The organism is Bradyrhizobium sp. CCBAU 11357 (assembly GCF_028128865.1).
Lineage (GTDB): Bacteria > Pseudomonadota > Alphaproteobacteria > Rhizobiales > Xanthobacteraceae > Bradyrhizobium.
On the sequence record NZ_LBJW01000109.1, the window covers coordinates 167,310 to 277,306 of the forward strand.

Annotated in this window: 116 protein-coding genes and 2 pseudogenes (2 of these 118 cut by a window edge); 54 read left to right on the forward strand and 64 right to left on the reverse strand. The window is 65.6% G+C overall.

Annotated elements, in window-relative coordinates; genetic code table 11:
- On the forward strand, positions 1-201 hold the final stretch of the coding sequence (locus XI05_RS29230) for an ABC-F family ATP-binding cassette domain-containing protein (protein WP_271508288.1). It extends 1,659 nt beyond the left edge of the window; only the last 201 of its 1,860 coding nucleotides appear in the window; the start codon falls outside the window, past its left edge; the stop codon is at positions 199-201.
- 140 nt (positions 202-341) lie between these two features.
- On the opposite strand, the gene XI05_RS29235 is transcribed toward XI05_RS29230, so the two are convergent.
- Together XI05_RS29235 and XI05_RS29240 are read right to left on the reverse strand one after the other, a co-directional pair.
- Complete coding sequence (locus XI05_RS29235; protein WP_271508289.1) at positions 342-1,307, reverse strand: tripartite tricarboxylate transporter substrate-binding protein; 966 nt, start codon at positions 1,305-1,307, stop codon at positions 342-344.
- Between the two features lie 165 nt (positions 1,308-1,472).
- A complete protein-coding gene (locus tag XI05_RS29240; protein ID WP_271508291.1) occupies positions 1,473-1,943 on the reverse strand; it encodes a MarR family winged helix-turn-helix transcriptional regulator in 471 nt (156 codons plus the stop codon).
- 97 nt (positions 1,944-2,040) lie between these two features.
- Between XI05_RS29240 and XI05_RS29245 the strand changes: the two genes are divergently transcribed.
- Positions 2,041-2,409: an antibiotic biosynthesis monooxygenase family protein gene (locus XI05_RS29245; protein WP_212257557.1), complete on the forward strand. Its 369-nt coding sequence runs from the start codon at positions 2,041-2,043 to the stop codon at positions 2,407-2,409.
- A gap of 24 nt (positions 2,410-2,433) precedes the next feature.
- On the forward strand, positions 2,434-2,907 hold the full coding sequence (locus XI05_RS29250) for a hypothetical protein (RefSeq protein ID WP_271508292.1): 474 nt from the start codon (positions 2,434-2,436) through the stop codon (positions 2,905-2,907).
- A 94-nt stretch (positions 2,908-3,001) separates the two neighbouring features.
- Here the strand turns inward: XI05_RS29250 and XI05_RS29255 are convergent, their stop codons facing one another.
- From XI05_RS29255 to XI05_RS29265, 3 genes are all read right to left on the reverse strand, one after another.
- Positions 3,002-3,490 (reverse strand): hypothetical protein, encoded by a 489-nt coding sequence (locus tag XI05_RS29255; protein ID WP_271508547.1) that lies wholly within the window; start codon positions 3,488-3,490, stop codon positions 3,002-3,004.
- 149 nt (positions 3,491-3,639) lie between these two features.
- Positions 3,640-4,092 (reverse strand): DNA polymerase III subunit chi, encoded by a 453-nt coding sequence (locus XI05_RS29260; RefSeq protein WP_036000609.1) that lies wholly within the window; start codon positions 4,090-4,092, stop codon positions 3,640-3,642.
- A gap of 6 nt (positions 4,093-4,098) precedes the next feature.
- Positions 4,099-5,598, reverse strand: a complete 1,500-nt coding sequence (locus tag XI05_RS29265; protein ID WP_271508293.1) for a leucyl aminopeptidase — start codon at positions 5,596-5,598, stop codon at positions 4,099-4,101.
- 338 nt (positions 5,599-5,936) lie between these two features.
- Here XI05_RS29265 and lptF point away from each other — a divergent pair, with 338 nt between their 5' ends.
- The 9 genes from lptF (at position 5,937) to XI05_RS29310 (ending at position 15,846) form a co-directional block, all read left to right on the forward strand.
- Positions 5,937-7,103 (forward strand): LPS export ABC transporter permease LptF, encoded by a 1,167-nt coding sequence (gene lptF / locus XI05_RS29270; protein ID WP_172786469.1) that lies wholly within the window; start codon positions 5,937-5,939, stop codon positions 7,101-7,103.
- On the forward strand, positions 7,100-8,197 hold the full coding sequence (gene lptG / locus XI05_RS29275; protein WP_172786468.1) for an LPS export ABC transporter permease LptG: 1,098 nt from the start codon (positions 7,100-7,102) through the stop codon (positions 8,195-8,197). The genes lptF and lptG overlap by 4 nt, the downstream gene beginning before the upstream one ends.
- Entirely contained in the window at positions 8,197-10,683 is a 2,487-nt protein-coding gene (locus XI05_RS29280) for an LPS-assembly protein LptD (RefSeq protein WP_271508294.1), read from the forward strand. Before lptG ends, XI05_RS29280 begins: the two co-directional genes overlap by 1 nt.
- A gap of 61 nt (positions 10,684-10,744) precedes the next feature.
- The gene (locus tag XI05_RS29285) at positions 10,745-11,680 is read left to right on the forward strand and encodes a SurA N-terminal domain-containing protein (protein ID WP_271508296.1); all 936 of its coding nucleotides are present in this window, start codon (positions 10,745-10,747) and stop codon (positions 11,678-11,680) included.
- Complete coding sequence (gene pdxA, locus XI05_RS29290) at positions 11,680-12,717, forward strand: 4-hydroxythreonine-4-phosphate dehydrogenase PdxA (protein WP_271508298.1); 1,038 nt, start codon at positions 11,680-11,682, stop codon at positions 12,715-12,717. Before XI05_RS29285 ends, pdxA begins: the two co-directional genes overlap by 1 nt.
- On the forward strand, positions 12,717-13,574 hold the full coding sequence (rsmA, locus tag XI05_RS29295) for a 16S rRNA (adenine(1518)-N(6)/adenine(1519)-N(6))-dimethyltransferase RsmA (RefSeq protein ID WP_271508299.1): 858 nt from the start codon (positions 12,717-12,719) through the stop codon (positions 13,572-13,574). Before pdxA ends, rsmA begins: the two co-directional genes overlap by 1 nt.
- Positions 13,575-13,597: 23 nt before the next feature.
- Positions 13,598-14,656: an alcohol dehydrogenase gene (locus XI05_RS29300; RefSeq protein WP_271508301.1), complete on the forward strand. Its 1,059-nt coding sequence runs from the start codon at positions 13,598-13,600 to the stop codon at positions 14,654-14,656.
- 74 nt (positions 14,657-14,730) lie between these two features.
- The gene (locus tag XI05_RS29305) at positions 14,731-14,967 is read left to right on the forward strand and encodes a hypothetical protein (protein WP_271508303.1); all 237 of its coding nucleotides are present in this window, start codon (positions 14,731-14,733) and stop codon (positions 14,965-14,967) included.
- A 159-nt stretch (positions 14,968-15,126) separates the two neighbouring features.
- Complete coding sequence (locus XI05_RS29310) at positions 15,127-15,846, forward strand: Crp/Fnr family transcriptional regulator (protein ID WP_260383419.1); 720 nt, start codon at positions 15,127-15,129, stop codon at positions 15,844-15,846.
- 10 nt (positions 15,847-15,856) lie between these two features.
- Here XI05_RS29310 and XI05_RS29315 read toward each other — a convergent pair whose 3' ends face one another.
- Positions 15,857-16,594, reverse strand: a complete 738-nt coding sequence (locus tag XI05_RS29315) for a Crp/Fnr family transcriptional regulator (RefSeq protein ID WP_271508304.1) — start codon at positions 16,592-16,594, stop codon at positions 15,857-15,859.
- Positions 16,595-16,751: 157 nt separating this feature from the next.
- On the opposite strand from XI05_RS29315, the gene XI05_RS29320 reads away from it, so the two are divergent.
- Together XI05_RS29320 and XI05_RS29325 are read left to right on the forward strand one after the other, a co-directional pair.
- A complete protein-coding gene (locus XI05_RS29320) occupies positions 16,752-16,991 on the forward strand; it encodes a hypothetical protein (protein WP_271508305.1) in 240 nt (79 codons plus the stop codon).
- Positions 16,992-17,008: 17 nt separating this feature from the next.
- Positions 17,009-17,710, forward strand: coding sequence for a Crp/Fnr family transcriptional regulator (locus tag XI05_RS29325; protein ID WP_271508306.1), 702 nt, complete (start codon positions 17,009-17,011; stop codon positions 17,708-17,710).
- Here the strand turns inward: XI05_RS29325 and XI05_RS29330 are convergent.
- A complete protein-coding gene (locus XI05_RS29330; RefSeq protein ID WP_271508308.1) occupies positions 17,698-18,309 on the reverse strand; it encodes a cupin in 612 nt (203 codons plus the stop codon). The genes XI05_RS29325 and XI05_RS29330 overlap by 13 nt on opposite strands.
- 439 nt (positions 18,310-18,748) lie before the next feature.
- On the opposite strand from XI05_RS29330, the pseudogene XI05_RS29335 reads away from it, so the two are divergent.
- The 3 genes and pseudogenes from XI05_RS29335 (at position 18,749) to XI05_RS29345 (ending at position 21,958) form a co-directional block, all read left to right on the forward strand.
- Positions 18,749-20,090 (forward strand): annotated as a pseudogene (locus XI05_RS29335) (caspase family protein).
- Between the two features lie 26 nt (positions 20,091-20,116).
- Positions 20,117-20,611, forward strand: a complete 495-nt coding sequence (locus tag XI05_RS29340) for a hypothetical protein (RefSeq protein WP_271508310.1) — start codon at positions 20,117-20,119, stop codon at positions 20,609-20,611.
- A 39-nt stretch (positions 20,612-20,650) separates the two neighbouring features.
- Positions 20,651-21,958: a hypothetical protein gene (locus tag XI05_RS29345; RefSeq protein ID WP_442869329.1), complete on the forward strand. Its 1,308-nt coding sequence runs from the start codon at positions 20,651-20,653 to the stop codon at positions 21,956-21,958.
- On the opposite strand, the gene gmk is transcribed toward XI05_RS29345, so the two are convergent.
- From gmk to XI05_RS29390, 9 genes are all read right to left on the reverse strand, one after another.
- Positions 21,891-22,550, reverse strand: coding sequence for a guanylate kinase (gmk, locus tag XI05_RS29350; protein WP_172786453.1), 660 nt, complete (start codon positions 22,548-22,550; stop codon positions 21,891-21,893). The genes XI05_RS29345 and gmk overlap by 68 nt on opposite strands.
- Before the next feature lie 3 nt (positions 22,551-22,553).
- The gene (locus tag XI05_RS29355) at positions 22,554-23,441 is read right to left on the reverse strand and encodes a YicC/YloC family endoribonuclease (protein WP_271508312.1); all 888 of its coding nucleotides are present in this window, start codon (positions 23,439-23,441) and stop codon (positions 22,554-22,556) included.
- Positions 23,442-23,557: 116 nt separating this feature from the next.
- Positions 23,558-24,841 carry an endolytic transglycosylase MltG gene (gene mltG / locus XI05_RS29360; RefSeq protein WP_271508313.1) on the reverse strand — a complete coding sequence of 428 codons (1,284 nt, stop codon included), beginning with the start codon at positions 24,839-24,841 and terminating at the stop codon, positions 23,558-23,560.
- 127 nt (positions 24,842-24,968) lie between these two features.
- The gene (gene fabF / locus XI05_RS29365; protein WP_172786450.1) at positions 24,969-26,234 is read right to left on the reverse strand and encodes a beta-ketoacyl-ACP synthase II; all 1,266 of its coding nucleotides are present in this window, start codon (positions 26,232-26,234) and stop codon (positions 24,969-24,971) included.
- Positions 26,235-26,341: 107 nt separating this feature from the next.
- On the reverse strand, positions 26,342-26,581 hold the full coding sequence (locus XI05_RS29370; RefSeq protein ID WP_008551805.1) for an acyl carrier protein: 240 nt from the start codon (positions 26,579-26,581) through the stop codon (positions 26,342-26,344).
- Between the two features lie 311 nt (positions 26,582-26,892).
- On the reverse strand, positions 26,893-27,630 hold the full coding sequence (fabG, locus tag XI05_RS29375; protein ID WP_172786449.1) for a 3-oxoacyl-[acyl-carrier-protein] reductase: 738 nt from the start codon (positions 27,628-27,630) through the stop codon (positions 26,893-26,895).
- 11 nt (positions 27,631-27,641) lie between these two features.
- Positions 27,642-28,601 (reverse strand): ACP S-malonyltransferase, encoded by a 960-nt coding sequence (gene fabD / locus XI05_RS29380; RefSeq protein ID WP_271508314.1) that lies wholly within the window; start codon positions 28,599-28,601, stop codon positions 27,642-27,644.
- A gap of 188 nt (positions 28,602-28,789) precedes the next feature.
- Complete coding sequence (locus tag XI05_RS29385; protein WP_271508316.1) at positions 28,790-29,815, reverse strand: fatty acid desaturase family protein; 1,026 nt, start codon at positions 29,813-29,815, stop codon at positions 28,790-28,792.
- A gap of 3 nt (positions 29,816-29,818) precedes the next feature.
- Positions 29,819-30,523 (reverse strand): TetR/AcrR family transcriptional regulator C-terminal domain-containing protein, encoded by a 705-nt coding sequence (locus XI05_RS29390; RefSeq protein WP_271508318.1) that lies wholly within the window; start codon positions 30,521-30,523, stop codon positions 29,819-29,821.
- A gap of 346 nt (positions 30,524-30,869) precedes the next feature.
- Here XI05_RS29390 and rpsF point away from each other — a divergent pair, with 346 nt between their 5' ends.
- From rpsF to rplI, 4 genes are all read left to right on the forward strand, one after another.
- On the forward strand, positions 30,870-31,337 hold the full coding sequence (rpsF, locus tag XI05_RS29395; protein WP_025035823.1) for a 30S ribosomal protein S6: 468 nt from the start codon (positions 30,870-30,872) through the stop codon (positions 31,335-31,337).
- Positions 31,338-31,342: 5 nt separating this feature from the next.
- A complete protein-coding gene (rpsR, locus tag XI05_RS29400; RefSeq protein ID WP_007592020.1) occupies positions 31,343-31,582 on the forward strand; it encodes a 30S ribosomal protein S18 in 240 nt (79 codons plus the stop codon).
- Between the two features lie 133 nt (positions 31,583-31,715).
- Positions 31,716-32,693: a DUF2232 domain-containing protein gene (locus tag XI05_RS29405; RefSeq protein ID WP_271508320.1), complete on the forward strand. Its 978-nt coding sequence runs from the start codon at positions 31,716-31,718 to the stop codon at positions 32,691-32,693.
- A gap of 51 nt (positions 32,694-32,744) precedes the next feature.
- Positions 32,745-33,344: a 50S ribosomal protein L9 gene (rplI, locus tag XI05_RS29410; RefSeq protein WP_271508321.1), complete on the forward strand. Its 600-nt coding sequence runs from the start codon at positions 32,745-32,747 to the stop codon at positions 33,342-33,344.
- Between the two features lie 74 nt (positions 33,345-33,418).
- On the opposite strand, the gene XI05_RS29415 is transcribed toward rplI, so the two are convergent.
- The 3 genes from XI05_RS29415 to XI05_RS29425 form a co-directional block, all read right to left on the reverse strand.
- The gene (locus tag XI05_RS29415) at positions 33,419-33,880 is read right to left on the reverse strand and encodes a PaaI family thioesterase (RefSeq protein WP_271508322.1); all 462 of its coding nucleotides are present in this window, start codon (positions 33,878-33,880) and stop codon (positions 33,419-33,421) included.
- 11 nt (positions 33,881-33,891) lie between these two features.
- On the reverse strand, positions 33,892-34,488 hold the full coding sequence (locus XI05_RS29420; RefSeq protein WP_271508323.1) for a TetR/AcrR family transcriptional regulator: 597 nt from the start codon (positions 34,486-34,488) through the stop codon (positions 33,892-33,894).
- Positions 34,489-34,597: 109 nt separating this feature from the next.
- A complete protein-coding gene (locus XI05_RS29425; protein ID WP_271508325.1) occupies positions 34,598-35,524 on the reverse strand; it encodes a hypothetical protein in 927 nt (308 codons plus the stop codon).
- Positions 35,525-35,800: 276 nt separating this feature from the next.
- Here XI05_RS29425 and XI05_RS29430 point away from each other — a divergent pair, with 276 nt between their 5' ends.
- Positions 35,801-37,051, forward strand: coding sequence for an SAM-dependent methyltransferase (locus XI05_RS29430; RefSeq protein ID WP_271508327.1), 1,251 nt, complete (start codon positions 35,801-35,803; stop codon positions 37,049-37,051).
- 9 nt (positions 37,052-37,060) lie between these two features.
- Here XI05_RS29430 and XI05_RS29435 read toward each other — a convergent pair whose 3' ends face one another.
- Positions 37,061-37,333, reverse strand: a complete 273-nt coding sequence (locus XI05_RS29435) for a transcriptional regulator (RefSeq protein ID WP_271508329.1) — start codon at positions 37,331-37,333, stop codon at positions 37,061-37,063.
- A 484-nt stretch (positions 37,334-37,817) separates the two neighbouring features.
- Between XI05_RS29435 and XI05_RS29440 the strand changes: the two genes are divergently transcribed.
- The gene (locus XI05_RS29440; protein WP_061876691.1) at positions 37,818-39,329 is read left to right on the forward strand and encodes a replicative DNA helicase; all 1,512 of its coding nucleotides are present in this window, start codon (positions 37,818-37,820) and stop codon (positions 39,327-39,329) included.
- A 46-nt stretch (positions 39,330-39,375) separates the two neighbouring features.
- Positions 39,376-40,641: an alanine racemase gene (gene alr, locus XI05_RS29445; protein ID WP_271508553.1), complete on the forward strand. Its 1,266-nt coding sequence runs from the start codon at positions 39,376-39,378 to the stop codon at positions 40,639-40,641.
- A gap of 140 nt (positions 40,642-40,781) precedes the next feature.
- On the opposite strand, the gene XI05_RS29450 is transcribed toward alr, so the two are convergent.
- Positions 40,782-40,997, reverse strand: coding sequence for a hypothetical protein (locus XI05_RS29450; RefSeq protein ID WP_172786439.1), 216 nt, complete (start codon positions 40,995-40,997; stop codon positions 40,782-40,784).
- A 40-nt stretch (positions 40,998-41,037) separates the two neighbouring features.
- Between XI05_RS29450 and XI05_RS29455 the strand changes: the two genes are divergently transcribed.
- On the forward strand, positions 41,038-41,808 hold the full coding sequence (locus tag XI05_RS29455) for an exodeoxyribonuclease III (RefSeq protein WP_271508330.1): 771 nt from the start codon (positions 41,038-41,040) through the stop codon (positions 41,806-41,808).
- A 3-nt stretch (positions 41,809-41,811) separates the two neighbouring features.
- Here XI05_RS29455 and XI05_RS29460 read toward each other — a convergent pair whose 3' ends face one another.
- Both XI05_RS29460 and XI05_RS29465 read right to left on the reverse strand, forming a co-directional pair.
- Positions 41,812-42,180 carry a GFA family protein gene (locus tag XI05_RS29460; RefSeq protein ID WP_271508331.1) on the reverse strand — a complete coding sequence of 123 codons (369 nt, stop codon included), beginning with the start codon at positions 42,178-42,180 and terminating at the stop codon, positions 41,812-41,814.
- 162 nt (positions 42,181-42,342) lie between these two features.
- The gene (locus XI05_RS29465) at positions 42,343-43,119 is read right to left on the reverse strand and encodes a potassium channel family protein (RefSeq protein WP_271508333.1); all 777 of its coding nucleotides are present in this window, start codon (positions 43,117-43,119) and stop codon (positions 42,343-42,345) included.
- Positions 43,120-43,338: 219 nt separating this feature from the next.
- On the opposite strand from XI05_RS29465, the gene XI05_RS29470 reads away from it, so the two are divergent.
- Positions 43,339-44,064: a sulfite exporter TauE/SafE family protein gene (locus XI05_RS29470; RefSeq protein ID WP_172786436.1), complete on the forward strand. Its 726-nt coding sequence runs from the start codon at positions 43,339-43,341 to the stop codon at positions 44,062-44,064.
- 12 nt (positions 44,065-44,076) lie between these two features.
- Here the strand turns inward: XI05_RS29470 and XI05_RS29475 are convergent, their stop codons facing one another.
- Together XI05_RS29475 and XI05_RS29480 are read right to left on the reverse strand one after the other, a co-directional pair.
- Complete coding sequence (locus tag XI05_RS29475; RefSeq protein WP_271508556.1) at positions 44,077-46,146, reverse strand: putative bifunctional diguanylate cyclase/phosphodiesterase; 2,070 nt, start codon at positions 46,144-46,146, stop codon at positions 44,077-44,079.
- Positions 46,146-47,294, reverse strand: a complete 1,149-nt coding sequence (locus tag XI05_RS29480) for an ABC transporter substrate-binding protein (RefSeq protein WP_271508334.1) — start codon at positions 47,292-47,294, stop codon at positions 46,146-46,148. Before XI05_RS29480 ends, XI05_RS29475 begins: the two co-directional genes overlap by 1 nt.
- A 190-nt stretch (positions 47,295-47,484) precedes the next feature.
- On the opposite strand from XI05_RS29480, the gene radA reads away from it, so the two are divergent.
- The 5 genes from radA (at position 47,485) to XI05_RS29505 (ending at position 53,728) form a co-directional block, all read left to right on the forward strand.
- Positions 47,485-48,930: a DNA repair protein RadA gene (gene radA / locus XI05_RS29485; RefSeq protein WP_271508335.1), complete on the forward strand. Its 1,446-nt coding sequence runs from the start codon at positions 47,485-47,487 to the stop codon at positions 48,928-48,930.
- A 167-nt stretch (positions 48,931-49,097) separates the two neighbouring features.
- Complete coding sequence (locus XI05_RS29490) at positions 49,098-49,727, forward strand: CvpA family protein (protein WP_271508336.1); 630 nt, start codon at positions 49,098-49,100, stop codon at positions 49,725-49,727.
- 28 nt (positions 49,728-49,755) lie between these two features.
- Positions 49,756-51,279, forward strand: coding sequence for an amidophosphoribosyltransferase (purF, locus tag XI05_RS29495; RefSeq protein WP_212257527.1), 1,524 nt, complete (start codon positions 49,756-49,758; stop codon positions 51,277-51,279).
- Positions 51,280-51,496: 217 nt separating this feature from the next.
- Positions 51,497-52,237: an SDR family NAD(P)-dependent oxidoreductase gene (locus tag XI05_RS29500; protein WP_271508337.1), complete on the forward strand. Its 741-nt coding sequence runs from the start codon at positions 51,497-51,499 to the stop codon at positions 52,235-52,237.
- A gap of 267 nt (positions 52,238-52,504) precedes the next feature.
- Positions 52,505-53,728, forward strand: coding sequence for an ABC transporter substrate-binding protein (locus tag XI05_RS29505; protein WP_442869330.1), 1,224 nt, complete (start codon positions 52,505-52,507; stop codon positions 53,726-53,728).
- A 180-nt stretch (positions 53,729-53,908) separates the two neighbouring features.
- On the opposite strand, the gene XI05_RS29510 is transcribed toward XI05_RS29505, so the two are convergent.
- The 8 genes from XI05_RS29510 to XI05_RS29545 all read right to left on the reverse strand — a co-directional run bounded on the left by XI05_RS29510 (position 53,909) and on the right by XI05_RS29545 (position 62,751).
- Complete coding sequence (locus XI05_RS29510; RefSeq protein WP_271508338.1) at positions 53,909-55,165, reverse strand: TCR/Tet family MFS transporter; 1,257 nt, start codon at positions 55,163-55,165, stop codon at positions 53,909-53,911.
- On the reverse strand, positions 55,162-56,544 hold the full coding sequence (der, locus tag XI05_RS29515) for a ribosome biogenesis GTPase Der (protein ID WP_271508339.1): 1,383 nt from the start codon (positions 56,542-56,544) through the stop codon (positions 55,162-55,164). Before der ends, XI05_RS29510 begins: the two co-directional genes overlap by 4 nt.
- Positions 56,545-56,595: 51 nt before the next feature.
- Complete coding sequence (locus XI05_RS29520; protein ID WP_271508340.1) at positions 56,596-57,135, reverse strand: hypothetical protein; 540 nt, start codon at positions 57,133-57,135, stop codon at positions 56,596-56,598.
- A gap of 31 nt (positions 57,136-57,166) precedes the next feature.
- Positions 57,167-57,820, reverse strand: a complete 654-nt coding sequence (locus XI05_RS29525; protein ID WP_271508341.1) for a tetratricopeptide repeat protein — start codon at positions 57,818-57,820, stop codon at positions 57,167-57,169.
- A 165-nt stretch (positions 57,821-57,985) separates the two neighbouring features.
- On the reverse strand, positions 57,986-59,578 hold the full coding sequence (locus XI05_RS29530) for a class I adenylate-forming enzyme family protein (protein WP_271508342.1): 1,593 nt from the start codon (positions 59,576-59,578) through the stop codon (positions 57,986-57,988).
- Between the two features lie 143 nt (positions 59,579-59,721).
- Entirely contained in the window at positions 59,722-60,306 is a 585-nt protein-coding gene (locus XI05_RS29535) for an NnrU family protein (protein WP_271508343.1), read from the reverse strand.
- Positions 60,307-60,376: 70 nt separating this feature from the next.
- Complete coding sequence (locus XI05_RS29540) at positions 60,377-60,955, reverse strand: hypothetical protein (RefSeq protein ID WP_271508344.1); 579 nt, start codon at positions 60,953-60,955, stop codon at positions 60,377-60,379.
- A gap of 173 nt (positions 60,956-61,128) precedes the next feature.
- Positions 61,129-62,751 carry a peptide chain release factor 3 gene (locus tag XI05_RS29545; protein WP_172786423.1) on the reverse strand — a complete coding sequence of 541 codons (1,623 nt, stop codon included), beginning with the start codon at positions 62,749-62,751 and terminating at the stop codon, positions 61,129-61,131.
- A gap of 173 nt (positions 62,752-62,924) precedes the next feature.
- Here XI05_RS29545 and sugE point away from each other — a divergent pair, with 173 nt between their 5' ends.
- Positions 62,925-63,239 (forward strand): quaternary ammonium compound efflux SMR transporter SugE, encoded by a 315-nt coding sequence (gene sugE, locus XI05_RS29550; RefSeq protein WP_172786422.1) that lies wholly within the window; start codon positions 62,925-62,927, stop codon positions 63,237-63,239.
- Here the strand turns inward: sugE and XI05_RS29555 are convergent.
- From XI05_RS29555 to XI05_RS29585, 7 genes are all read right to left on the reverse strand, one after another.
- Positions 63,232-64,236, reverse strand: coding sequence for an inorganic phosphate transporter (locus XI05_RS29555; protein ID WP_271508345.1), 1,005 nt, complete (start codon positions 64,234-64,236; stop codon positions 63,232-63,234). The genes sugE and XI05_RS29555 overlap by 8 nt on opposite strands.
- 9 nt (positions 64,237-64,245) lie before the next feature.
- Positions 64,246-64,890, reverse strand: coding sequence for a DUF47 domain-containing protein (locus tag XI05_RS29560; RefSeq protein ID WP_166816744.1), 645 nt, complete (start codon positions 64,888-64,890; stop codon positions 64,246-64,248).
- A gap of 155 nt (positions 64,891-65,045) precedes the next feature.
- On the reverse strand, positions 65,046-66,014 hold the full coding sequence (locus tag XI05_RS29565; RefSeq protein ID WP_172786420.1) for a branched-chain amino acid ABC transporter permease: 969 nt from the start codon (positions 66,012-66,014) through the stop codon (positions 65,046-65,048).
- Position 66,015: 1 nt separating this feature from the next.
- Positions 66,016-66,879 (reverse strand): branched-chain amino acid ABC transporter permease, encoded by an 864-nt coding sequence (locus tag XI05_RS29570; RefSeq protein WP_036000843.1) that lies wholly within the window; start codon positions 66,877-66,879, stop codon positions 66,016-66,018.
- A 76-nt stretch (positions 66,880-66,955) separates the two neighbouring features.
- A complete protein-coding gene (locus XI05_RS29575) occupies positions 66,956-68,176 on the reverse strand; it encodes an ABC transporter substrate-binding protein (protein WP_271508346.1) in 1,221 nt (406 codons plus the stop codon).
- Between the two features lie 55 nt (positions 68,177-68,231).
- Positions 68,232-68,978, reverse strand: coding sequence for an ABC transporter ATP-binding protein (locus tag XI05_RS29580; RefSeq protein WP_271508347.1), 747 nt, complete (start codon positions 68,976-68,978; stop codon positions 68,232-68,234).
- Positions 68,971-69,726 carry an ABC transporter ATP-binding protein gene (locus XI05_RS29585; protein ID WP_172786417.1) on the reverse strand — a complete coding sequence of 252 codons (756 nt, stop codon included), beginning with the start codon at positions 69,724-69,726 and terminating at the stop codon, positions 68,971-68,973. The genes XI05_RS29580 and XI05_RS29585 overlap by 8 nt, the downstream gene beginning before the upstream one ends.
- A gap of 305 nt (positions 69,727-70,031) precedes the next feature.
- On the opposite strand from XI05_RS29585, the gene XI05_RS29590 reads away from it, so the two are divergent.
- Positions 70,032-70,712 carry a hypothetical protein gene (locus XI05_RS29590; RefSeq protein WP_271508348.1) on the forward strand — a complete coding sequence of 227 codons (681 nt, stop codon included), beginning with the start codon at positions 70,032-70,034 and terminating at the stop codon, positions 70,710-70,712.
- Positions 70,713-70,715: 3 nt separating this feature from the next.
- Here the strand turns inward: XI05_RS29590 and XI05_RS29595 are convergent, their stop codons facing one another.
- On the reverse strand, positions 70,716-71,075 hold the full coding sequence (locus tag XI05_RS29595; RefSeq protein ID WP_271508349.1) for an ArsC family reductase: 360 nt from the start codon (positions 71,073-71,075) through the stop codon (positions 70,716-70,718).
- A gap of 106 nt (positions 71,076-71,181) precedes the next feature.
- On the opposite strand from XI05_RS29595, the gene XI05_RS29600 reads away from it, so the two are divergent.
- Positions 71,182-71,553, forward strand: coding sequence for a tRNA-binding protein (locus tag XI05_RS29600; protein ID WP_172786414.1), 372 nt, complete (start codon positions 71,182-71,184; stop codon positions 71,551-71,553).
- Positions 71,554-71,560: 7 nt separating this feature from the next.
- Here XI05_RS29600 and XI05_RS29605 read toward each other — a convergent pair whose 3' ends face one another.
- Together XI05_RS29605 and XI05_RS29610 are read right to left on the reverse strand one after the other, a co-directional pair.
- On the reverse strand, positions 71,561-72,265 hold the full coding sequence (locus tag XI05_RS29605; RefSeq protein ID WP_271508350.1) for a glutathione S-transferase family protein: 705 nt from the start codon (positions 72,263-72,265) through the stop codon (positions 71,561-71,563).
- A gap of 75 nt (positions 72,266-72,340) precedes the next feature.
- Complete coding sequence (locus tag XI05_RS29610; protein WP_175424029.1) at positions 72,341-72,487, reverse strand: hypothetical protein; 147 nt, start codon at positions 72,485-72,487, stop codon at positions 72,341-72,343.
- A gap of 164 nt (positions 72,488-72,651) precedes the next feature.
- On the opposite strand from XI05_RS29610, the gene XI05_RS29615 reads away from it, so the two are divergent.
- Positions 72,652-72,855, forward strand: coding sequence for a hypothetical protein (locus XI05_RS29615; RefSeq protein WP_271508351.1), 204 nt, complete (start codon positions 72,652-72,654; stop codon positions 72,853-72,855).
- A gap of 6 nt (positions 72,856-72,861) precedes the next feature.
- Here the strand turns inward: XI05_RS29615 and XI05_RS29620 are convergent, their stop codons facing one another.
- On the reverse strand, positions 72,862-73,533 hold the full coding sequence (locus XI05_RS29620) for a DUF429 domain-containing protein (RefSeq protein WP_271508352.1): 672 nt from the start codon (positions 73,531-73,533) through the stop codon (positions 72,862-72,864).
- Positions 73,534-74,701: 1,168 nt separating this feature from the next.
- Here XI05_RS29620 and XI05_RS29625 point away from each other — a divergent pair.
- Positions 74,702-76,027 (forward strand): TROVE domain-containing protein, encoded by a 1,326-nt coding sequence (locus XI05_RS29625; protein ID WP_271508353.1) that lies wholly within the window; start codon positions 74,702-74,704, stop codon positions 76,025-76,027.
- Between the two features lie 105 nt (positions 76,028-76,132).
- Positions 76,133-77,473 (forward strand): RtcB family protein, encoded by a 1,341-nt coding sequence (locus tag XI05_RS29630; RefSeq protein ID WP_271508355.1) that lies wholly within the window; start codon positions 76,133-76,135, stop codon positions 77,471-77,473.
- Between the two features lie 70 nt (positions 77,474-77,543).
- Here XI05_RS29630 and XI05_RS29635 read toward each other — a convergent pair whose 3' ends face one another.
- From XI05_RS29635 to XI05_RS29665, 7 genes are all read right to left on the reverse strand, one after another.
- Positions 77,544-78,065 (reverse strand): RNA polymerase sigma factor, encoded by a 522-nt coding sequence (locus tag XI05_RS29635; protein WP_212257510.1) that lies wholly within the window; start codon positions 78,063-78,065, stop codon positions 77,544-77,546.
- Entirely contained in the window at positions 78,062-78,271 is a 210-nt protein-coding gene (locus tag XI05_RS29640; protein WP_271508357.1) for a YgaP family membrane protein, read from the reverse strand. Before XI05_RS29640 ends, XI05_RS29635 begins: the two co-directional genes overlap by 4 nt.
- 94 nt (positions 78,272-78,365) lie before the next feature.
- Positions 78,366-79,550, reverse strand: coding sequence for a serine hydrolase domain-containing protein (locus XI05_RS29645; RefSeq protein WP_271508359.1), 1,185 nt, complete (start codon positions 79,548-79,550; stop codon positions 78,366-78,368).
- Positions 79,551-79,619: 69 nt separating this feature from the next.
- A complete protein-coding gene (locus tag XI05_RS29650) occupies positions 79,620-80,312 on the reverse strand; it encodes a GNAT family N-acetyltransferase (RefSeq protein ID WP_271508361.1) in 693 nt (230 codons plus the stop codon).
- 4 nt (positions 80,313-80,316) lie between these two features.
- Complete coding sequence (locus XI05_RS29655; RefSeq protein ID WP_172786405.1) at positions 80,317-80,664, reverse strand: Lin0512 family protein; 348 nt, start codon at positions 80,662-80,664, stop codon at positions 80,317-80,319.
- Between the two features lie 174 nt (positions 80,665-80,838).
- Positions 80,839-82,503 (reverse strand): acetolactate synthase large subunit, encoded by a 1,665-nt coding sequence (locus XI05_RS29660; protein WP_271508363.1) that lies wholly within the window; start codon positions 82,501-82,503, stop codon positions 80,839-80,841.
- Positions 82,504-82,582: 79 nt separating this feature from the next.
- Positions 82,583-82,795, reverse strand: coding sequence for a hypothetical protein (locus XI05_RS29665; protein WP_271508366.1), 213 nt, complete (start codon positions 82,793-82,795; stop codon positions 82,583-82,585).
- A gap of 58 nt (positions 82,796-82,853) precedes the next feature.
- Between XI05_RS29665 and XI05_RS29670 the strand changes: the two genes are divergently transcribed.
- The 5 genes from XI05_RS29670 to XI05_RS29690 are packed head-to-tail and all read left to right on the forward strand — an operon-like array spanning position 82,854 to position 90,158.
- Positions 82,854-84,242, forward strand: a complete 1,389-nt coding sequence (locus XI05_RS29670; protein ID WP_271508368.1) for an SWIM zinc finger family protein — start codon at positions 82,854-82,856, stop codon at positions 84,240-84,242.
- Positions 84,235-85,665: a DUF5691 domain-containing protein gene (locus XI05_RS29675; protein ID WP_271508370.1), complete on the forward strand. Its 1,431-nt coding sequence runs from the start codon at positions 84,235-84,237 to the stop codon at positions 85,663-85,665. Before XI05_RS29670 ends, XI05_RS29675 begins: the two co-directional genes overlap by 8 nt.
- Positions 85,662-86,738: an ATP-binding protein gene (locus tag XI05_RS29680; RefSeq protein WP_271508372.1), complete on the forward strand. Its 1,077-nt coding sequence runs from the start codon at positions 85,662-85,664 to the stop codon at positions 86,736-86,738. The genes XI05_RS29675 and XI05_RS29680 overlap by 4 nt, the downstream gene beginning before the upstream one ends.
- Before the next feature lie 16 nt (positions 86,739-86,754).
- A complete protein-coding gene (locus XI05_RS29685; protein ID WP_271508374.1) occupies positions 86,755-88,980 on the forward strand; it encodes a DUF5682 family protein in 2,226 nt (741 codons plus the stop codon).
- Positions 88,977-90,158, forward strand: a complete 1,182-nt coding sequence (locus XI05_RS29690) for a VWA domain-containing protein (RefSeq protein WP_271508376.1) — start codon at positions 88,977-88,979, stop codon at positions 90,156-90,158. Before XI05_RS29685 ends, XI05_RS29690 begins: the two co-directional genes overlap by 4 nt.
- Positions 90,159-90,211: 53 nt before the next feature.
- Here the strand turns inward: XI05_RS29690 and XI05_RS29695 are convergent, their stop codons facing one another.
- Together XI05_RS29695 and XI05_RS29700 are read right to left on the reverse strand one after the other, a co-directional pair.
- Entirely contained in the window at positions 90,212-90,955 is a 744-nt protein-coding gene (locus XI05_RS29695) for a 2-keto-4-pentenoate hydratase (RefSeq protein WP_271508378.1), read from the reverse strand.
- Between the two features lie 80 nt (positions 90,956-91,035).
- Positions 91,036-91,494, reverse strand: a complete 459-nt coding sequence (locus XI05_RS29700) for a MarR family winged helix-turn-helix transcriptional regulator (RefSeq protein ID WP_271508381.1) — start codon at positions 91,492-91,494, stop codon at positions 91,036-91,038.
- A 148-nt stretch (positions 91,495-91,642) separates the two neighbouring features.
- Here XI05_RS29700 and XI05_RS29705 point away from each other — a divergent pair, with 148 nt between their 5' ends.
- The 4 genes from XI05_RS29705 to XI05_RS29720 all read left to right on the forward strand — a co-directional run bounded on the left by XI05_RS29705 (position 91,643) and on the right by XI05_RS29720 (position 93,901).
- Entirely contained in the window at positions 91,643-92,044 is a 402-nt protein-coding gene (locus XI05_RS29705; RefSeq protein ID WP_271508383.1) for an Ohr family peroxiredoxin, read from the forward strand.
- Between the two features lie 77 nt (positions 92,045-92,121).
- The gene (locus XI05_RS29710; RefSeq protein WP_271508384.1) at positions 92,122-92,535 is read left to right on the forward strand and encodes a cupin domain-containing protein; all 414 of its coding nucleotides are present in this window, start codon (positions 92,122-92,124) and stop codon (positions 92,533-92,535) included.
- Between the two features lie 54 nt (positions 92,536-92,589).
- On the forward strand, positions 92,590-93,462 hold the full coding sequence (locus XI05_RS29715) for a bifunctional helix-turn-helix transcriptional regulator/GNAT family N-acetyltransferase (RefSeq protein ID WP_271508385.1): 873 nt from the start codon (positions 92,590-92,592) through the stop codon (positions 93,460-93,462).
- 52 nt (positions 93,463-93,514) lie between these two features.
- A complete protein-coding gene (locus tag XI05_RS29720; protein ID WP_271508386.1) occupies positions 93,515-93,901 on the forward strand; it encodes an ester cyclase in 387 nt (128 codons plus the stop codon).
- 21 nt (positions 93,902-93,922) lie between these two features.
- On the opposite strand, the gene XI05_RS29725 is transcribed toward XI05_RS29720, so the two are convergent.
- From XI05_RS29725 to XI05_RS29735, 3 genes are all read right to left on the reverse strand, one after another.
- On the reverse strand, positions 93,923-95,146 hold the full coding sequence (locus XI05_RS29725) for an MFS transporter (RefSeq protein WP_271508387.1): 1,224 nt from the start codon (positions 95,144-95,146) through the stop codon (positions 93,923-93,925).
- 267 nt (positions 95,147-95,413) lie between these two features.
- The gene (locus tag XI05_RS29730) at positions 95,414-95,989 is read right to left on the reverse strand and encodes a DUF308 domain-containing protein (RefSeq protein ID WP_271508388.1); all 576 of its coding nucleotides are present in this window, start codon (positions 95,987-95,989) and stop codon (positions 95,414-95,416) included.
- Positions 95,990-96,066: 77 nt separating this feature from the next.
- A complete protein-coding gene (locus XI05_RS29735; RefSeq protein WP_271508390.1) occupies positions 96,067-96,651 on the reverse strand; it encodes a TetR/AcrR family transcriptional regulator in 585 nt (194 codons plus the stop codon).
- Positions 96,652-96,730: 79 nt separating this feature from the next.
- On the opposite strand from XI05_RS29735, the gene XI05_RS29740 reads away from it, so the two are divergent.
- The gene (locus XI05_RS29740) at positions 96,731-97,231 is read left to right on the forward strand and encodes a peptide deformylase (RefSeq protein ID WP_271508392.1); all 501 of its coding nucleotides are present in this window, start codon (positions 96,731-96,733) and stop codon (positions 97,229-97,231) included.
- A gap of 120 nt (positions 97,232-97,351) precedes the next feature.
- On the opposite strand, the gene XI05_RS29745 is transcribed toward XI05_RS29740, so the two are convergent.
- Together XI05_RS29745 and XI05_RS29750 are read right to left on the reverse strand one after the other, a co-directional pair.
- Entirely contained in the window at positions 97,352-97,714 is a 363-nt protein-coding gene (locus XI05_RS29745) for an ArsR/SmtB family transcription factor (protein ID WP_271508394.1), read from the reverse strand.
- Positions 97,714-98,376 carry an SRPBCC family protein gene (locus tag XI05_RS29750; protein ID WP_271508396.1) on the reverse strand — a complete coding sequence of 221 codons (663 nt, stop codon included), beginning with the start codon at positions 98,374-98,376 and terminating at the stop codon, positions 97,714-97,716. The genes XI05_RS29745 and XI05_RS29750 overlap by 1 nt, the downstream gene beginning before the upstream one ends.
- A gap of 176 nt (positions 98,377-98,552) precedes the next feature.
- Here XI05_RS29750 and XI05_RS29755 point away from each other — a divergent pair, with 176 nt between their 5' ends.
- Positions 98,553-98,903, forward strand: a complete 351-nt coding sequence (locus tag XI05_RS29755) for a cupin domain-containing protein (protein WP_271508398.1) — start codon at positions 98,553-98,555, stop codon at positions 98,901-98,903.
- Between the two features lie 139 nt (positions 98,904-99,042).
- Here the strand turns inward: XI05_RS29755 and XI05_RS29760 are convergent, their stop codons facing one another.
- The 4 genes and pseudogenes from XI05_RS29760 to guaA form a co-directional block, all read right to left on the reverse strand.
- Positions 99,043-99,924, reverse strand: coding sequence for an AraC family transcriptional regulator (locus XI05_RS29760; protein ID WP_271508400.1), 882 nt, complete (start codon positions 99,922-99,924; stop codon positions 99,043-99,045).
- Positions 99,925-100,189: 265 nt separating this feature from the next.
- On the reverse strand, positions 100,190-101,443 hold the full coding sequence (locus XI05_RS29765) for a serine hydrolase domain-containing protein (protein ID WP_271508401.1): 1,254 nt from the start codon (positions 101,441-101,443) through the stop codon (positions 100,190-100,192).
- Between the two features lie 102 nt (positions 101,444-101,545).
- Positions 101,546-102,440, reverse strand: a pseudogene (locus XI05_RS29770) (HNH endonuclease).
- 67 nt (positions 102,441-102,507) lie between these two features.
- Positions 102,508-104,106, reverse strand: coding sequence for a glutamine-hydrolyzing GMP synthase (guaA, locus tag XI05_RS29775; protein WP_271508402.1), 1,599 nt, complete (start codon positions 104,104-104,106; stop codon positions 102,508-102,510).
- A gap of 147 nt (positions 104,107-104,253) precedes the next feature.
- Between guaA and XI05_RS29780 the strand changes: the two genes are divergently transcribed.
- The 3 genes from XI05_RS29780 (at position 104,254) to XI05_RS29790 (ending at position 105,592) form a co-directional block, all read left to right on the forward strand.
- Positions 104,254-104,625: a nuclear transport factor 2 family protein gene (locus tag XI05_RS29780; RefSeq protein ID WP_172786380.1), complete on the forward strand. Its 372-nt coding sequence runs from the start codon at positions 104,254-104,256 to the stop codon at positions 104,623-104,625.
- A 157-nt stretch (positions 104,626-104,782) separates the two neighbouring features.
- The gene (locus XI05_RS29785) at positions 104,783-105,115 is read left to right on the forward strand and encodes a DHCW motif cupin fold protein (RefSeq protein WP_271508403.1); all 333 of its coding nucleotides are present in this window, start codon (positions 104,783-104,785) and stop codon (positions 105,113-105,115) included.
- 267 nt (positions 105,116-105,382) lie between these two features.
- Positions 105,383-105,592 (forward strand): cold-shock protein, encoded by a 210-nt coding sequence (locus XI05_RS29790; RefSeq protein ID WP_008141931.1) that lies wholly within the window; start codon positions 105,383-105,385, stop codon positions 105,590-105,592.
- 210 nt (positions 105,593-105,802) lie between these two features.
- Here XI05_RS29790 and XI05_RS29795 read toward each other — a convergent pair whose 3' ends face one another.
- Both XI05_RS29795 and XI05_RS29800 read right to left on the reverse strand, forming a co-directional pair.
- Positions 105,803-107,104 carry an RsmB/NOP family class I SAM-dependent RNA methyltransferase gene (locus XI05_RS29795; RefSeq protein WP_271508404.1) on the reverse strand — a complete coding sequence of 434 codons (1,302 nt, stop codon included), beginning with the start codon at positions 107,102-107,104 and terminating at the stop codon, positions 105,803-105,805.
- Positions 107,105-107,139: 35 nt separating this feature from the next.
- The gene (locus tag XI05_RS29800; protein WP_271508406.1) at positions 107,140-107,562 is read right to left on the reverse strand and encodes an MAPEG family protein; all 423 of its coding nucleotides are present in this window, start codon (positions 107,560-107,562) and stop codon (positions 107,140-107,142) included.
- A 157-nt stretch (positions 107,563-107,719) separates the two neighbouring features.
- Here XI05_RS29800 and XI05_RS29805 point away from each other — a divergent pair, with 157 nt between their 5' ends.
- The 3 genes from XI05_RS29805 to XI05_RS29815 form a co-directional block, all read left to right on the forward strand.
- Positions 107,720-108,334, forward strand: coding sequence for an acriflavin resistance protein (locus XI05_RS29805; RefSeq protein ID WP_271508408.1), 615 nt, complete (start codon positions 107,720-107,722; stop codon positions 108,332-108,334).
- 69 nt (positions 108,335-108,403) lie between these two features.
- Positions 108,404-109,246, forward strand: coding sequence for a metallophosphoesterase family protein (locus XI05_RS29810; protein WP_271508410.1), 843 nt, complete (start codon positions 108,404-108,406; stop codon positions 109,244-109,246).
- A gap of 143 nt (positions 109,247-109,389) precedes the next feature.
- Positions 109,390-109,997: the start of an amino acid deaminase gene (locus XI05_RS29815; protein ID WP_333940038.1), read on the forward strand. It continues 688 nt past the right edge of the window; only the first 608 of its 1,296 coding nucleotides appear in the window; it begins with the start codon at positions 109,390-109,392; its stop codon lies off the right edge, out of view.

Here is a 109,997-nt window from a genome sequence, read left to right on the forward strand (position 1 = left end):
GAAGCCGAGGCCGAGATCGCGCGCGTCAGCGAGATCATCGCCAAGATCGACACGGCGCTGGCCCTGCCCGACATCTTCACGCGTGATCCCAAGCAGGCGGCGCAGCTGTCGAAGGCGCGCGCGAACGCGGCCGACGCGCTGGCCCGCGCCGAGGAGCAATGGCTGGAGGCGAGCGCGCAATTCGATGAGGCGGCGGGATAGCGCCTCCACCGCGAGGCCGCTCCAACCAAACGTGCAAAACAACCCCATGCACAGTACCGGCATTATGGCACCGGCGAACTAGCCTTTGAACAAGCTGCTTTTTATCCGCTCGGCCGGCACGCCTAGCGGGGCGCAAAAGCTCAATCCGCGTACTGGCCGGCCGCCTTGATGATCGGCGCCCAGCGGTCGATCTCGCTCGTCAGCATCGCACCTAACGCCTCCGGCGTCGCCTTGTCCTGGGGGACCGGCTCGGTGTTGATGTCGTTGAACCGCGCGATCAGCGCGGGATCCCTCAGCGCGGTCTGCAGCGCCGCGGTCAGCTTCTGAACGATCGCCGGCGGCGTGCCCTTGGGCGCGTAGATGCCGTGCCAGACGCCGAGCTCGAAACCCTTGAGGCCGGCCTCGTCGGCGGTCGGCAGATCCGGCAGGCTCTTCAGCCGTTCCTTGGTGGTGATCGCGTAGGCCTTGACCTGCTTGGCCGTGATCGGGCCGGTGGTGTTGGTCGCCTGATCGCAGGTGAGATCGATCTGCTTGCCGAGCAGATCGTTCATGATCGGGCCGTTGCCCTTGTAGGGCACCGTGGTGAGCTGCTTCTGGATCGCGGTCATGAACAGCATGCCGCACAGATGCGAAGCCGCACCCAAGCCGGCATTGGCGTAGGTCAGCTTGTCGCCCTGCTGCTGGGCGTAGGCGACCAGGTCCTTGAGCGTATCGGCTGGGAAATCGGGGCGCGCGATGATGGTCATCGGCGCGTTGGTGACGAGCCCGATCGGCGCAAAGGCCGTCTTGGTGTCGTAGCTGAGATTGCGGTAGAGCGTCGCGGCGGTCGAGATGCCGACGTGATGGATCAGCAGCGTGTAGCCGTCCGGCTGGGCGCGCGCGGCCCGGGTCGTGCCGATGGTGCCGCCGGCGCCGGTCGCGTTCTCGACGATGACCTGCTGTCCCAGGGATTTCGCCATGCCCGCCGCGGTCAGCCGGGCGATGGTGTCGGTCGGCCCGCCCGCGGCGAACGGAACCAGCATGGTGATGGGCCTGGTCGGATAGTCCTGGGCGAATGCCGCACCGAGCGGCAGGAGCAGCGCCGATACGAGGGCAATGAACCGCATAGTTTCCTCCGGATTGTTGTTTTGCGCCATCAAAGCGCATTCCGGGGCGTGCGGCCATCACGAATGCTACGTCAGCAGGAACAAATGCAGTGGCCGAGGGCGCGCACCGATGACGACCTCATCGTATTCGGTGTGACCGCGCGCGACCTTGGCACTTGCCCAGCGCTACGTCTGCGCCTCGGCTTCGCTCTCGAGCTTGTTGCGGAGGGCCGCGACGATGCGATGGACCGTTTGCAGATCCTTGACCGCAAGCCCTTCGGAAAGGCTGTTGACCCACGGCATCTGCAGGGCCATGGCGGCATCGAAAGCACGGCGCCCCTTGTCGGTCAGGACGACGAGCTGCGCTCGGCGGTGGTGCGGATTGGCCTCGAAAGCAACGAGGCCTTCCCCGTGGAGGTCGTTGACGATCCGCTGCACGTTTTGACGATTGCCGCCCAGATCGCGGGCGAGCCAGGCCACCGGCTGGGGCCGCTCCGCCTGCACGATGGCGCCGAGAATCTGCCAGCGGGCGCTGGTGAGCCCGAGCCGGGCCACCAAGCGGTCGCCAGCGGTCAAGAGCAGGCTGTTCAGCCGGAACAAGTCAAGCATGAGGTTGGTCAGAGCATCGCCGGCCGGCGTTCGCAGGGACTTCCGCATCCGTCACCATAGACAGTTATTGACATCATGATGTCAAATTACTAGATTGCCCATAGTACCACATTGACATCATAAAACCATCTCGACGGAGTTCGTCATGGCGCGCCTACGCCCACTGGACCCTGACTGTCCCATCGAGCGCCAGCTCGGCATCGACACCGGCCCCGTGGTGCTGGTGAATCTGTTCACGCTCGACAAGGCCGATGAACAAAGCTTTCTCCAGATCTGGCAGGACGATGCCGCTTTCATGAAGCGGCAGCCGGGCTTCATCTCCACCCAGCTTCACCGCGCAATCGGCGAAAGCCCCACGTATCTGAACTATGCGGTTTGGCAGACGACCGCCGACTTCCGGGCCGCGTTCACGCACCCCGAGTTCAGGTCGAAGATCTCGGCCTACCCCGCATCCGCCGTCGCCTCCCCGCACCTGTTCGAGAAGGTCGCGGTGCCCGGCATTTGCGTCGCGTAGCTCGCTTCGAGAACGGCAGCCCCGATGACCAGGATCGTCCACCCAATCGCGGGAGCGGTCGCATTGACGATTATTGCGACCTTCTGGCTTTCCACGACTCTCACCGAGCTATTTGCGTCACACCAGACCATCGCCATGGTGAAGACCGCCATACCGTGGGGCTTCCTGTTGCTGATTCCGATGCTCGTGGCGACGGGAGGTTCGGGATTCGTCTTGGCACAGGAGCGGCGCGCCGGCCTGATCGGTGCGAAGATCAAACGCATGCCGTTCATCGCCGGCAACGGCATTCTGGTTCTGATTCCCGCCGCGTTGTTTCTTGCCTCCAAGGCGAAGGCCGCGGAGTTCGACACCACGTTCTACGCGGTGCAGACTCTCGAACTGGTCGCCGGCGCGATGAACATCGGTCTTCTCGGCCTCAACATGCGCGACGGCTTCAAGATGAAGGGCCGTTTCCGCGCTCGCCAGCCTGATCGCTTCAATACCAAGCCGATCCTCTGAGCGCGCCGCCAAGCCGGCTTTGCATCGGGTCCGCCCCGCTCACCTCCTGGATCGGAGACTCTTCCGTTTCACTGCGGCGCGGGCGATCCCCGCCCTACGCGTGCTTCTTCTTCGGCTTGGCCGCCTTCGGCATCGGCTGCGGGTCCGGATTGCCTTCGATCGAAGACAGGCGTCCGGCCGTGAACGTGTAGAGGCCCGCGCGCGGACCGGTGGTCCAGGTGACGACGGCGACGCGGCGGCCGGCGGCATCGTTGGAGAGATTGACGCTCGAGGGCGCGCCGATGCCGCGCACCACGTCGCATTCGGTGTGGCCGAGCGCGACCGTGCCGCCCATCGGCGCGGTCGTCGAGGCATTGGCATCGGCCGGTCCGGGCGGCGGCGCCATGCCGGGACAGGCGCCGTCGGCGCTGACGAGATCCTCAGCTCCGACCGGCTTGTCCGGGGTCAGCGGCGGCGATTCGATCGAGATGTTCTTGATGAAGAGACGGCCGGGTTTCTGGAACCATTCGGCGTCCTTCGACAGCAGGTCGGTGCCGCCCGAGCAGCCCGCGACCAGCGGTGCTACGGCAACGAGCGCAATCATGAGCGAGCCGGGAAGCTTTTGATGTCGCACGATAAACTAATTCCCCGCGTGAAGGACCAGCCCTAAGCGTTTGTCCCAACATCCCTTTGCGGCACGAAGGTGGCCGAAGCCAGCATCGCCCGAAAAGTGCAAATTATCATTAATTGCGGCTAATTGCGTTTCTGCCACCGGCCCCGGTCGTCGGCCTGCCAATAGGTGACATCAAATCCCCGCGCCTTGCAATCCGTCCAGGCCGTGCGGGCGAGCGCGAGTGCGTCGGGATCGTCGCCGTTGAACAACAGCACCATGCGCTCGTAGCCCTGTGCGTCCTCCGGCAGCGCGGCGTTGTCGACCAGGAAGCGGACATTGGCCCCATTGGGATTGCCGCCCTCGATCGCCAGCACGATCGGCTGGTCGGCAACATCGTTCACCCGCCATGTCGCGTGCGGCAGGAATGAATCGTCGCGATAGGTCCACAAATGCGAGTCGAGCGCGTCGGCGCGCTCCTCCGAGGTCGACTGCACCACGACGCGCCAGCCGCGCTCGAGCGACTTCTCGAGCAGCGGCGGCAACACATTCTCCACCGTCATGTTTTGCAGATGGTAGAACAGCACTTCAGTCATGTCGGATCATTTGCGCTCGTAATGGTCGGCGACCAGGCGGTCGAGCAGGCGGACGCCGTAGCCGCTTCCCCAGCTCTGGTTGATGTCGGTCTTCGGCGCACCCATCGCGGTGCCGGCGATGTCGAGATGGGCCCAGGGCACACCGTCGACGAAGCGCTGCAGGAATTGCGCGGCGGTGATCGAGCCGCCATGGCGGCCGCCGGTGTTCTTCATGTCGGCAAACTGGGAATCGATCAGCTTGTCGTATTCGGGGCCGAGCGGCATGCGCCAGACCTTCTCCCCGCTCTCGATGCCGGCCGTGAGCAGCCGGTCGGCCAGTTCGTCGTTGTTGGAGAACATGCCGGCATGCTCGGTGCCGAGCGCCACCATGATCGCGCCGGTGAGCGTCGCCAGATCCACCATGAATTTCGGCTTCACCTTCTTGGCGACGTACCAGAGCACGTCGGCGAGCACGAGGCGGCCCTCCGCGTCGGTGTTGATGATCTCGATGGTCTGGCCGGACATCGAGGTGACGATGTCGCCCGGCCGCTGCGCGTTGCCGTCGGGCATGTTCTCGACGAGGCCGATGGCGCCGACCGCGTTGACCTTCGCCTTGCGCGCCGCGAGCGCATGCATCAGGCCGACGACGCAGGCCGCCCCGCCCATGTCGCCCTTCATGTCCTCCATGCTGCCGGCCGGCTTGATCGAGATGCCGCCGGTGTCGAAGCAGACGCCCTTGCCGACGAAGGCGACCGGAGCCTCGCCCTTCTTGGCTCCGTCCCAGCGCATGACCACGGTGCGGCTCGGCCGCGCCGAGCCCTGGCCGACGCCGAGCAGCGCGCCCATGCCGAGCTTCTGCATCGCCTTGACGTCGAGCACCTCGACCTTGACGCCGAGCTTGCGCAGCTGACCGGCTCTGCGGGCGAATTCCTCCGGGAAAAGCACGTTCGGCGGCTCGTTGACGAGGTCGCGAGCGATGATCACGCCGTCGACGACGTGGCCGGCCGCAGCGAACGCCTTTTTCGCCGCACCGGCATCGCCGACCGCAAGCGAGACGTCGGCGCGCGCGCCGCCCTCCTCGCCGTCCTTCTTCCTGGTCTTGTAACGATCGAACTTGTAGGCGCGTAAGCGCAGGCCCGAGGCAATCGCAACCGCCTGCTCGCTCGTCATGGCGCCTCCCGGCAGTTCCGCGAGGACGGTCATGGCGCTGGTGCCGGCGGGCAGCTTGCTGGCGGCCACCCCGCCGAACTTGAGGAAATCATTCGCCTTGAGGCCGGTCGCCTTGCCGGCGCCGATCACGATCAGCCGGGTCGCCTTCACCCCCTCCGGTGCCAGAATGTCCAACGCAGCCCCGCTTTTGCCCTTGAAGGCGGCCGCGGCCGCCGCGCGCTTCACGATGTCGGTAGCGCCACCCAGCGCCTTGGCCGTCGCCGGGCCGAGCTTCAGGCCGTCGTCGCAAAACACGACCAGGATGCCACGGGGGGCGGCAGACAACGGGACAAAGCCGACCTTGATGGCATCGGACATGGATAACTCCTCCAAAACATGGGGTTTTTCGTCGTTCGGGGGTCCGAGCACAAGCCGGAGCTGAACGGCGATTCACTGAGGCTTCCCCCACTATGGGCCAGCGGCCAGCCCGATGCCAAGCGCCGCCGTGGCCGCGGGGCCACAACGCCCGAAATATTAACCATATAATGAGGGTGCCACGGGGCAGCCATTTTGTTGACGGATCAAAGGGATGGTAGTGAGAGAATGAACCGCCGGAAGAGCTGTCGGCCGACCTTGGGGGTCCCCTGACGGGGATTGGTTGGACCGCCGGAATTCTGGTCGACATTGGGGACTAGGGTGGGTTCGTGCGGTAGCGCATGGGGTCGATCGATAGGTATATCTTCCGTACGACGCTGGCGTCGTTTGCGCTGGTCCTGGTCAGCCTCACCGGCGTGATCTGGATTACGCAGGCGTTGCGCGGCATCGACCTGATGACGAGCCAGGGTCAGACCATCCTCACCTTCCTCGGCATCACCAGCCTCGTGATCCCGGCCCTGGTCCTGATCATCTCGCCGATCGCGCTGATGATCGCGATCTCGCACACGCTGAACAAGCTCGCGACTGATTCCGAGATCATCGTGATGAATGCCGCCGGCTTCTCGCCGTTCCGGCTGTTCTATCCGTTCTTCTACGCCACCTGCGTGGTGGCCCTGCTGGTCGCCTTCATCGCGGCCTATCTCGCCCCGGACGGCATGCGGCGGATCAAGCAGTGGGATGCCGAGATCACCGCCGACGTGCTCACCAACATCCTGCAGCCCGGCCGCTTCGCCCGGCTCGACGAGAATCTCACGATCCGGATTCGCGAACGCCAGCCGGGCGGCATCCTTGCCGGCATCTTCATCGACGACCGTCGCGATCGGAACGAGCGCGTCTCGATCGTCGCCGAGCGCGGCGAGGTCGTGAAGAACGAGACCGGCTCGTTCCTGGTGCTGGAGACCGGCAATCTCCAGCGCTTCGAGGCGGGCAAGCGCGATCCGGCGCTGGTGGCCTTCGGCCGCTACGGCTTCGACATGTCGAAATTCTCGAAGGGCCGCGACGTCACGCTCGGCATCCGCGAGCGCTATCTCTGGGAGCTGCTCTGGCCATCCGAGACCGATCCCGTCTACAAGGAGATTCCAGGGCAGTTCCGCGCAGCTTTGCACGACAGCCTGCTGGCGCCGATCTATCCCTTCGCCTTTGCGGTGCTGACCTTTGCCTTCCTCGGAGCGCCGCGCACCACCCGCCAGAGCCGCAACTTCTCGATCGCCTCGTCGATCGTCGCGGTGTTCGGCCTGCGCATGGCCGGCTTTGCCTGCTCGGTGATGGCGGTAAAGTCACCGAGCCCGGTGCTGGTCCAATATGCGATGGTCTTTGGCGCGATCGGCGCTGGGCTGTGGATGATCATCGGCGGCGTCGTGGTCGAAGCGCCTCCCGGCCTGATGGAGGCCATCAACAGGTCGAACGCACGGATCGCGCGGCTGTTCGGACGTCCGGCCACCGCATGAGCATGCTCACCAACACACTCGGGCGCTATTTCGCCGGCCGCTTCGTGGTCGCCGCGCTCGGCGTCTTCGGCGGCATTTTCCTGCTGCTGGTGCTGGTCGATTACATCGAGATGGTACGCAAGACCTCAGGGCTTGCCTCCGCCTCCGCGATCATGGTGGCCGAGACCTCGCTGTTCCGGGTACCACAACTGCTGGAGAAGCTGACGCCGTTCTGCATGCTGATCGGCGCCATGACCTGCTATCTCGCCCTCTCCCGCCGGCTCGAGCTCGTGGTGGCGCGCGCGGCGGGCATCTCCGCCTGGCAGTTCATCTCGCCGGCGCTCGGCAGTGCGCTGCTGATCGGGGTGATCGCCACCGTCGCCTACAATCCGATGTCGGCCAATTTGCGCGAGCTGTCCAAGCGCATGGAGGCCGAGCTGTTCGGCTCGGCGCCCGGCGGCGGCATTCAGGACGCCTCCGGCTTCTGGCTCAACCAGCTCACCAACGACGGCCAGACCATCATCAATGCGGCGCGCAGCGAGCAGCAGGGCATCCGGCTCACCGGGCTGACGCTGTTCCGGTTCGACCAGGACCAGCACTTCAAGGAGCGGGTCGAGGCGCGCGAGGCGACGCTGGAGTCGGGCCGCTGGCTGTTCAAGAGCGTCCGCCGCTTCTCGCTGGACGGACCGCCGATCGACCAGCCCGTTCTTGAGATACCGACCACGCTGACCGAGGCGCAGGTCCGCAACAGCTTTTCCACCCCCGAGACTGTGTCCTTTTGGCAACTACCGAGCTACATCCGCTCCTCCGAGAGCTCGGGCTTCGCGACAGCCGGATACCGACTCCAGTATCAGAAGCTTCTGGCACAGCCGTTTTTGCTCGCAGCCATGGTGATGCTCGCGGCCTCCGTGTCGTTGCGCTTCTTCCGGATGGGCGGCGTGCAGAAGATGGTTTTGAGTGGCGTGGGCGCAGGCTTTCTGCTCTACGTTCTGTCGAAAGTGACTGAAGACTTGAGCAAGGCTGAGTTGATGCATCCGATCGCTGCGGCGTGGTTGCCCGTGGTGGTGGGCGGCCTCACCGGCTTTTTGGCCTTGTTGTATCAGGAGGACGGTTAGTGACTGCCGTCCGTCGAGGACCCGTGTCTCGTTTGGCGCGGCGCACATTGGTGCGCGCGAACGGGTGCGGCTTGTCCGTCCGCAGGCTCCTGCTTGCCGTCGTCGCGGCTGCCTCGCTCGGCGGCTTGATCGACGCTGCCGTGGCGCCGGCTAAGGCCCAGAGCTTCACCTACAATCCGCTGCCGCCGCGTCCGAAGCCGCCGAGGGCCCCCAACGACAACCAGATGCTGGTTCAGGCCACCGAGGTCGACTACGACTACAACAATTCGCGCGTCTCCGCGGTCGGTAACGTGCAGCTGTTCTACAACGGCACGAGCGTCGAGGCCGACCGGGTCATCTACGACCAGAAGACCAAGCGGCTGCATGCCGAAGGCAACATCCGCATGACGGATGCCGACGGCAAGATCACCTATGCCGAGATCATGGATCTCTCCGACGATTACCGCGACGGTTTCGTCGACTCGCTGCGCGTGGACACGGCCGACCAGACCCGCATGGCTGCGAGCCGCGCCGACCGCTCCAGCGGCAATTACACGGTGTTCGAGAACGGCGTCTACACGGCCTGCGCACCGTGTAAGGACGATCCGAAGAAGCCGCCGCTCTGGCAGGTCAAGGGTGCCCGCATCATCCACGATCAGCAGGAGAAGATGCTGTATTTTGAGACGGCGCAGCTCGAATTCTTCGGCGTGCCGCTCGCCTACATGCCCTATTTCTCGACCCCCGACCCGACCGTGAAGCGCAAGTCCGGCTTCCTGATGCCGGGCTATTTCCCGGGCACGACCAATACGGGCTTGGGCGCCGAGGTTCCCTATTACTGGGCGATCGCGCCCGACATGGATGCAACCATCACCCCCCGCTTCATGACGCGGCAGGGCGTGATGCTGCAGGGCGAATTCCGCCAGCGCCTGATCGACGGCGCCTACCAGATCCGCGCCTACGGCATCTACCAGCTCGATCCGGGCGCGTTCGCCGGGCTGCCCGGCGACCGCGAGTTCCGCGGCGCCATCGACACCAAGGGTCAGTTCGCGCTGAACGACAAATGGGTCTGGGGCTGGGACGGCGTCCTGATGTCCGACTATTATTTCTTCTCGGACTATCGGCTCTATCAATACCGCGATCCGCTCGGCTCTTTCCTGTTGCTGCCGACCGAAGCGCTGTCGCAGCTCTATCTGACCGGCGTCGGCAACCGCAGCTTCTTCGATGCGCGCACGATGTACTGGCTGAGCTATTCGGGCAACCAGAGCCAGGTGCCGATCGTCTATCCGGTGATCGACTACTCCAACGTGCTCAACTATCCCGTCTTCGGCGGCGAGTTCAGCTACAAGACCAATTTCGTGAACCTGTCGCGCGACGATGCGGTGTTCGACCCGATCACGACGCTCGCCAACACCAACGGCCTGTGCACCACGGCATCGGCCGATCCGCTGGCGCGGATGCCCTCGCAGTGCCTGCTGCGCGGCTTCCCCGGCACCTACACCCGCCTCTCGGCGGAAGCGCAGTGGCGCAAGTCCTTCACCGACCCGTTCGGCCAGATCTGGACGCCGTTCGCGAGCCTGCGCGCCGACGCGATCAAGTCCTCGGTCTCCAACCAGCCCGGCGTGTCGAACTACCTGCCCGTCGGCGACACCGAGGCGTTCCGCCTGATGCCGACTGTCGGCCTCGAGTACCGCTATCCGTTCATCAACGTTCAGCCCTGGGGCTCGACCACCCTCGAGCCGATCGCGCAGATCATCATCCGCCCGAACGAGACTTATGCCGGCAGGCTGCCGAACGAGGACGCCCAGAGCCTGGTGTTCGACGCCGCGAACCTGTTCAACGTCGACAAGTTCTCCGGCTACGATCGTGTCGAGGGCGGCGGCCGCGCCAATGTCGGCGTGCAATCCACCACGCAGTTCGACCGGGGCGGCGCCGTCAAGGTGCTGTTCGGCCAGTCCTACCACCTGTTCGGCCTGAACTCCTTCGCGGTCCAGGATTCCATCAATACCGGCCTGAACTCCGGCCTCGACAAGCCGCGGTCCGATTACGTCACCAGCGCCAGCTACTCGCCGAACAGCACCTACACGTTCAGCGTCCGCTCCCGCATGGACGAGCAGACCTGGAACGTGCAGCGCTTCGAGGCGGAAGGCCGCGCCAACTTCAATCGCTGGTCGGTCAGCGTGCTGTACGGCAATTACGCAGCCCAGCCGGAATTGGGCTATCTGACCCGCCGCGAGGGCATCCTGACGACGGGCTCGCTGAAGGTCGCGACCAACTGGGTGGTGTCGGGCTCGGCGCGCTGGGACCTCGAGGCCAACAAGATCAACCAATACGTACTCGGTGCCGGCTATGTCGACGATTGCTTCGTGCTGGCGGCGAATTACGTAACTTCGTATAGCTATTCCGCGGGCACCGCACCGCCCACCCTGAGCCACGCGTTCATGTTCCAAATCGGCCTGCGTACGCTGGCGACCTCGTCGACGAGCAGCAGTTCCGCCGGCCTCCAGTGAACGGTTTGAAGTGCCGGCCGCGTTTGCCCTATCTCAACGCGGTCGACATGCGAGTGACATCATGACGACGCCATTGCCTGTCTTCCGCCTCCTTCTGGCCATCGGTGCCGGGCTGATGCTGACCGCCCTGCCCTCGCCGTCGCGCGCACAAAACGTCGTCGTGATGGTCAATGGCGATCCGATCACCGATTTCGACATCGAGCAGCGCTCCAAGCTCGACCAGCTGACGACGCAGAAGACCCCGAGCCGGCAGGAGGTCATCAACGAGCTGATCGACGACAAGGTGAAGATCAAGGAAGGCAAGAAGTACGGCGTCGATCCCGGCGTTTCCGACATCAACCAGTCCTATGATGGCATGGCGCAGCGCATGCGCATCACACCCGACCAGCTCACCAAGACGCTCGAAACCAAGGGTGTCCGCCCGGAGACGCTGAAGAGCCGCATGAGGGCCGAGATGGTCTGGGGCAGCCTCGTGCGCGGCCGCTTCAAGGAGAAGTTGCTGGTCGGCGAGCGCGACGTCGCGCAGGCCGTGCAGGCGCAGACCGGCGATAAGCTCCAGGTCGAGGGCACCGAGTACAAGATGCAGCCGATCGTGCTGATCGCGCCGCGCGGCTCGTCGGCGGCGTTCCTGGAAACCCGGAAGAAAGAAGCCGAGTCCTATCGCGCCCGCGTCGGGAGCTGCGAGGAGGCCAATTCGCTGTTCCGCTCGACCCCGAACGCCACCATCCGCGACGCCGTCACCAAGACCACCGCCGAGCTGCCCGAGCCGCTGCGCAAGGTGCTCGACGACACCCCGATCGGCCACCTGACCGCGCCCGAGATGACCAAGAACGGCATCGAGATGGTGGTGCTGTGCTCGCGCAAGCCGACCATGATCGACACGCCGAAGAAGCGTGAGGTCCGCGAGAAGATGTATCAGGAGAAGTACGAGAAGACGCAGAAGGCCTATCTCGACGAGCTCCGCAAGGCGGCGATGATCGAATATCGCAACCGCTGATGGCCAAGCCCCACCCAGAGCCCTCCACCAGGTCCGCAGCCAAGCCCCTTGCCCTCACCCTGGGAGAGCCCGCGGGCATCGGTCCCGACATCACGATCGCAGCCTGGCGCAGCCGGGGCGAGCTGAACCTGCCCGCCTTCTATTTGCTCGGCGACGAGGTGCTGATCGCGCGCCGCGCGAAGGCACTCGGCACCGACATCAGGATCGCCGCGGTGAGCCCCAGCGAGGCGACGTCCGCCTTCACGGATGCCCTGCCCGTGGTCGCGACCGGCGCGCGCGCCACCGCCGAGCCCGGCAAGCCCGATTCATCCAGCGCGCCGGCCGCACTCGCCTCGATCCGGCAGGCGGTCATCGACGTGCGCGCAGGCCGTGCCGGCGCCGTCGTCACCAACCCGATCGCCAAGAGCGTGCTCTACCGCGCCGGCTTCCGTCATCCCGGCCACACCGAATTCCTCGCCGAGCTCGCCGCGGAGAGCGGTCGCGCGCCGCAGCCGGTGATGATGCTGTGGTCGCCACAGCTCGCCGTCGTGCCGGTGACCATCCACGTCTCGCTGCGCGATGCGCTGGGAGAGCTCACCAGCGAGCTGATCGTCTCGACGGTCCGCATCGTCGCCGCCGAGCTGAAATCCCGCTTCGGCATCGCAACGCCGCGCATCGCGATCTCCGGCCTCAATCCCCATGCCGGCGAGGACGGGTCGCTCGGCCACGAGGAGCAGACCGTCATCGCCCCGGCGCTGAAAGTGCTGCGCAACGACGGCATCGAGGCCAGGGGTCCGCTGCCCGCCGACACCATGTTCCACGAGGCGGCGCGACGATCCTATGATTGCGCGGTCTGCATGTATCACGACCAGGCGCTGATCCCGATCAAGACGGTCGCCTTCGACGACGCCGTCAACGTCACGCTCGGACTGCCCTTCATCCGCACCTCGCCCGATCACGGCACCGCCTTCGACATCGCCGGCACCGGCAAGGCCAATCCGGCGAGCCTGATCGCCGCGCTCAAGCTTGCGAGCCGCATGGCGGCGTCGCAAAGCTGATGAGCGCGATCGACGACCTCCCGCCGCTGCGCGAGGTCATTCGCCAGCACGCACTGTCGGCGCGCAAATCGCTCGGCCAGAATTTTCTGCTCGACCTCAATCTCACCGCCCGCATCGCGCGCGCGGCGGCACCGCTGGAAGATTCCACAATCGTCGAGATCGGCCCGGGTCCCGGCGGGCTGACGCGCGCGCTGCTCGCGCTCGGCGCGAGACGCGTCATCGCCATCGAGCACGACGAGCGCGCGATCCCGGCCTTGCAGGATATTGCCGCGCACTATCCTGACAGGCTCGAAATCGTGCATGGCGATGCCATGACCTTCGATCCGCGCCCGCTGCTCAATGGTGAAAGAGCAAAAATCGTCGCCAACCTGCCCTACAACATCGCGACCCAGCTTCTGATCAACTGGCTCACCACCGAGCCCTGGCCGCCCTGGTACGAGATGATGGTGCTGATGTTCCAGCGCGAGGTCGGCCAGCGCATCGTCGCGTGCGAGGACGAGGAGGCCTATGGCCGGCTCGGCGTGCTCGCCAATTGGCGCTGCGAGACCAAGATCCTGTTCGACATTGCGCCGTCGGCCTTCGTGCCGCCGCCGAAGGTCACGTCCTCCGTCGTGCGCCTCAAGCCGCGCCCGGAGCCGCTGCCGTGTGACCGCAGGCTGCTCGAGCAGGTCGCCGCCGCCGCCTTCGGCCAGCGCCGGAAGATGCTGCGGCAAAGCCTCAAATCGCTCGGCGTCGATCCGGCACGGCTTGCGCAGGCCGCCGGCGTCGATGCGACGCGGCGCGCCGAGACCATTCCCATCTCCGGCTTTGTTGCCATGGCCCGTGAATTGGCGGATATACGCAGCGAAACCGAGTAACCAAGAATTCCGGAGGAAAGAAAATGGCGTTGATGCGTCGGCAGTCCCTGGTCAAGTTCGATGCGCCCTTGTGCGAGACCATCGTCGACACGCCGAAGCCGAAAGGCGCCGAGGTTCTGGTCCGCATCGAGCGCTGCGGCCTCTGCCACTCCGATCTCCACATCCAGGACGGCTATGCCGATCTCGGCGGCGGCAAGAAGCTCGACACCACGCGCGGCATGACGCTGCCCTTCACGCTCGGCCACGAGATCGCCGGCGTCGTCGACGAGGTCGGCCCCGATGTTCCCTCCAGCCTCGTCGGCGCCAGGAAGGCGGTGTTTCCGTGGATCGGCTGCGGTCAGTGCCGCGATTGCGCCAATGGCGACGAGAACCTCTGCGTCAAGCAGCGCTTCCTCGGCGTCTCCATCGACGGCGGCTTCGCCACCCACGTTCTGGTCCCCGACGCAAAGTACCTGCTCGACTACGATCCCCTGCCCGTCAACCAGGCCGCGACCTTGATGTGCTCCGGCGTCACCGCCTATGGCGCGCTCAAGCGCCTCGTCGACCGGCCGCGCCAACGCAATTTGCTGCTGATCGGCCTCGGCGGTGTCGGCATGATGGGCCTGTCGTTCGCGCAGGCGATGTTCAAGCAGCCGATCACAGTCGCCGACCTCTCGCCGGCCGCGCGCGAGACCGCACTCAAGAACGGTGCCGCGGTGGCCTACGATCCGGCCGAGCCCGACGTCATCAAGCGCATCCTGAAGGAGACCGAGGGCGGCTTCGACGAGATCGTCGATTTCGCCGGCAACGAGAAGTCGATGGCCTTTGCCGTCGCGGTTGCCGCGCGCGGCGGCAAGATCGTGGTGTCCGGCCTGATGGGCGGCCAGTTCACGCTGCCGATGGTGCAATGGGTCTACAAGCGCATGACCATCGAAGGTTTCATGGTCGGCACGCTCGCCGAGGCCCACGAGCTGATGGCGCTCGCCCGCGCCGGCAAGATCAAGCCGACGCCGATGCGCGAGGAGCCGATGGGGGACGTGCAGAAATGGATCGACGAATTGCGCGCCGGCAAGGTCGTCGGCCGCATCGTGCTGAAGAACTGAATGCAGCGCGGCGGGTCCGACGCAAGTCTCGCCCGCCGCACGGAACGCCTGCGGCCGCGCCGCGTTGGCTGCGCATGTCGATCCGTTGCACCGTCGAAAGCGCATTCTTCATCGCCTGGAGCTGCCTGGAAAAGAGCGGCGAGCTCGGGCCGCCGGACGCGAGCGCGAACTTCCTGCTCGACGCCATCGAGGCCCAGCTTCGAACCGGCGAACGCCGGCAATTGATGCTCGCCAACAAGGCGATCGACGCTTACCGCGCGGCTGCGGCACAAGGCCGACTGGCGGGGGTTCGCGAATTCCGCTGCGGCTGACGATCCTCGCTGCCGTCCAGCCAGCTGAAGCACACGACGTCGTGCTGTAGTTTTCAACGCCCGACCGCCCGTTGTGTGCACTTTGGAACCGTCGGTTCCGCCGCGGAAACGTAGGTTTGCCGCTGGCGCCGATTCCCGGCCCGCCCAAGAGAACACGATGTGACCGGTCGGCCCCAGAACGATCTGCTCCGGCAGCTCAATGATCCGGATTTCGAACTGCTCGCGCCTCACCTCCAGCCGGTCGAACTCGAGGCGAGCCACGTCCTGCATCACGCCGGCGACGATGTCGCCGCGGTCCATTTTCCATGCGGGCCCGCGCTGGTGTCGTTCGCCGTACCGGTCGAGGACGATCGCGAGGTGGAAAGCCTGCTGGTCGGGCGCGAGGGCGCGGTGGGCATCGCCGCCGGCCGCAGCCCTTCGCTCGCCTATTCGCGCATGATCGTGAAGCTTGGCGGCACCCTGGTGCGGCTGCCGCTGCGCGCGCTCGAGCAGGCGCAGCAGAGGTCGGCGACACTCCAGGAGGCCTTCGCGCGCTATGCCGACTGCCAATTCGCGCAGCTGCTGCAGACCGCGGCCTGCAACGCTGCACATTCGATCGAGCAGCGTGCCGCCAAGTGGATCATCTCCGCGCATGAACATATCGGCGGAGCCGAGATTCCCCTCACCCACGAGCAGCTCGCCGGCATGCTGGGCGTCTCCCGCAGCTATGCCAGCCGCGTCATCCAGATGTTCAAGGCGAGGCGCATCCTCGCGACCCGCCGCGGCGCCATCCTGATCCTCGACGCAGCAGCGCTCGAAGCAAGGGCCTGCTGCTGCAACGATTGGGTGAAGAAGCATTTTGACGAGGTGCGCGGTGGAGCGGCAACCGCGGAGGGTTGACGCCTCCGTCTCACGCAAGCGGCGGCGATTGCCGCTTCAGATGCAGATAGGCCGGACTGAAATCGCCGAGCCGCTGCAGCTCGCGCCATTTCAGCACGACCAGCTCGCCGTCACGAAGATCCATCGCTCCGCTGCGCCTGAGATCGCCGAGGGTCCGGTTCACGGTCGCGATCGCCATGCCGAGCGTCTCGCCGAGTTGCGCGAGGCTGATCGGCACGCGGCAACGATTGCCGCGCACAAGCTGCGCCGCGCGGGCGCGGTAGAACAGCTCGCAAAACAGGTGCGCCATGCGCGCCTGCATCGGCCGGGCGCTGTTGTTGGTGATGGCCTCGCGAAAGATCGCGGCATCGCGCAGCGTCTCGCGCCAGACGGCGAGGCTGAAGGTCGGCCGCCGCCGGAACGCAATGAACAATTCGCGGTGCGGGATGAATGCGACCGACGCCGGCCCGAGCGCACTCAGCCCGTGATCCATCTGGTCGATGAACAGCCCCTGCGCGTCCGGGAGATCGCCGGTGAGATGGAACGCCAGATATTGCCGTCGCCCGCTGCCGAGCAGGTGGTACCGGGCAACCATGCCGGAGACGACCAAAGCGGAATGCTCGGGTTCGTCGCCTTGACGGATGAAATCCTCGTTGGGCGCGAAATCGCGCAGCAACAAGGTCAGCGCGCGAATCTCGGCCATATCCTCATCTGCGAGCGCGGTGTGCTCGCCGAGGTTCCGTATCAGCACGTCGTGAGCTTTTTCCATGGGGCCGCCAATAATCGCGCCGGTTCTATCAAATGATACGTCCGGCTTGCGTTCAGCGGACTAGAACGCCGATCGGAAGCACAGGTTGCTAACCGGCATGCGATGCACCGATCGCAGCCACACCATTCCCCCCGATTTCGGACGAGCCGGCCTTCTCATGAAAAGGACCACTCTGCTGGAGCGCATCCGCCGCCTGTTCGCATCCGATGCCGGCGAGCATCTGGACAGCATCAGCAATGCCCTGCTGAAGGGAACGCTGAGGGAGCCGGTCCGGCCGATGTCGGATCAGGAGCTCGCCCGCGCCATCCTCGAGTTCCGATCCGCGCCGGTTTCCGACGGGACACTTGCGAAACTGTCGCGTCGCTTGGTCGAGGCGCCGGGGCCGCGGGACGGCTGAAGCGGCACGCGAGGCCCATGCCGCATCCGAAGTTCATCGCCCGTCTGCAAGCGATCGAAGGCCTGTCCGAGGACGAGCGCCGACAGATCGCGGGCTTGCCGTCCACGCTGCGCCAGGTCTCGGATGGCGAGATCGTGCTGCGCCAGGGCGAGGCCGCGACCCGCTGCGTCTTCGTCGTCAGCGGCTTCCTGTACCAGTCGCGCATCGTCGGCGATCGCAGCCAGACCCTCGCCTTCCATGTTCCCGGCGACATGCCGTGCCTGCACACGCTGCTGGTCTCGCCGACGGACGCGGACCTCGTGGGGCTCGGCCCGACCATCGTCGGTACCGTCGCCCACAGCCAGCTCCGCCAGCTGCTCGACAGCTCGATCCACCTGACCCGCGCCTTCTGGCGCGAGACGCTGGTCGACGCGGCGATCTCGCGGCAATGGATCGCCCGCCTCGGCGCGCAGGCGGCGTTGCCCAAGGTCGCGCACCTCATCTGCGAGCTGGCCGCAAGGCTGGCGGTCGTCGGCCTCGTCAAAGGGAACGGTTTCCAGATGCCGATGACGCAACGCCACGTCGCGGACGCCTGCGGACTGTCGATCGTCCACGTCAATCGCACCATCCAGGAGCTGAGGCATCGCGGGTTGATCGCCTGGGAAGGCAGCGAGATCGAGCTGCTGCAGCCCGACGAGTTGCGCAGACTGGCGGATTTCACGCCGGACTATCTGAGCTGAGCGCTCCGCCACGCGGCGAGCAGCGGCCCGTCGCTCCCCAGCACGGGATCCGTCTTCGGCTTGCGGACCTTGGCGATGCGCTTGACCGCGTCAGGACGCTGGCGCGTGTCGGTGCACTCGTCATAGGTGCCGTCCTGCGCGTAGGCTCCGACGACCAGAAAGTCCCGGCTGGACTCGATCAGCCGGTGGCCGGTGCCCGCGGGCAGGACCAGAACGTCGCCGGCTTTCACATTCAGGATGCGGCCCTTGATCCCGCCGCACTCGATCCGCGCCGCACCGCGCGCCACCCCCATCACTTCATGGATCTGCGAATGATAGTGGACGAAGTCGTACACCGTGTCGCGCCACGACCGGCCCCAGCCATTCGTGTCGAACAGCGTGTCGATGACGACCTCGGGCGGAAAGCGCCGACCGTTCAGCTTCACCGCCCCGCGATACAGCAGCGCCGGGAAGCGCGGATTGTTCGGCACGATGCCGTCGTCGCGAAAGTGCATGGCGGTCGGCTTGCGGGCCCGCACCAGCGCCCGCAGCGTTGCCGCATCGGGCTGCTCCTCCACCAGCTTCTTGGCGAAATTCTTGATCTGATCCTTGACCGGCATGACGTCTCCTCAGCCGCGACATAACGGCTGCGGAGGTGAGAAGTTTCCAGGCGCGGGGTCGCGGTCACGAGAAACGTAGAACGCAGCTTGAGGACCACCTCGGTGCGACATACGCCATCATTGCGAGCGCAGCGAAGCAATCCAGAGTCTTTCCGCGGCGACAGACTGGATTGCGTCGCTGCGCTCGCAATGACGACGGGGCGAGAGCGTCGGCTCTCGTGCCCCGGACGCAGCGCAGCGCCGCTTGGCGATGCGCTGCAGAGCCGGGGCCCATGCCGCAAAGGGATTTCCGGCGATCTGGGTCCCGGCTCTGCGCAGCAGCGTAAGAACGCTGCAGCGCGTCCGGGACACGATGGGCAGAGTTAGCCCCCTTCTTTCACCCCGCTTTTCGCCCGCACCCCGGGCTGGTAGACTGGCGTCATTACTTTGAGGACTTTTCATGCGCGCGAGAATTTTCAATCGCGTCCTGGGGCTCGCCGCGCTGATCGCTCTCATGCTTGCGGTCACGACGCTGCACGCATCGGCCGAGAAGCGCATCGCGCTCGTGGTCGGCAATTCCGCGTACAAGAACATCACGCCGCTCGACAATCCGTCCAAGGATGCGACCCTGATGGCGGAGACGCTTCGTTCGCTCGGCTTCACGCTGGTCGGCGGACGCGCGCAGCTCGATCTCGACAAGACCGCGATGGACATCGCGGTGCAGAGCTTCGGCCGGCAGGTGCAGGGCGCGGACGTCGCGCTGTTCTACTATGCCGGGCACGGGGTGCAGGTCGCCGGCTCCAACTATCTGGTGCCTGTCGGCGCCAATCCGACCCGCGAGGCCGATGTCCCAGATGACCGACGTCAATCTCGTGCTGCGCCAGATGCAGGGCTCCGGCACGCGGCTCAACCTCGTGATCCTCGATGCCTGCCGCAACAACCCGTTCGGCTCGCGCGGCCTGCGCGCCTCCGACGGCGGTCTCGCACAGATGCGCGCGCCCGAGGGCACGCTGATCTCCTACGCGACCCAGCCCGGCAATGTCGCCCAGGACGGCAGTGACGGCCACAGCCCCTATACCAAGGCGCTCGCCACGACGATCCGGGTCGCCGGCCTCGACGTGTTCCAGACCTTCAATCAGGTCGGCCTTGCGGTGAAGCGCGCGACCGCAGGCGCGCAACAGCCCTGGGTGTCGTCCTCCCCGATCGACGGCACGTTCTACTTCGTGCCGCCGGCGCAAGCCGCTCCGCCGCAGGTCGCGGCGATGCAGGCCGATCCCCTTCCTGCGGAGCGCCTGCGCGCCGATCCCGACCGCGTCCCCTTGCGCGATGCGGCGCTGCTCAGCGAACTGAGCGAGCGGCTCTACGAGCTCAATTTCGACCCCGATACGCCCGACGGGATGACGCGCGCCATCACAAAGCTCCAGCAGCGCATTGCGATGGCGCCGACCGGCGAGGCGACCGAAGGCCTGCTGCTGCGGATGCGCAAGATGGAGGATCTGAGGCCATGGGGCTCGATCGTCTACGGACCCGACAGCAGCAAATGGGGCATATCGTGGAATCACGCCTCGCGGCGCGCGGCGGTGGCGGACGCGCGCGGCAATTGCGGCGGCGCCAAATGCCCGATCGAGCTCTCGTTCTACGGCAAGAGCTGCGGCGCCTTCGCCATTTCCGACAAATCGTGGTCGCTTGTCCAGCGCGAGGGCGTGCAGCGCGCCAGGGACGCCGCGCTTGACGAATGCGGCAAGGCTGGCAAAGCTTGCCGCATTATCGGATCCGTCTGTGCCGACGGCTCCGGCCGCTGATATCTGGTCATTTGGATTTTTTGCTCATGCGCGATGCCGTCACCCGTGCGACCGCCCTCGCCTTCGTCCTCAACCTCGCCGTCGCCTCAACTCCCGCCTTGGCGCAATCCGGCAGCGCCGGCGGCTCGATCGGCAACGACGAGAAATCTCTGTCGAGCTCGCGGTCGGACCGCTCGGCCGAGCCGGCTCCGTCCGCACGCCGGAGCAAGCCGGCCGAGGACTCGCGCTCATCGTCACGGCGAAGCGGCGGCGGAGGTGGCGGCGGCAGTTTTGACGGCGCATGGGTCGTCACGAGCATCGGCTGCGGCGGCACGGTCAGCGGCGCAGTCGTGGTCTCCTCGGGCAAGGTCATCGGCCAGGGCGTCAGTGGCACGGTCAGTCCGAGCGGCACCGTCAGTACCGTCGGTCAAGGCGATGGCGTGACCTTCACCAGCGCCGGCCGTCTCGGCGCACGCAGCGGCTCCGGAACCTGGCGCCGCTCCGACGGTTGCGGCGGGACCTGGAGTTCCACGAAACAATAACGCCGCGCAGGCCCGATTCAAGCCACATCCTCTCCGGATTTGCGGCTCATTGCCACCCAAGTCTTTGATGACAAAGGGGTGGTTAAGAGTTGCGTCATGCGTAACCGGGAGACCAGGATGGGCAACCGCACCGCAAAGTTCGTATCCGCGCTGGTTGGCAGCATCCTTGCCGGCGCGCCATTAGCCGCCGTGTCGCAGAACGCGCCTGCACCATCGAGCACCGCCAACGCGGCCCCCGACTGCCTGGCTTCGCCGAAGGATGCCGCGCCGCAGGGCCAGCACTGGTACTATCGCCTGGATCGCACGACGAAGCGGAAATGCTGGTATCTGCGCGCCGCCGGTGAGAAGGAGAGCGCGAGGACCGCGCAGGCCGCCCCGGCCGTGAGCGATCCAGCGACCGCGGACGCGCCGGCGCCGCAGCAGAACCCGGTGCAGGACGCGCGCGCCGAATATCCGACGCCGCGCGGAACTGCTGCTGCCAAGTCGGCGAACGTTCCGATGCAAGCCGCCGCTGCGGCGCCGGTGCAACAATCCGCGGACCAGGCCGCTGACGGCAACGCGCAGCAACCCACTGGCGCCGCACCCTGGCCCGATGTCTCCACTGCATCCGCTCCCCCCGCCCCGCCGCCGGCACCGACCGTTGCCGCGACCGCCGCGCAGCCGAGCGCAAAGCCGTCGAAATCCTCCTCGCCCGTGGCGCTCGCTGCGGCAGACAACAGCACGCCTGAGAAGCCGACCGGATCGCTGCAGATGCTGCTGCTCGTGATCGGCGGCGCGCTCGCGCTCGCTGGAATCCTGGCCAGCCTCATCTACCGCTTCGCCGGCGCGCGCGTCCGGCTCCGGTCGGCGGACCGACACGGGCGTTGGGACGATTGGCAAGCGCAGCACCAGGACGGAAGCCGCGCGCCCTGGCGCGATTCACCGCCGGCCGCCGCCCAGCCGCCGCGCCCGGTCGACTTCGATGCGGCACGTCCGCAACCGACAAGACAAGCGACGAAGCTTGCCGCGATCGGCCGCGAGATCGAACTGATCGACGCGCGCAGACAACGTGCCGCCGCTCCGGCCGCAGAACCCGTCGAGACCAGAAGCAACAAGGTCGAGAACGAGACGGTCGAGAAGATATTCCGGCCCGTCGCCGCAGCGCCCAAGCTCGCCGCTGGCGAGATCGGCAAGGATCACGATGACGCGTCGGCAGGTCGTGACGCCGATGCCGTCGACGTCGACGGCATCACGACGATGCTGGAACAGTTGGCCAAGCAAGGGCCGCGCCTGTCGCGGCCTAACCTTGAAGCTGACCTTGCAAACTTCGAACGAAGCCTACGAGGCCGATCCGCCGCTCGCGCTTGAGGCGCTCGGCCTTCAGGATCGACTGCACCTCCGCGAACGCCTCGTCGACCGCGTGGTTGATCACGATGTAGTCGTACTCGGCCCAGTGACTCATCTCGTCGCTGGCGCGGCTCATGCGCTTGCGGATCACCTCGTCGGAATCCTGCGCGCGCGAGTGCAGGCGCTTCTCGAGGTCGGCCGCCGAGGGCGGCAGGATGAAGACGCTGACGACGTCGGCGCGCGCCTTCTGCTTCAACTGCTGAGTCCCTTGCCAGTCGATGTCGAACAGCACATCCTGGCCTGCCGACAGAGCCGCCTCGACAGGGCCGCGCGGCGTGCCGTAGCTGTTGTCGAACACGGTCGCCCATTCCAGCAGTTCGTCGGCCTTGACCATCGCATCGAACGTCGCCTTGTCGACGAACGTGTAATCCTTGCCGTTGACCTCACCCGGGCGCATCGGCCGCGTGGTCGCCGAGACCGACATTTTCAGGCCGGGCATCCGCTCGATCAAAAGACGCGACAGCGTCGTCTTGCCCGCACCTGATGGCGAGGACAGCACGAACATCAATCCACGCCGTTCGACACCGTCAGTTCCGTGACCGCCCGTCGTCATCGATCACTCCAGATTCTGGACCTGCTCGCGGAACTGCTCGACCACGTTCTTCATGGCCAGGCCCGTATTGGTCAGCTCGATGTCGTTCGACTTCGAGCAGCAGGTGTTGACCTCGCGGTGAAACTCCTGCGCCAGGAAGTCGAGCTTGCGGCCGATCGGGCCGCCCTTGCCGATCAGCTCGCGCGCCTGCGCGATGTGCGAGGCGATGCGGTCGAGCTCCTCGCGGATGTCGGCCTTGGTCGCGATCAGGATCGCCTCCTGCATCAGGCGGTCGGAATCGAAACGGTCGGACGTGTCGAGCAGCGCTGCAATCTGTTCAGCCAGCTTCGCCTTGATCGCCTCCGGCTTGCGGCCGGGCGCGGCTTCCGCTCTTTTCGCCAGCTGCTCGATCTCGTCGACGCGCTGGGTCAGGATCTGCCCGAGCGAGGTCCCCTCGCGCTTGCGCATCGCGACGAGCTCGTCGAGCGCCTTGTCGAAGGCCTCGGCGGCCGCGGCGCGCGCGGCCTTGTCCTCCTCCTCGTCGCCCTCGGGCTCGGCGACCTCGACGACGCCCTTGATGGCGAGCAGACCGTCGATGCTCGGCGCCACCGCGTCGACCTTCCCCGAGATCAGCGCGGCAGCCTTCAGCACGGCGTTGAGCACGTCCTCGTTGACGCGCACCGTGGCGGCGGCGTTGGTGCGCTTGACGTTGAGATTGGCGTAGACGGTGCCGCGCGAGAGCAGCTCGCCGGCGCGCTTCTTGGCATGGGCCTCGAGCTCGTCAAAGCCCTGCGGCAGCCGCACGCGCAAGTCGAAGCCCTTGGCGTTGACCGACTTCAATTCCCATTCGAATGTGTACGGCCCGCTCGCGCCGTGGCATCTCGCAAAGCCGGTCATGGACGACAGCGCCATCAGTTCAGATTCTCCAGGAACACGGGATCCGCGAGGCCATCAAGCCACGCGAATCTTAAGACTATTTTGCCGGAAAGTGGAATCCGCAATACCTGCCAGCTGGTCTGCGCGCTCGCTTAGCGCTGGACCACCGGCGGCGAGCCCTGCACGGCGCCCTGTCGGGCCGGTGCGGGATTGGCTGGGCCAGCCGGGCGTGCCGCCGGCGGCTTCTTCTGCTGATTGGGCCGCGCCGGCGTCGTCGCGGTCGGCGCGTCGGCAGCGCCGGACCCGGCAGCCGCCGGCGGCTGCGCGTCCTCGGCCGGCTCGACCGTGTCGTTCTGGATCTGCTTCTCCATCGCGCGCAGCTTGGCGACGTTCTTCTGGTGCGCGTCGTAGGTCTCGGTGAAGGCGTGCCCGCCGGTGCCGTCGGCGACGAAATAGAGGTCACGGGTGCGGGCCGGGTTGGCCGCGGCTTCCAGCGAGGCGCGGCCCGGATTGGAGATCGGGCCCGGCGGCAGGCCCTCGATCACATAGGTGTTGTAGGGCGAGGGCTGCGTGATCTCGCTGCGCTTGATCGGCCGGCCCAGCGTGCCCTTGCCGCCGACGAGGCCGTAGATGATGGTCGGATCGGACTGCAGCTTGATCCGCTGCTTCAGCCGGTTGACGAACACCGCAGCGACGCGGCTGCGCTCGTCGGGCTTGCCGGTTTCCTTCTCGATGATGGACGCCAGCGTGACCAGCTGCTCCGGCGTCTTGACCGGAATGTCGGGATTGCGGCGTTCCCAGATCTCCGTCAGCACGCGCTTGTGCGCCTGCTGCATGCGCTGGACCACCTGCTCGCGCGGCGTGCCGCGCGGGAATTTGTAGGTCTCCGGAAGCAGCGTGCCTTCGCGCGGCAGCTCGCGCACGCTGCCGGTGAAGATGTCGTTGTCTGACAGCCGCGCCACGATCTGCTCGGAGGTCAACCCTTCCGGTATCGTGACGGCGTGCTGCACCACCTTGCCCTCGACGATGGTGCCGATGACGTCGCGCAGCGAGGCGTTCTTCTGGAACGAATACTCACCCGGCTTGAGGTCCGAGCTCGCCTTCAACGCGGCGACGCTGGCGATGAACACCCAGGGATTGACGTCGGTCACGCCTTCCCGGTTCAGCGTCTCGGCGATGTCGCGCTTGCCCGCACGCTGCGGGATGTTGACGATCTTGTCCTCCTTCAGCGGTCCGGGCGCCTCGAGCACCTGGCGGCCGTAATAATAGACGCCGCCGGCGCCGAGCATGGCGATCAGCAGAAGGGTGATGATGGCGTTGCCGACGATGACGAACGGATTGCGCGCGCGGTCCGACCGCTTGGGCGGCGGCGGAAGTTGCTCGGGCTCGAGCGCGGCCCGCGGACTTCGGGGTGAAATGGGCGGCCTTTCACTCATCGAAACAACCTGAATCCTGCCGGTTCAATCGCGGCCCGACAATCGCTTGCCCTGCCAAAAACGCACGCGCCCACGTCCATGACTATCGCCGAATACGGCAAAACGGTGGATTCGTCTCAAACACAAACTAACTGATAAGGCGCCGGACGATCACCGACGCATTGGTACCGCCAAAACCAAAAGAGTTCGACAACGCGACGTTGACCTCACGCTGCTTTGCCTTATGCGGCACGAGATCGATTGCAGTCTCGACCGATGGAGCGTCGAGATTGATCGTCGGCGGCACGACATTATCGCGAATCGCCAGAATCGCGAAGATCGCTTCGATGGCACCGGCCGCACCGAGCAGATGGCCGGTCGACGACTTGGTCGAGGACATCGCGACCTTGGAGGCGGCGTTGCCGAGCAAACGCTCGACCGCGCCGAGCTCGATCTCGTCGCCGAGCGGCGTCGAGGTCCCGTGGGCGTTGATGTAGTCGAGATCGGACGGCGTCAGTCCGGCGCGCTTGAGCGCGGCCGACATGCTGCGGAAACCGCCATCGCCATCGGGCGACGGCGACGTGATGTGATAGGCATCGCCCGAAAGACCGTAGCCGATCACCTCGGCATAGATCTTCGCGCCGCGGCGCCTGGCGTGCTCCAGCTCTTCCAGCACGAGGACGCCGGCGCCCTCGCCCATCACGAAGCCGTCACGGTCCTTGTCGTAGGGACGCGAGGCCTTCTCGGGCGTCTCGTTGAAACCGGTCGAAAGCGCGCGCGCGGCGTTGAAGCCGGCAATGCCGATGCGGCTGATCGGCGACTCGGCGCCGCCCGCGACCATCACGTCGGCATCGCCCAGCGCGATCAGGCGGGCGGCATCGCCGACCGCATGCGCGCCGGTCGAGCAGGCCGTGACCACCGAATGGTTCGGTCCCTTGAGCCCGTGCGCGATCGAGACGTAGCCGGAGGCGAGATTGATCAGGCGGCCCGGAATGAAGAACGGCGACACCCGGCGCGGTCCGCGCTCCTTCAGCAGGATCGCGGTGTCGGCAATGCCATTGAGGCCGCCGATGCCGGAGCCGATCATGGTGCCGGTCGCACACTTGTCCTCTTCGGTCTCGGGATGCCAGTTGGCGTCGTCGAGCGCCTGGCCGGCCGCGGCCATGCCGAAGATGATGAAGTCGTCGACCTTGCGCTGGTCCTTCGGCTCCATCCATTTGTCCGGATTGAAGCTGTCGTTCGACCCGTCGCCGCGCACGACCGTGCAGGCGATCTTGGTCTGCAGATCGGAGACATCGAAGCTCTCGATCCTGCGCGCACCGCTTTCGCCGTTGAGGATGCGCTTCCAGGTCGGCTCGACGCCACAGCCGAGTGGCGAGACCATGCCGAGACCCGTGACGACAACCCGCCTCATATCCGAAAACTCCGCATCGAAAGATTCACGGCCAATAACAAGAAACCGGCTGGCCGCTGCGAAGCGGCCCGTCCGGTTTCAATGCTGTCCCCGCGAAATGAAGAGCCTTAGCTCTTCGCGTTCTTCTCGAGAAACTTCGTGGCGTCGCCGACGGTGAGAATCGTTTCCGCAGCGTCGTCCGGAATCTCGCAACCGAATTCCTCTTCGAACGCCATCACCAGCTCGACGGTATCCAGACTGTCGGCGCCGAGGTCGTCGATGAAGCTCGCGTTGTCGACAACCTTCTCGGGTTCAACACCAAGGTGTTCGACCACGATCTTCTTAACCCGCTCGCCAATGTCACTCATTGCTTAACCTCGTGTTGTTCCCTGTAGACCCGACCCCCCGGGACGATACGAGCCGTCGTGGTCGTTTGACTGCCTTCGCTTACGAACTTGATTTGGCCCATCCTAACCGATGGAGGCCCCGGCGAACGACGGCCAAAGGCTCCGCATCGCCAATATACAGGGTTTCAAAAACCTGCAATGGCGTTCTTTGCCCATCCGTTGAAGGTCCGGTTATCATACTTCAATTGCCTTGACTACAAGCCTCATTTCGCTCCGGAAACGGCCGTTTGCCGCATGCCGCACCGCCCTGACGGGCGCTGCGGCACGAGACATCAGATCATGGCCATGCCGCCGTTGACGTGGATGGTCTGCCCGGTGACATAGGCTGCTTCGTTCGAGCTCAGATAGACGGCGGCCGCCGCGATGTCCTCGGGCGTTCCCAGGCGGGCGGCCGGAACCTTGGTCAGAATCGTTTCGCGCTGCTTGTCGTTGAGCGCATCGGTCATCGGCGTCTTGATGAAGCCGGGCGCGATGCAGTTCGCGGTCACGCCGCGCTTGGCGTATTCGGCCCCCAACGTCTTGATCATGCCGATCAGGCCGGCCTTCGACGCCGTATAATTGCCCTGCCCGGGATTACCGGTGACGCCGACCACCGAGGTGATGGCTACGATGCGGCCGAAGCGCTTGCGCATCATCAGCTTGGTCGCGGCGCGCGCCAGGCGGAAGGTCGCGGTCAGATTGACGTTGATGACCTCGTCCCAGTCCTCGTCGCGAAGCTGCACGAAGAGATTGTCGCGCGTGATGCCGGCATTGGCGACGAGAATGTCGACCTGGCCCATCGCCGCTTCCGCAGCCGGCACCAGCGCCTCGACCTCATCGGCCTTGGAGAGATTGCAGGGCAGCACATGGGCGCGCTCGCCGAGCTTGCCGGCCAGCTCGTCCAGCACCTCCTTGCGCGTCCCTGATATGGCGACGGTGGCGCCCTGCGCGTGCAACGCCTGCGCGATCGCGCCGCCGATGCCACCGGTCGCCCCGGTGACGAGCGCCTTTCGGCCAGTCAGATCGAACATTGATGACTCCCTTAAGCCTGCTTCGCAGCGGCCAATGCATCCTTGGCGGCGGCAATGTCGTTCGGGCCGCCGACCGCAATGCCGACCGCGCCGTCCGCGATGCGCTTGACGAGACCCGTCAGCACCTTGCCGGCGCCGATCTCGAAGAAGCGGGTGACGCCCTGCCCGGCCATATAGGCCACCGACTCGCGCCAGCGCACCGTGCCGGTGACCTGCTCGACCAGGCGGCGGCGGACCTCGTCGGGATCGGTGATGGCGCTGGCCAGCACGTTCGACACCAGCGGTGCCGCCGGCGCCTTGATCGTGACCTTCGAGAGTGCCTCCGCCATGGCATCCGCAGCCGGCTGCATCAGCTTGCAATGGAACGGCGCGGACACCGGCAGCAGCATCGCGCGCTTGGCGCCCTTGGCCTTGGCGATCTCGACGGCGCGATCGACCGCGGCCTTGTCGCCGGAGACGACGACCTGGCCGCCGCCATTGTCGTTGGCTGCCTGGCAGACCTGCCCCTGCGCCGCCTCGCCCGCGACCTCCATGGCGGCCTCGTAGTCGAGACCGAGCAGCGCGGCCATCGCGCCGGCGCCGACGGGGACCGCCTTTTGCATTGCAAGACCGCGGGTGCGAAGCAGACGCGCAGTATCCGACACCGTCAGGCTGCCGGCCGCCGCCAGCGCCGAATATTCACCGAGCGAGTGGCCGGCGACGAAGGCAGCGTCTCGTCCCACGGAAAAACCAGCCTCAGCCTCGAGCACGCGCAAGGTCGCGACAGACACCGCCATCAGCGCCGGCTGGGCGTTCTCGGTGAGCTGGAGGGTTTCGGCCGGACCTTCCCAGATGATGGCCGTCAGCTTCTCGCCGAGCGCGGCATCGACCTCGTCGAACACGGCGCGCGCCACCGGAAAGGCCTCGGCCAGGGCTTTGCCCATGCCGACCGCCTGGGAACCCTGCCCAGGAAATGTGAATGCAGCCGTCATCGGCGCTCCCTGCTTGTCAGGCATGATCCCTTTCGAGAACCGGCAGCCGATTACGCGCGGCCTGGTCCGTGGTTCCTTGGGCCATGGTTCCGGATCATGCTCCAAAGGGGGCCGTAGACACCGTCCGGGGTCGCACTGTCAAGCCGAGACGGGAACCTGGAGCAGCATTCAACGGGGAATGAGCCCCCTCAAAACCCGCCGGCGGTCTGGTTGGCATCGACGTCCGCCCCGGCCCGCGCGCGGCGCGCACTGTTGACGAGCTGCCCCGGCCGATCCTCGCGGTTCGGCTTGGCCGTGGCCAGCCGCAGCACCGAAGCGTAGTTCGGCTGCACCTCCATGCGGCCGGCGTACCGGCTGGCGCTCAGCAGCCGGTGCACCTTCGGTAAATTATAGCAAGGCACGTAGAACAAGAGATGATGCTCGAGGTGATAGTTCACGTAGTACGGTGCGATGAACAGGCGCTCGAGAAAATTGGCGTGCGTCGTGCGCGTGTTGCGCAAGGGATCACTGCTATCGGGGACGACGGCGTGCTCGGCAATGTTGCGGATGCGGGTGATGACCATCATCCAGGTCAGCAGCGGCGCCAGCCAGAGCAGCGGATAGGCCCACCACACGCCGGCCGCGGCGAGCGCGGCCAACATGATCCCGTTGACCACACATTGCGGGCCGAGCATCTCCCAGAAATGCGCCGCACGCTGCCGCCATGACCAGTCGCTTGGCCCGAGCGCGTTGAGCAGCTGCGCCTTGCGCTGCTGGTAGCCGGTCTGCCCGGTGATGTCGCGGATGAACTTGCGGCGGTAGCTCAGCCCCGTGATCGGAAACGGCGCCGACAGCACGAGATCGGGGTCGTCCTCCTGCTGGGTGCGCGCATGGTGCTGCAAGTGGTAGCGCCGGTAGCTGCGCGTCTCCGCAAACAGCGGATAGGCGCAGAACCACTGGCTCAGCGCCAGATTGGTTTTCTCGTCGGCGGACAGGCAGCCATGTGCGCCGTCATGCATCAGGATCGCAAGACCGAGCTGGCGTGAGCCGATGATGGCGACGGCGAAGATATAGGTGAGCGGATTGGGCCACCACGCCACCAGCGCGATGGCTGCAATGATCAGCGCCCAGGCGTGCGCGATCAGCGCAGCGCCTTTCCACGTCGCGCGCTGGCGTACCTCGGCCAGTTGATCATCGGTCAGGAAATCGCGGGCACGCATGCGAAGCGCGGTCATGGCCTAGCCCTCTCCATTCGAATTGTCGGATGCCTCGCGCGCCTCGACGAGACGCAGGCGCCCCGTATCGGCCGTGGATTTCGCCTGCTCGCCCAGCACGCGCAGCATCTCGGCGCAGAGCGCCTCGGGCGAGCGGCCCATCGCATAGCCTTCGAGAATGACGCCGATGGCGACGGCCCAGAAGCGCCGCGAGCTTTCGTCGGGCGCGCGCAGCGAGCGCCAGCCGTGCCGCTCGACCTGCCCTGCATAAGCGCGCGCACCCTCGCTGTGCAGGCGCTCGATGGTGCGCTCGACCAATGGCGCGAGATCCTGGCGCCGCCGCGTCAGCGTCAGCGCTTCGGCAAAGAAGGCGACCGAATCGCTCGCCGTCACGGTTTCGGCCAGCGCGTGGGTGTATTCCCCAGGCGTCTTCGCCTTCAGCGCCGCCTGCTCGGTGGCACGCGCCAGGTACAGGAGATCGCGGCAGGCGCATTCGACGAAAAGCGCCTCCTTGGTGCGGAAGTAATAGGTGATCTGGCTCGGGAACGCGTCCGCGGCGGCCGCGATGTCGGTGATCGCCGTGCCGGACAGCCCCCGCTCCCGAAACAGCGGGCTCGCAGCATCCAGGAGCAGCGACCGCATCTTGCGGCCGGCCGAGCGCGTCGCGCGCGCGGCGTGCTTGGGGTCGCCTGCCGCCTCGATCGGCGCATCGGCCGACGTTTCCGCCATGGGATTCTCTCCGCTGGCTTATTTGTATGTCATACAAACAAATAGATCAAGCGAATTTTGGTATTGGAGGATGGGGGTCCTGCCGGTGTGGGAAGGGAGAACACGGCTCGAAAATGCCCCTCCAACCTTGCAAAGCCGGGCAAAATCCGTATAAGGCGCCCATCCGCAGACCCCGGCCGGGAGCTGAACGGACGGTCTCAGCAAATCATTCGTGATTTTGGTGTGGCAGGGCCAGTCGGCCCGTCGTCCCGTGTTTCCGCCTTCTGAGCTTGATCCCAGAGTCCTTTCCGAAGGCCTCTTAAGGGTTTGACGCCGGGCGATGCGCCAACATGAGGAAAGGACGACCATGCCTCTTTACGAGCATGTTTTTCTCGCGCGTCAGGACGCGAGCCCGCAGCAGGTCGAAGAGCTGACTGCGCAGATGACCGGTATCGTCGAGGGTCTCGGCGGCAAGATCACCAAGACCGAGAATTGGGGCGTGCGCTCCCTCACCTACCGCATGAACAAGAACCGCAAGGCGCACTTCGTGCTGCTCAACATCGACGCGCCGTCCGCGGCGATCGCCGAGATCGAGCGCCAGGAGCGCATCAGCGAGGACGTGATCCGCTATCTCAGCGTCCGCGTCGAGGAGCTCGAGGAAGGCCCGTCCGCGATGATGCGCAAGGCCGACCGCGACCGCGAGCGTGACGACCGTGGCGGTGGCTTCCGCGGCGAGCGCGAAGGCGGCTTCCGTGGCGACCGTGAGGGCGGTTTCCGCGGCGATCGCGGCCCGCGCCGTCCGCGCGATGAAGCCGAAACCACGGATGGGGAGTAAGAATCATGGCTGAAGCTGGTGCACGCCGCCCGTTTTTCCGTCGTCGCAAGAGCTGCCCGTTCACGGGCGCCAATGCTCCGAAGATCGACTACAAGGACTCCAAGCTCTTGATGCGTTACGTCTCCGAGCGCGGCAAGATCGTGCCGAGCCGCATCACCGCGGTGTCCGCGAAGAAGCAGCGTGAGCTCGCCCGCGCCATCAAGCGCGCGCGCTTCCTGGGCCTCTTGCCCTACGTGATTCGCTGATACGACCAATTCGACCGGCGGCCGCTCAGCCGCCGGTCGCAACTTTTCGAACTCATAAGGCTTCCGGGTCGTCCGGTCGCCGATGGTTGGGGCAAACGATGCCTCTAACCGCTCGAAGGGAGCGGGACAGCTGATGATGGCCTTTGGACTGATAGCCCTGATCGCCGGCGCCGCGTCGGCCCTGATGTTCGCCTCGATCATTTCGGGCGCGCTGATCTCGCTCGTCCTGTTCTATCTCGCTCCGCTCCCTCTGATGGTCGCCGCGATCGGCTGGGGCCCGCTTTGCGCAAGCCTCGGCGGCATCGCTGCCGCGATCGGGCTTGGCGCCCTGTTCGGCCTGCCCTACTGCATCGCCTTCGCCGTCACCGTCGCGTTGCCGGCGTGGTGGCTCGGCCATCTGGTCCTGCTCGGGCGTCAGGTGGGAAGCACAGCGCCTGCGACCGGCACCGCGCCCGCCGCGGAGCCGGACATCGAGTGGTACCCGGTCGGCCGCATCCTGCTCTGGATTGCAGGCTTCGCCACGCTGACCACGATGGCCGCTCTGCTCACGCTTGGGACCGACGCGGAGACCATCACCGGCACGTTGCGCCGTGGCCTGATGCGCCTCCTGCGCGCCACCGACCCGCAAACTTCGGGTGAAGCCAGTCAGTTCGTCGACGCCTTGGTGCGCATCGCACCGGCCGCCGCCACCATCGCGGCGACGATGACGCTGACCCTCAACCTCTGGCTCAGCGCCAAGGTGACCGCGACATCGGGCCGGCTGCGCCGTCCCTGGCCGGATCTCAAGGCCACCGAGCTGCCGCAGATGACGCTGGTGGCGCTGTGCATCTCGCTTGCCTTCTGCTTCACCGGTGGGCTGCTGGCCATCGTGGCGCAGATCGCCACCGCCGCGCTGATGATGAGCTATGCGCTGGCCGGTTTCGCCGTGCTGCATACGCTGACGCTCGCGCTGAACGGCCGCACGTTCTGGCTCGGCTCGACCTACGCCGCCGTCGTCGTGTTCGGGTGGCCCGTGATCGCGATGGTGATCCTCGGCCTTGCGGACGCCGTGTTCGGCTTCCGCGAGCGCTTCCTGCGCAGCCGGCAGCCGCCACCACTGCCTACCCCCTGAGTTCAACCCCGAAACTGAAACCCTACAGAGCACTTCAAAAGGAGAACGAATATGGAAGTCATTTTGCTGGAACGCGTCAACAAGCTCGGCCAGATGGGCGAAGTCGTGAAGGTTCGCGACGGCTACGCTCGCAATTTCCTGCTCAAGCGCGGCAAGGCGCTGCGCGCCACCGCCGACAACCGGGCCAAGTATGACGGCATGAAGGCCGAGCTCGAAGCGCGCAATCTCGCCTCGAAGGCCGAGGCGTCCAAGGTCGCCGAGAAGATCGAGGGCAAGAACATCATCGTGATCCGTCAGGCGTCGGAAGCCGGCCAGCTGTTCGGCTCGGTCAACGTGCGTGACATCGTGATCGCGTTCGAAGCCGACGGCGTTTCGCTCGCCCGTCCGCAGATCCAGCTCGACGCGCCGATCAAGACCATCGGCAAGCATTCGATCACCGTTGCCGTTCACCCCGAGGTCGAGGTCGAGATCACCGTGACGGTCGCGCGCAGCCAGGACGAGGCCGAGCGCATCAACCGCGGCGAGGACATCTCGACCCGCAACGAGGATCGCGATGCGGCTGCCGAAGCGATCGCCGCCGCCGGCGAGTTCTTCGATCCGGAAGCCCAGCACGACGACGTCGCGCCGGCGCCGGCCGAGGAAGAGAAGTAACTCCAATGTCGTCATTCCGGGATGGTCCGAAGGACCAGACCCGGAAGCTCGAGATATGGATCAGCCCGGTCGCCTCACGCGGCCGGGCTTTTCGCAGCGACGTCCTCACTGAGCATCGCGATCGATGCCAGCGCGGTGGCCGTATGCTTCTCGACGCCGTCGCTGACGCAGAACACGTCAGCCGCGACCACCGCGACCTGACGGCCCGGCTTGATCACCCGGGCCCGGCAGATCAGCTTCTCGCCGACCGCAGGCGACAACAGATTGAGCTTGTATTCCGCCGTCAGCGCCGGCTGGCCGCGCGAGGTGGCGGCCGCAATCGTCGCGGCGTTGTCGACCAGGAAAGCGGTGACGCCGCCATGGAAGAAGCCGTGCTGCTGCAACAGCTCCGGCCGGCGCTCCACGGCGATGGTGCAGGTGCCGCGCGACAAGTCGGAGAGCTCGGCGCCGACCAGGTTCATGAAACCCTGCCGGCCGACATTGGCGTGGATGCGCTCGGCAATCGGCGCAAATTCCGGATCAGCTTCGGCCCGCATGCGGTCTCCCCTTATTGCTTGTTGATGCGATCGAACGGCCTCAGCGCGCGATTGGCGCAGGCGATCAGCGTGTCCGCCTCGGTGCGCGGATCGGTGCGGTCGCGCCCCGACAGGAAGGCGCGGCAGAAGATCTGCGCCGGACCGATCAGCTGGCTGATGAACATCACCGGCGTCATCGGCAGAAGCTCGCCGCTTGCGACCAGCGGTGCGCGCCAGCGCTCGATGCCTTCGGCAAGCCTTGCATTCTGCGCCCGCTGGGCGTCGCGCACGTCCTCGCCCCATTCGCTGCGCGAGATCTCGAAGAGGTAGCGCGCCTCGCGCCGGCTGGTGACGACCCAGGCGAGATGCGCCCGGATCAGGCGATCGATGCCCTGCTCCGCGTCGGGCACGGGATCGAGCGCGGCCAGCACCGCGGCGTGATAGTGCCGCAGAACCTCCAGAAACAACGCACCGGCGAGCTCCTTCTTCGAGCCGAAGACGTGGAAGAAGCTGCCATTGGAAGCGCGCGCCCGGCTGCGGATCGCGGCCACCGTCGCGGCCTCGAAGCCCACGCGGTCGAACACCATCAGCCCGGCCGCCAACAGATCGTCTCGCACGCTCGCTGCCATCGCGCTTCCTGGAGTATTACTCTAGAGCAATGCTCTAGAACTGGTCAATACGGAGCGGAGGCCGCCATGAAGGCGGCCTCCGCTCGTCTGTCTAAGGACTGTAAAGGACTTACCGCGAGATCGGCGGTGCCGGCGGACCGGAGGACTCGGCCGGCGCCGCGGGCGGGGCCGGCTGCGGCCTGGCCGCCGGCTCGGAGCTAGCTGCGGGGGCAGCCGGCCTGGAAGCAGCCTCTTCCGCCGGCTTTGGCGCCGCCGGCTCGGCAGGCTTCGCAGCGGCAGGTGCAACCGGCGTCACCTGCGGGACGGGGTCGGGTCGCGAGGCCGGAGCGTCGCCGCGCGGCTCGACCTTCGCAGTATCAGGCTTAGCGCTATCGGGCTTAGCGCTATCAGGCTTGGCCTCGACCGGCTTCTCCGATGCCTTGCCGCTGTCTGGCTCGGCCTTGGCGCTGTCAGGCTTGACGGCGTCCGGCTTCGGCTCGCTCTTCTTGTCGTCAGTCGCCGGTGCGGCCGCATCGACCTTCGGGGCTTCCTCGGTCCCGGGCTTGGCGCGGCGCTTGCCCTTGCGTCCCTCGGGCGCAGCCTGTCCCTCGGGCTTCGCGCCGTCATCGGTCGGCCGTGCGGCACGCTTCTGGCGCGTGCCCTCGGCGGCCGGAGTGGCGCCCTCGCCCTCGGGCCTGGCGGCCTCCTGCGCGCGCGGGCGTCGGCCCTGCTGCTCCGGCGAAGCGCCGTCCTTCTTGCCGTCCTTGGCCTGGTAGCGGGTGTCTGTGGCCCCATTGGAGACCAGATAGGCGGAGAGGACGCCCGCCATGTCCGAGCTCGTGGTGTAGTGCTGGCGCAGGAAACCGGGCAGCGAGCCGGGCGACACGGACTTCAGCAGTCCGCGCGGGCTCTTGTGGCAGGCATTGCAGGTTTGCGCGAACAGCTGGGACGGGGACTTGCCGGCCTCGAGGTTCGTCGCCTGCGCAAGAACGGAATCGGCCGCACCGAAGCCAATCAGAAGCATCACCGTCGCGAGGCTGAGCGCTCGGCTCGACATTCCCATGATCTCCGTTGAATTTTACTGCGAAGCAGCCGGCGTCCGGCGCGGCGGCGGTCACCTTTTAACCGATTGAGCCGCGAATGGAAGCAGGTCCACGCACAAGGATGTGGTTAAGCGGTTTTCGAATATCTACTTTGAATACAGTGCAATAGCGCGGCCGGAACCGGCTCGCTAGATTTAGATGCAAACGCATAGGAACCGCTGCGGCGCCTGGGCGTCAGATATGAAGGCCGGGTTAGTCGCATCTTTCGGGTTCGCTCGAGAGGAGTGCCGATGGACCGTCTGTTGCGTCGATTCCTGTCTCAATTCATCCGCCGCGGCTCGCTGACGGTGACCGGCGCCAGCGGATCGAAGTTCACCGTCGGCGACGGCTCCGGCGAGCCGGTCGCGGTCCGCTTCGTCACCGCGGACGCCGAGCGGAGGGTCCTCATCAATCCCGAGCTGGGGCTTGGCGAGGCCTACATGAACGGCGAGTTCGTGGTCGAGCGTGGCAGCATAGCTGATGCCCTCGCGATCCTGCTCGATCAACCCGACCTATTGCCGCAGTGGGCAAAGCCGTGGTGGCACCTGCGTTACCTGACGCGGCACCTCAAGCAGTTCAATCCCCGCCCCCGCTCCCGTCAAAATGTCGCGCATCACTACGATCTCGACGGCCGGCTCTATTCGCTCTTTCTCGACGCCGACAAGCAATATAGCTGCGCCTATTTCGAGACGCCCGAGATGTCACTGGACGACGCGCAGCTTGCCAAGAAGAGGCACATCGCCGCGAAGCTTCTCGTCAGGGACGGCCAGCGCGTGCTCGACATCGGCTCCGGCTGGGGCGGCCTCGGGCTCTATCTCGCCGAGATTGCGGGCGCCGACGTCACCGGCGTGACGCTGTCGACCGAACAGCTGCAGGTCGCCAATGCGCGCGCCGCCGAAAAGGGCGTGGCGGGCTCGGCCAGATTCCTGCTCCAGGATTATCGCGACGTCGACGGTACGTTCGACCGCATCGTCTCCGTCGGTATGTTCGAGCATGTCGGGGCAAGGTTCTACGACGCCTACTTCCAGCGCTGCGCCGAGCTGCTGAAGGAAGACGGTGTCATGCTGCTGCATTCGATCGGCCGTTCGCAGGGCCCGGATTCGACCAATCCCTGGATCGCCAAATACATCTTCCCCGGCGGCTACATCCCCGCGCTGTCGGAGGTGCTGCCGGCGATCGAGCGTGCGGGCTTCCTTGTCTGCGACATCGAGATTCTGCGCCTGCACTACGCCGAGACGCTGAAGGCTTGGCGCGAGCGCTTCATGGCGCGGCGCGAGGAAGCCGTGCAGCTCTACGAGGAGCGCTTCGCCCTGATGTGGGAATTCTACCTGGCGGCCTGCGAGATGACGTTCCGCAAGCAAGCCATGATGAACTTCCAGATCCAGATCACCCGTCGCCAGAGCGTGGTGCCGATGACGCGCGACTACATCCCGCGGGAGGAAGCCCGGCTGCGGGCGCGCGAGGGCGCGGCGATGCCGAGGCTCAAGCTGGCTGGTGAATAGGTCCGGATCCTAGTGACGAGGCGTCGAAATCCCGGATGTCCGGAAAGACGCCGTTAACGCCAATTGCGCCCGCAATTCCAGCAGGATTTCGGGGGCGACCGGCTGGCGACGCACCTCGGGCCGCTCCGCATGCTTCATGGCGGCGATCAAACCGGACAGCCAAAGCCGGCTGCCTGCCTCGCTTCGCCAGTTCTGGTGCTGCCGTTCTGGCTGCATCGCTCGCCTCGTATCCCTGTCGGCGGGGAAAAAGATAATCCCCTGCCCCTCCGGCTGTTCCGGCATGCCCCGAAAGAATCCGGGGAGATGTGATCTGTTTCACATAAGTCTGGTCGGGCCTGGCTTAGACCGTCGCCATGAGCAAAGAGACCCAAACCTCATTCGACGTGCAGGACGACCTCCGCACCGATTACGCCCTGATCGTCACCGGCGTCGGGGCGGCCCTGGTTGCGCTGGTCTACCTCCTGCTGGTCTGAAGCCGAGCCGAATGCGGCTGCGTTGCGTCATTTCGCGCGCCTCCCCATAGGTCTGCGCGCCAGCCGACAGGGTTCATGGGTTTCAGGATTTTTCCAAGGCGCGACCGCGGTCCCTTTGGGACGAGTGAGCTCCGCCAAAATCCAGTCAAGCGCGGCGCATGCTGCGGCTGCTAATCATCCACCATTTTAACTGAGCGGTTGATAGCGGTCAGCTTTCGCTTCCGCTTTGGCCTGCGGCGGCGCTTTATCCCGGCCCCGCATCCGCCCAAGAAAATTGCTAAGCACGTCCGACCATGGCACTGACTGATTCGAACGTTCTCAAACTCGCGCCCGATGCCGGAACTCCCGCCTATCGGAGCGCGCCGCACAATATCGAGGCGGAACAGAGCCTTCTGGGCGCGATCCTGGTCAACAACGACGCCTTCTACCGCGTCTCCGACTTCCTCGAGGCGAAGCACTTCTTCGAGCCGCTGCACCAGACCATCTTCGAGACCGCCGGCAGCCTGATCCGGATGGGCAAGATCGCCACCCCGGTCACGCTGAAGACGTTCCTGCCGGCCGATACCGATGTCGGCGGCATGACCATCGGCCAATATCTGGCGCGGCTTGCGGCCGAAGCGACCACCATCATCAACGCCCAGGATTATGGCCGCACCATCTACGATCTGTCGTTGCGCCGCGACCTGATCGGCATCGGCGAGGACATGGTCAACGTCGCCTATGACGCGCCGGTCGACTTCCAGCCGCGGGCACAGATCGAGGACGCCGAGCGAAAGCTGTACGAACTGGCCGAATCCGGCCGCTATGACGGCGGCTTCCAGAAGTTCTCGCAGGCGCTGGCGGTCGCGGTCGATCTCGCGGCCAAGGCGTTCCAGCGCGACGGAAAACTGTCCGGCATCTCGACGGGCATGCGCGACCTCGACACCAAGATGGGCGGCCTGCAGCACTCCGACCTCATCATCGTCGCGGGCCGTCCCGGCATGGGCAAGACCTCGCTCGCGACCAACATCGCCTACAATGTCGCACGAGCCTACGTTCCGGAACTCCAGGCCGACGGCACCACGAAGGCCGCCAATGGCGGCGTGATCGGCTTCTTCTCGTGCGAAATGTCGGCCGACCAGCTTGCCACGCGTATCGTGGCCGAGCGCACCGGTGTTCCCTCCTCCCACATCCGCCGCGGCGGCATCTCGGAAGCCGATTTCGAGAAGATCCGGGAGGTCTCGATCGAGCTGCAATCGCTGCCGTTCTATGTCGACGCCACCGGCGGCCTGTCGATCGCGCAGCTGATGGCGCGCGCGCGCCGGCTGAAGCGCCAGAAGGGTCTCGATCTCCTGGTGATCGACTACATCCAGCTGCTCTCGGGTTCGAGCAAGCGCGCCAGCGACAGCCGCGTGCAGGAAATCACGGAGATCACGACGAGCCTTAAGGCGCTGGCGAAGGAACTGAACGTTCCCGTGATCGCGCTGTCCCAGCTATCGCGCCAGGTCGAATCCCGCGACGACAAACGGCCGCAGCTCTCCGACTTGCGTGAATCCGGATCAATCGAGCAGGACGCCGACGTTGTGCTGTTCGTTTACCGCGAGGAATACTACCTCGCCATGAAGGAGCCCCGCCCAGGCACGCCTGAACACGAGAAGTGGCAGCTCGACATGAGCCTTGCGCACGGAAAGGCCGAGGTCATCATCGGCAAGCAGCGCCACGGCCCGACCGGCACCGTCGATTTGGCGTTCGAAGCCTCGGTCACGCGGTTCGGCGACCTGGCACCCGACAGTCAGCTGCCGGCTCGCAGCGACAACGACTACTGAGTTCCTTGAACCGGACCTACCTCTTGCGTAAAACGGCGCCATGACAATGGCGTCCGCCCCGAAATCGATCCCGCAATCCGGCCCACTCTCCGCGGAGGCCAACCAGGCCGCCGCGCTCGCGGCCTATGGCGGCGTGCTGACCGTCGATCTCGACGCGATCATCGCCAATTGGCGCAAGCTCGAGAAGACGGCGGTGCCGGCCGAATGTTCGGCGGTGATCAAGGCCGACGCCTATGGCTGCGGCGCCGAGCAGGTGTCGCGAGCCCTGAGCAAAGCCGGCTGCAAGACCTTCTTCGTCGCCACCATCGAGGAAGCGCGCAAGGTGCGCGCCGCCGTTCCCGAGCCCACGATCTACGTGCTCGGCGGCTACTTCCAGAACACCGGCGAGCACTACGCCAAGATCAATTGCCGTCCGGTGATCGGCGATCTCAACGAGCTCGCCGAATGGGACGTGTTCTGCCGCCGCACCGGCTGGAACGGGGGCGCTGCCATTCACATCGACACCGGCATGAACCGGCTCGGGCTGACGCTGTCGGAAGCGCAGGCCATCATCCCCCGCATCAATGCCGGCGATCACGGCATCACGCTGGTGATGAGCCATCTGGTCTCGGCCGAGCAGCTCAACAGCCCGATCAATGCCAGACAGCTCGCGGCCTTCCGCAGCATCGCCAGTGAGTTCACAGGCGTGCCGGCGGCGCTCGCCAACTCCTCCGGCATCTTCCTCGGCGCGCCGTTCCAGTTCGACCTGGTGCGGCCGGGAGCTGCGCTCTACGGCGTCAACCCGACGCCGGAGGCCGACAATCCCATGCAGCAGGTGGTCGACCTCAAGGCGCGCATCGTGCAGATCCGCACCATCGATCGCGGCGAGACCGTCGGCTATGGCGGCACCTGGACCGCGCGGCGTCCGACGAAACTCGCGATCATCGCGGTCGGTTACGCCGACGGCTATCTCCGCGCCGCGAGCTCCAATGACGGCACCCGCGGCGCCGATGTCATCGTGGCCGGCAAGCGCTGCCCTATCGCGGGCCGCATCTCCATGGACCTGATCGCGATCGACATCACCGATCTGGCGCCGAACGCGGTGCGGCGCGGCCACATGGTGACGCTGCTCGGCGAAGGCATCACCGTCGACGAGCTCGCGCACCATTTCGGCACGATCGGCTATGAGGTGCTGACCGGCCTCGGCCACCGCTATGCCCGCGTCTACAAGGGCGGCAATGTCGAGGAGCCGCTGACGAAGCCGGAGCCCGCGTCAAACGCCGGGCAGCCGCCCGCCCCGCCGCCAATCGAGCAGCCGCCGCTGCCGAGTTAAACGCGCGCGTGCCCCGGACGCAGCGCAGTGCGCCGCACTTCGCGGCGCAATGCGCTGCAGAGCCGGGGCCTATCTCTCGACAGCGTAGCGTGTCGCCTTCTGGATCCCGGCTCGCGCTTCGCGCGTCCGGGACACGAGGGCTACTTCTTCTTTCTGCTGTCCAGCGCTGTCTTGCAGGTGGCACTGAGCTGGTCGCGCTTGGCGTTGAGACAGGCGACGATGCCGCCGCCCGGCGCGATGCCGGCGCAGAATTTGTCATAGTCCGCCTTGCACGCGCCGCGCGTTTCGGCTGACTGTGCCGTGGCCCCGGAGAACGCGACGACGAATGCAGTAGCGGCAAAGCTCAACTTGAACATTGTATCTCCGAGGACGGAAGGCAGGAGCCGGTAGCTCTACATGAAGATCGCGACATTCAACATCAACAACATCAACCGCCGCCTGCCCAATCTGTTGGCATGGCTGCGCGCGGCGAAGCCCGATGTCGTCGCGCTTCAGGAGTTGAAGGCAAGTGATGGCGAATTTCCGGCGGCCGCCATCGAAAAGGCCGGCTATGGCGCGGTGTGGCGTGGACAAAAGACCTGGAACGGCGTTGCCATCCTCGCCCGCAACGCCGAGCCGGTGCTGACGCGCGACCGGTTGCCGGGAAAGCCTGCCGATCTCGAAGCGCGCTACATCGAGGCCGCCGTGCGCGGCGTCATCGTCACCAGCATCTACCTGCCCAACGGCAATCCGCAGCCGGGACCGAAATTCGACTACAAGCTCGACTGGTTCGCGCGGCTGCGGCGCCACGCCAAGACCTTCATCAAGCAGGACCTGCCGGTGGTGCTCGCCGGCGACTACAACGTCGCGCCCAGGGAGATCGACATCTATCCGACGCGCTCATGGGACAAGGATGCGCTGATCCAGCCGAAGAGCCGCGCCGCCTTTGCCGCGCTGGTCGAGCAAGGCTGGTGCGACGCGATCCGCGAATTGCATCCGGACAAGCGCATCTACACGTTCTGGGACTACATGCGGAACCGCTGGCCGCGCGATGCGGGCCTGCGGCTCGACCATCTCCTGCTCAGCCCAGCCTTGGCCTCACGGCTGACGAAGGCCGGGGTGGACAAGAAGATCCGCGGCGAGGATGGCGCAAGCGACCACGCGCCGGCTTGGGTGGTGTTGCGGTGACCCTCACCACAAATTCCTGCCGTCGATCACGTTCACCGGCAAGGCCTCCAGATCGAAATCGTCGAACAGACGCGCGTTGACGGCGACCTTCGGATTGTCGAAATCGGGCTTGCCGCTCGACCAGTCCGGCGATTCCGAATAGGTGCCGCAGCCGCAAGTCGCGCAAAAATGGTGTTTGACGGTGCGGCTGCCCCAGAGATAGGTCGCCACGTTCTCCGGCGGCGACACCAATCGGAACTGCGCCGGCTTGTAATAGGCCCACAGCGCGCCGCGCTTGGCGCAGAGCGTGCAGGTGCAGCGCGTCAGGCTCGAAGGCGCCTCCGTCACCTCGAACACCGTCTCACCGCAATGACAGCTTGCCTCGATCGGCATGATCCGCTCTCCCCGTTTGTCAGGAGGTGGTCGTAGCCCGTTCCTGCTGCCAACATGCTGTCAGCAGCGGCACGGTCAAAACAAAAAGGTGAAAACAACCCCATGCACAGTAGGAGACCTCAGTCCGGTCACACAGCGCACCGCGCCGGCGTGAGAGGCTCTTCAGGTGACCCCCTCATCGGGAATATTGAGAACATTGCCGCAGGCCTTGCAATGGACGGCGTCGGCATCATGCCTCTGGAGCCCGCAAGTCGGGCACGGAAATCGCACCTTGTGCGGACTGAGCAGTGCGCGGGCGAGATTGAAGAACAGCGTGACGCCGAAAATCATGATCACGACGGTGATCAAGCGGCCGACCGTGCCCGGCAGGGTAATGTCGCCGAAGCCGGTCGTCGTCAGTGCCGTGACGGTGAAATACAGGGCATCGGCATAGTTCCGGATCTCATCGTTCCGAAACTTCTGGGTCTCGTAAACGACGCCGGTCATGACGAAGATGAAGACCGCCAGATTCGTGACGGCGAAGATGACGTCTTCATTGCGACGAAAGAATGGAGAATCGAGGCGGAGCCTCACCAGCATCTGGTAGTCGCGAAGCAGCCCCAACGTCCGCAGGATCCGGAGAAAGCCGCCCGCTTCGCCGGCAAGCGGCGCCAGGAAGGACACGATCGCGACCATGTCTGCCCAGGTCGCGAGCTGGGTGAACTTCCGAAGCGGATGCCGATCGACCAGGAGCCGAGCCGAGAAGTCGGCAAGCAGTATGGCGCCGAACAGAACATCGAGCGTCTCGACGATGTCACTGGGCTGCAGGAACGAGGTTGCAATGATGAACAGCACCGTCACGATATCGAAGACGAGCAGCGCATAGCGGAAGCGCACGCCGTCCGGCGTTGCGCCCTCGTAAAGGCGGCGGACCTTGCTTCGGAGAGACGTTATGGTCACGGCACCATGATCGCGGTTCGCACGAATGATGCCAACTCGGAACGGGTGCCGCAAGGTCCGCTCCAATCGCGCTGTTTCTGCCGGAGCAGCAGAAGGTTGCCGCCCCCGAAAGAATGGCGCGCGCAATTCAGGAGCGAGGAGAACGAGGCAGCACTCGAGACAATGTTCGCCCTCTCCGGTCCCTCCGGTTACACTGCTCCGATTCCCGGAGCGCTCCTCTTGGCCTTTCTCTTCGTCCTCACCGTCGGTCTCGCCGCCGGCACCATCTCAGGCATCGTCGGCACCGGCTCGTCGATCATGCTGATGCCGGTGCTGGTCTATGCCTACGGGCCGAAGGAGGCCGTGCCGATCATGGCGGTGGCCTCCGTGATGGCGAACTTCTCCCGGATCCTGGCGTGGTGGCGCGAGGTCGATTGGCGGGCCTGTGCGGCCTATTCGGTTACGGGCATTCCGGCGGCGGCGCTCGGCGCGCGGACGTTGCTGGCACTGCCCGCGCATGCCGTCGATCTCGCCATCGGCCTCTTCCTGATCGCGATGGTGCCGGTGCGGCACTGGCTGGCGCGGCACGACCTCAAGGCCAATCTCTGGCATCTTGCGATCGGCGGCGCGGTGATCGGCTATCTCACCGGCATCGTGGTCTCGACCGGGCCGCTCAGCGTGCCGCTGTTCCTGTTCTACGGCCTGTCCAAGGGCGCCTTCCTCGCCACGGAGGCGGCCTCCTCGCTTGGCCTCTATTTCGCGAAGTCAGTGACGTTCGAACGTTTCGGCGCGCTGACTGGCGAGGTCTTCATCAAGGGCCTGATCGCGGGCTCCTCGCTGATGTCGGGCGCCTTCATCGCCAAGCGCTTCGTGCTGCATCTGAAGCCGGACGTGTTCCGCCTGGTGATGGACGCGATCATGATCGCGGCCGGGCTCTCGATGCTCTGGAACGCAGCGCAGCCGTAACCCGGCCACGGCTCAGGCGGCGAATTCCGGGGTGATCGATGGGCTGTCAGCGATGACGCGGCTCTCCGCCGCCGGCTGGCCATCGAGCCATTGCAGCACGGCCTCGAGCGGCTGCGGCCGCTGGTAGAGGAATCCCTGTCCGAGCCGCACGCCCATCTCGCGCATGGCCGCGGCCTGCTCGGCGCGCTCGATGCCTTCGGCGACCAATGTCAGCCCCAACGTGGCGGCGAGCGATGCGATGACGCCGACGATCGCCTTGTCCTCCGCGCTGCCGGGAATTTCGCTGATGAACGCCTTGTCGATCTTCACCTTGTCGAGCGGGAAGCGCCTGAGATGGGCGAGCGAAGAGTAGCCGGTGCCGAAATCGTCGAGCGCGATCGTGGCGCCCAGGCGCCGCAGGCGATGCAGCGTTTCGGAGGCGCTGGCGATGTTGTTGATCAGCGATCCCTCGGTGATCTCGAGCTCGAGCATCGATGCCGCGACACCGAAGCGCGCGCAGGTCGCGCGCAGCTCGGCGGCGAGCGAATGGTCGGCAAGCTCGGACGGCGGCAGATTGATCGCGATCCGGATCTGCGGCCTGCCCGCAGCCGCCAATTGCTGCAAGGCCCGGCAGGCATCGGTCAGCACGTACCGGGTCAGCCGCGCATTGTTGCCGCTGCGCTCGATCAGCGGCAAGAATTCGCCGGGGCCGATCACGCCGTGCTCGGGATGGCGCCAGCGGATCAGCGCTTCCAGGCCGACCACCTCATGGCTGTCGAGATCGACCTGGCTCTGGTACCAGACCTCGAACTGACCCTCGCCAAAGCCGGTGGGAATGGCGAGCTCGAGATCCCTGCGGCGGCGATAGTCGCGCTGGAGCGCTTCGTCCAGCACGGCGACCGTGCCGGGCGCCTTGCTCTTGGCATGATAGAGCGCGATGTCGGCGAGCGTCGGCAGATGCGACAGCTCCGGATCGTCGGCGTGGCGCACGGCAAGGCCGATGCTGGCGCGCGGCACCACCTGCTTGTCGTGGAGGCGGATCGGCTCGGAAATGGCATCCAGCACGCGTTGAGCGAATGCGTGCGCGGCTTGTTCGTCGCTCACCTCGGGGCGAATGACGACGAACTCGTCGCCGCCGAGCCGGGCAACCCAGTCCTCGGCTTCGACCGCGTGACGAAGACGCTGCGAAATCTGGACCAGGAACGCGTCGCCGGCCTCGTGACCGAAGGTGTCGTTGATGCCCTTGAAATCGTCGAGATCGATGAAGCAGAACGCGACCAGCGTATCCGGCGCGCCTCCATTCTGGCTCGTAACGGCCAGGCGCTCGGTCAGTGAGCGCCGGTTCGGCAGCCCGGTCAGCGGATCGTGCGTGGCCATATGCCCGAGCCGGTCCAACGCGCCTGACGTCGTGTGCTGCATGGCGTTGAAGGCGCGCGCGAGCTGGCCGAATTCGTTCGAGGACGTGACATCAGCCGGATAGGCCCGGCCGTCCTGCTTGCTGCGCTGGATCGCCGACATCATGGCCGCAAGCGGCCTGCCGATGAAGATGTTGGCGGAGATCCGCATGGCGATCAGGGTCGCGAAGGTTGCGAGCAGCCCGACGACGAGCAGCAGCATCAGGCGGCTGCCCGCATCCGCGTACAGCGTCGCACGCGAATAGGCGATGGCGATGCGGCCGGCCTGAACGGCCATATTGCCGTTGCTGTAGCGGATCGGGTGCGAGACCTCAGCGACTGACTGGCCTTCCGAGCGCGCGACCACACGGGCGATCGCGGCGCCGGTATCGTCATAGACGGCCGCCGCCGCAATGGTCTCGTCGTGCATGATCTCGTTGAGCACGCCCGTGACCTGGTCGTAGCGCATCTTCCAGAGCGGCTCGGCGATCAGCTCGGCGCGGCTCTCGGCGACGCGGGCGATGCGGGCGTCGAGCTGCCTGAGCTGCGACCAGAAGCTCGATGCCTCGACGCCGGCGGAGGCGAGCAATTGCACCAGCAGCAGAACGGGCACGGTGGCCCAAATCATCGCGTGGACGACCGAGCGCAAGCGCGGTGGCTCTTCCTGCTGGTTGCGATCCGGATCGGTCATCGCCTCATCCTTGCGCATCAATCCGCAACGCCTTCGGCAAGCGGCAGCGACGAGATGAGCGCACCGACGGAGAAGTCATATTGACCGCAGCGCCCGGCCTGCGCCCGGAACCGCGTGAAGTCGATCCGGTCGAACGCCCGGGTCCTGATGAGATCGCCGACAGACGCGAGATTGTCGCGGGTGATCGCCGACGTCTTGACCTCGACGCGGGGCGAAACGGCGGCGAAATCGCAGCCGTCGGCATAGTCGCGCAGCAGAACGACGGACCAGCCGCCGAGCAGGAAATGCCCGCCATCGGTCAGGAGCATGCGGCCGGCCTTGATCTCGCGCATCGCATCCTCCGACCAGTTGAGGCCGACCACCTGGATGTTCTGGCCGGGCACGAGGCCCGCGGCGATTGCCGCACGTAGCGCGCCGAGCGCCATCGGATCGTTTCCAGCCCAGATCCCGGCAGGCCGGATTTCCTTGCGTGCGGCCCAGCTCAGATAGTTTGCCGTAACCCGCTCGGCCTCGGACTGCGTCCAGTTGGCGAACAGCATGCGGTCCACCACGACGTCGGACGCAGCGTCCGCCGCGAGCTTGAGGCCGGCATTGCGGGCGATCGAGGCGGGCGTCGTCTCGTCGCCCCCGATGCCGAGAATGTGGATCTTGCCATCCGGGCTCTGCCATTTCTCGGCACGCGCGGCCGTGATCAGCGCATCGGCCATCCGCGCGCCCGCAATCTGAAGATCGGTCGTGATGTCGCCGAGCCAGGTCTTGAGCTTGTGCCTCGGCGGTCCAAGACGCACCGCGTCCTCGCCGATCAGCGTGTTCGAAAGCAGCAGCGTCTTGACGCCCGCGGCTTCGGCGGCCTCCAGGATGGGAGCGGCGGCGGATTCCTCGTTCGACAGGATGAGGAAGTCCGGCTTGTCGGCACGGGCCACCACGCCGAAGCCGAGCTCCCGCATGGTGCGGTAGTTCCGCTCGCTGGTCAGCACCTCGACATGCGCGTCGAGCTTGCGGCCGGCAGCCTGCATCGTCTGCGCGACCATATCCCAATAGACCTCGCCGGACTTGCCGGGATTGACGAAGACGATGTTGAGGGGCTTGGCAAGGCTGCGGCCAGCGGACCCGAAAACGCCGCAGGCCACGCCCGCCGCGAGCAATATTCGCAGAAATCTCGTCATCTTCGCCGCCCCCGTTGGTTCCGAGATTGGACCCGCGTCCGCTAAGAATTGGCAAAATCCAGCCGGGCACGGCGGCACAGAGCTAACGAAGGGTATATCTCCGGTGCCAAATTGAGATATTCGAAGCTCCGGCGATCGGCCCGCCATTCCGTGCTATCAGCACATCCGAAACCCGCGACTCGCTGTCCCCATGGCCAAATCCACGCTGTCCTTCGTCTGCCAGAACTGCGGCGCGGCCTATAACCGCTGGCAGGGCAAGTGCGAGTCCTGCGGCGAGTGGAATACGCTCGCGGAAGAAGACACCAGCGGCAGCGTGCCGGTGTCGATCCGCTCCAAACGCAAGGGCCGAACGTTTGCGCTGGAGAGCCTTGCCGGCAAGAGCCCGGACGCGCCGCGCCTGTCCTCGGGGATGACCGAGCTTGACCGTGTCACCGGCGGCGGCTTCGTGCGCGGCTCGGTGCTGCTGGTCGGCGGCGATCCCGGCATCGGCAAGTCGACGCTGCTGACGCAGGCGACCAGCCTGCTCGCGCGTGCCGGCCACCGCGTCGTCTACATCTCCGGCGAAGAGGCGGTCGCGCAGGTGCGCCTGCGCGCCGAGCGGCTCGGGCTGTCGGACGCGCCGGTGCAGCTCGCGGCCGAGACCTCGGTCGAGGACATCGTCTCGACGCTGTCGGAGGGCGCAGTGCCCCGGCTGATCGTGATCGACTCGATCCAGACCATGTGGACCGACACGGTGGAATCGGCGCCCGGCACGGTGACGCAGGTGCGCGCTTCGGCGCAGGCGCTGATCCGCTTCGCCAAGAAGACCGGAGCCGCCATCATCCTGGTCGGCCATGTCACCAAGGACGGCCAGATCGCCGGCCCCCGCGTGGTCGAGCACATGGTCGACGCGGTGATGTCGTTCGAGGGCGAAGGCTCGCAGCAATTCCGCATCCTGCGCGCGGTGAAGAACCGCTTCGGGCCGACCGACGAGATCGGCGTGTTCGAGATGACGGGCCTCGGCCTGCGCGAGGTCACCAACCCGTCCGAGCTGTTCCTGTCCGAGCGCGATCTCGGCACGCCCGGCACCGCGGTCTTCGCCGGCATCGAGGGCACGAGGCCCGTTCTGGTCGAATTGCAGGCACTGGTGGCCCCAACCTCGCTCGGCACCCCGCGCCGGGCCGTGGTCGGCTGGGATCCGAGCCGGCTCTCGATGGTGCTGGCCGTGCTGGAGGCCCATTGCGGGGTCAAGCTGTCCGGCCACGACGTCTATCTGAACGTTGCCGGCGGCCTGCGCATCCACGAGCCCGCGGCCGATCTCGCCGCCGCCGCGGCCCTGGTGTCGTCGCTGGTTAATGCGCAGTTACCCACCGATGCCGTCTATTTCGGCGAAATCTCGCTGTCGGGCGTGGTGCGCCCGGTGGCGCAGACCCCGGCCCGGCTGAAGGAGGCGGCAAAGCTCGGCTTCCAGCGCGCGGTGCTGCCCGAATCGGCACGGGGCGATGCGGGCGGCGACGCCGGACTGTCCCTGAACTCGGTGAACAGCCTGACGACATTGGTCGCCGAGATCGCAGCCCGGGGCTCCCGCCGGGGCGAATCCAGCGCGCAGCCAGAGAAAAATGCCACACCGGCAAGATTCCGCCGCGGAGAGGGTTAGGTGGAGGTGACGGCGGAGGCCCTCGCCGCTATACAGCCGTCACAAAAGCAGCATGGGATTGCGTGGTTGCGGCCTTGCCGGGAACGCCGTCTGCCCGTCTTTTAGGGCAGCGGCCAAACACCGATTCGCTAGAGCACCTTTGAAGTACGAGCGGACCAGACCAGCCGATGCCAGTAACACTCCTCGACCTCATCCTGCTCGGTGTGATGCTGATCTCGGGCCTGCTCGCCATGGTCCGCGGCTTCATGCGCGAAATCCTGTCGATCGCGGCCTGGGGTGCGGCGGCGATCGTGACGCTGTATTCCTTCTCGAAGCTGCTGCCGACCGCCAAGACCTATTTCAACAACGACACGGTCGCGAGCGTGGTCGTGGTCGCGGGCGTGTTCGTCGGCACCCTGGTCGTGGTCTCCGTCATCACGGTCCGGATCTCCGACATGATCCTGGATTCGCGGATCGGCGCGCTGGATCGCACCCTCGGCTTCCTGTTTGGGCTGGCTCGCGGGCTTTTGATCGTCGTGGTCGCCTTCCTGTTCTTCACCTGGCTGGTGCCGGACAAGCAGCGCCCCGACTGGGTCACCGGGGCCAAGTCCCGCGTCGTGCTCCAGGGAACCGGTGATTGGCTGATGGCCCTCTTGCCTGACGACCCCGAGAACACCATCTTGAAGAGATTCAAGAAAAACAAACCAGATGATGATCAAGCTGAATCCGAGCAGCAGCCTTCGGGCAGTGGCGACGGGTACAGTAAATCGGCTCGTGACGGCATGAAAAAGCTGATCGAGAAACCTGCGACGCGTTGATAGAACCCTAGAGAGAGGCGAGAACGAGATGCGACACCCTGACCAGGACGCCCTGCTTGATCTCGATCCAAACGCCGGTCCAGGCCCGGCCGCACTCGAGCTTCAGGACGATCTGGAAGGCGATACGCTGCGCGAGGAATGCGGCGTCTTCGGCATCTACGGCCACCCTGATGCGGCCGCCATCACCGCGCTGGGCCTTCACGCCCTGCAGCACCGCGGCCAGGAGGCCGCCGGCATCGTCTCCTACGACGGCAGCCGCTTCCATTCCGAACGCCGCCTCGGCCTCGTCGGCGACACCTTCTCCCGCCGCGAGGTGATCGACCGCCTGCCCGGCAGTGTCGCGGTCGGCCATGTCCGCTACGCCACGACCGGCGCGACCATCCTGCGTAACGTGCAGCCGCTGTTCGCCGAGCTCAATGCCGGTGGCCTTGCGGTCGCCCACAACGGCAACCTCTCCAACGGCCTGACGCTGCGCCGCGAACTCGTCAAGAATGGCGCGATGATGCAGTCGACCTCCGACACCGAGGTGATCCTGCATCTGGTGGCGCGCTCGAGGCGCAGCCGCTTCATCGAGCGCTATATCGACGCGCTGCGCGAGATCGAAGGCGCCTATGCACTGGTCTCGCTCACCAACAAGAAGCTGGTCGGCGCGCGCGATCCGCGCGGCATCCGCCCGCTGGTGCTCGGCGAGCTCGACGGCTGCCCGATCCTGACCTCGGAAACCTGCGCACTCGACATCATCGGCGCGCGCTTCGTGCGCGACATCGAGCCCGGCGAGGTCATCGTGTTCGACGAGAACGGCCAGGACATCCACAAGCCGTTCCCGCCGATGGCGCCGCGCCCCTGCATCTTCGAATACATCTACTTCTCGCGGCCGGATTCGATCGTCCACGGCCGCTCGGTCTACGAGGTGCGCAAGAATTTCGGCGCGCAGCTCGCGCGCGAGAGCCATGTGCCTGTCGACGTCGTGGTGCCGGTGCCGGATTCCGGCGTGCCCGCGGCGGTCGGCTACAGCCAGCATTCGGGCGTGCCGTTCGAGCTCGGCATCATCCGCAACCACTATGTCGGCCGCACCTTCATCCAGCCGACGCAGGCGATCCGCGAATCCGGCGTGCGCATGAAGCACTCGGCCAACCGCGCCGCGATCGAAGGCAAGCGCATCATCCTGATCGATGACTCCCTGGTGCGCGGCACCACCTCGAAGAAGATCGTGCGCATGATGCGCGATGCCGGCGCCAAGGAGGTGCACTTCCGCCTCGCCTCGCCACCGATCCTCTACCCTGACTATTACGGCATCGACCTGCCCGACCGCGGCGGCCTGCTGGCTGCGACGCATTCGCTGGAGGAGATGCGCGAGCTCATCGGCGCGGACTCACTCGCCTTCCTGTCGATCGACGGCATGTACCGCGCCATGGGCGAGCCCGGCCGCGACCCCGCCAATCCAAAGTTCGCGGATCACTGCTTCACCGGCGTCTATCCGACCCATCTGACCGACCAGACCCAGACCGAGCCGCAGCCGCGGCAACTGTCGCTGCTGGCGGAAGCGAGCTGACGGCGAGAGCATGCGATGACCCAGTCGGTAATTGCAACTACCGGCGGCCTATTGCTTATTGGGTTTATCGTCTTTGCCTTTCGACAAGGCTCGAAGGTCACTCCCGATGACCGGGAAGATCGTGGACCTTCCGTGGGGACCGGCAACGACTACTAGGTCTGGCTTGTTTTCGTATGACCGGCCTTGTCCCGGCCATCCATGCCTGTAAAACCCCGTCATGACCAAGCCCCTTGCTGACCGTATCGCTCTCGTCACCGGCGCCTCGCGCGGCATCGGCTATGCCACCGCAATCGCGCTGGCCAAAGCTGGCGCGCATATCGTGGCGACGGCGCGCACGCAAGGCGGGCTTGAAGAGCTCGACGACGCGATCCGGAAAGAGGGTGGCAGTGCCACCCTGGTGCCGCTCAACCTCACCGATTCCGACGGCATCGCGCGTCTCGGCGCCGGCCTGCACGAGCGCTACGGCAAGCTCGACATCCTCGTCGGCAATGCCGGCGTGCTCGGCCCTTCCTCGCCGATCGGCCATATCGAGCTGAAGACCTTCAACGACGTGATGGCGGTGAACGTCTCCGCGAATTTCCAGCTGATCCGCTGCATGGAGCCGCTGTTGAAGCAGTCCGATGCCGGCCGCGCCGTGTTCATCACCTCGGGTGCCGCCAACAAGGCCACCGCTTACGTCAGCCCCTACGCGGCGTCCAAGGCCGCACTGGAGACGCTGGCACGCGCCTGGGCACAGGAAACCGCAAACACGAAGCTGCGCGTCAACCTGTTCAATCCCGGCCCGATCCGCACCCGCATGCGCGCCACCCTGATGCCCGGCGAGGATCCGGCGACGCTCGACACGCCCGAGCAGGTCGCCGAATTCATCGTGCCGCTGTGCGCGCCCGATTGGACCGAGACCGGCAAGTTCTACGACTACAAGACCCGCACCCTGATGAGCTTCCGTGCTCCGGCCTGATTGCCTTCGAAGCCATGCCGGGGGGCACGGCCATATCGCCGAAGTCGGTGCCGTAACGCGCACTCAGAAATTCACGCTGACATCGCACGCGCTGAAATAGCGTCTCAACGCATTTTGCCCAAAAGTTAACCGAAGGATGACGCTAGGACGCAGCGTCATCCGGCTTTAGGTGCATTGCCGTCGGCCGTGGGACACGGTAGAGCGATCACTTGGAACAAGGCTCCCAAAGAGAGCCGTTCGCATATTTGACAATGGAGGAAGCCTTTTATGACGATGCCCGCACGCCGCACCGCGGCTCTTCTGGCCTGTGCCGCTTTCGGCTTTGCCACATCCGCCTTCGCGCAGGACAAGACCATCAAGATCGGCGTGCTCAACGACATGTCGAGCCTCTATGCCGACATCGGCGGCCCGAACTCGGTCGCGGCGGTGAAGATGGCGGTCGAAGATTCCGGCCTGAAGGCCAAGGGCTGGACCATCGAGGTGCTCTCCGGCGATCACCAGAACAAGCCTGACATCGGCGTCAACATCGCCCGGCAATGGATCGACGCCGACAAGGTCGACGCCATCGCCGACACGCCGAGTTCCGGCGTCGCGCTCGCGGTCAGCAACCTCGTCAAGGAAAAGAATGCGGTGCTGCTCAATTCGGGTGCCGCCACCGCCGACCTCACCGGCAAGGCCTGCACGCCCAACACCGTGTCTTTCACCTACGACACCTACATGCTCGCCAACGGCACCGGCAAGGCGCTGACCAAGGCGGGGGGCGACAGCTGGTTCTTCCTCACCGCGGATTATGCCTTCGGCCATGCGCTGGAGCGTGATACCGGCGCGGTCGTCACGGCGACCGGCGGCAAGGTGCTCGGCGGCGTCAAGCACCCGCTGAACACGGCGGACTTCTCCTCCTTCCTGCTGCAGGCGCAGTCCTCCAAGGCCAAGATCATCGGCCTTGCCAACGCGGGCGGCGACACCACCAACGCGATCAAGCAGGCCGCCGAATTCGGCATCGTCCAGGGCGGCCAGAAGCTCGCCGCGCTGCTGCTGTTCATCAACGACGTGCACTCGCTCGGCCTGAAGACCGCGCAGGGCCTGACCTTCACCGAGTCGTTCTATTGGGACCTCAACGACCAGACGCGCGAATGGTCGAAGCGCTTCCAGAAGGTCTCGCCCAAGGGCTCGATGCCGTCGATGACGGTTGCGGGTCTCTATGCCGAGATCCTGCATTACCTGAAGGCAATGGAAGCGCTCGGCAGCAATCCGCGTGATGGCGCCAAGGTCGTCGCCAAGATGAAGGAGCTGCCGACTGACGATCCGCTGTTCGGCAAGGGACCACTGCGCCAGGACGGACGCCGCCTCATCCCCGCCTATCTGTTCGAGGTGAAGAAGCCCGAGGAATCGAAGGGGCCGTGGGACTATTACAAGCTGGTCGCCACCATCGCGCCGGAAGATGCGGCCAAGCCGCTCAAGGACAGCGACTGCCCGCTGGTGAAGAAGTGACCGCGTAGCGGTCATCCCGGGATGGTGCGCACGGGACCGCGAAGCGCGGCCCGCAGCACCAGACCCGGGATCTCGCGCGACATGCGACACTGCCGTAGGGTGGGCAAAGCGAAGCGTGCCCACCACTGTTTCGTAGCATGAACAGATCGTGGGCACGGCGCTTACGCGCCTGTGCCCACCCTACGAGACCGTCTTCGTAACGCCCAGCGACCGCACCGCGATCGCAACGCACACCACCATCAGCACCGCGGCGAGCAGGAACGGCGCGCCGGGCAGATGCAGCGGCGCGCTGGCGCCGATGAAGTAGGAAAACGTCAGCGTGAACAGGAACGGGCCGACGAGCTGCGACACGCTCTGCACGCTCGCGGTCGCGCCCTGCAGCTGGCCCTGCTGCTCCGGCGCGACGAGCCGCGTCATCAGCGCTTGCGAGGCGGCACCGGAGATGCCCCACAGCGCCAGAACGGGAATCCCGAGCCAGGACAGCGGTCCGGTCGGCGCGGCGCCGAGCACCACGAAGCCGACCGCGCCGCAGCAGAGGCCGAGCAGCAGCGCGTTCCGCTCGCCGAGCGCGCGCACGATGGGGCCGATCGCAAACCCCTGCACCACCATGGCGCAGATGCCGACCATGGCGAGCGTCAAGCCCACCGTCTTGGAATCCCAGCCGTAGCGATAGGTCGCATAGAGCACGAAGGTCGATGGCAGCACGACGTGGGCGACCTGCGCGATGAAGTTGACGATCGACAACGCGGCCAGCACCGCGTTGGAGCGCAGCAGCTGCAGCGCCCCGAGCGGATTGGCGCTGCGCCAGTGGAACGGGGCGCGCTTGTCGGGCGCAAGCGACTCCGGCAGCACGAACAGGCCATAGAGCGCGTTGGCGAAGCTCAGGGCCGCCGAGGCCCAGAACGGCAGGCGCGGATCGATATCGCCGAGCAGGCCGCCAAGCGCCGGCCCTAAGATGAAGCCGGCGCCGAAGGCCGCCCCAATCCGGCCGAAGACCGCCGCACGCCGTTCCGGCGGCGTGATGTCGGCGATATAGGCGAAGGCGGTCGAGATGCTGGCCGAGGTGATGCCGGAGATCACGCGGCCGACGAACAGCCACGCAAGCGACGGCGCCAGCGCCATCAAGACGTAATCGGCCGCGAGCCCGAAATTCGACAGCAGCACCACCGGCCGGCGTCCGAAACGATCCGACAGCGCCCCTAACACCGGCGAGAACACGAACTGCATCAAGGCCCAGGCGGTGCCGAACAGGCCGAAGATGCGCGCGGCATGTGCGGTGTCGTTGTCGACGAAACTTTCGATCAGCTTCGGCAGGATCGGCATGATCACGCCGAGCGCGAGCATGTCGAGAAGGATGGTGACGAAGATGAAGGCGACGGCGCCGCCCCTGGCCGGCGCTGCGCCGTGCACCACCGCTTCGCCCGCGCCGTCGCTCACGACGGCCGCTTGCGCTTGTGCGCGAAGGGATTGGCCTTCTCGCGCAGCGTGATGCGCACCGGCGTGCCCGGCAGCTCGAAGGTCTCGCGCATCGAATTGGTGAGATAGCGCAAGTAGGATTGCGGCACGGCGTCCGCGCGCGAGCAGAACAGCACGAAGCTCGGCGGGCGCGCCTTGGTCTGGGTGATGTAGTTCAGCTTCAGCCTGCGGCCGGAGACCGCGGGCGGCGGGTTGGCCTGGATCGCCTGCTCGAACCAGCGATTGAGCGCTGAGGTCGGCACGCGCCTATTCCAGATCGCATAGGCGTCCTGGATCGCCTGCATCAGGCGGTCGATGCCCTCGCCCATCAGGCCCGACACAGCGACGATGGGCACGCCCTTGAGCTGCGGCAGCCAATGATCGGCATCGCGGCGCAGGCCCGAGATCGCGCCGCCGCCCTTGGTCTCCATAAGATCCCATTTGTTGACGGCCAGCACGACCGCCCGTCCCTCGCGCTCGATCAGGTCGGCGATGCGCAGGTCCTGCTCCTCGAACCGGTTCTGCGAATCCATCATCAGCACGACCACTTCGGCAAAGCGCACCGCGCGCAAGGCATCGGCGACCGAGAGCTTTTCCAGCTTCTCCTCGATGCGCGAGCGCCGGCGCAGGCCCGCGGTGTCGAACACGCGGAAGTCGCGGCCCTTCCAGTTGATCTCGACGGCGATGGAGTCGCGCGTCGTGCCGGCCTCCGGGCTGGTCAGCAGGCGCTCCTCGCCGAGCAGATGATTGATCAGCGTCGACTTGCCGGCATTGGGCCGGCCGACGATGGCGACCCGGATCGGGCGCGTCGCGGCCTCTTCCTCGGTGAGCGGCGCGTCGTCCTCATCCTCGTCTTCCTCGACGGGCTCCGGCATCAGCCCGGCAAGCGCGTCGTAGAGCTCGCCCATGCCCTCGCCGTGCTCGGCCGAGATCTGGATGGGATCGCCGAGGCCGAGCGCGAACGCTTCCATCGCGCCGGCATCGCCGTGCTTGCCCTCGCTCTTGTTGGCGACGAGCAGCACCGGCTTGTTGGCCTTGCGGGCGAAATCGGCGAAGGCGCGATCGGTCGGCGTCAGGCCGATGCGGGCGTCGACGACGAAGAACAGCGCATCGGCCTGCGCGATCGCGGTCTCGGTCTGCTCCTGCATGCGCGCGGTCAGCGAGCCCTTGGCGCCCTCGTCGAGGCCGGCGGTATCGATGATGGTGAAGCGGAGGTCGCCGAGCCTGGCCTCACCTTCGCGGCGGTCGCGGGTGACGCCGGGCAGATCATCGACGAGCGCGAGCTTCTGCCCAACCAGGCGGTTAAACAGCGTCGACTTGCCGACATTGGGCCGGCCGATGATGGCGATCGTGAAGGACATCGGTCATTCGTGCGCTGCCGGGGCTGCGCCTGTCAATGCAACGGGAAAATATCAGCGCGAGAAGCTGCCGCTCGGCAGCGGCGCCGGGAAGGCGCTCTGCGATTGCTGCTGCGTGGCCGGGGCGGGTTGCGCCGGCTGAGCCGGCTGATCCGGCGCGGTGGTGCGCCTGCGGACGATCTTGTGCTTGGGCGGCGGAGCGGACGTCGCTGGCGCGGCCTCCGGCTGGGCCTCGCCATCGACCTCGCCGGCGGGTGCTGCGGCTGGCGCGGCCGCCGTGGCGGGCTGCTTGGCATGCTTTGCCTTGGCCCCCTTCGCCGGCTTGGCCGGCTCCGGCTCCGCAGGCAAGGCCGCCACGGCAGGGGCGTTCGGGTCGGGCTGCTGCTGCTGCGCGCCCTTGTACAGATCCCTCGGCACGCCCTGCTCGAGCCCCGGCACGCCTTCGGGGAAGACCGGCTTGCGGTCGCCCGGCAGCTTCTTCTTGGTATCGAGGAAGTCGAGCAGGTCGCTCGGATCGAAGCTGGAGCAGCCGCCCAGGGCGCCGGTGAAGGCGATCAGGACGGCGGCTGCGATCAAGCGGGGCGTGCGGCGCATCTTGGTGTCTCGTTACGTCAGAGAACCGTCGTCAGCTTTTGGCGACGGGTGGCAACAAAGCCTGGAGCGCCTCGGCGCGCGAGCGCAGGCCGGGCGGCGTTTCGCCGTCTCCGTCAATCGCCTCGAGCCATTTGCGGGCTGCGGTCATGTCGTTGTTGCGCCAGGCCGACAGCGCCAGCATCTCGCGGGCGCTGTGGCGGAAGGTCGATTTGGGCGCGGCGGACGCTTCCAGCCGCTGCTGCATGTCGGCGTAGCTGGCGTTGTCGAGCACGAGGCCGGCGGCGCGAATCTTGGCCAGATCCTGCCACTCGCCGCCAATGCTGCGGTCGGCAGCAATGTCGTCATACATCTTCGCACCCGCCTTGGGATCGCGGCTCGCGGCCTCGGCCGCAGCGCGCAGCCGCGCCAGGGTGCGATAGCCGGACGGCGCCTTGGAAGCGAGCTCGGTGAAGGCCTTCTCGGCGTCCTCGTGCTTGCCCTGCTCGGACAGGTCGACGGCCTTCTCGAAGACGGCGCCGGCCTCGGCGGCCTTCCTGGCCTCGAAATATTGATAGGCGCGCCAACCGCCGACGGCGGCCACGACCAGCACCATCAGGGCGATGAAGTAGATCGAATACCTGTCCCACAGCTTTTTGAGCTGTTCGCGACGTACTTCCTCGTCGACTTCGTTAAAGAATTCAGACACTTATGCTAATCCCATGCCCGTCCGGGTGCGCGCGCCAAGGCGTTCGCGTCAGGAATCCCGTCCCCGCGTGGCGGCGAGGTAGCCTAACGATATGGCGGTGGCAAGGCAAAGCGAGCCCGATCAAGGCGTTAACCACCCGGGACAGCCCGGATGCCGCTGCCCGGCTCAAGCTCCCAGCAGCTCCCGCAGCTGCCGCTTCAGCACCTTGCCGTTGGCGTTGCGCGGCAGCGGGTCTGCCGTGATCGCGATGGTTTCGGGAACCTTGTAGTCGGACAGGCGCTCGGCGCACCAGGCGCGCAGGTCCGTATCGGCCACCGGCTGTCGCGTCACCACCACGGCGTGGACGCGCTCGCCCAGCACCGGACAGGCCTTGGCGATGATTGCACTCTCGACCACGGCGGGATGGCCGGCCAGCACCGATTCGACCTCGGCCGAATAGATCTTCAGGCCGCCGCGATTGATCATGTCCTTCTGCCGGTCGAACACGCGAACGAACCCTTCCGCATCGACCGAGCCGAGATCGCCCGAATGCCAGAATCCGCCCGTGAAGCTTTCGGCGGTGGCCTTCGGATTGTTCCAGTAGCCCTTGATGACGGAGGCGCTCTGGATCCAGAGCTCGCCGATCTCGCCGGGCGGCAGCTCACGTCCGTCCGGGCCCATCACCACGATGCGCGCGCCGGGGCACGGCAGGCCGACGCTGTCGATATGGAGCTCCGTCAGCTCGCCCGGCATGATCGTCGAGGGCGACGTCGTTTCGGTCGCGCCGTAGCAGTTCATCAGCTTCAGGCCGGGAATCTTCGCCTTGAGCTTCTCGATGGTGGCGACCGGCATCGGTGCGCCGCCGAAGCCGCCGATGCGCCAGCTCGACAGATCGTAGCCGTCGAAATCGGGCTGGAGCAGGCAGAGATTGTACATCGCCGGCACCATCACCGTGTAGGTCACGCGCTCGCGCGCGGCGAGCTTGAGGTAATCGGCGGCCTTGAACTCGGGCATGATGATCAGCGCCCCGCCGCAGCGGATCATGGTGGTGATGTTGGCGACGACGCCGGTGACATGGCCGAGCGGCACCGCCGCGATCGAGCGATCGGCCTCCGTCAATTGCAGGCAGGACACGAACACCATGGAGGAATGGACGATGCTGCAATGGGCCAGCATCGCGCCCTTCGGCTTGCCCGTGGTGCCGGAGGTGTAGAGGATCATCGCGGTGTCCTCCTCGCCCACCTCGATCGGTGCCACGGCCGGCGGGTTGTCGGCGAGCCCTGCGAAACGCGACAGAGCCGGGTCATCGGCGACGGCGATGCGATGGATCACATCGGGCATATCATGCGCATCGGGCAGCCGCTCGGCGAGCGCGGCTTCGTGGATCAGGATCTTGGCACCGCAATCCGCGAGCACATAGGCGATCTCCGGCTTCTGCTGGCGCGTGCTGAGCAGCACGGTGACCAGCCCCTCATGCGCGGCGGCAAACAGCAGCAGCGGAAATTCGATGCGATTGCCGAGCAGGATCGCAACACGATCGCCGCGCTGCAATCCAAGCTTGCGAAATCCCGCAGCGATCCGCGCGGCCTGCTCCACCGCGTGGCCCCAGCTCAGGCGGACATTGCCGCAGATCAACGCTTCGCCCTCGGCATTGCGGGCGCAGGCGTCCGCGATCATCGCCCAGAGGCTCGATGGCCGATCGCAAAACGCCGGCACTACTCGATCGCCAAAGCGCGCCTCGGGCCGCATCGGCGGGATCTGAGATTGCGACCAGTCCATCGGGATGCCCTCGGCTTGTTGCTCTTGTTATCTTCTTATCTTCCCCGCATGGACATCCGGGTTTCGTCTTGTGCTGACCGGCTGACTTGATTCTTGCGCATGATCTTATCGGAAAATCGTTGCACACTTTTCCGGATCATGCGCTAAACCCCGATCACGGGCGCACCGATCACCACCGGATGGAACGCGAAGGCCAGGGCCAGATAGGCGACCACGCCGACCGCTACCGCGATCAGATCGTTGGTGACGCCGCCGACCGGAATCGGCGGGCCGCCGGCGTCGGTGCGAGCTTTAAGCGAGATGCGGTCATAGACCGCCCAGCCCAGGAACGAGCCGAACAGGATGATGGAGCCGAGATCGCCGTTGGCCAAAAGATGCGCCGCGGCCCACAGCTTGATACCGGCCAGCATCGGATGCTTCAGCGTCGCGTAGATGCGGCCACGCATGTAGGACGCCACCACGAGGATGACTGCAGGCAGCATCAAGGCCAGCGTGATGTGCTTCATCGCCTTCGGCGGATACCAGACGTCGATCCAGCCGGAGCTGCGGTAGTGGGAATAGCCCCAGATGATCAGCGCCAGCCCGGCCAGCGAGACCGCCGAATAGAGGAGCTTGTAGGTCCCCTCGCCCAGCCTCGCGATCGCCTGCGCGCGCGCCTCTCGTTTGGTTGTAAAAATATGGGATGCAAAAAACAGCACCAGCCCCAGGATCATGACCAGCAGACCCACGACATCCTCCCCGCAGAGCAACCCCCGCCTCTGAGGTATCATCGATTGGCTGCCGCTCGCAACTCGGGCGCTACTTGCCGAGCTCCCGATTGTCGACATAACGGATGGCGATGGGTCGCCCGGCCAACGCCCCGCCAAGACCGCTCGTGAACTTCAGCGGCAGGCAGGCCTTCAGCGATGAATTGATCGCATTGAGATAGGTCGTCCGGGTGTCCGCCGGCACACCCGCAGTCGCGTATGTGAGGCGCGGCGGGCCGATCAGGCCGCCGGCCTTGTTGAAGCTGAAACGCACCGACATCTGCATGCCCGTGCGCGCACGGTCCGATGGCGGCGACCAGCAGCTGCGCAGCGCGGCGAAGAGGTCGCCGATCGTGTCGAGGTCGTGATCGGGCTTTTGATATTTGGCGCGGTCAGCTTCCGCCGGCACGCTTTCGATGGTGAGTTGGAGGTTCTGGCCGTAAGGGTAATCAATCTCGGGAATGCATGGCCCGGGTTCGAGCGGGCTGCAATAGGACGGCGTGCAGGGCTCGCCGTCGAGCACGCTGCAAGGCTCGTGCGCGAACGGGATCGGATTGATCTGGCGCGGCCGTGCGTCGACGACGATCGTCGAGATCGTCAGCAGGATCAGAACGAGAATGCCGCGCCACATGGAGTGAGCTCGTAGGGTCACATGAGTTGAAGGTGGCATTGCCTCCAACAACGTCAAGGCTATCGCCGTTCACGTGCGCGCGTTGGAATCGAGAGGCTGCGGCGTACTGGATTCCCCGCCTTCGCGGGGAATGACAGCTGAGCGTGTGGCGGCAAAGCGCCCGAAATGCTGCCCTACCCCTTCTTCTTGACGTCCTTGACGTTGCTGAACTCGATGCCCTCGGCCCGCTCCCGGGTGTAGCCGAGATAGAACTCGTTGCGGGCGAGATAGACGGGATCGCCGTCGACGTCGTCGGCGATGCTCGAAGTATTGGCGGCGATGAAGGTGTCGAGCTTCTTGCGGTCCTCCGAGGAGACCCAGCGCGCCAGCTGGAACTCGCTGACCTCGAACTCGACCGGCAGCGAATATTCCGCCTCGAGCCGCGCCTTGAGCACGTCGAGCTGCAGCGCGCCGACCACGCCGACCAGCGCCGGGGCGCCATCGCGGGGGCGGAACACCTGCACGACGCCCTCTTCCGACATCTGCTGCAGCGCTTCCTTCAGCTTCTTCGCCTTCATTGCGTCGGTGAGACGGACGCGGCGGACGATTTCCGGCGCAAAGCTCGGGACGCCGACGAAGTTGAATTCCTCGCCCTCCGTCAGCGTGTCGCCGATGCGCAGCGTGCCGTGGTTGGGGATGCCGACGACGTCGCCGGCGAAGGCTTCGTCCGCGACCGAGCGATCCTGCGCGAAGAAGAATTGCGGGCTCGACAGCGGCATGCTCTTGCCGGTGCGCACCAGCTTCGCCTTCATGCCGCGGCTGAGCTTGCCCGAGCAGAGGCGCGCAAAGGCGATGCGGTCGCGGTGGTTGGGATCCATGTTGGCCTGGATCTTGAACACGAAGGCGCTCATGCGGGGATCGGTGGCCTCGACCTTGCGCTGGTCGCTGTCCTGCGCGCGCGGCTCGGGCGCGAACTTGCCGAGGCCTTCCAGGAGGTCGCCGACGCCGAAATTGCGCAGCGCACTGCCGAAATAGACCGGGGTCAGATGGCCCTCGCGGAACGCTTCCAGCTCGAACGGCTTCGACGCCGCGGTGACGAGCTCGAGCTCGTCCTTCACGGCGGAGACGTCGAGATTGGCGTTGAGCTTGGCCAATTCCTCGATCGCGATCTGCTGCGCCGCGCCGGTCTTGGCGCCGCCGCCTTCGAGCAGACGTACGCCGCCATTGACGACGTCATAGGTGCCGAGGAAGTCGCGGCCACGGCCGACCGGCCAGGTCATCGGCGTGGTGTCGAGCGCCAGCGTCTTCTCGATCTCGTCGAGCAGCTCGAACACATCGCGGCTCTCGCGGTCCATCTTGTTGATGAAGGTGATGATCGGGATGTCGCGCAGCCGGCACACCTCGAACAGTTTTCGGGTGCGCGCCTCGATGCCCTTGGCCGCGTCGATCACCATCACGGCGGAATCGACCGCCGTCAGCGTGCGATAGGTGTCCTCCGAAAAGTCCTCGTGGCCCGGCGTGTCCAGGAGGTTGAACACGAGGCCCTCGAACTCGAAGGTCATCACCGAGGTCACGACCGAGATGCCGCGCTCGCGCTCGATCTTCATCCAGTCCGAGCGCGTGTTGCGCCGCTCGCCCTTGGCCTTGACCTGGCCGGCGAGATTGATGGCGCCGCCGAACAGCAGCAGCTTCTCGGTCAGCGTGGTCTTGCCGGCGTCGGGGTGGGAGATGATCGCAAAGGTCCGCCGCCGCGCCACCTCAGCGGCAAGCGGGGAACGGGCCGGCGATTCGGCTGTGGTGGTGGCGATGTCGGACATGGCGGGAGCGTGTGGCAGGGAAAACGGGCCTGATCAAGCCTCATTTGGTGATTGCGGAGACTTCCGGCCAGCCCCATATCGGCGCTTGGATTTATCAGTCTTGGGGGAGGACGGCCTCCCTGCCCACCAGCACCTCAGCCGCGGGGACGACCCTGCCTTGATGGAGGGTCGTCATGGCCTGGAGCATCCTGTTCGTCGCCGGCCTTCTCGAGATCACCTGGGCGATCGGCCTGAAATACACCGAGGGTTTCAGCAAGCTTGTTCCGTCCGCGGTCACGCTTGCGGCCATGGCCGGCAGCGTCATCCTGCTCGGGCTTGCGCTCAAATCCCTGCCCGTCGGAACCGCCTATGCGGTCTGGACCGGCATTGGCGCGGTCGGCACGGCGACGCTCGGCATTGTCCTGTTCGGCGAGCCGGCTACGGCCTTCCGCCTCGCCAGCATCGGCCTGATCGTCGCCGGCATCATCGGACTGAAGCTCGTTACCTGACGAGCTGGACCACCCACCAGGTCAGCGCGGCCACGATGGCCGAGGCCGGGATCGTGATCACCCAGGCATAGACGATCGAGCTGGCAACGTTCCAGCGCACCGCCGAGACGCGACGGGCAGCGCCGACACCGACGATGGCCCCAGTGATGGTGTGGGTGGTCGAGACGGGAACCCCGAGATAGGTCGCCATGAACAGCGTCACCGCGCCCCCGGTCTCGGCGCAAAAACCCTGCATCGGCGTCAGCTTGGTGATGCGCAGGCCCATGGTGCGGACGATGCGCCAGCCGCCCATCAGCGTGCCCAGCGCCATCGCCGCCTGGCAGGACAGCACCACCCAGAACGGCACCGAGAAGTCGCTGCCGAGATGGCCCTGCGAATAGAGCAGCACGGCGATGATGCCCATGGTCTTCTGCGCGTCGTTGCCGCCATGGCCGAGCGAATAGAGCGAGGCGGAGGCGAATTGCAGGATGCGGAAGGCGCGGTCGACCGCGAACGGCGTCGAGCGCACCGACGCCCAGGACACGATCGCCACCAGCAACATCGCGAGCAGGAAGCCGACCAGTGGCGACAGCACGATCGCCAGCACGGTCTTGGACAGGCCGCTCCACACCGCGGCCGAAATGCCGGCCTTGGCCATGCCGCCGCCGACCAGCCCGCCGATCAGCGCGTGCGATGACGAGGACGGAATGCCGAGCGCCCAGGTCACGAGGTTCCAGACGATGGCGCCGACAAGCGCCGCGAAGATCACCTGGGCGTCGACGACCGCGGGATCGATGATGCCGGTGCCGATGGTCTGGGCGACGTGCAGCCCGAACACCAGGAAGGCGATGAAATTGAAGAAGGCGGCCCAGAACACCGCGAATTGCGGCCGCAGAACGCGGGTCGAGACGATGGTCGCGATCGAATTGGCGGCGTCGTGCAGGCCGTTCAGGAAGTCGAACAGCAGCGCGACGGCGATCAAGCCGACCAGGACGGGAAGACCCAACGCGGCATCCACGGCGAGGCCCTATACTTGCTCGATGACGATGCTGTTGATTTCGTTCGCAACGTCATCGAAGCGGTCCGCCACCTTCTCGAGATGGTCGTAGATCTCGACCCCGACGATGAAATCCATCGCATTGCCGTCGCGATGCTTGAGGAACAGCTCCTTCAGCCCGATATCGTGGAGATCGTCGACCCGCCCCTCCAGCTTGCCGAGCTCTTCCGTGATCGCGGTCAGCATCGCGACGTTCGGGCCGATCGACTGCATCAAAGGCAGCGCGCGTCCCACCAGATTGGCGCATTCGATCAGGAGTCCGCCGATCTCGCGCATCGGCGGCTCGAAGGCGCGCACCTCGAACAGCATCACCGCCTTGGCTGTCTGCTGCATTTGGTCGATGGCATCGTCCAGAGAGGTGATCAGGTTCTTGATGTCGCCGCGGTCGAACGGGGTGATGAAGGTGCGGCGCACCGCCGTCAGCACCTCGCGGGTGATGTTATCCGCGTCGTTCTCGAACTGGTTGACGCGCTGGCAATAGACCGGCGTCTCCTCACCCCCATTGAGCATGCCCTGCAGGGCGATTGCGCCCTGGATCACGGTCTGGGCATGCCGGTCGAACAGGTCGAAGAACCGTTCTTCCTTGGGCAGGAACGCACGAAACCATCGCATCATGGGGATAGGCTACCGGTTGAAAATGGTCAGGCCCGCGAGGGGCTGTCATAAAACTGTCATAGACCATTTTCGATCCGCGCGCGTCATCTCACGCCCGCGGAGCCGGATCATCCACCGCTTTCCTGCACCAATGAAATTGGTGCAATATCAGTCGCTTAGAGCGACCGCCGGAAGTAATGCGCGATTTCGCCGATGACGCCGCGGCGGAAGGTGAGCACGCAGACCACGAAGATCGCGCCCTGGATCACCGTCACCCACTGGCCGAAACCCGCCAGATATTGCTGCATGGCGATGATCACGAAGGCGCCGACCACAGGACCGAAAATGGTGCCGAGCCCCCCGACCAGGGTCATCAGCACGACCTCCCCCGACATCGACCAGTGCACGTCGGTGAGCGAGGCATTCTGCGCCACGAACACCTTCAGCGCGCCGGCAAAGCCGGCGAGCGTCCCCGACAGGACGAAGGCCAGGAACTTGTACTGGTCGGTGCGGTAGCCGAGCGAGATCGCGCGCTGCTCGTTCTCGCGGATCGACTTCAGCACCTCGCCGAACGGCGAGTTGATGATGCGGAAGATCAGGAGGAAGCCGGCGAGGAAGCCGACCAGCACGACATAGTACAGCACCGTCGGCTTGGAGAGATCGAGCAGGCCGAACATGCGTCCCTGCGGGATGCCCTGGATGCCGTCCTCACCATGGGTGAACGGGGCCTGGAGATAGATGAAGTACAACAGCTGCGACAGCGCCAGCGTGATCATCGAGAAATAGATGCCCTGGCGGCGGATTGAGATGTAGCCCGTGATGATCGAGAGCACGAACGCCGCGGCCACGCCAACGAGAATGCCGAGCTCCGGCGGCAGCGCCCACACTTTCAGCGCATGCGCGCTGCAATAGCCGGCTGTCCCCAAGAACATGGCGTGGCCAAACGACAGCAGGCCGCCATAGCCGACCAGCAGGTTGAACGCGCAGGCGAGCAGCGCAAAGCACAGCGCCTGCATCACGAAGAACGGGTAGAGGCCCGTGAACGGCACCGCTGCGAGCAGCAACGCCATCGCCACGAACACGGTCATCTCGTCGCGCATCGCGCGCGGGGTTGTCGGCAGCGTGTCGTCCGTCAGGGTTGTCATCTCAGGCCGCCCTTCCCGTCAATCCCGTTGGCTTCACCAGGAGCACCAGCACCATCAGCACGAACACGACGGTGTTGGAGGCCTCGGGGTAGAAATACTTGGTCAGGCCCTCGATCACACCGAGCGCGAAGCCGGTGATGATGGAGCCCATGATCGAACCCATGCCGCCGATCACGACCACCGCGAACACGACGATGATGAGGTCGGCGCCCATCAGCGGCCGCACCTGGTTGATCGGTGCCGAGAGCACGCCGGCGAGCGCGGCAAGACCGACGCCGAGACCGTAAGTGAGCGTGATCATGCGCGGCACGTTGATGCCGAAGGCGCGCACCAGCGTCGGATTCTCGGTGGCGGCGCGCAGGTAAGCGCCGAGCTGCGTCTTCTCGATCAGGAACCAGGTCGCGAGGCACACCGCCAGCGAGAACACGACGACCCAGCCGCGGTAGATCGGCAGGAACATGAAGCCGAGATTCATGCCGCCCCTGAGCTGGTCGGGGATGGCGTAAGGCAGACCCGAGGAGCCGAAATAGTTCTGGAACACGCCCTGCACGATCAGCGCGATGCCGAAGGTCAGGAGCAGGCCGTAGAGATGATCGAGCCCGGTCAGCCATTGCAGCATGGTCCGCTCCAGGATCATGCCGAAGATGCCGACGATGATCGGCGCCAGCAACAGCGCCCACCAATAGTTGATGCCGCCGAGGTTCAACAGGAAATAGGCGACGAAGGCGCCCATCATGTAGAGCGCACCATGGGCGAAATTGATGATGTTGAGCATGCCGAAGATGACGGCAAGCCCGAGACTGAGCAGCGCGTAGAACGAGCCGTTGATCAGTCCCACCAGTAGCTGAGCGTAAAGAGCCTGCATCGATCCCGCACCCGGTCCCTTGTCGTCGTTCCCCAAGAGCAAGCCGGCGCCGTTGCGCCGGCTCGCATCGTCACACTTACTTCTTCACGAGCGGACAGACGCTCTCGGACAGCGGCCGGAACGCCTGATCCGCGGCCGTCGTGCCGATCAGCTTGTAATAGTCCCAGGGCCCTTTGGATTCCTCGGGCTTCTTGACCTCGAACAGATAGGCGGGATGCAGCTTGCGACCGTCCCCGCGGATCGTTCCCTTGCCGAACAGCTGATCGTCCGTCGGCATCTCCTTCATCTTGGCGACCACCTTGGCCCCGTCATGCGGATTGCCGCCCATCGCCTCGAGTGCCTTGAAATAGTGCAGCAGACCCGAATAGACGCCGGCCTGCACCATCGAAGGCATCGCCTTGTTCTTCATGCGCTCGGAAAAGCGTTTGGAGAAGGCGCGCGTGCCGTCATTCAGGTCCCAGTAGAAGGTCTCGGTGAAGTTCAGTCCCTGCGCCACCTTCAGACCGAGCGAGTGCACGTCGGTGATGAAGAGCAGCAGGCCCGCAAGCTTCTGACCGCCCGAGACGATGCCGAACTCCGCCGCCTGCTTGATGGTGTTGGTGGTGTCACCGCCGGCATTCGCCATGCCGATGATCTTGGCTTTGGAGGCCTGCGCCTGAAGCAGGAACGACGAGAAGTCGGCAGTATTCAGGGGATGCTTGACATTGCCGATCACCTTGCCGCCCGACTTCACCACGACCGCGGCGGTGTCGCGCTCGAGGGCATGGCCAAAGGCGTAGTCCGCGGTGAGAAAATACCATGTGTCGCCGCCCGACTTCACCAGCGCCTGCCCGGTACTGTTGGCCAGCATATAGGTATCATAGACCCAGTGGATCGTGTTCGGCGAGCATTGCGCGTTGGTGAGATCCGACGTCGCCGCACCTGTGTTGATCAGGATGGAATTCTTCTCTTTGACGATGTTGTTCACCGCCAGCGCAACGCCGGAGTTCAGGACATCCATGAAGATGTCGACCTTCTCGACGTCGATCCATTGCCGGGCAATCGTGGAGCCGATGTCGGGCTTGTTCTGATGGTCGGCGGAGATCAGGTCGAGCTTCCAGCCTTTGGCAGCGAGCCCGGAGTCCTCGATCGCCATCTGTGCGGCGACGGTCGAGCCAGAGCCGCCGAGATCGGCATAAAGTCCCGAATTGTCGGTCAGCACGCCGATCTTGATGTTCTTGTCCTGCGCGACCGCGCCACCTGCCGCGCCGAGCGCCAGGGCCGTCCCGAGCAACATTGCCGAAATGCTGTGCTTCATAACCCGCCTCCCAATATTCCTTTGATAGTTACTCTCGATCGTCCGCCCTGCTCGGCTACACGCCGAGATAGGTGTGGAGCTTGTCCATGTTGGCGGCAAGCTCGGAATTGGAAAATCCGTCAATGATCTTGCCGTGTTCGACCACGTAATAGCGGTCGGCGACGGTGGAGGCGAAGCGGAAATTCTGCTCGACCAGAAGGATCGTGAAGCCCTCCTTCTTGAGCCGCGCAATGGTGTGGCCGATCTGCTGGATGATGACGGGCGCGAGGCCCTCGGTCGGCTCGTCCAGCATCAGGAAGCTCGCGCCGGTGCGCAGGATGCGCGCGATCGCGAGCATCTGCTGCTCGCCGCCCGAGAGCTTGGTGCCCTGGCTGTTCAGCCGCTCCTTCAGGTTCGGGAACAACTCGAAGATCTGCTCGAGCGACAATCCGCCTTCCCGGATCACCGGCGGCAGCATCAAGTTCTCGCGGACGTCGAGACTGGAGAATATGCCCCGCTCTTCCGGGCAGAAGGCGATGCCCATGCGCGCGATCCTGTCGGAGGTCGCGCGGATGATCTCCTGGTTGTTGAACTTCACCGAGCCGGTGCGCTTGCCGATGATGCCCATGATCGACTTCAGCGTGGTGGTCTTGCCGGCGCCGTTGCGCCCGAGCAGGGTGACGACCTCGCCCGCATTCACGTCGAAGTTGATCCCGTGCAGGATGTGGGACTCGCCGTACCAGGCTTCGAGGTTGCGGACTTGCAGGATGTTCCCGCCGGTCGCAGCCTTGGCCGGAGCCTCGGCGATCGCAGTGTCAGGCATGACCGGCTCCCAGGTAAGCTTCCTTAACGCGCTCGTCCTTGGTGAGCTCGGAGTAATGACCCTGCGCGAGCACCTGCCCGCGCGTCAGCACGGTGATGATGTCGGAGAGGTTGGCCACGACGCTCAAGTTATGCTCGACCATCAGGATGGTGTATTTCGCGGAGATGCGCTTGATCAGCGCCGCGATCTTGTCGATGTCCTCGTGGCCCATGCCGGCCATCGGCTCGTCGAGCAGCATCATCTCCGGGTCGAGCGCGAGCGTGGTTGCGATCTCGAGCGCCCGCTTGCGCCCATAGGGCATCTCGACCGCGGGCGTATTGGCAAACTCGCTGAGGCCGACGTCGCTCAAAAGCTCGCGCGCGCGATCGTTGAAGCGGTTGAGCACCGACTTGGAGCGCCAGAAGTCGAACGAAGAGCCATGCTGGCGCTGCAGCGCGACGCGGACGTTCTCCAGCGCGGTGAGATGGGGAAACACCGCCGAAATCTGGAACGAACGGACCAGACCCATGCGGGCCACATCCGCCGGCGCCATCGCGGTGATGTCCTGCCCCTTGTACAGGATTTTCCCGGCCGAAGGCTTGAGGAACTTGGTCAAGAGATTGAAGCAGGTCGTCTTGCCGGCCCCGTTCGGGCCGATCAACGCATGAATGCTCCCACGGCGAACCTTGAGCGCAACGTCGCGGACGGCGAAGAAGCCCGCGAACTCCTTGGTCAAGCCTTCCGTTTCGAGAATGAACTCATCGGCCAAACAGTTTTCCCCCTGCCCGCGCGGCGCGTGGCTGTCCTTGTTGCTTCGGCTGTCCGGAGGACTTGCAGCCCACCGGGGCGCCGCCTCCGGGCGCGGAATATGCCGGAGGTGACGGGGGTTAGGCAAGGCGGAAAGCTGAGCAGGTCAGGCCTTCGGCTGGGATACAAATGCTCCCTTAGTCGCAGAGGTCGATGTCGTGCCTGCCCGGCCTTCCCGGTTCGCAAGGCACCGGCCATCAAGCCGTCGTTAACGGTCTTTCGTCTCCCGCGCCAGCCTTCATCAATAATTTCCCCGCAAGCCCGATCATGCGCGGGTTTTCACGTGCGGAGAATATTGCTTTGGATTTTGCAAGCGCGGCTCCCTCCGTCGTCAAGTCGATCCGGCAGCGCGATCTCCTGAACACGTGGCTGCGACTTTATGCGCGTCAGCAGATCGCGCCGGCGATCTGGGAGTATCAGCCCGCACGGCTCGAGGAGGAGCTGTCGGATCTGATCTACTATACGGTGGAGCTTTCGACGCCGACGCCGCGTCTCGTCATCCAGAGCGAAGGCACGCGCATCTCGCGTGCCTATGGGCATACCGGCAGGGGCGTTTCACTCGATGACTATGTCGGACCTCGGCTCGCACCCTACGTGGTGCCGGTCTATCTCGAATGCGTCGCGCGCGGCCTTCCGGTCTACAGCGTTGCCGACGTCGACGACACCTATGGCCGCATCGTCGCGTATGAGCGGCTGCTGCTGCCGTTCCTGACCGACGGCAGGGTCAGCCACGTCATCGCGTCAGTGAAGACGTTCTGCGAGGACGGCGGCTTCGAGATCAGGAATCTGATGCGCGGAAATGACGCGCTGCCGCGCCCGAAGCTGCGGGCCGTGATCGACCGCGAGCTGTTTCATCGCGCCCCCGGCCGCATCGCACCCGCCGAGACGGTCGAGTTCGCGGACCAGCCGGGCCCCGCTATCTCCAACGAGATCATCGAGCTGAACTAGCCGTCAGCGCGCCTTGCCGACGACCTCCTTGGCATAGATATCCGGCTTGAAGCCGACCAGCAGCTTGCTGCCGATCTCGAGCACCGGCCGCTTGATCATCGATGGTTGCGCTAGCATCAATGCCAGCGCCTTCTTCTCGGTGAGGCCTTCCTTGTCAGAATCGGGGAGCTTCTTGAAGGTCGTCCCGGCGCGATTGAGCAGGGTCTCCCAACCGACCTTGTCGGTCCACTGCTTGAGCCTGTCCTTCTCGACACCCGCGGCCCTGTAGTCGTGAAACGCATACGCCACGCCATGGGCATCGAGCCAGGCGCGGGCCTTCTTCATGGTGTCGCAGTTCTTGATGCCGTAGATGATGGTGGGCAAGACAGTCCTCGCGCATGGCGTATCGGTGATGTGCGTGGCGTTGTACGAAACTCCGCGTCGCGCGACAATATTGCGGCACGCGCCAACTCTTTAAACGGACATCACCATGCACGTCACCCACGATCCCGCAGCGGCCGCCGCACCGACCATCGATTTCGACACTTTCCTCGCGGTCGACGTCCGTGTCGGCACCATCGTCGACGCAAAACCGTTTCCGGAAGCGCGCAAGCCGGCCTGGCGGCTGTGGATCGATTTCGGCCCCGCCATCGGCGTGCGCAAGAGCTCGGCCCAGATCACTGAAAACCACCCGCTCGAAACCCTCGTGGGGCAACAGGTCGCGGCCGTCGTCAATTTTCCGCCGCGCCAGATCGGCCCGGTCGTCTCCGAGGTGCTGACGCTCGGCTTCCCCGATGCCAACGGCAAGGTCGTGCTGGTGCAGCCGAGCAAGCCGGTGCCGAACGGCGGGCGGCTGTTCTAGGGATGGTCTACGGCCGCTGCGGAATGTTCAATCCGCGTTGCACCGCCGGACGCGCAAGCCCGCGCTCGAGCCAGGCACCGACCGCCCTGAACTGGGTGAACTCGACGAGATCGCCGGCGCCATAAAAGCCGATGAGATTGCGCACCCAGCCGAGCATGGAGATGTCGGCGATGGTGTAGTCATCGTCCATGAACCATTGCCGGCCGGCGAGATGCACATCCATCACGCCGAGCAGGCGCTTGGCTTCGGCGACGTAGCGGTCGCGGGGCCGTTTGTCCTCGTAATCCTTGCCGGCGAATTTGTGGAAGAAGCCGACCTGGCCGAACATCGGCCCGACGCCGCCCATCTGGAAGTGCAGCCACTGAAGCGTCTGGTAACGCCGCGCGGCATCCTGCGGCAGCAGCTTTCCGGTCTTTTCGGCGAGATATTGCAGGATCGCCCCGGACTCGAACAACGGCAGCGGCCTGCCGCCGGGGCCGTTCGGATCGAGGATCGCCGGGATCTTGCCGTTCGGATTGAGCGAGAGGAATTCGGCCGTCTTCTGATCGTCCTTGCCGAAATCAACGAGGTGGACTTCGTAAGGAAGCCCGATCTCCTCCAGCATGATCGAGACCTTGACGCCGTTCGGCGTCGGCAACGAATAGAGCTGGAGTCGTTCGGGATGCTTGGCTGGCCAACGCTTGGTGATGGGGAAGACGGACAGATCGGACATCGGGACCTTTGCATGGACTGAGGCGTGCTCAATCTAGGCAAGATACCGCAGTGCGCAAGTGACTTCCGGCTGTGCTTAGGGCGGCAGCGTCGCCATTGCTACGATCGGGGGCTTTGCTTCACGCTGCAGCCGAGATTCGATGAACCGTTGACCCGTGATCAACAGCAGGGCCGTAAAGGCGATCGCGAGCATCGCGGTCGCCAATTGGCACACGTCGTACATGGTATGATGTCCCTCGACAGCCTCTGGCGTAGAACGTCGGCTCAGGCGCCACGTTCCAGGCGGCACTAATATAATGCTATTTTTTCCCGATCTCGCTGCGAAGCGATCGTGCTGTTCCGGCGGCTTGCGCAGGGACCAATGGCTCCCTCGCGCGTTGTCGCTCGATGAACATCGAGAAACGCGCCCTGCTCGACCACGCTGAACGCTGTCGCCGCGTCGCGAACGATCTCGCCCACCGCAAAGCCGCGCAACGGTTGCGGACGATGGCCGACGAGTACGAATCGCGAGCAACGAGACTGGACGACGAGGGTGGCTCATATCCAGACCCCGACAGCCGCGGTCACCTCGAAGGCGAGGTCGAGGGCTGATCGCCGTCAGAAGTTGATCTCCATCCGCAATCCGCGCGGATCGATCCTGCCGTCACCAACGGATTGCGCGCTGTCGCGCGCTGCGACGGCGCAGGCACAGGCGTCGATGAGATCGTCGCGACCGATCCCGGTGCCGTGGCGAAGCGTGAGCCATCTCTCGACCTCAGTGAAGCCGCGGTCTCCCAGCAACGCGATGCGCCGCTCGCGCCCCCGCGGCGAGGTCTTCGGTTCGAGCCGCACGCGCCCTGCCAGATTCCAGAAGATCAATTCCGGATGCGCTTCGCCGATCGTCTCCTGCCGCGCCGGCGTCATGGCCTCATCGACTTCCCTGATCTTGTCCCTGATATTCCAGAGCTGCGCCGACACGCCCCTGCCCTCGCCTTCGTGCTTCCAGTAATGGCGATTGGCCGCCGCCAGGTCCGGAAAGGTCCAGAGGTCGCGGCGCGCGCCGAGAAACACGGCGGGGCCGATCAGCTCCCGTGCGCGCAAATCGCAGGCACGATAGCCGCTCACGTTCAGTCCGATCGGCATGTCGATCATCGCGCGGGCGTGCGGCAATGCGAGCAGACGCGTCAGGCCAGGCGAATAATCGAAGCCGTGATCGCCGCGCGCGTCGATCCACGCTGCGACCCAGCCGAAACGAAATCCGTCGAGCCCCAAATAGGTTTGGCAAGTCATGCGTCCGTCAATTTCAGTTTCCGCGCGCGTCTCGCTTGACATCCGCAAGTTGCGGGCGTATGTCCCGCGCCCTCGCAAGCACTTCCGTTTGCGACAGACACCATGAACCGAGCGATGTCGTACCGCTACGAAAGAATTGTCCGCACGCCGAATAGCCACAAGCTATTCGATTGCGCATGCCCGGCTCATGGGAGCGATCTTGCCTGACCGCAAGATCGACAGTCCGCTTCTCACGGACCCTCCCGAGCCTGCCGCTCCGGAGGGTTTTTTGTTGCCCGCCGCGCGGCCCAACCGAACAACCCGGCAATGGCCGGAACGGGAGACCCGGATCCCGGGGCTCGCGCTGAGAAGGCGCGTGTCCAAGTGCGCGGGGCCTGCCGGAGGGAACGAGGCGATGAGCCGGACACCGATGGCAGAGCGAATCCCTTCAGGGTTCGCAAAGTGCGGCGCGTCGACAGCGCCGCGATCGAATTTATGTAGCTCGGTTTGCCGCGAGTGGTCGCGGCTCAACCGACGCTGGTGGTGAGGATATCGAATACTTCACACGATGGAAGAGCGGGCTCGAACTTCGCCTCTGACTTACGCGCTCTGCGCTATTGTCACAGGTGGAGGACACTTGGTTGCCATCCCAACAAGGCGATATCGCCCGTTCCCCAGCGTACCCAACAAAGGCCGATGCGAAGGCGTCGGCCTGGCGGTGGTGAAGATGTCTGTTACTTCGTGGTGAAGGCGCGAAAGCGCCGAGCAGGTTCGAATCCTGCGCGCCGAAAGGCGGATCGCCCGCAAGGGCAGCAACAGCATCGCCCGTTCCCCGCCAACCCCATCACGGTCCGTGGTGAAGATTTCTGTTACTTCGCCTGCAACGCGAGAGGTCGCGGGTTCGAATCCCGCCCGGTATTCCATGCACCGGTAGCTCAGAGGATAGAGCGCTTTCCGGCGAGCTTCGGCTCGCTGGGTACAGCAATCGCCTGTTCCCGGATCGTGTCCTAGCCACCGCCGGTGGTGAAGAGCGCTGTTACTTCGTGAATCACACTGTCGGAGGTTCGACTCCTTCCGGACGAAAGTCCGTAGCTCAGCGGTAGAGCATGTGGAGCCCCTCGTGGGCAGGACAGCCTCGCCTGTTCCCCGGCACCGTTTCATGTCCCCGTCAACCCAAGAGGAGGCCGTCATGGTCAGGCTCAACAAGATCGTTCGCGCCTTCACGCGGGAGGGCGCGCGTGCAAGGCGCTTCACGCCCGAGATGGAGCTGAAGCGGGCACTGATGAACTGCCTCCTGTGGGAGGACCAGTTCTATGAGGACGGCGTTGCGATCGCCGACCGCATCAAGGCCCTCGTGCCCAAGGTCGCGCCGGAGCGCGTCGCGCAGCTCGCGATCGAGGCCCGCGAGGTGATGAAGCTGCGGCACGCACCGCTCCTCGTCATCCGCGAGATGGCGCGGAACGAGAAGCACCGCGCCCTCGTCGCGGACACGCTCGCGCAAGTGATCCAGCGTCCCGACGAGATGACGGAGCTGCTCGCGATCTACTGGGCGGACGCGCTGGGGCCGATGCAGCAGCGCAAGCGTCAGCCGGTCTCGGCTCAGGTCAAGAAGGGTCTTGCCCGGGCGCTGACCAAGTTCGACGCCTACCAGCTCGCCAAGTGGGACCGCGACGGTGCGGTGCGGATCACGGACGTCTTGTTCCTCGTGCACGCCAAGCCCAGGGATGCCGAGCAGGGCAAGGTGTGGAAGCAGCTCGTCGATGGCGAGCTCTCTTCCCCCGACACCTGGGAGGTTTCGCTGTCGGCCGGCAAGGACAAGCGCGAGACCTTCGAGCGGCTGATCGCCGAACGAAAGCTCGGCGGCCTCGCGCTGCTGCGCAATCTGCGCCTGATGCAGACTGCGCAGGTCCCGCGCGAGACCATCGCAGGCGCGATCGAGGCGATGCGGACGGATCGTATCCTTCCCTATCGCTTCATCACGGCGGCACGCTATGCGCCGGACTTCGAGCCCGAGCTCGAGGCCGCGATGCTCAAGTCAGTCAAGGACCATGTGCGGCTTCCGGGCCGTACCCGGCTCCTGATCGACGTGTCGGGCTCGATGTTCGCAACCCTCTCCGCGCAGTCGGAAATGACGCGCGCGGAGGCGGCGTGTGGCCTTGCCATCCTCGCGCGCGAGATCTGCGACGACGTCGAGATCTTCACCTTCTCCGACAGGGTGGTGAAGGTCCCTCCCCGCCGCGGCTTCGCGCTTCGAGATGCGATCATCGACTCGCAGCCGCATAGCGGAACCTGGCTCGGCAAGGCGGTGGCGGAGATCGACCGCAAGGGCGATCGCCTGATCGTCTTCACCGACGAGCAGAGCCACGACCAGGTGCCCGAGCCCAAAGCGCGCGGCACCATGGTGAACGTGGCCTCGTATCAGCACGGTGTCGGCCACGGCGCCTGGACCCGCGTCAACGGCTTCTCTGAGGCCGTGGTCGCGTGGATCGCGGCGTCGGAGACGGCGTTGAACTGAGCGCAACGACAATGGCCCCGGACGCGAGCCGCGCCCGGGGCCAGCAAATCTCTGAAATGATCCGCCCGCCCCGTTATGGCGCACGCGGAATGACAAGGACCTACCATGCGACGACCCGATCCCTACATGGAACGCGCCCGCGAGCTCTGCCTCGCCGCCGGTGTCGATCCCGATTCGCGCGTCGGCGAAGGACGCGGCCAGCCGGCCTGGTGCCTGTACAAGGACGCCGCGCGCAAGGAGCATCTTGCCCGCGAGGCTAACGCGACCGCGAGCTCGATCGCCGAGTTCCGGACGCAGGACGCCCGCTTCCAGAATGCGCCGCTGAAGGTGTTCGGCCCGCACGAGGATGCGACGATCGCGCAGATGCGCAACTGCATGGCGATCGGCAACGTCGTCTCCGGCGTGATCTGCGCCGACGGGCATCTCGGCTACGCCCAGCCGGTCGGCGGGGTCATCGCCTATGAGAAGCAGATCAGCATCTCCGGCGTCGGCTTCGACATCGGCTGCGGCAACATGGCGGCTCGGCTCGACACCCGCTTCGACGACATTGCGGAGATCGCTCCCACGATCATCCGCGACGTCGCCAAGGTGATCTCGTTCGGCGTCGGACGTGCCAACGCGGAACGGGCCGAGCACGACCTGTTCGACGACAGCGACGCCTGGCGCGAAAGCGACATGGAGGACTACCGTCAGAAGGCGGTGAAGCAGCTCGGCACGGTCGGATCGGGCAACCACTATGTCGACCTCATGCGCGACGAGGAAGGCTTCGTCTGGATCGGCGTCCACTTCGGCAGCCGCGGTCTCGGACACACCTCCGCGACGCGCTACCTCAAGGCCGCCGGCGGCAAGGACGGCATGAACGTCCCGCCCGCCGTAGTCGACGAGGACAGCGAGCTCGGCCGCCGCTACATCGCGGCGATGCAGCTCGCCGGGCGTTACGCCCATGCGGGCCGTGAGTGGGTCGTCGAGCGCGTCCGCCGGATCATCGGTGGCAGCGTCACCGAGAGCGTGCACAACCACCACAATTATGCCTGGCGTGAGACCCACGGCGGCAAGGATTTGTGGGTGGTGCGCAAGGGCGCGACCCCGGCGTTTCCCGGCCAGAAGGGATTCGTCGGCGGCTCGATGGGCGACGACGCCGTCATCCTCGAAGGCGTCGACAGCCCGGAAGCCAAGGCTTCGCTCTACTCGACCGTGCACGGCGCCGGCCGGCTGTTCGGACGACGTGAGGCGAAGCGGCGCTTCTCGCGCGAGGAGATGGACCGTTGGCTGAACGAGCGCGGCGTCACCTTGATCGGTGCCGACCTCGACGAGAGCCCGATGGCCTATCGCCGCCTGCCGGACGTGCTCGCGCAGCACGCCGGCACCGTGCGGGTGCTGCACACGCTGCGGCCGTTCGCCGTCGCCATGGCCGGCGAAGGCGAGTTCGATCCGTGGAAGGATTGAAGCGAAACCGTGGGCGGGAGGCGATGTCTCCCGCCCACGTCACTCCATACTTTTTAAATTCAATCGTCTCTCATCTCGTCAGATATTCCCGCATCAACGCGCGGGCGCGATGCAGCCGCGCCTTCACGGTCTGCCTGGTCGCGCCGAGCGCGGCGGCAATCTCATCGATCGTCATCTCCTTGACGTCGCGCATCAGCGCGACATCGCGATAGTGCGGCGGCAGCGCCTCGAACGCCGCCGCGACGTCGAGCCGCAGATCGGCCTCAGGGCGCAACAGCAGTGCGGCCTCCGCCTCGCCCTCATCGACAGCCGGCACAAGGCCGGCCCGGCGTGCGAGCCGCAGGCATTCGCGCCTGACAACGCTGAACAACCAGGCCGACAATGCCAGCAGCGAACGAATCGTGCCGACGTGACGGAACAGGATCCACAGCGCCTCCTGCGTCGCATCCTCGGCGTCCGCCGAGCTGCGGCAGGTCGCGCGCGCGTAGCGGCGGATGTCCGGCTGCGCCGTCTCGAGCAGGCGCGCGATCGCCCTGATATCGCCGAGCCGTGCGGCCTCGAACAGACTTGGCGAGATCGCCGCCGCACTCACGACATCCCTCCCTTGCCGATGCCCGCCATCGCGCACATCGGGCAATAACCGACGAGACCGGTCAGCGCGAAGCCGGCGCCACCGAGCGCGACCAGCCATGCCGTCGCGCCGACGAGATAGACGAACGCCGCAACCGCGACCGCGATACCCAGGACGACCCGCACCGCCTGATGCAGTCCGCCGATGTTCTTTCGATAGAATCCCATCACATCCTCCGACATGGACCGAGACCGATTGCCTCGACCATCAAGAGGACGCGACGGCCAAAAAGGATTCGCGCTGACGGAAGATTCTTTGCGATCAGCTTCCGACAGCCTGATAGGCCAGGCGCTTGAACTCGAAGAAGAACGGATTCCAGAAGCCCATGTAGCGCTGGGCCATCAGGACGCCGGCCGTATTGGCCTCCGGGCAGATCCACCAATGGGTGCCGGCCAAGCCGCCCCATTGGAATTCGCCGGTCGAGCTCGGCGGATCGAACGGCGTCGGCGCGAAGGTGACGGCGCCGCCGAGGCCGAAGCCCTTGCCGGGGATCGGGCCGAGATTGGCGAAGCGGATGGTTTGCCCTGCCGGAAGCTGGTTGGTCATCATCTGCCGCAGCGTCCCCGGCTTGAGCAGCGCGTCAGACCCGGGCAACAATGCTCGGACCAGCGCGAGCATGTCCGGCAGGGTCGAGACCAGACCACCGCCGCCCGAGAGCCGCGGGAACGGCCGTCGATAGGCTTGCGGAAACGGCAGATTGTCCGCGCGCGTCAGGCCGGGCTTCATGGGATCGAGCACATCGGCGCCGTTGTAGAGCGCGACCAGCCTGCCCCGCCGGGCCTCGGGGACATAAAAGCCCGTGTCGGTCATGCCGAGGGAATCGAAGATGCGGGCCTTCAGGAAGGCATCGAGCGGCTGGCCGGAGACAACCTCGACGATCCGGCCGAGCACGTCGGTCGCCACCGAATATTCCCAGGCCGTGCCGGGGTGATAAGACAGCGGCAGGTCGGCGAGCTTGTCGATCATGTCGCTGAGCGGCGTCAGCGGATTGAGCACCCGCGCCTCGTTGTAGCCTTTGAACAGCACCGTGCCGGGATCGAAGATGCCGTAGCTGAGACCCGAGGTGTGGGTCAGGAGCTGGCGGATCGTGATCGGGCTCTCTGCCGGCTCGACATCGGCGAGGCTCGAAGCGCCCTGCTTCAGCACCTTGCGATTGCCGAGCTGCGGCAGGAATTTTTCGACTGGGTCATCGAGCCCGATGCGGCCTTGCTCCACCAGCAGCATGATCGCGCAGGTGACGAAGATCTTGGTGTTGGAGAACGCGCGGAAGATGTGGTCGGGCCGCAGCGCAGTGTTGGCCTCGCGGTCGGCAAAACCGACGCATTGCTGATCGACCACCTCGCGGCCGCGCAGCACGGCCCAGGATACGCCCGGGATGATCTCCTGATCGACGTAGCGTTGCATCGCCGTCCGTACGGCGGAAAAATCAGGCGTTCTGGCGTCCATGTGCTCCCCCCAATTGTGGTTGGAATCGATATAGCGCGACTTGCCGGGATATGAAGCCCACCGCGCAGCTCAAACCTGCTTCATCAGCACGGTGACGCGCAGGCGCCGCCGAATCCGCATGCCCTGCCGCTGGTACAGCGCAATGGCGGACGTATTGTTCGAGAACACGTGCAGGAACGGAATTTCCCCGCGCGCCTCGATCTGGCGCGCGACGGCGGCGAGCAATGCCTGCGCGTAGCCGCGACCGCGATGATCGGGATGCACGCAGACCGCCGTCATCTCGGTGAAATTGCCCGGCTTCATCCGCTCCCCGGTCATGGCGACCAGCTCGCCGTGCGCGCGGATGCCGAGGAAGGTGCCGAGCTCGTGTGTCCGCGCCGCGAACGGCCCGGGCTTGGTCAGCTCGGTCAGCGCCATCATGGCGGGAACGTCGGCCGCGCCCAGGCGGACGATCTCCGCATCACGCAGCGACGTGTCGGCGGGCGAGCCGATCATCTGCTCGCCGGTCTCGGCGAGCAGCACCTTGAAGCCGGCGGGAATTTCGACCGGCTCGGGCGTGAACAGCACCGCGACTTGCGAGCCCGACATGAGTTCGCCGAGCGCCGCAAAGCTTGCGGCGGACATGTCTGGCATATCGGCAAACGGCGTCATGTCCACGGGATAGCGCAGAGCCTGCGGGCCGCCCTCCGCCAGATGCTTGTGGCTCGTCGTCAACGCGCTCCAGATCGGGCGATCCAGCAGCGCCTCATTGCTCGCCGACATCGGTCTAGTCCCTGTCGAAGCTGACGATGACGGCGGCGTTGGCAATGAGGATGGGGTCGTTGGCCACTTCCGTGGCCGATGGAATCTCCAGCCCGCCTTTGACCGCGGTCACGGTCACCGTGCCGTAAGGCAGCTCCTTGGCGACAGCCTCCTTGTCGACGGCTTCGGGATTTGGAACCCCGATCGTGACGTCCACGAACATGTCGTTCGCGGTCTTGCCGATCATCCGGAAGAAGCCGAGGCTGGAATGCCTGATGGCATCCGACACCGCCCGCTTCGCCGCCTTGGTGGCGTCCCGGCCGTGGACGTCGACGCCCATGCCCATCTCGGTGACACAACGAATGCGAGTCATTTCATAGTCCTGTGGTTGGTTGCATTGACGCAAATTGTTATCGCATTCGCGCTGATCGGCAACCTTCGCCATTGCGAGGAGCGAAGCGACGAAGCAATCCAGACTGCCTCTGCGGAACGATTCCGGATTGCTTCGCCGCGCTCGCAATGACGGGTGTGGCAAGAGTATCCGGAATCACCCCTTCGCCTTCTCGTGTGCCCGGAGCTCATCGACCAGTACGCGCACGTTCTCCGAATAGTCCACCGGGATCGAGACCAGATGCACTCCGCCTTCCCTGAAGGCGGCGTCGAGCGTCGGGCCGAAGCTGTCGATCGTCTCGATGCGATGACCCTTGGCGCCATAGGCCTTCGCATAGAGGACGAAGTCGGGATTGCCAAAAGTCATGCCGTAGTCGGCAAAATGATCCACCGCCTGCTTCCAGCGGATCATGCCATAGGCGTTGTCCTCCAGCACCAGCACGACCAGGTTGAGCTTGAGGCGGACCGCCGTCTCCATCTCCTGGCTGTTCATCATGAAGCCGCCGTCGCCGGCAACCGCAAGCACGCGGCGGTCGGGATAGAGCATCGCAGCCATCATCGCCGACGGCAGGCCGGCGCCCATGGTCGCCAGTGCATTGTCGAGCAGCAGCGTGTTGGCGACGCGGGTGCGGTAATTGCGCGCGAACCAGATCTTGTACATGCCGTTGTCGAGCGCGACGATGCCGTTCTCGGGGATCACCTGGCGGATGTCGTGCACGATACGCTGCGGCGTCGGCGGCCAGCGCGCCTCGGTGGCGCGGTCGGCGATGTGCTTCAGGATCTCTTCGCGGAGCGGGAGCAGCGCCGCTGCCTGCGGCAGCTTGCCCTCGAGCCGGTCCGCCAGCAGCTCCAGGCTCGGGCCGACGTCGCCGACGACCTCGGCATCGGGGAAATAGACCTGCTCGACGCTCGCCGGCGTGTAGCTGACGTGAATGACCTTTGGCCCAGAAGGCCCCATGATGAAAGGCGGCTTCTCGACCGGGTCGTGACCGATCGCGACAATCAGATCGGCGGCATCGATCGCGTCGTGAACGTAATCGCGCTCCGACAGCGCCGCAGTGCCCATGTAGAGATTGGTGCCGCCGGGCACGGTCCCCTTCCCCATCTGCGTGGTGAAGAACGGAATGCCGGTCCGCCGCACGAAGCTTGCGATGCCATGCGTCGACCGCGGCCGGCTGGTCGCAGCGCCCATCATCACCAGCGGGCGCCTTGCGGCCATGATCATCTCGGCGGCGCGGTCGAGCGCGGCGCGATGGGCGACCGGGATTTCAATCGGGTGAACGGGGATCACCGGGACATCAAGCACCTCGTCGCCGGCGATGTCCTCGGGCAGCTCGAGATGCACCGGACCCGGACGCTCCTCCATCGCCGCGCGGAACGCATCGCGCACCACGGTCGGGATGCTCGAGGCGCTGACGATCTGCCGCGACAGTTTCGTGAGCGGCTTCATGGTCGCGACCACGTCCACGATCTGGAAGCGCGCCTGCCGGCTGCTCATGATCGGCTTCTGGCCGGTGATCAGGATCATCGGCATGGCACCGAGATGCGCATAGGCCGCGCCCGTGGACAGGTTGAGTGCACCGGGGCCGAGCGTCGACAGACAAACGCCGGGCTTGCCGGTCAGCCGCCCATGCGTGGCGGCCATGAAGGCGGCGGCCTGCTCGTGCCGCGTCAGGACCAGCTCGATCCGGGAAGCGCGCAGCGATTCGACCAGATCGAGATTCTCTTCGCCGGGAATGCCGAAGATGCGGTCGACACCTTCATTCTCCAGTGCCGCGACGAACAGGTCCGATCCCTTCGCTTTGCGTTGCTGGCCGCTCATGTCGCCTCCGCTCGTTGTGCTTGGCTCTCGAGTTCCAGTAGAGCCGGCGCATGGTAGCGGTCCGCGGCTCCGGCACAACTCACAAAGAGCGGCAGCACATCAACTTCGCTGTTGCCATGCGAGCAACAGCACCCTGCCGGACGACAAGCACACGACCTAACTCGTGCAGGCGCATGCGCTGATCGCGGCAAAGCTCTCGCGGAAGGTCCGCCATGAGCTTGAGCTCGACTTGGCGGAAGCCGAGCGGCACGACCATCCCCGCGTGCAGCACCTGGATCGCTCGCGGCGACATTGAGCTTTCATCCTGTACCGATATACTGCCGCTCCTGGATTCGATTTGGGACAGCGGCGTGGCGATTGATCTGAAAGCCGTCGAGCAACTCGCTACCGATCAATCCTCGCTCAAGGCGGCGGCTGGCCTCGCCAAGCCCGCCAAATGGTCCGGCGTCGGCGCAAGCCAGGATGGCGCCCTGATCTGGGGCGAATGCGCGGGCTCCGGCGCCAATCCGTACCGCGTGATGGCCGACCTCCGCGATCTCGGCAACAAGTGCACCTGCCCTTCGCGCAAATTCCCATGCAAGCACGTGCTCGGCCTGTTGTGGCTGAATGCAGAAGCGATCGTGCCGTTCGTGCCCGCGGAAACACCGGCCTGGGTCAGCGATTGGCTGGGCCGCCGGCGCGGCACGTCCGCGGCAAAGCCCGCGAGCAATGCGCCGCCCGCCGGCGACAAGGATTTGCGCGCCGCGCGCGCGGCCGAGCCCGAAGTCGCCGACGATCCGAAAGATATCGCGCGGCGCGAGGCCCAGGTCGCCAGACGCAGCGAGGAGACCGACCGGGCCATTCTCGACGCGCTGGATGCGCTCGAGCAATGGATCGGCGATCAGCTGCGGCTGGGATTGTCGGGCTTCATCGACGATGCCACCGCGCGATGCCGGCGGATCGCGGCACGGCTGGTCGACGGCAAGGCCGCGGTGCTCGCCGGCCGGATCGACGAACTGCCGTCCCGCCTGCTCGCACTTGCCGCAGGCGACCGGCCACGTGCCGCCGTGGTCGAGCTCGGCAAGCTGGTCCTGCTCGCGCGCGCCTTCCGTGCCGCGCCGCGCGATGCCGAGATCAGGCGCGCCGTCGCCGCATCGGAAACGCGCGAGACCGTGCTGAGCGATCCGCAAGCGCTGCGGGTCGATGCGCGCTGGGAGGTCCTGGCCGAGCAGGTGCAGACGCGCCGCGACGGATTGGTGTCGCAAACGACCTGGCTGCTCAATCTGGCCCCGAACGGTCCGCGCTTTGCGATGCTGCTCGACTTCTTCCCAGCGAGTGCCGGACGACGCGGCTCGGTTTTCACGCCCGGCGACCGATTCCAGGCTGAGCTCGTCTTCTATCCGTCGCAGCAGCCGCTGCGCGCCCTGCTCGTGCGGCGCGATGCGAGCGAAGAGACACCTGCCTTGGAATGGCCGGCTGCAGACACCGCGCTCGGCGACGCCTTGACACGCCCCCTGCTCGCAGAGCCGTGGGTGATCGAAATGCCGCTGCTGCTGCCGCAGGGGCGGATCGCGCGCGACGAGACAGGGGGTGCCTGGTGGCGCGCGGCCGACGGCACCGCCACGCTGCCCGTCGCCGGCAACGCGGAGGGCCTGCTGGCCGGAACAGAGCTGATGCGCACAGCCGCGATCTGGTCGGGCAACCGGCTCACGATCCTGGCCGCACAGACCGCTTGGGGACGGATCGGCAGCGATGAGTGATGTCATCAAGGCCGAGACGATCTACGACGCGATGGGTGCAGTGCTCACGCGCTGGACCATGGGATCAACAGCCGCGCCAGCAGCCTCGTTCTGGCGCGCCGAGCTCGGCGACGATCCGGTCGAGGCCGAGTTGCGGCTGCTTGCACTTTCGGGTCAGTTTCTCGGCACCGCAGTGACGATGGAGCCCTCCTCATCGCTTCGCATTCTGCCCGACATCCCCGCGCTTACATTGCCGACTGTGCCCGAGACCTTGCGTCCGCTGGTGCGCCGGATCCTGACCACGAAGAAGCAGGGCAAGGTCAAGACCGACCTCGTCCACTTCCTCGCGGCGCGCGGCTGGACGATGCATCCTGCCGACTGGATGCCCCGAGCCGATGATGACGATGCGCCCGATCTCTATGCCGGGTGGCGCGACTGGGCGGCGATTGCAGCGTCCGATAGCGCCGCACGGCGGCAGACGGACGACCGGCTCAGCGCCGAGAATTGGGACGATTTCTGGCCGGCAGCGCGCAAGGTCGCGTTGGCCGAGCTCAGGAGGCGCGACCCGTCCGCGGCGCGCGCAGTGCTGGAGGCAAAGCTCGCCGGTGAGACGGCCGACACGCGGTGGCGCCTGTTGTCTTTGCTGTCGGAACGGCTGTCCGATGAGGATCTCGCCTTTCTCGAAGACGTCGCGGCGAACGATCGTGCCCCCAAGGTCAAGGCGCTTGCGACCTCGCTGCTCGCACGCCTTGGCCGCGGCCCTGCTGCGGGCGAGGACACGGCGGAGCTCGCCGGATTTTTCGCGGTGAAGACCAAGGGCCTGTTGCGCCGCTCGCGCGTGGTCCAGGCCGAGCCACTCAAGACGGCGGCACAATCGCTGCGCCGAAAGGCGCTGTTCGATGGCGCCGACCTTACATCGTTCGCCGGCGCGCTGGGCCTTGCACCGCAGGAGCTGATCGCGGCCTGGGACTGGAATACAGACCAGACCGCCGATGCGGCGCTGGTCGATCTGATCATGGCCACGGGAGCCGACGCGCAAGTCTCGCAAGCGGCCGACGCCGTCAGCGAACACGATGCGACTGGCCTCATCATATCGCTGGCTGCCCGGCTTGCACCCGCCGAGCGCGCAAGGCACGCCGAGGCGGCCTTGAACGCGCGCGGCGTCCGTTTCGAGCTGGCGCAACTGATCGCGGGAACGGCTGCGCGGCTTCGAGATCCACTGTCCGCACCTGCGGGCAAGACGCTGCTTGCGGCGCTCCAGCGGGACGATGCGAGGCCCTCCGACGACGCTGAGGAATTTCATGCGCTCGGCCTGATTGCCTCACGCGAGGGTGCGCGAGGCGCGCTGAATGGTCTAGCCGGTGCAGGCCTGCTGCAGGGCGACCCGCGCCTCGACATGCTGCGGCTCAACGCCGCGTTGGACGACAAGGGAGCAAAACCATGAACGAGAAACTGCGCCTGCCCGCCGAGGAGAGCTATGCGGCGGAGCTGAAGGCGCTTGCGACGGCCGATCAGCATCGCCCACCGGGCTGGGCACTCGCACCGCGGCAGGTCGTAACCTATCTGATGGGCGGCAAGGCGGTTGATGGCACTGTGATCACGCCCAAGTATGTCGGAGACCGGCGTCTGATCGAGACCGCCGTTGCGACGCTCGCGACCGATCGCGCGCTGTTGCTGCTGGGCGTACCGGGCACGGCGAAGTCATGGGTCTCCGAGCACCTCGCCGCGGGCATCACCGGCGACTCGACACTCGTGATCCAGTGCACGGCTGGCACTGACGAGAACCAGATCCGCTACGGCTGGAATTACGCTCAATTGCTCGCACACGGTCCGCGCCGCGAAGCCCTGGTCCCAACTCCGCTGATGCGCGCGATGGAGAGCGGCAAGCTTTGCCGTTTCGAAGAGCTGACGCGAATGGGCAGCGACGTGCAGGACACGCTGATCACCGTGCTGTCGGAAAAGATGATGCCAATCCCCGAGCTCAACACCGCCGTGTACGCCCAGCGCGGCTTCAACATCATCGCGACCGCGAACAACCGCGACAAGGGCGTCAATGAACTGTCCTCGGCGCTCAAGCGCCGCTTCAACGTCGTCGTGCTGCCCTTGCCAGACAGCGCCGAGGAGGAAGTGGCGATCATCGTCAAGCGCGTCGGCGAGATGGCGCAGACTCTCGACCTGCCGGCGCCGAAGAACGTCGCCGACGAGGTGGCGCGGGTGGTCTCGATCTTCCGCGAGCTGCGCTCGGGCTCGACCGAGGACGGCAAGGTCGCGCTGAAGTCGCCCTCGGGGGGCTTGTCGACGGCCGAGGCAATCGCGGTGATGATCGGCGGGATCAGCCAGGCGACCTTCTTCAATGACGGCAAGCTGACGCCCGAAACGCTCGCCAGCAACATGATCGGCGCGGTGGTCAAGGACCCGGTGCAGGACACGGCCGTACTCGGCGAATATCTCGAGACCGTGCTGAAGAAGCGACGCGGCTTCGAAGGCTATTACGCGTCGCTGACCGACTTGATCTGACGGAGCGGCGCGAGCGATGGCGGGCCAGGTCTCTCTCTTCGGCATCCGGCATCACGGCCCCGGCTCTGCGCGGCGGCTGGTGGACGCGCTCGACGCGCTGAAACCGGTGGCGGTGCTGATCGAAGGCCCGGCGGATGCATCCGAGCTGCTGCCGATGCTCGCCGATCCCGACCTGGTAACGCCGGTGGCCCTCCTCACCTATGCCGAGGACAATCCGGCGAATGCCAGCTTCTTTCCCTTTGCCGATTATTCGCCGGAATACCAGGCCGCACGCTGGGCGGTGCGTCACGGCGCGACCCTGCGCTTCATCGACCTGCCGGCATCGGACCGGCTGGGTGCCAGCGATGGCGATATCGCGGAGGAGATCGCAGCAAGGGCCGAGGCCGACCCGGTCAGCCACGATCCGATCGGCGCGCTCGCAACTGCCGCAGGCTATGACGATGGCGAATCCTGGTGGTCCGACGTCATCGAGGAGAATCCCGCAACGGGCCCGATCTTCACGGCCGTTGCCGATGCGATGACCGCGCTACGCGCGGACGAAAAATCACTGTCGGCGCGCGAGGCCGCGCGCGAAGCGCATATGCGGATCGAGATCGCGAAAGCGACCAAAGAATGCGACGGCGCCGTTGCGGTCGTCTGCGGCGCCTGGCACGTGCCGGCGCTCGCCGAGCGCCGCAGCCTTGCTGCGGATCGCGAATTGCTCAAGGGCCGGCCCAGGACCAAGATCAAGGCGACCTGGGCGCCATGGACCGCGCCGCGGCTGGCGCGCGCAAGCGGCTATGGCGCGGGCGTCGTGGCGCCGGGATGGTGCGCACATGTCTGGGACACGCGCGACCGCGATCGCGCTGCCGAGTGGCTTGCCAAGGTGACGCGCGTGCTGCGCGATCGCGGCCATTTCGTATCCACCGCCTCGGTGATCGAGGCGCAGCGGCTGGGGACGGCACTCGCGGCGCTGCGTGACCGGCCCGCGCCCGGCTTCGCAGAGCTGCGCGAGGCGGCCATCGCCTGCCTCTGCAACGGCGAGCGCGCCATGTGGGACGACATTTCGGCCGAACTCCTGATCGGCGCGGGCGTCGGTGCAATCCCAGCATCGACACCGCTCGCGCCGCTGCTCGAAGATCTCCAGCGTCAACAGAAAGCGACGCGCCTCAAGCCGGAAGCGCTGGAGCGGGCGCTCACACTCGATCTGCGCAGCGAAAGCGGCTTGATGCGTTCCACGCTACTGCACCGGCTGAACGCGCTCGACGTGCCCTGGGGACGGTTGACGGATGTGGGGCGCAGCCGCGGTACGTTCCGCGAGAACTGGCAATTGCGCTGGGAGCCGGAATTCGCGGTCAGGCTGGTGGAAAATCTGCTCTACGGTTCGACCATCGCGGAAGCCGCGGGCGGGCGCCTGATGGAAGCGATGGGCAAGGAAGCCGAGCTTGGCCCGCTGGCGAGCCTGGTGCGCAATGCCATGATCGCCGACCTGGCGCGCGCCACCGAGTTCGGCATCGCCGCGCTGGAGACGAAGGCGGCGCTGACGAGCGACGGCCCGTCGCTCCTTGCCGCACTGCCGCCGATGGCCGATATCCTGCGCTATGGCGAGGCGCGCACCGGCACGGTCGAGCATCTGACGGCGCTGATGCCGCGTATCGTGGTGCAGGCGGCACTTGCCTTGCCCTATGCTGCGCGCAATCTCGATGCGCCGGCGGCAGCCAAGCTGCGCGGTGCGCTCCTTGCGGCCGACGCCGCGATCCAGCTCGCCCAGATCGAGGCCGACATCGTGGCCGGCTGGCGCGATGCGCTGCGGGCACTGATGAATGACGATCACGCGACCCGCCTGATCGCCGGCACCGCCGCGCGGCTGCTCTACGAAGCCGAACTGCTGACAGCCGATCATGCCGCGGACCTGCTGACCAGAATGCTCTCGCCCGGAACGCCGGTCGCGGAAGCGGCGGGATTCTTCGAAGGCTTCTTCGAGGGCGCCGGCCAGCGGCTAATCCACGATGCGGCGCTACGGGGCGCGGTCGATGCCTGGTTGATGACGCTGGACGAGGAGGGCTTCACCGCCAGCCTGCCCTTGTTCCGCCGCGTCTTCTCCGCCTTGGACCGAACCGAGCGCCGGCGGCTGATGGATGCGCTCTTCGCGCGAAGCACCGGTGCCGCCAGAGGCTATCGGCTGATTGCCGGCGCAAACGAGATCTGGCCGGCGCACCAGGTCCGCGTACTCGAACTTGTCAAGGCGGGAGCGGCGCGATGAGCGATGCCGATGAACGCAGCCGCCGCTGGACGCTCGCCCTCGGCGTCGACGCCGAAGGCGCCGAGAACGGCCCTGCTCTGTCCGCCAGCGATCGCCGCATGTCCGAGGCGTTGACGGCGCTCTACGGCGACGGCGACGAAGCCCCGAAGAAGGGCCGCGGCGGGCTCGGCGGCTCGGCACCGCGCGTCGCAAAATGGCTCGGGGATATCAGGGAGTTCTTCCCCGCGCCGGTGGTCCAGGTGATCCAGAAGGATGCCTTCGAGCGCAAGGGCCTGCGCCAGATGCTGGTCGAGCCCGAATTCCTCGCGACCGTCGAGGCCGATGTCAGCCTGATCGCCGATCTGGTCGCGCTGCGCGGCGTGATGCCTGAGAAGACCAAGGACACCGCCCGCACTGTGATCGCCAAGGTGGTGGCCGAGCTGATGGAGCGGCTGGAGCGGCGCACCGCGGATGCGGTCCGCGGCGCCTTGAACCGGTCGATACGCACCAACCGCCCGCGCTTTGCCGACATCGACTGGCCGCGCACCATCAAGGCCAATCTGCGCCACTATCAGGCGGAGCATCGCACGATCGTGCCCGAACGACTGATCGGTTTCTTGCGCCAGCAGCGCCGCATCGTCGATCTCGACGAGGTGATCCTGTGTGTCGACCAGTCGGGCTCGATGGCTACCTCCGTCGTCTATGCATCGATCTTCGCGGCGGTGATGGCTTCGCTCCCGGTGGTCGCGACCAAGCTCGTCTGTTTCGACACCGCGATCGTCGACCTGACGGAGGAGCTCGCCGATCCCGTCGAGGTGCTGTTCGGCGTCCAGCTCGGCGGCGGCACCGACATCAACCGCGCCGTCGCCTATTGCGAGGAGCGCATCGAACGGCCCGCGAAAGCGCATCTGATCCTGATCACCGACCTCTATGAGGGCGGCAATGCAAACGAGCTGGTTGACCGGCTGGCGCGGCTCGCAATGCGCGGCATCAACGTGATCGTGCTGCTGGCACTGACCGACACCGGCTATCCCTCCTATGATCCTGCGTTGTCGGCAAAGGTCGCAAGTCTAGGCATCCCCGTCTTCGCCTGCACGCCGGATCAGTTTCCGGATCTGATGGCGACCGCGCTGAAGCGCGAGGACGTCGCCGCGTGGGCGGCCGATCAGGACATCAAGCTGATCCGCCCCCAAAGCTGAGCATGATGCGGAAAGCGCGTCGCGGCTGGCCGAAGCGAAGCAAGCCTCGTTGCTCAGAAATCGACAGTAACTTCGCCGAAACCCACAAGGCGTGCACGGGCGCTGGTCCCCGCTTCTGCGAAGACCATGCCGGTGCACGAACCGGTCGTGACGATCTGGCCCGGCAAGAGAGGCAGACCCCGGTCCGCACAATGGCGGACGAGCCAGCGCAGCAAACGCCAGATGTCTCCTGCCGGATTGCCGCCAATGATTCGACGGCTGATGTCTTCACCGATCGAGAGATCCGCCTCGACGGCCCTCAGATCGATGGCAGCAGGGCTGACTGTCGAGGCCGCCCCGATCAGCAACGCACCGTGGCTCTGCAAATCCGCGAGCTGGGCCAGGGCGGCACTGTTCGTCCAATCCTCGAGGCGCGTCTCGACGATCTCGATGGCGGGATAGACGGCGTCGAACGCACGTGCCAGCTCGCGATCGGGCAATGCGGCGTCTTCAGCGGTGAGCGCGCGCCCGACCCGGAGCGCGACCTCCACCTCGACACCCCGAAGGCGGAATTCCGAACCGAGCCGCGCGCCGGAGGCAAGCAGGCCTGGTGCGGGCAGCGGCGCGCAGACGGGCTCGGCGTCCGGGCCCGACGCGCCGACCTTCCAGCCGCCGAGCGGACCGATCTGGGCAAGCGTGGCATCCTGGATCGCGTAGGCGCCCGCACGATCCGAAGGGAGGATGTCACGCCAGCCGACCGATTCGCCTTTGCTTCGGGCTGCGATCAACCGGTCCGCCGCTTCACTCGCGTTGCTCACGATGTCCTCCCGTAATGGGGCCCGGCCTCGGCGACGGGCGTGCCGCGGCGGGGACTCCCGATCTGTCCTGTCTCGATGTGCTAGTCATCGGCCTTGGTCGCACGCAGCAGATTGTCGCGCAATCTGCTCACCGTCTTCTGCACCACCGGAAAATCATCGCCAAGACCTGTCGCCACAATCAGCGACCCGCCGAGATCCTGCTCGATCAGCTTGCGCCCCGCGGGCGTCAGGCTCAGGCGCACCTGCCGCTCGTCGGCGGGATCGCGGTGGCGCTTGATCAGCCCAATCTGCTCGAGCTTCTTCAGGATCGGCGTCAGCGTGTTGGATTCCAGGAACAGTTTCTCGCCCAGCGTGCTGACGGTCTGCTCGTCCTCGTCCGACAGCGCCACCAGGGCGATGTACTGCGTGTAGGTCAGGCCGACCTTGTCCAGCAGGGGCTTATAGGCCCGACCGAAGGCGAGATTGGCCGAATAGATCGCAAAGCACAGGAAATTCGACAGTTTTCGGCCTTTGCCGGCAGCTTTAGGGGGACGGGCCACGGGAACCTCCGCAATTCGTGATCTGCCGACCAATATAAATCGTATCCGATTAAATCGGAAGAGCTTGACCGGTGGGTGCGGCGAGTATATTTCCATGCGCATCCGATTAGATCGGATACGATCAATCAGTCAACCGAAGGATACGACCATGACCTCCGCTGCAAAGGTTCTCTTCACCGGCAAGACCCACGTCACCTCGGGCGCCGACGGCGCCGCGCACTCCAGTGACGGCTTCCTAAACGTCAAGCTGGCCCAGCCGCACCCAGCCGCCGAAAACCTGTTCGCCGCCGCCTGGTCGGCCTGCTATCTCGGCGCGATCGGGCTCGCTGCTGCCCAGCGCAAGGTCAAGCTGCCGAGCGAGCCGTCGGTCGACACCGCGATCGACCTGAACAACGCCGGCGGCGCCTTCTTCCTGCGTGCCCGTCTCGACGTCAGCGTCCCCGGTGTCGATCGCGCGGTCGCGCAGGAACTGATCGAGGCCGCTCACGGCATCTGCCCCTACTCCAAGGCGGTGCACGGCAACATCGAAGTGACCACCACCCTCGTCTGAAGCGCCACGACGCGGACCGGCCGCCATCGGCCGGGCCCGCGCGGCGCGGACAATCTAGCGACCACAAGGAGCCGACCATGAGCCATCGTCATCTGCGAACCCTCCGCGTGCTCACGAGCGCGGTGCTGCTCGCGGCGAACCTGTTCACGCTGCCGGCCGCGGCGGCGCAGGCCGGCGTCGCGCGCACCGACCTCCAGCGCCACGATCTCAGCACGCCCGGGCGCGAGGCCGTGCAAGTGCGCGTCGACCTTGCCCCGGGCGTGGCGTTCGGCCGGCACACCCATCCGGGCGAAGAGATCATCTACGTGCTTGCGGGCGCGATCGAATACGACGTCGAGGGCAAGCCGCCGGTCACGCTGAGAGCCGGCGACGTGCTGTTCATCCCTGCCGGCACGGTGCATGCAGCGAAGAACCTGGGCGGCGAGACCGCCAGCGAGCTTGCGACCTATATCGTCGCCAAGGACAAGCCGCTGTTGACGCTGGTGAAGTGAGGCCGGCGCTCCCTCGATTGACCTGCGCATGATATCTGACTAAAGTCAGACATCATGCTCGACCCAGTCTCCCGCGTTCGCCGCTTCAACCGCGCCGTCACCTCGGCAGTCGGAGCACTCGATACGTCGTTTCTCGGGCGCGGTCGGCCGCTCGGCGCGGCGCGCGTGCTCAATGCGATCGGGCACGGGCGTTCGGACGTCGCCGAGATCCGCGACTATCTCGGGCTCGATTCCGGGCTGATGAGCCGGCTGCTCCGCAGCCTCGAGGACGAGGGGCTGGTCGAGACCACCGCGCATGCGGACGACGCCCGCCGCCGCGTGGCGCGGCTGACGCGCACGGGCCGGCGCGAGTTCGCAGCCTACGAGGCGCTCTCGAACGCGCAGGCCGAAGGCTTCCTCGCTCAGAATTCGCAAGCCGAGGCCTTGCTCGCCGCGATGGACCTGATCGCATCCGCATTGACGCGAGAGCGCGTTTCGCTGGATGAGATCGACCCTCAGTCCGAACCGGCGCGCTATTGTCTCGGCGAGTACTATGCCGAGCTCGGCCGCCGCTTCAAACAGGGCTTTGACGTCTCGCTGTCGCGCGACCCCGACGCCAAGGACATGCGCCGGCCGCGCGGCACCTTCATCGTCGCGATGTCGGACACGCTGCCGATCGGGTGCGTGGGCTTGAAGGGAACCGATCACGGCTACGCCGAGATCAAGCGGCTCTGGGTCGCCCCGGCCGCGCGCGGACTGCGGCTCGGCCGCCGCTTGATGGACGCGACCGAGGCCGCAGCACGCGAGCTCGGCATCACGCTGCTGCGGCTCGACACCAACAGCGCGCTGCCCGAGGCAGCTCAGCTCTACCGTACCACCGGCTGGCGCGAGATTCCCCGCTTCAATGACGATCCCTATCCGGACCTGTTCTTCGAGAAGCGGCTCTGATGCTGGACCGGTTCGCGATCCTCGCGCGTTAGGTCGAAGTGGGAGCTTCGATATGACGAGAGACGACCTCGCCGACATCTACCGCGCCTACATCACCTGCCTGAATCGGCGGGATTGGCCGGCACTCGGACAATTCGTGCATGATGAGGTCGCCCACAACGCGCGGCCCCTTGGGCTTGAGGGCTATCGCGCGATGCTGGAACAGGATGTTCGGCAGATACCCGATCTGCAGTTCCACATCGAGATGCTGATCTCCGATCCTCCCCGCATCGCCGCCCGATTGAAGTTTGACTGCACGCCGGCTGGACCGTTCCTTGGTCTTGCCGTCAACGGGCGGCGCGTGTCCTTCTGCGAGAACGTGTTCTACGAATTTCGAGACGGAAAGATCCGGCAGGTCTGGTCGGTCATCGACAAGGTCGCGATCGAGGCGCAGCTCTGACGCCGCGCCTCGATCGCGAATTCATGCCGCCGCCGGCGCCACCTCGCCTTGCGGCTTTGCGAACGGGCGGAACGTCATCGCCATCAGGAAGGCCCCTAAGCCCATCGCCCAGGAGGCGATGTAGAGCCAGGCATAGCTGGAGAAGGCATCGTAGATCAGGCCGCCGGCGAGCGGGCCGGTCGCCATGCCGAGGCTGCCGGCCATGGCCGTGCCGCCGATCACCGTGCCCATCATCTTGAGCGGAAAGTTCTCGCGGATGAGAACGGCGTAGAGCGGCATGGTGCCGGCATAGATGAAGCCGAAGATCGCGCCGACCGCATAGAACGTCGTGAGCTGTTGCGCGAAGACATAGGCGAGCGCACCGAAGGCCTGCAGCAGCAGGCCCGAGACCAGCACGCGCTTGGCGCCGAAGCGGTCGCCCATCAGGCCGAAGGCGATGCGCCCGCCGAGGCCGGCAAACCCCTCGATGCTGTAGATCGTCACCGCCGCGACCAGCGGGATGCCGCAGCTCACGGCATAGCTGACGGTGTGGATGATCGGGCCGGAATGCGTCGCGCAGCAGAAGAAGTTGGTGGCGAGCAGGATCAGGAATTGCGGCGAACGCAGCGCCTCACCCATCGACATCTCGTTTTGTCCGGCGGCGGCTTCGCCCCCGGGCGCGGCCGGGCCTTGCGCGAGCGCCGGCGGTCGGCGCACCAGGAACGAGACCGGGATCATGATGGCGCCGACCACGAGCGCAATGATCTGCATCGAGGTGCGCCAGTCGTGGCCGGAGACGAGCCAGGCCGCCAGCGGCGACATCGTCATCGGCGCCATGCCCATGCCGGCCGAGACCAGCGACACCGCAAGGCCGCGATTGGTATCGAACCAGCCGGTGACGGTCGCCATCATCGGCGCGAAGATCGCCGCGCAAGCGGCGCCGACCAACAGGCCGAACACGATCTGGAACACGATCAGCGAGGTGGCGAGGCTCGCCGCGAACAGGCTGAGCGCCAGCACGGTCGATCCGGTCAGCACCACCGGCAGCGGCCCGAACCGGTCCGTCAGCGTGCCCCAGGCCATGCTGGTGAAGGCCATCGCCAGAAAGCCGATCGTCATCGCGCTGGAGATGCCGGTCACCGACCAGCCGGTGTCCTTGGTGATCGGCTGCAGGAATACCGGCAGCGAAAACATGCCGCCGATCGCGACGCAGCCAAGCAGGCCGCCGGCGGCGACAATCACCCAGCGATAGTTGGAAGAAGTCATTTCAGTCTCCCGTCAGGTCTGTCTCGCGTGGAAGACGAATGGGAACTGCGCCGGCCGACAGGCCGACGTCGTTTTTGCCGCACGCTTTCGTGACCTGCCAACCAAACTCGAAAAACAACCCCATGCACAGTAGCGGGCGCCAGCGGGATCAATGGCTTACGAGGCTCCCCGCGCCATCATCGCAAACTGGTTTTGACACGTCGGGCAAAACAGCTGCGTCGACATGATGAGCCCCGGCATTGGAGGATGGCAGGCCTTATCCGCCGCTCACAGGGCCGCACTGCGGCGCGAGCTGCCGACCGTGAGCCAGACGGCCGAGACCAGGAAGTAGATCGCGCCGACCGCGGCATAGCCCGCGACATTCGCAATCGACGGCACCGCGGGCATCGCGGCCTGAAAGATGAAGAAGCCGCCCGCCAGGGCCGACTGGCCGCCGCTGAGCACCATGGCCCATTGCGCGCCGAAACGCTTCCATCGCCGCAGGGCCGTGCCGAGCTGGAGCAATCCGGACAGGATGGCCCAGGCCCCGAAGATTCCGAGCACCCAGTTCATGCTGACCTGCAAGGCCAGGATCACCGCGATGGTCGTCGCGAGGCTGACCAGCACGTTGAGGCCCTGCGTGCGGTTGCGGTTCAAGCCGCCGCTCCAGAGCGCATCGAGATAATTGGCCGCGGCGTCCCAGGCCGGATAGGCGACGAGCAACGCCGCTGCGATCGCCGACGACGACGGCGCGATCGCGAAGGCCGCAACAACCCAGGCGGCGGAGAACGCGGCACGCATGAAGTAGTACTGCTTCAGCCATTGCGCCTGGTCGGCGCCCAAAGCCATCTCGCTGTTTCTCATAGCTTGCTCCTTACCTACTAGTTGGTAGTTTTGATGATGCAGAAAGGTTCGAACCGCCCTGGCCTGAGCCGATCACGTCAGTGCCTGGTGGAAAGCCGCTCCAGCAGCGGTCGGGTGATGGTCGCGAAGATTTTTGGATCGCCATAGGCCCGCGCCGACAGCATCGCGCCGTGAACGGTTGCCATGAATCCCTCCGCCTCGACCCGCGCCGTGCCGGAGAGATGGAGCCGGCCTTGCCGCTTGCCGCGCTCCATCACCGCAGCCAGCCAGGACGAGAGGGAGCGGAAATGCGCGCGGACTTCGAGCGCCACCTCCTCGGGCAGGATCGGAAGCTCGCTGGCAAGGAGCGCGCAGACGCAGAACGGAGCCGTCGCGTCCTTGATGCACGCCTCCCAATAGGCGACGTAGCTTTTGAGCTGCTCGGCGGGGTCGGCGACATTGCGTTCGAGCGCCGACAGTCCCGCCTGGGCCTCCTCGCGGTAGCGCGCCACGAGGGTGCGGACCAGGTCGACCTTGCTGGCGAAATGATGGTGGATGCTCGGCTTGCGGATGCCGACGACATCGGCGATGTCGGCGTAACTGAAGCCGTTGTAGCCGCCGGCGATGATCAGCGTGCGGGCGCAGGCAAGAATGTCGTCGGCAGTCGAGGAAACGGTGCTCATGGCGCTTAGCTACCTTCCAGTAGGTAGACAGTCAAGCGGACATGCTTCAATGATCCGTGAGCGAGTGGTAGGAGCCTGCATGACCATTCGCCCGATCGTGCGCTATCCCGACCGCCGGCTTGCGCTGCCGGCCCGCCCCGTCACTCTGTTCGACGATGCCTTGCGCGAGCTCGCGCAGGATCTGCTCGACACGATGCGCGCCGCGCCCGGCATCGGCATCACGGCGCCGCATGTCGGCGTGCCCCTGCGCGTCGTGGTGCTCGAGCTCGACGCGAAGGACGGCCCGCACACTTACGTCAATCCGGAGATCACATGGGCCTCGCCGGAGATGATCATGCATCGCGAAGGCAGCGTCTCGATGCCTGGGGTCAACGACGAGGTGCAGCGCCATGCGCGGGTGCAGATCAGCTACCGGGATGTCGAGGGTAATGTGCAAAGCGAGGAATCGGAAGCCCTGCGCGCCGTGTGTCACCAGCACGAGATCGACCAGCTCGACGGGATGTTCTGGATCCAGCGGCTGTCGAGGTTGAAGCGGGAGCGGCTGGTGAAGAAGTACGAGAAGATGTCGCGGAATTCGTAGGGTGGATTAGCGAAGCGTAATCCACCATCTGAGCGCGGCGAAACGAGGGAGACGGTGGATTACGCCGCCTGCCGCGCTTCGCGCAGCAGTCTGCTAATCCACCCTACGGGTTCTCTATCCTCACGCCCTCTTCCCGCTCCGCTTGGTGATCGGCGCGTTGCGGCGTTCGCGTTTGCCGCGCGCGATCTCGGTTGCCAGCGCGTCCAGCTTCGGCACCCAGAAATTCCTGAACTGGCCGACCCAGGCATCGACCGCTTGCAGCCCGGCCGCGTCGACCGAATAGAGCCGCCTTTGCGCCTCGGCCCGGACGCTCGCAAAGCCGCTCTCGCGCAGCACCTTGAGGTGCTGCGAGACCGCCGCCTGGGTGATGCCGAACTCGGCCCCGATGATTTCGACGACCTCGCCGGATGCCAACTCACCGGGCGCCAGCAGCTCGAGGATGCGGCGGCGCACGGGATCGGCAAGGACTTCGAAGGCGTGCATCAGCTTCCGGTGCCGGGATGAACGACGTCGGGCGGCATCTCGCCGCGATAGAACGCGATGGTTCGGTCCGAGCGCTCCTTCGCCGTGGCTGGATCGACCCCGCTTGCGACATGTGCCGCACGCCAATGCTCGCCGCTCGTCGTCATGAAGTCCTTGCCCTCGGGCGAGACCATCCAGGCCTCCGCCGTCTCATGGTCGACCGATGCCCCGGTCGCAAGATAACGCTCCAGTCCCGCAAGCGCGAGGTCCCAACCGATACCGACCGCCCCCGGACCGAACTGATTCCAATGATCCTCGATGATCGCTGTGTGCTCGAGCGTCAGGCGCGCCTGGCTTCGCTCGGCTGTCAGGCTGACGTCGATCCAGCTCATGGCACCGCCGAATTCCCAGGTCGCGGCGAAATGGGTCGGCGGCGTGCAGGCCGTGATGGTGCCGCCCGCATTGCCTTTGATCTGGTAGCGTCCCCCGAGCCGGAGGTCGCCCTCGACCGGCGCAAACCAGCGCGGGATCCGCTCCCTGCTGGTCACGGCGTCCCAGAGATCGTCGACGCCGGTGTCGTAGAGCCGCGTGAGGGTCACGACGCTCGCCGGTTTCCCATCCTTGGCGAAATTCCTCACCGAACGTGTCACGAGCCCGAGGACCCTGGCGACGTCGAATTCCATTGGCGCCTCTCCCTGTCGCTTTCGTGGCAATGAATATCGATCACCACTAATATAAGTCAATCCTTATATTCATTGATGCTACTGCGTCAAACCGCCTCGCACGCCGACGCGAACCAAACACCTGTCCAGGCGTCTATGGGTGCCTCCTCTCAAAGCCCCTGAAACGGAAGGAACTCATGCAAGTTCGCAAATTCGCCGTCACCGATGCTTCGCTCGAACGCTCGCCGGGACAGGACGGAGATATCTTCGCCGGCAATGTGATCGACCAGCGTCACGGCGGACCGATCACCATCGGCTACGGCCGCTACGCGCCGAACCAGAGCCTGAACGAGACGCTTGCAGTCGACGATGTCATGCTCGTCCTGGAAGGAAAGCTCTCGGTCACGAGCGCCGGCAGCACCGTCACCGCCGGTCCCGGCGAGATCGTCTACATGCCGAAGGGCGAGACGGTCACGATCCGCTCGCATGAGCAAGGCGCCCTCACCGCCTACGTCACCTATCCGCATTGGCAGGAGGCGCGCGAGTGAGGCGCGAGCTCGCCCGGGGCACATCCTTCGAGACGCCCGCCTGCGGCGGGCCCTCAGGATGAGGTCTCGTCTTGCGGCTAGCTCCTCATGGTGAGGAGCCCGGACACACAAGCGTCTCGAACCATGAAGGCCGAGGCCGCTACTTCAGCGGCAGAAACAGTTCGGCGACCGTCTCGTGCTCCGGAACCTCCGGAAAGAAGCTCAGCCGCTGGCAGTAGATCGGGAAGTCGCGCGCTTCCTCGCCGCTGGCCGGAAGCCAGTCGCGGTAGAGGTAGAGCGCGGCTGGCTCGAGATTGTCGGTGTAGCCGACGACGCGCAGCACGGCGCAGCGTCCGCCGGGGATCTTGCCGGCTTTGATCCCTTCGCCGCATCCCGGGAGCGACCGATCTGTGCCGACGCAAAGGTCTACGCTGTAATCGGCGGGGCGCGCAGGACGTCGCTCGGACCGCCATATATTGAAGGTCGGGTTCGTGCTGGGATGCAGGCCGGCTGCCTTCCGCCAGGCGATGAAGCGCTGGATGGTGGCGGGGAGCGTCGCCGGGTCGCCGCGATGCTCCATGATCGCCACCCTGGTGGCGGGTACGTCGCGGATGGTCACGTCGTCGGTGGTGAAAGTTCTCTGCATGAGCTTGCTCCTCGCGAAATGGAGAGGCCTTAAAGCCGCAAGCCACGGCTCCCAATCGGGAGAATTCCGGAACGACGACGGCGATTGCCCGAGCCGTTGCCGAAAGGCGCGGGCAAAGGCGTCCGGCGCCTCGTAACTGGCCTCCATCGCAATGTCTGTGACGCTTTGCGCGTCGGTGTAGGCGAGCTGATGCGACGCGCGCTTCAGACGGGCCAGCTGGACGTAGCAATGCACGGACAGACCGAAGGTCGCCGTGAACTGCCGGTGGAAATGGAATTTCGAGAAGGCTGCAACGCCGCTCAAGCTTTCCAGGTTGAGATCATCGTCGAGATGCCGGTCAATATGCTCCAGCACCCGCCGCATCCGCTTCCGATAGTTTTGCAGCGCCGCCGTCATCGTCCCTCCTCCGTGGCGACTTCCATCTAGGCGCCGGCGGCAGCGGCGCGCTCGACCGATCTTGCGGACTTGAGAGAGGCGACGCGGAAAACGTCATTGACCTCCACTGTCGTCGCCCGGCTTGACCGGGCGACCCAGTACGCCGCGGCCCCTCGGCTCAATCACAATTGCCTCTGGAATACTGGATGCCCCGGTCAAGCCGGGGCATGACGGCGAGTGTGAGGCGCGAACACGCGACGCCAAGAGACAGCAGCAGCAGATGACCCTACCCGCCCGCCATCAGCGCCTTGGCCAGCGCCATGTACGCCGGCAGCGTCACCGGATCGTTGGCGGCGTTGCCGGCAACCGGATGCGAGGCGTAGCGGGCGATCACCATCTCGGCCTTGGGATCGATGTAGATGCCCTGGCCGTGGACGCCGCGCGCCATGTAGGCGCCGTGGGCGTTGTGCGTGACCCACCATTGATTGCGATAGGAGGCGCCCGGCAGCGTGGTGTAGCCGGCCGGCTTGAATTTTTCGGGATCGCCGCCGCGCGCGATGTCCTCGATCACGGATGACGGCACGATCTGGCGGCCGTTGAAGCGGCCGTGATTGCGCATGGTCTCGCCGAAGCGGGCGAGATCGCGCAAGCAGGTCGAGAGACCGCCGCCGCCGCTCTCGGTGCCGATGCGATCGACGTGATAATGCGCGTCCTCCTCCGCGCCCATCGGCTGCCAGATCCGCTCAGACAAGAGATCGGACAGCGTCACGCCGCTGGCGCGCCTGATGATCCACGCGAGCACGTCGGTGTTGACGGTCTTGTAGGCAAAGGCGTTGCCGTGCTCGCCCTGCTTCTTCTGCGCGATGAGGAAATCGAAGATGGTGGTCGGGCCGTCATAACCCGGCGGGATCGGCGCCATGCCGTTGGCGCGCCGCAGGCCCCACACGTCCGAGTTCTTGTCGGTGTAGACCTCGGTGTAGCGCAGCCCCGTGGTCATATCCATGACCTCGTGCACGCGCGCATCGCCGAACGCGCTGGCCTTCAGCTCCGGCACATAATCCGTCACCGGCGCCTGCGGATCGATCCTGCCCTCGGCGACCAGAATCCCTGCGAGCACGCCGGTGAACGATTTCGTCACCGACATCGCGATATGCGGCTTGTGCGGCTTCAAGGCGCCGAAATAGCGCTCATAGATCAGCCTGCCCCGATGCAGCACGGCAATGCCGTTGGTGTAGGTCTCCTCCAGCATCTTGTCGAAGGTGATGGGACGGCCGTCCATCGTGGTCAAGGCGACCGCGCCGATGTCATGGTCCGCGCGCGGCAGAGGCGACGCAGGTCCAGCTCCGCGCCAGACATTCACGGTGGGAACGAGCTGACGGATGTTGCTCCAGGCCCAGCGGAGTTCGGGGAAATTGCGGAAGGAGCCGTCCTGGAAGGTGATGAGGCGATCGGGGGATGGAGGGAAGCCGCGCATCCAGCCGAGGGGCTCGGGGTCGGTGGGGGTGGCGGGCGGATGGTTGGGGGTGGGCGCGACGGACATAAGGGCTGGCTCCAGCGAACGACGCAGATTTCCTACCATGAGGGATTGCGGTCCACATCAAGGGCTAGCGCTAGGCTGACGCGCGCGACTCTACGAGCTCGTCTATCGCTTGAAACAATTTTCGCGGTGCCATTGCAGAAAATGCGGATGAGGCCGATCCGATGGCCTCCTTGGCTCAAGCGCGCGCCCGGACTTGTTGATGACCCATCGAACTCCTTCCAGATCGTTTGTCTGCCGCGAGATCAGTATTTCCAATTCATCGGACAAGCTGATCAAACCACGATCGAACATCCAATGCGCAGTTCCCGACAGAGCGATCCCATTGCTCACGATGTCTGGCCCGTTCGCCTCCACGGGCCGAATGTGCGCCGCCGCTACCTCTGCGCGCCCCATTCCATTGATGAGCTTCAGCCCGGTGATGGCGCAGCGCTCGTCGTAGTCGCAACACGACCCGACGAAAAACTCGGTCACGCAATACCCTTGAGACGATTGAACTCACGCGATCACGCGCAAGTATAAACGGCGCCTGCTCTCCTTCGTCGAGTTGAGACAATCGAACATCTGCATCGACTCGGGGTAGCAGCGGCACACCTTCTGCGAAGCCGAGCGCGAATATTCTATTGAAATCGTCGGCCGAAATTGGACGGACTGCCGACTGAGCACGCCCTGAAATCCGTCCCTGCTCATTCAGGACTCCGCGCTCCACAGGACCCGTCGGTCCGTTGAAAGCGACCGGATTGGCAAAGTCCAGATAGCTTCCGGGCTCGATCAGAGCGAGAAACATGCCCGATGCCGTTGGGTCAGGAACAACTTGTTGTACCCGAGCAATCGCGAAGTAGCCGCGCGTTTCTGCTACCTTGCTCGGTTCATAGTAGATGATCCAGTCACCGACGCAGGCTTCAACGCGACGCAGGTACTGGCCTGGAAACTGGTATCGTTCTGCGGGGCTATCATCGTAGATCGAGTCCGATCGATGGATGAATACCCCAAATCCCATAATTCGTCGCGACGCCTGTCCAGGAAGTAACGACTAGCTCAGTATGTTAAGCTTGGAGAGCTACACCCTACTCCCACTCGATCGTCCCAGGCGGCTTGCTGGTCACGTCATATACCACCCGGTTCACGCCCTTCACCTCGTTGATGATGCGCGTCGCGGTCTCGCCCAGGAATTTCATGTCGAACTGGTAGAAGTCCGCGGTCATGCCGTCGGTGGAGGTGACGGCGCGCAGGCCAACCACATAGTCATACGTGCGGCCGTCGCCCATGACGCCGACGGTCTTTACCGGGAGCAGCACTGCAAAAGCCTGCCAGATTTCGTCGTAGAGGCCGTGCTTGCGGATCTGGTCGATGTAGACGGCGTCGGCCTTGCGCAGGATGTCGAGCTTGTCGCGGGTGATGTCGCCGGGGCAACGGATGGCGAGGCCCGGGCCCGGGAACGGGTGGCGGCCGACGAAGATTTCGGGGAGGCCGAGCTCGCGCCCTAACTTGCGCACCTCGTCCTTGAACAGCTCGCGCAGGGGCTCGACGAGCTTCATGTTCATGCGCTCAGGCAGGCCGCCGACATTGTGGTGCGACTTGATCGTCACCGAGGGGCCGCCGGTGAAGGAGACGCTCTCGATCACGTCGGGGTAGAGCGTGCCTTGTGCCAGGAAATCGGCGCCGCCGATCTTCTTGGCCTCAGCCTCGAACACCTCGATGAAGAGGCGGCCGATGGTCTTGCGCTTGGTTTCGGGATCGGTGACGCCTTCGAGCTCGCCGAGGAATTGCTTCGACGCATCCACGTGCACGAGCGGGATGTTGTAGTGGTGGCGGAACAGGTCGACGACCTGCTCGGCCTCGTTGAGGCGCATCAGGCCGTGATCGACGAACACACACGTCAGCTGGTCGCCGATGGCCTCGTGGATCAGCACGGCCGCAACCGCTGAATCGACGCCGCCGGAGAGGCCGCAGATCACCCGGCCCTTGCCGACCTGCGCGCGGATCTTGGCGATCTCCTCCTCGCGGAAGGCGCGCATGGTCCAGTCGCCGGTGAGGCCGGCGATCTTGCGCACGAAGTTGCGGATGAGTTTTGCGCCGTCGGGCGTGTGCACCACTTCGGGGTGGAACATCAGGCCGTAATATTTGCGCTTCTCGTCCTGGATGATCGCGAACGGCGCGTTCGGCGAGGTGCCGGCGACGGAGAAGCCCGGCGGCATCTTCGTGATGCGGTCGCCATGGCTCATCCACACCTGGTTCTTGCTGCCTGACGACCAGACGTCCGCGAACAGCTGGCTCTCGGCCTTGACCTCGACATCGGCGCGGCCGAATTCGCGGTGATGGCCGCCCTCGACCTGGCCGCCCAGCTGCGCCGCCATGGTCATCTGGCCGTAGCAGATGCCCATCACGGGCACGCCGGACGCAAAGATCAATTGCGGGGCGCGGGGCGAGCCGGCCTCGTGCACCGACTCAGGGCCGCCGGAGAGGATCACCGCTTTCGGCTTCATCTCCTTGAAGGCCTCTTCGGCCTTGTTGAACGGGACGATCTCGCAATAGACGCCGTCCTCGCGCACGCGACGCGCGATCAGCTGCGTCACCTGGCTGCCGAAGTCGACGATGAGAATCTTGTCGTGCGCCGAGGCCACCGAGGGCGTCGACGCGGAGCGGTCGTTCTGTGCTGCTGTCATGGCCAGCCAATACGCTGGCGGCGCGCGGGCCGCAACCACGGCAGCGGTGCGCCCACATGCTTCTTTGGGCATGGACAAAGGGATATAGGTAAGTATTCTTGACCTATTATGCCCCATTCCAGAAAGGGGCCGATCAGGGAGAATGCCATGTCACAGCACCATCAGCCGTCAACACTGGCCGCGCTCGGTCGGACCTGGGTCGAGGCCTGGAACGCGCGCGATCTCGAGCGCGTGCTCACGCTCTACGACGAGGCGGCTGTGATGACCTCGGACCGCATTCCGATGCTGGGGTTCGACCCCAGCGGCACGGTGCGCGGCAAGGATGCGTTGCGCGCCTATTGGGGCAAGGCGCTTCCCCTGGTGCCGAACCTGCATTTTTCGCTGATCGATCTGTTCGTCAGCCCGGACAGCCTCGTGGTGTTCTACGAGAACGAGCGGGGCAAGAAGATCTGCGAATATCTGCGGGTGAATGAGGCGGGGCTGATCGTGCAGGGCTCGGCGAACCATTTGGCGCATTGATCATCCCCGTCATTGCGAGGAGCCCTTGCGACGAAGCAATCCAGACTGCCGCCGCGGATGCAGTCCTGGATTGCTTCGCTTCGCTCGCAATGACGGAGACCGAAGCGGCAGCATGCGCTAACAACGTCACTGCCGGCTCTGAGACAGGATTCCTCGCATGAAACTCCCCACCTCCCCCTTCACCGTCACCGACTGGAGCAAGGTCGAGCCGACCACGCATCCCGGCGAAACCGGAGAGGCCAAGTGGCGCACGCTCAACATCGGCGAGCTCCGGGTGCGGATGGTGGAGTACTCGCCGGGCTATCTGGCCGATCATTGGTGCGATCGCGGCCACGTGCTCTACGTGCTGGAGGGCGAGCTCGACAGCGAGCTGCGCGACGGGCGCAAATTCAAGCTCACCGCGGGCATGAGCTACCAGGTGTCGGATTTCGGCGACGCCGCGCACCGGTCCTCGACGGCCGTGGGGGCGACGCTTTTCATCGTCGACTGAGACGCGAGAGCGGGGTTAATTTGCACCGCAAAATAGCAAAGTCACGCGAGGTGCCGAGCCGCGGGTGGTGCCTTGAAGTGGCCCCAAATTCTCGCTATATTGTGATCATCGATACTTGGCCGAACGACTGGGCCGCTTCGCTTCGTTGCTGACGGGCGCGCACGCTTCAGATGAATTCTCCAAACATCGACTCATCAGGGACCATGGGCGCAATGCTGCGTACCGGTCTGCGTGCGTACTCAACCTAACTAACTAAAGGAAATTCCCATGGCTATGGGCACCGTGAAGTGGTTCAACACCCAAAAGGGTTATGGTTTCATCCAGCCGGATGACGGCCAGAAGGACGTGTTCGTTCATATCAGCGCCGTCGAGCGCGCTGGCCTCTCCTCCCTCAACGAGGGTCAAAAGGTCTCGTTCGACATCGTCGCCGACCGCCGCAGCGGCAAGTCGTCGGCTGACAATCTCCGCGTCGGCTAATCGCCAGCGCACCGTTCTGACCGCGGACGTACCGGCAGAACGTTGGAACTCGAAAGCCCCGCGACCGGGATCGGTCTGCGGGGCTTTTGTTTGCCCCGGTCATTCCGGGGCTCGCGAAGCGAGAGCCCGGAATCCATTGAGCCGCAGACCCTGCCGCCCGATGGATTCCGGGCTCGCCCTGCGGGCGCCCCGGAATGACGGGGAGAGAAATCAGCCCGTCTTCTTCAGCACCGAAACGAAAAACCCATCCGTCCCGGTCCGCCGCGGCGTCATCAGCCAGCCCTCGGCTGACTGCAGCGCGGCCTCGCCAAAAGCTTCCGCCTTGTCCCAGAGCACGCTCGCGGTCTGCTCGGGCGGGACGACCGTGAACTCGCCATGACGGCCGATGAAGGCCCTCACCTGCTCGCCGTTCTCTTCCGCCAGCACCGAGCAGGTGATGTAGGCGATGCGGCCACCCGGCTTGACCAGCGGAACCGCACGCTCCAGCACCTCGGCCTGGTCGCGCAGGCGGATCTCGAGCGCGCCGGGGCGCATGCGCCATTTGGCGTCGGGGCTGCGGCGCCAGGTGCCGGTTCCCGTGCAGGGCGCGTCGATCACGACGAGGTCGGCGGTGCTGCGGATGTCGGCAAGCGGATCGGCCTCGCCCTTGGGCGTGCGGACATCGGCATTGTGGACGCCGGCGCGCGACAGCCGCTCATGGATCGGGGCGAGCTGGCGCTTGTCACGGTCGGTCGCGATCAGCCGGCCCTTGCCCTGCATCAGGGCGGCGAGCGCCAGCGTCTTGCCGCCGGCGCCGGCGCAGAGATCGATCACCTGCTCGCCGGGTTTTGCCGCGGTGAGCTGGGCGGCAAGCTGCGATCCCTCATCCTGCACTTCAATGGCGCCCTTGATGAAATCCTCTTCCGCCTGGATGCCGGGGTTGCGCGCATCGGCGGAAAGCTCGATGCGCAGGCCGGTTGCGGACCAGGGCGTCGGTTTTGCATGAAGATGAGAAAGCGCCTTCAGCACCTTGTCGCGATTGGATTTTAGCGTGTTGACGCGCAAGTCCAGCGGCGCCCGGCTCGCCATCGCCGCGGCTTCCGCCGCGCGGGTCTCGCCGAACACTTTGGCAAGGTACGGGTCGAGCCATTCCGGGTAGTCGCCGGCGATCGCGGCCGGCGCGCCTTCGAGCGACCGCGAGGCGAGTGCGGCCTGCTCGGCCTCGGTCAGCGGCGCCGGCGCAAAGCGGCTGCCGTCGAAGAAGGCGCCCATGGTCGCCATGTCCATGTTGCGCTCGAGGCGGAGCATGCCGATCAGCCGGGCCCGCGCGGTATCGGAATCCATCAGCCAAGCGCTCGAGGCGTAGCGGCGCAGCACGTCCCAGACGAGGCCGGCGATGGCGGCGCGGTCGCCCGAGCCGGCGAAGCGGTGCGCGGTGCCCCACTCCTTCAGCGCCTTCGCCGCGGGCACGCGGTCCCTCTCGATGGTGTCGATCACTTCAATGGCTGCGGACAGCCGGGCAGCGGGGGTCATTTCAGATCTTTCAGATTGGATCCGGCGCGTCAGGCTCAGATCAGCAGCAGCAGCTTCAGCGCGAAGTAGATCCACGTCGCGAGCAGCACCAGCACGCCGGCGAGCCAGACCATGGAGCGGCGGCCGAGATCGTTCGAGGAGACGAACACGCCAGCATGGGCAAAGCGGGTCACCACGAACACCCAGGACATCAGCACGATGAAGAGGTCGGCCCGGCGCAAGGGCAATGCCAGCGCGATCAGGACGTAGAACAGCACCGGCAGCTCGAACTGGTTGCGGTAGCAATTGGCGATTTGTGTGGCGCCCTTCGGCCAGTTCGGCTCGCCCAGGGCAATGTCGCGGATCTTGGTCTCGCCGGCGACCAGGGCCCTGCGGCGCGCCAGGACCATGCCGATCAGAAGCGCGAAGGTGAGAGCGATCTGCACGAAGACCGGCAGCAAGACCATTTGAACGGACATCGGAACTTTCCCGGGAGGCGGAACGCGGCAGACGTCATTAGCCGCGGCTTCTCACGCTGACAATCAGCGAGTTGAACCGGCGTTCCAGCTTCTGCGACCAACCACAGATTGTTAAAGCGATTTCGGCCCCATTTCGGGCCCGAGGCGAGATACCGCCATGACGACCTTGACCGGCCTCTTCACCGAATCCGCCGATGGCCAGCTCGGCATCCTGATGTCGGCCCTATCAGGGATCGCGGCAGCGCTCGCGGTCGCACTGGCCATGACGGTCTACTTCCGCCTGAGTTATCGGACCTGGCGCGACGTCGCCCGGCATGGGCTGGCTGCCTTGGCCGCGGTCGCCCTGTTCGCCTTCGCCGCCTACGACATGCGCCACGCTGCGCTTGCCTATCTCGGTCTCAATCCCTCCAAGCCTGCCGTCGAGTTCGAGATACGCATGCCCCGGGAGATGCTGACCGCGGTAGGCGACAGCCAGATCGAGTTGCACACCGACCGCAACCAGACTTTGGCGCTGCTGGATGGCGTGCGCGACCTCTCGGACGGCCGCGCAGTGCTGCGCGGTGCGGTCGCGCTCAACCACCGCACGGCCGATCGCGTTCTGGTCGTGAACCTGTCTGGCAAGGGCATCTTCGAGTTCCGCCTCCGCCTGCCGGCCGAGCCGCATCGCTCCGTCGAGTTCGGCCCCTGGCACCTCGCCGACCGCATCGCCTCCCCGCTCCCCGGCGCGGTCGCCCCGCAGGACGGCTACACCATCCGCTACCGCGTGCTTTAAACTTTGTTCGGTGCGATCCATGCCCGGCCCGTCATCGTTCCGACGCGCGGCGACCGGTAGGATGATCGCATGTCCGAATTTCGTCTCACGCAGATTTCCGACACCCATCTCGGCCGGCGCTTCCCCGGCCTGATCGCCAACTTCCATCGCATCAGCGAACACATCGACGCCGGCAGGCCGGATCTCGTCGTCAACACCGGCGACGTCTCGTTCGACGGGCCGACCAGCCGCGACGACGTCGAATTCGCCAAAGGCCTGCACGACGCGCTGCCCGTCACCTGCCGCTATCTCCCCGGCAATCACGACATCGGCGACAATCCGACCGCGATCGGGCCGGCGCCGAAGCCGCCGGTTAGCGAGACGCAGCGCCGGCAGTTCTGCGACATCATCGGCGAAGATCATTGGTCGTTCGAAGCCGCGGGCTGGCGCTTCATCGGCCTCAATTCGCTGGTGATGAATTCGGGCCTCGCCTTCGAGGCCGAGCAGTTTGACTGGCTGTCGCAGGAAATCTCGCGCACGAACGGCAGGCCGGTCGCGCTGTTCCTGCACAAGCCGCTGTTTCTCAACCTGCCCGACGATGCCGAGACGCCGGAGACGTCGATCCGTTACGTGCCGCAGCCGGCGCGGGCGCGGCTGATCGAGATGTTCGGCAATGTCGACCTGCGTCTTGTCGCCAGCGGCCACGTGCACCAGCGCCGCGACTTCACCTTTCGCCACACACGCCACGTCTGGGCGCCTTCAGCGGGTTTCGTCATCAACGATCAGCGCCAGGACCGGATCGCGATCAAGGAAGTCGGTCTCGTCGAATACCGCTTCCAGCCCGACAGTCTGGAGGTCCGTCACGTCAGGGCCGCCGGCCAGGTCGATGTCGACATCGAGGAGCTGCTCATCCAGATGGGCGGCGGGCATTAGCCTACTCCTCGGGCAACTCACCTTACCTTGATACCTCAATGCATCGAATTCGGCCTCAGACTGGCTAAAATCCGCTAATGACAACGTTGTCATAAGGCCGTATCGTTTCTTAGCCGCGGTCGAGGGCCGCCGAGGGAGCGATGATGCAGTTCTTGTCCCGGTGGGAGAACCAACGCCTTTCGGCGACCATGCGAGGCATTCCCATGGTCGATGGCGTTGCCACTGCGGACATCGGCAAACAGCGCTGGTCGCCTGCACACGGCGATCTCGCCCTGCCCGTCCTCACCCTGGATGAAGCCGCCTTCGCGGCCAACCGCGATCTTTTCCTGAAATGGTGCGCGAGTTCAGGCGTTGCCGTCGCCCCCCACGCCAAGACGCCGATGTCGCCGGAGCTCGCCCGCTCGCTGCGCGCAGCCGGCGCCTGGAGCACGACGGTTGCCAACGTCCAGCAGGCTGCCGTGCTGCTCGCGAGCGGCGAGCGGCGCCTGCTGCTGGCCAATGAGATCGGCGGGCTCGCCGCCGGTCGGCGGCTCGGCGCGCTGCTCGCCGCCTATCCCGACGTCGAATTTCACGCCTTCGCGGATTCACCGGCTGCGGTGGCAGCTCTCGCCGAGGCCGCGCGGATCGCGGGCCGCCGGGATTTGTCCGTGCTGGTCGAGCTCGGCGCCGGCCGCGCCGGCGCCCGCGACCGCGCGGCGGTCGAGGCAACGATCGCAGCCGTGCTCGCCGCCGACCGGCTCGTGCTCGGCGG

Bases quoted from the DNA above. Each gene is read 5' to 3' on its own strand.
- XI05_RS29540 (WP_271508344.1), bottom strand. From the start codon at position 60,955: ATGTGGCGCGGCATTCTCGTTCTGATCCTGCTGACGATCTCGACGATC.
- XI05_RS29285 (WP_271508296.1), top strand. From the start codon at position 10,745: ATGACGACGCCATTGCCTGTCTTCCGCCTCCTTCTGGCCATCGGTGCC.
- XI05_RS29750 (WP_271508396.1), bottom strand. From the start codon at position 98,376: ATGGAATTCGACGTCGCCAGGGTCCTCGGGCTCGTGACACGTTCGGTG.
- XI05_RS29250 (WP_271508292.1), top strand. From the start codon at position 2,434: ATGACCAGGATCGTCCACCCAATCGCGGGAGCGGTCGCATTGACGATT.
- XI05_RS29520 (WP_271508340.1), bottom strand. From the start codon at position 57,135: ATGCGCCGCACGCCCCGCTTGATCGCAGCCGCCGTCCTGATCGCCTTC.
- XI05_RS29480 (WP_271508334.1), bottom strand. From the start codon at position 47,294: ATGACGAGATTTCTGCGAATATTGCTCGCGGCGGGCGTGGCCTGCGGC.
- XI05_RS29430 (WP_271508327.1), top strand. From the start codon at position 35,801: ATGGACCGTCTGTTGCGTCGATTCCTGTCTCAATTCATCCGCCGCGGC.
- mltG (WP_271508313.1), bottom strand. From the start codon at position 24,841: ATGAGTGAAAGGCCGCCCATTTCACCCCGAAGTCCGCGGGCCGCGCTC.
- XI05_RS29625 (WP_271508353.1), top strand. From the start codon at position 74,702: ATGGTCAGGCTCAACAAGATCGTTCGCGCCTTCACGCGGGAGGGCGCG.
- XI05_RS29415 (WP_271508322.1), bottom strand. From the start codon at position 33,880: ATGCGGGCCGAAGCTGATCCGGAATTTGCGCCGATTGCCGAGCGCATC.
- XI05_RS29320 (WP_271508305.1), top strand. From the start codon at position 16,752: ATGAAAAGGACCACTCTGCTGGAGCGCATCCGCCGCCTGTTCGCATCC.
- XI05_RS29570 (WP_036000843.1), bottom strand. From the start codon at position 66,879: ATGCAGGCTCTTTACGCTCAGCTACTGGTGGGACTGATCAACGGCTCG.
- XI05_RS29435 (WP_271508329.1), bottom strand. From the start codon at position 37,333: ATGCCGGAACAGCCGGAGGGGCAGGGGATTATCTTTTTCCCCGCCGAC.
- XI05_RS29355 (WP_271508312.1), bottom strand. From the start codon at position 23,441: ATGGCGCTGTCGTCCATGACCGGCTTTGCGAGATGCCACGGCGCGAGC.
- XI05_RS29560 (WP_166816744.1), bottom strand. From the start codon at position 64,890: ATGATGCGATGGTTTCGTGCGTTCCTGCCCAAGGAAGAACGGTTCTTC.
- XI05_RS29755 (WP_271508398.1), top strand. From the start codon at position 98,553: ATGCAAGTTCGCAAATTCGCCGTCACCGATGCTTCGCTCGAACGCTCG.
- XI05_RS29705 (WP_271508383.1), top strand. From the start codon at position 91,643: ATGACCTCCGCTGCAAAGGTTCTCTTCACCGGCAAGACCCACGTCACC.
- XI05_RS29305 (WP_271508303.1), top strand. From the start codon at position 14,731: ATGTCGATCCGTTGCACCGTCGAAAGCGCATTCTTCATCGCCTGGAGC.
- XI05_RS29370 (WP_008551805.1), bottom strand. From the start codon at position 26,581: ATGAGTGACATTGGCGAGCGGGTTAAGAAGATCGTGGTCGAACACCTT.
- XI05_RS29505 (WP_442869330.1), top strand. From the start codon at position 52,505: ATGACGATGCCCGCACGCCGCACCGCGGCTCTTCTGGCCTGTGCCGCT.
- XI05_RS29725 (WP_271508387.1), bottom strand. From the start codon at position 95,146: ATGACTTCTTCCAACTATCGCTGGGTGATTGTCGCCGCCGGCGGCCTG.
- XI05_RS29665 (WP_271508366.1), bottom strand. From the start codon at position 82,795: ATGTCGCCGCGAGCGATCCAGGTGCTGCACGCGGGGATGGTCGTGCCG.
- XI05_RS29460 (WP_271508331.1), bottom strand. From the start codon at position 42,180: ATGCCGATCGAGGCAAGCTGTCATTGCGGTGAGACGGTGTTCGAGGTG.
- XI05_RS29805 (WP_271508408.1), top strand. From the start codon at position 107,720: ATGACGACCTTGACCGGCCTCTTCACCGAATCCGCCGATGGCCAGCTC.
- XI05_RS29790 (WP_008141931.1), top strand. From the start codon at position 105,383: ATGGCTATGGGCACCGTGAAGTGGTTCAACACCCAAAAGGGTTATGGT.
- radA (WP_271508335.1), top strand. From the start codon at position 47,485: ATGGCCAAATCCACGCTGTCCTTCGTCTGCCAGAACTGCGGCGCGGCC.
- XI05_RS29600 (WP_172786414.1), top strand. From the start codon at position 71,182: ATGCACGTCACCCACGATCCCGCAGCGGCCGCCGCACCGACCATCGAT.
- fabF (WP_172786450.1), bottom strand. From the start codon at position 26,234: ATGAGGCGGGTTGTCGTCACGGGTCTCGGCATGGTCTCGCCACTCGGC.
- lptF (WP_172786469.1), top strand. From the start codon at position 5,937: ATGGGGTCGATCGATAGGTATATCTTCCGTACGACGCTGGCGTCGTTT.
- XI05_RS29690 (WP_271508376.1), top strand. From the start codon at position 88,977: ATGAGCGATGCCGATGAACGCAGCCGCCGCTGGACGCTCGCCCTCGGC.
- XI05_RS29760 (WP_271508400.1), bottom strand. From the start codon at position 99,924: ATGACGGCGGCGCTGCAAAACTATCGGAAGCGGATGCGGCGGGTGCTG.
- XI05_RS29580 (WP_271508347.1), bottom strand. From the start codon at position 68,978: ATGCCTGACACTGCGATCGCCGAGGCTCCGGCCAAGGCTGCGACCGGC.
- XI05_RS29715 (WP_271508385.1), top strand. From the start codon at position 92,590: ATGCTCGACCCAGTCTCCCGCGTTCGCCGCTTCAACCGCGCCGTCACC.
- XI05_RS29620 (WP_271508352.1), bottom strand. From the start codon at position 73,533: ATGACTTGCCAAACCTATTTGGGGCTCGACGGATTTCGTTTCGGCTGG.
- rpsR (WP_007592020.1), top strand. From the start codon at position 31,343: ATGGCTGAAGCTGGTGCACGCCGCCCGTTTTTCCGTCGTCGCAAGAGC.
- XI05_RS29640 (WP_271508357.1), bottom strand. From the start codon at position 78,271: ATGGGATTCTATCGAAAGAACATCGGCGGACTGCATCAGGCGGTGCGG.
- XI05_RS29745 (WP_271508394.1), bottom strand. From the start codon at position 97,714: ATGCACGCCTTCGAAGTCCTTGCCGATCCCGTGCGCCGCCGCATCCTC.
- XI05_RS29660 (WP_271508363.1), bottom strand. From the start codon at position 82,503: ATGAGCGGCCAGCAACGCAAAGCGAAGGGATCGGACCTGTTCGTCGCG.
- guaA (WP_271508402.1), bottom strand. From the start codon at position 104,106: ATGACAGCAGCACAGAACGACCGCTCCGCGTCGACGCCCTCGGTGGCC.
- XI05_RS29610 (WP_175424029.1), bottom strand. From the start codon at position 72,487: ATGTACGACGTGTGCCAATTGGCGACCGCGATGCTCGCGATCGCCTTT.
- fabG (WP_172786449.1), bottom strand. From the start codon at position 27,630: ATGTTCGATCTGACTGGCCGAAAGGCGCTCGTCACCGGGGCGACCGGT.
- XI05_RS29500 (WP_271508337.1), top strand. From the start codon at position 51,497: ATGACCAAGCCCCTTGCTGACCGTATCGCTCTCGTCACCGGCGCCTCG.
- sugE (WP_172786422.1), top strand. From the start codon at position 62,925: ATGGCCTGGAGCATCCTGTTCGTCGCCGGCCTTCTCGAGATCACCTGG.
- XI05_RS29440 (WP_061876691.1), top strand. From the start codon at position 37,818: ATGGCACTGACTGATTCGAACGTTCTCAAACTCGCGCCCGATGCCGGA.
- XI05_RS29530 (WP_271508342.1), bottom strand. From the start codon at position 59,578: ATGGACTGGTCGCAATCTCAGATCCCGCCGATGCGGCCCGAGGCGCGC.
- XI05_RS29420 (WP_271508323.1), bottom strand. From the start codon at position 34,488: ATGGCAGCGAGCGTGCGAGACGATCTGTTGGCGGCCGGGCTGATGGTG.
- XI05_RS29740 (WP_271508392.1), top strand. From the start codon at position 96,731: ATGACCATTCGCCCGATCGTGCGCTATCCCGACCGCCGGCTTGCGCTG.
- gmk (WP_172786453.1), bottom strand. From the start codon at position 22,550: ATGACGACGGGCGGTCACGGAACTGACGGTGTCGAACGGCGTGGATTG.
- XI05_RS29390 (WP_271508318.1), bottom strand. From the start codon at position 30,523: ATGGCGGAAACGTCGGCCGATGCGCCGATCGAGGCGGCAGGCGACCCC.
- XI05_RS29425 (WP_271508325.1), bottom strand. From the start codon at position 35,524: ATGTCGAGCCGAGCGCTCAGCCTCGCGACGGTGATGCTTCTGATTGGC.
- XI05_RS29490 (WP_271508336.1), top strand. From the start codon at position 49,098: ATGCCAGTAACACTCCTCGACCTCATCCTGCTCGGTGTGATGCTGATC.
- XI05_RS29300 (WP_271508301.1), top strand. From the start codon at position 13,598: ATGGCGTTGATGCGTCGGCAGTCCCTGGTCAAGTTCGATGCGCCCTTG.
- XI05_RS29795 (WP_271508404.1), bottom strand. From the start codon at position 107,104: ATGACCCCCGCTGCCCGGCTGTCCGCAGCCATTGAAGTGATCGACACC.
- XI05_RS29330 (WP_271508308.1), bottom strand. From the start codon at position 18,309: ATGCCGGTCAAGGATCAGATCAAGAATTTCGCCAAGAAGCTGGTGGAG.
- XI05_RS29565 (WP_172786420.1), bottom strand. From the start codon at position 66,014: ATGACAACCCTGACGGACGACACGCTGCCGACAACCCCGCGCGCGATG.
- XI05_RS29405 (WP_271508320.1), top strand. From the start codon at position 31,716: ATGATGGCCTTTGGACTGATAGCCCTGATCGCCGGCGCCGCGTCGGCC.
- rplI (WP_271508321.1), top strand. From the start codon at position 32,745: ATGGAAGTCATTTTGCTGGAACGCGTCAACAAGCTCGGCCAGATGGGC.
- XI05_RS29785 (WP_271508403.1), top strand. From the start codon at position 104,783: ATGAAACTCCCCACCTCCCCCTTCACCGTCACCGACTGGAGCAAGGTC.
- XI05_RS29615 (WP_271508351.1), top strand. From the start codon at position 72,652: ATGAACATCGAGAAACGCGCCCTGCTCGACCACGCTGAACGCTGTCGC.
- XI05_RS29810 (WP_271508410.1), top strand. From the start codon at position 108,404: ATGTCCGAATTTCGTCTCACGCAGATTTCCGACACCCATCTCGGCCGG.
- XI05_RS29730 (WP_271508388.1), bottom strand. From the start codon at position 95,989: ATGAGAAACAGCGAGATGGCTTTGGGCGCCGACCAGGCGCAATGGCTG.
- pdxA (WP_271508298.1), top strand. From the start codon at position 11,680: ATGGCCAAGCCCCACCCAGAGCCCTCCACCAGGTCCGCAGCCAAGCCC.
- XI05_RS29645 (WP_271508359.1), bottom strand. From the start codon at position 79,550: ATGGACGCCAGAACGCCTGATTTTTCCGCCGTACGGACGGCGATGCAA.
- XI05_RS29235 (WP_271508289.1), bottom strand. From the start codon at position 1,307: ATGCGGTTCATTGCCCTCGTATCGGCGCTGCTCCTGCCGCTCGGTGCG.
- XI05_RS29675 (WP_271508370.1), top strand. From the start codon at position 84,235: ATGAGTGATGTCATCAAGGCCGAGACGATCTACGACGCGATGGGTGCA.
- XI05_RS29650 (WP_271508361.1), bottom strand. From the start codon at position 80,312: ATGTCGGCGAGCAATGAGGCGCTGCTGGATCGCCCGATCTGGAGCGCG.
- der (WP_271508339.1), bottom strand. From the start codon at position 56,544: ATGTCCTTCACGATCGCCATCATCGGCCGGCCCAATGTCGGCAAGTCG.
- XI05_RS29630 (WP_271508355.1), top strand. From the start codon at position 76,133: ATGCGACGACCCGATCCCTACATGGAACGCGCCCGCGAGCTCTGCCTC.
- XI05_RS29260 (WP_036000609.1), bottom strand. From the start codon at position 4,092: ATGACTGAAGTGCTGTTCTACCATCTGCAAAACATGACGGTGGAGAAT.
- XI05_RS29720 (WP_271508386.1), top strand. From the start codon at position 93,515: ATGACGAGAGACGACCTCGCCGACATCTACCGCGCCTACATCACCTGC.
- XI05_RS29475 (WP_271508556.1), bottom strand. From the start codon at position 46,146: ATGCGCAAGGATGAGGCGATGACCGATCCGGATCGCAACCAGCAGGAA.
- XI05_RS29800 (WP_271508406.1), bottom strand. From the start codon at position 107,562: ATGTCCGTTCAAATGGTCTTGCTGCCGGTCTTCGTGCAGATCGCTCTC.
- alr (WP_271508553.1), top strand. From the start codon at position 39,376: ATGGCGTCCGCCCCGAAATCGATCCCGCAATCCGGCCCACTCTCCGCG.
- XI05_RS29655 (WP_172786405.1), bottom strand. From the start codon at position 80,664: ATGACTCGCATTCGTTGTGTCACCGAGATGGGCATGGGCGTCGACGTC.
- XI05_RS29780 (WP_172786380.1), top strand. From the start codon at position 104,254: ATGTCACAGCACCATCAGCCGTCAACACTGGCCGCGCTCGGTCGGACC.
- XI05_RS29385 (WP_271508316.1), bottom strand. From the start codon at position 29,815: ATGACCGCGCTTCGCATGCGTGCCCGCGATTTCCTGACCGATGATCAA.
- XI05_RS29315 (WP_271508304.1), bottom strand. From the start codon at position 16,594: ATGGAAAAAGCTCACGACGTGCTGATACGGAACCTCGGCGAGCACACC.
- XI05_RS29685 (WP_271508374.1), top strand. From the start codon at position 86,755: ATGGCGGGCCAGGTCTCTCTCTTCGGCATCCGGCATCACGGCCCCGGC.
- lptG (WP_172786468.1), top strand. From the start codon at position 7,100: ATGAGCATGCTCACCAACACACTCGGGCGCTATTTCGCCGGCCGCTTC.
- XI05_RS29455 (WP_271508330.1), top strand. From the start codon at position 41,038: ATGAAGATCGCGACATTCAACATCAACAACATCAACCGCCGCCTGCCC.
- XI05_RS29710 (WP_271508384.1), top strand. From the start codon at position 92,122: ATGAGCCATCGTCATCTGCGAACCCTCCGCGTGCTCACGAGCGCGGTG.
- XI05_RS29255 (WP_271508547.1), bottom strand. From the start codon at position 3,490: ATGATTGCGCTCGTTGCCGTAGCACCGCTGGTCGCGGGCTGCTCGGGC.
- XI05_RS29765 (WP_271508401.1), bottom strand. From the start codon at position 101,443: ATGTCCGTCGCGCCCACCCCCAACCATCCGCCCGCCACCCCCACCGAC.
- XI05_RS29265 (WP_271508293.1), bottom strand. From the start codon at position 5,598: ATGTCCGATGCCATCAAGGTCGGCTTTGTCCCGTTGTCTGCCGCCCCC.
- purF (WP_212257527.1), top strand. From the start codon at position 49,756: ATGCGACACCCTGACCAGGACGCCCTGCTTGATCTCGATCCAAACGCC.
- XI05_RS29245 (WP_212257557.1), top strand. From the start codon at position 2,041: ATGGCGCGCCTACGCCCACTGGACCCTGACTGTCCCATCGAGCGCCAG.
- XI05_RS29680 (WP_271508372.1), top strand. From the start codon at position 85,662: ATGAACGAGAAACTGCGCCTGCCCGCCGAGGAGAGCTATGCGGCGGAG.
- XI05_RS29450 (WP_172786439.1), bottom strand. From the start codon at position 40,997: ATGTTCAAGTTGAGCTTTGCCGCTACTGCATTCGTCGTCGCGTTCTCC.
- XI05_RS29590 (WP_271508348.1), top strand. From the start codon at position 70,032: ATGCGCGGGTTTTCACGTGCGGAGAATATTGCTTTGGATTTTGCAAGC.
- XI05_RS29325 (WP_271508306.1), top strand. From the start codon at position 17,009: ATGCCGCATCCGAAGTTCATCGCCCGTCTGCAAGCGATCGAAGGCCTG.
- XI05_RS29735 (WP_271508390.1), bottom strand. From the start codon at position 96,651: ATGAGCACCGTTTCCTCGACTGCCGACGACATTCTTGCCTGCGCCCGC.
- XI05_RS29575 (WP_271508346.1), bottom strand. From the start codon at position 68,176: ATGAAGCACAGCATTTCGGCAATGTTGCTCGGGACGGCCCTGGCGCTC.
- XI05_RS29545 (WP_172786423.1), bottom strand. From the start codon at position 62,751: ATGTCCGACATCGCCACCACCACAGCCGAATCGCCGGCCCGTTCCCCG.
- XI05_RS29605 (WP_271508350.1), bottom strand. From the start codon at position 72,265: ATGTCCGATCTGTCCGTCTTCCCCATCACCAAGCGTTGGCCAGCCAAG.
- rsmA (WP_271508299.1), top strand. From the start codon at position 12,717: ATGAGCGCGATCGACGACCTCCCGCCGCTGCGCGAGGTCATTCGCCAG.
- XI05_RS29340 (WP_271508310.1), top strand. From the start codon at position 20,117: ATGCGCGATGCCGTCACCCGTGCGACCGCCCTCGCCTTCGTCCTCAAC.
- rpsF (WP_025035823.1), top strand. From the start codon at position 30,870: ATGCCTCTTTACGAGCATGTTTTTCTCGCGCGTCAGGACGCGAGCCCG.
- XI05_RS29240 (WP_271508291.1), bottom strand. From the start codon at position 1,943: ATGCGGAAGTCCCTGCGAACGCCGGCCGGCGATGCTCTGACCAACCTC.
- fabD (WP_271508314.1), bottom strand. From the start codon at position 28,601: ATGACGGCTGCATTCACATTTCCTGGGCAGGGTTCCCAGGCGGTCGGC.